This window comes from Shewanella corallii (assembly GCF_023349125.1).
Classification (GTDB): Bacteria; Pseudomonadota; Gammaproteobacteria; order Enterobacterales; family Shewanellaceae; genus Shewanella; species Shewanella corallii.
The window spans coordinates 113,517-228,859 of record NZ_JAKIKT010000008.1 but is presented as its reverse complement, the minus strand read 5'-3'; the positions used below and the strand labels follow the sequence as shown (position 1 = coordinate 228,859).

Annotated in this window: 92 protein-coding genes and 1 other RNA gene; 52 read left to right on the top strand and 41 right to left on the bottom strand. The window is 50.3% G+C overall.

All coding sequences use genetic code 11. The annotated features are described in order from the left end of the window. The first annotated feature begins 88 nt into the window (after nt 1-88). Together L2725_RS18790 and ffs are read left to right on the top strand one after the other, a co-directional pair. Complete coding sequence (locus L2725_RS18790) at nt 89-397, top strand: ComEA family DNA-binding protein (protein WP_115135589.1); 309 nt, start codon at nt 89-91, stop codon at nt 395-397. Nucleotides 398-562: 165 nt separating this feature from the next. Continuing rightward, nucleotides 563-659, top strand: an RNA gene (gene ffs, locus L2725_RS18785) — signal recognition particle sRNA small type. Nucleotides 660-776: 117 nt separating this feature from the next. Here the strand turns inward: ffs and L2725_RS18780 are convergent. Genes L2725_RS18780 through dinG form a run of 5 tightly spaced genes read right to left on the bottom strand, consistent with a single transcriptional unit; the run spans nt 777 to nt 5,938 of the window. Next, nucleotides 777-1,682 (bottom strand): histone deacetylase family protein, encoded by a 906-nt coding sequence (locus L2725_RS18780; protein WP_249250357.1) that lies wholly within the window; start codon nt 1,680-1,682, stop codon nt 777-779. Continuing rightward, on the bottom strand, nt 1,682-2,395 hold the full coding sequence (locus L2725_RS18775; RefSeq protein WP_249250356.1) for a DUF2057 domain-containing protein: 714 nt from the start codon (nt 2,393-2,395) through the stop codon (nt 1,682-1,684). Before L2725_RS18775 ends, L2725_RS18780 begins: the two co-directional genes overlap by 1 nt. Before the next feature lie 10 nt (nt 2,396-2,405). Next, a complete protein-coding gene (locus L2725_RS18770; RefSeq protein WP_115135586.1) occupies nt 2,406-3,068 on the bottom strand; it encodes a primosomal replication protein in 663 nt (220 codons plus the stop codon). Continuing rightward, nucleotides 3,065-3,838, bottom strand: coding sequence for a sulfite exporter TauE/SafE family protein (locus tag L2725_RS18765; protein WP_249250355.1), 774 nt, complete (start codon nt 3,836-3,838; stop codon nt 3,065-3,067). Before L2725_RS18765 ends, L2725_RS18770 begins: the two co-directional genes overlap by 4 nt. Before the next feature lie 24 nt (nt 3,839-3,862). Then, nucleotides 3,863-5,938 carry an ATP-dependent DNA helicase DinG gene (gene dinG / locus L2725_RS18760; protein WP_249250354.1) on the bottom strand — a complete coding sequence of 692 codons (2,076 nt, stop codon included), beginning with the start codon at nt 5,936-5,938 and terminating at the stop codon, nt 3,863-3,865. A gap of 182 nt (nt 5,939-6,120) precedes the next feature. On the opposite strand from dinG, the gene L2725_RS18755 reads away from it, so the two are divergent. The 5 genes from L2725_RS18755 (at nt 6,121) to L2725_RS18735 (ending at nt 17,896) form a co-directional block, all read left to right on the top strand. After that, a complete protein-coding gene (locus L2725_RS18755; RefSeq protein WP_249250353.1) occupies nt 6,121-6,750 on the top strand; it encodes a MarC family protein in 630 nt (209 codons plus the stop codon). Between the two features lie 103 nt (nt 6,751-6,853). Further along, complete coding sequence (locus L2725_RS18750; protein ID WP_249250352.1) at nt 6,854-9,232, top strand: DNA polymerase II; 2,379 nt, start codon at nt 6,854-6,856, stop codon at nt 9,230-9,232. 216 nt (nt 9,233-9,448) lie between these two features. Further along, nucleotides 9,449-10,582 carry a porin gene (locus tag L2725_RS18745; RefSeq protein WP_115135581.1) on the top strand — a complete coding sequence of 378 codons (1,134 nt, stop codon included), beginning with the start codon at nt 9,449-9,451 and terminating at the stop codon, nt 10,580-10,582. A 505-nt stretch (nt 10,583-11,087) separates the two neighbouring features. Beyond that, on the top strand, nt 11,088-13,982 hold the full coding sequence (locus L2725_RS18740; RefSeq protein WP_115135580.1) for a TonB-dependent receptor plug domain-containing protein: 2,895 nt from the start codon (nt 11,088-11,090) through the stop codon (nt 13,980-13,982). A 1,019-nt stretch (nt 13,983-15,001) separates the two neighbouring features. After that, entirely contained in the window at nt 15,002-17,896 is a 2,895-nt protein-coding gene (locus tag L2725_RS18735; RefSeq protein ID WP_249250351.1) for a TonB-dependent receptor plug domain-containing protein, read from the top strand. Nucleotides 17,897-17,954: 58 nt separating this feature from the next. Here L2725_RS18735 and pyrI read toward each other — a convergent pair whose 3' ends face one another. The 3 genes from pyrI to L2725_RS18720 form a co-directional block, all read right to left on the bottom strand. Next, nucleotides 17,955-18,422: an aspartate carbamoyltransferase regulatory subunit gene (gene pyrI, locus L2725_RS18730; RefSeq protein WP_249250350.1), complete on the bottom strand. Its 468-nt coding sequence runs from the start codon at nt 18,420-18,422 to the stop codon at nt 17,955-17,957. Nucleotides 18,423-18,434: 12 nt separating this feature from the next. Then, nucleotides 18,435-19,364, bottom strand: coding sequence for an aspartate carbamoyltransferase (gene pyrB / locus L2725_RS18725; RefSeq protein WP_249250347.1), 930 nt, complete (start codon nt 19,362-19,364; stop codon nt 18,435-18,437). A 426-nt stretch (nt 19,365-19,790) separates the two neighbouring features. Further along, on the bottom strand, nt 19,791-20,765 hold the full coding sequence (locus L2725_RS18720) for a patatin-like phospholipase family protein (protein WP_248934862.1): 975 nt from the start codon (nt 20,763-20,765) through the stop codon (nt 19,791-19,793). Nucleotides 20,766-20,979: 214 nt separating this feature from the next. On the opposite strand from L2725_RS18720, the gene L2725_RS18715 reads away from it, so the two are divergent. The 3 genes from L2725_RS18715 (at nt 20,980) to L2725_RS18705 (ending at nt 25,560) form a co-directional block, all read left to right on the top strand. Continuing rightward, on the top strand, nt 20,980-21,468 hold the full coding sequence (locus tag L2725_RS18715) for a CvpA family protein (protein ID WP_115135575.1): 489 nt from the start codon (nt 20,980-20,982) through the stop codon (nt 21,466-21,468). A gap of 92 nt (nt 21,469-21,560) precedes the next feature. After that, complete coding sequence (gene purF, locus L2725_RS18710; protein WP_248934861.1) at nt 21,561-23,075, top strand: amidophosphoribosyltransferase; 1,515 nt, start codon at nt 21,561-21,563, stop codon at nt 23,073-23,075. A 418-nt stretch (nt 23,076-23,493) separates the two neighbouring features. Continuing rightward, complete coding sequence (locus tag L2725_RS18705) at nt 23,494-25,560, top strand: DNA topoisomerase III (protein ID WP_249250394.1); 2,067 nt, start codon at nt 23,494-23,496, stop codon at nt 25,558-25,560. Nucleotides 25,561-25,645: 85 nt separating this feature from the next. On the opposite strand, the gene L2725_RS18700 is transcribed toward L2725_RS18705, so the two are convergent. Further along, nucleotides 25,646-26,206, bottom strand: coding sequence for a TetR/AcrR family transcriptional regulator (locus L2725_RS18700; RefSeq protein ID WP_249250345.1), 561 nt, complete (start codon nt 26,204-26,206; stop codon nt 25,646-25,648). Nucleotides 26,207-26,341: 135 nt separating this feature from the next. On the opposite strand from L2725_RS18700, the gene L2725_RS18695 reads away from it, so the two are divergent. After that, a complete protein-coding gene (locus L2725_RS18695; protein ID WP_249250344.1) occupies nt 26,342-26,887 on the top strand; it encodes a dihydrofolate reductase family protein in 546 nt (181 codons plus the stop codon). A gap of 113 nt (nt 26,888-27,000) precedes the next feature. Here the strand turns inward: L2725_RS18695 and L2725_RS18690 are convergent, their stop codons facing one another. Both L2725_RS18690 and L2725_RS18685 read right to left on the bottom strand, forming a co-directional pair. Then, the gene (locus L2725_RS18690) at nt 27,001-27,195 is read right to left on the bottom strand and encodes a DUF4250 domain-containing protein (protein WP_249250343.1); all 195 of its coding nucleotides are present in this window, start codon (nt 27,193-27,195) and stop codon (nt 27,001-27,003) included. Between the two features lie 363 nt (nt 27,196-27,558). Beyond that, nucleotides 27,559-29,085: a sigma-54 interaction domain-containing protein gene (locus L2725_RS18685; protein WP_249250342.1), complete on the bottom strand. Its 1,527-nt coding sequence runs from the start codon at nt 29,083-29,085 to the stop codon at nt 27,559-27,561. Nucleotides 29,086-29,259: 174 nt separating this feature from the next. Between L2725_RS18685 and L2725_RS18680 the strand changes: the two genes are divergently transcribed. From L2725_RS18680 to L2725_RS18665, 4 genes are all read left to right on the top strand, one after another. Then, nucleotides 29,260-30,813 carry a flavocytochrome c gene (locus L2725_RS18680; RefSeq protein WP_249250341.1) on the top strand — a complete coding sequence of 518 codons (1,554 nt, stop codon included), beginning with the start codon at nt 29,260-29,262 and terminating at the stop codon, nt 30,811-30,813. 45 nt (nt 30,814-30,858) lie between these two features. Continuing rightward, nucleotides 30,859-32,505 carry an HAL/PAL/TAL family ammonia-lyase gene (locus tag L2725_RS18675; RefSeq protein WP_428985303.1) on the top strand — a complete coding sequence of 549 codons (1,647 nt, stop codon included), beginning with the start codon at nt 30,859-30,861 and terminating at the stop codon, nt 32,503-32,505. Nucleotides 32,506-32,549: 44 nt separating this feature from the next. Then, complete coding sequence (locus L2725_RS18670; protein WP_115135569.1) at nt 32,550-32,930, top strand: cytochrome c3 family protein; 381 nt, start codon at nt 32,550-32,552, stop codon at nt 32,928-32,930. A gap of 77 nt (nt 32,931-33,007) precedes the next feature. Further along, a complete protein-coding gene (locus L2725_RS18665; protein WP_249250339.1) occupies nt 33,008-34,258 on the top strand; it encodes an OprD family outer membrane porin in 1,251 nt (416 codons plus the stop codon). A 19-nt stretch (nt 34,259-34,277) separates the two neighbouring features. Here L2725_RS18665 and L2725_RS18660 read toward each other — a convergent pair whose 3' ends face one another. Beyond that, on the bottom strand, nt 34,278-35,576 hold the full coding sequence (locus L2725_RS18660) for a diguanylate cyclase (protein WP_249250338.1): 1,299 nt from the start codon (nt 35,574-35,576) through the stop codon (nt 34,278-34,280). A 341-nt stretch (nt 35,577-35,917) separates the two neighbouring features. Between L2725_RS18660 and L2725_RS18655 the strand changes: the two genes are divergently transcribed. The 7 genes from L2725_RS18655 (at nt 35,918) to L2725_RS18625 (ending at nt 42,558) form a co-directional block, all read left to right on the top strand. Continuing rightward, nucleotides 35,918-36,562 (top strand): MBL fold metallo-hydrolase, encoded by a 645-nt coding sequence (locus L2725_RS18655; RefSeq protein WP_249250336.1) that lies wholly within the window; start codon nt 35,918-35,920, stop codon nt 36,560-36,562. Nucleotides 36,563-37,591: 1,029 nt separating this feature from the next. Next, on the top strand, nt 37,592-38,374 hold the full coding sequence (locus L2725_RS18650; protein WP_249250335.1) for a DUF3450 domain-containing protein: 783 nt from the start codon (nt 37,592-37,594) through the stop codon (nt 38,372-38,374). Then, the gene (locus tag L2725_RS18645; protein WP_115135564.1) at nt 38,374-39,729 is read left to right on the top strand and encodes a MotA/TolQ/ExbB proton channel family protein; all 1,356 of its coding nucleotides are present in this window, start codon (nt 38,374-38,376) and stop codon (nt 39,727-39,729) included. Before L2725_RS18650 ends, L2725_RS18645 begins: the two co-directional genes overlap by 1 nt. After that, entirely contained in the window at nt 39,729-40,256 is a 528-nt protein-coding gene (locus L2725_RS18640) for a MotA/TolQ/ExbB proton channel family protein (RefSeq protein WP_115135563.1), read from the top strand. The genes L2725_RS18645 and L2725_RS18640 overlap by 1 nt, the downstream gene beginning before the upstream one ends. Before the next feature lie 13 nt (nt 40,257-40,269). Continuing rightward, on the top strand, nt 40,270-40,674 hold the full coding sequence (locus L2725_RS18635) for an ExbD/TolR family protein (protein ID WP_115135562.1): 405 nt from the start codon (nt 40,270-40,272) through the stop codon (nt 40,672-40,674). Between the two features lies 1 nt (nt 40,675). Continuing rightward, nucleotides 40,676-41,290 (top strand): energy transducer TonB, encoded by a 615-nt coding sequence (locus L2725_RS18630; protein WP_115135561.1) that lies wholly within the window; start codon nt 40,676-40,678, stop codon nt 41,288-41,290. A gap of 11 nt (nt 41,291-41,301) precedes the next feature. After that, complete coding sequence (locus L2725_RS18625; RefSeq protein WP_249250334.1) at nt 41,302-42,558, top strand: tetratricopeptide repeat protein; 1,257 nt, start codon at nt 41,302-41,304, stop codon at nt 42,556-42,558. A gap of 61 nt (nt 42,559-42,619) precedes the next feature. Here the strand turns inward: L2725_RS18625 and L2725_RS18620 are convergent, their stop codons facing one another. After that, a complete protein-coding gene (locus L2725_RS18620) occupies nt 42,620-43,123 on the bottom strand; it encodes a diguanylate cyclase domain-containing protein (protein WP_249250333.1) in 504 nt (167 codons plus the stop codon). Between the two features lie 88 nt (nt 43,124-43,211). Here L2725_RS18620 and L2725_RS18615 point away from each other — a divergent pair, with 88 nt between their 5' ends. The 9 genes from L2725_RS18615 (at nt 43,212) to L2725_RS18575 (ending at nt 54,548) form a co-directional block, all read left to right on the top strand. Beyond that, the gene (locus L2725_RS18615; protein WP_249250393.1) at nt 43,212-45,035 is read left to right on the top strand and encodes a DUF885 domain-containing protein; all 1,824 of its coding nucleotides are present in this window, start codon (nt 43,212-43,214) and stop codon (nt 45,033-45,035) included. 346 nt (nt 45,036-45,381) lie between these two features. Next, nucleotides 45,382-46,719: a glycerophosphodiester phosphodiesterase gene (locus L2725_RS18610; RefSeq protein ID WP_249250332.1), complete on the top strand. Its 1,338-nt coding sequence runs from the start codon at nt 45,382-45,384 to the stop codon at nt 46,717-46,719. Beyond that, nucleotides 46,719-49,139, top strand: coding sequence for a hypothetical protein (locus tag L2725_RS18605; RefSeq protein WP_249250331.1), 2,421 nt, complete (start codon nt 46,719-46,721; stop codon nt 49,137-49,139). The genes L2725_RS18610 and L2725_RS18605 overlap by 1 nt, the downstream gene beginning before the upstream one ends. 107 nt (nt 49,140-49,246) lie before the next feature. Next, a complete protein-coding gene (locus L2725_RS18600) occupies nt 49,247-49,525 on the top strand; it encodes a peptidylprolyl isomerase (RefSeq protein WP_248934844.1) in 279 nt (92 codons plus the stop codon). A 69-nt stretch (nt 49,526-49,594) separates the two neighbouring features. After that, nucleotides 49,595-50,128 carry a GNAT family N-acetyltransferase gene (locus tag L2725_RS18595; protein WP_249250330.1) on the top strand — a complete coding sequence of 178 codons (534 nt, stop codon included), beginning with the start codon at nt 49,595-49,597 and terminating at the stop codon, nt 50,126-50,128. Nucleotides 50,129-50,312: 184 nt separating this feature from the next. Next, entirely contained in the window at nt 50,313-50,540 is a 228-nt protein-coding gene (locus L2725_RS18590; RefSeq protein WP_249250328.1) for an RNA-binding S4 domain-containing protein, read from the top strand. 38 nt (nt 50,541-50,578) lie between these two features. Continuing rightward, the gene (locus tag L2725_RS18585; RefSeq protein WP_249250326.1) at nt 50,579-50,965 is read left to right on the top strand and encodes a ribonuclease E inhibitor RraB; all 387 of its coding nucleotides are present in this window, start codon (nt 50,579-50,581) and stop codon (nt 50,963-50,965) included. A 102-nt stretch (nt 50,966-51,067) separates the two neighbouring features. After that, nucleotides 51,068-53,875, top strand: a complete 2,808-nt coding sequence (locus L2725_RS18580; RefSeq protein ID WP_249250325.1) for a tetratricopeptide repeat protein — start codon at nt 51,068-51,070, stop codon at nt 53,873-53,875. Between the two features lie 73 nt (nt 53,876-53,948). Then, nucleotides 53,949-54,548, top strand: a complete 600-nt coding sequence (locus L2725_RS18575; RefSeq protein WP_249250324.1) for a DMP19 family protein — start codon at nt 53,949-53,951, stop codon at nt 54,546-54,548. A gap of 40 nt (nt 54,549-54,588) precedes the next feature. Here L2725_RS18575 and L2725_RS23335 read toward each other — a convergent pair whose 3' ends face one another. The 3 genes from L2725_RS23335 to L2725_RS18555 form a co-directional block, all read right to left on the bottom strand. Then, on the bottom strand, nt 54,589-54,996 hold the full coding sequence (locus tag L2725_RS23335; protein ID WP_346429399.1) for a L,D-transpeptidase family protein: 408 nt from the start codon (nt 54,994-54,996) through the stop codon (nt 54,589-54,591). Between the two features lie 68 nt (nt 54,997-55,064). Then, nucleotides 55,065-55,328, bottom strand: a complete 264-nt coding sequence (locus L2725_RS18560) for a L,D-transpeptidase family protein (protein ID WP_249250323.1) — start codon at nt 55,326-55,328, stop codon at nt 55,065-55,067. Nucleotides 55,329-55,360: 32 nt separating this feature from the next. After that, nucleotides 55,361-55,615: a hypothetical protein gene (locus L2725_RS18555; RefSeq protein ID WP_249250322.1), complete on the bottom strand. Its 255-nt coding sequence runs from the start codon at nt 55,613-55,615 to the stop codon at nt 55,361-55,363. A gap of 340 nt (nt 55,616-55,955) precedes the next feature. On the opposite strand from L2725_RS18555, the gene L2725_RS18550 reads away from it, so the two are divergent. Then, complete coding sequence (locus L2725_RS18550) at nt 55,956-57,926, top strand: NERD domain-containing protein kinase family protein (RefSeq protein WP_249250321.1); 1,971 nt, start codon at nt 55,956-55,958, stop codon at nt 57,924-57,926. Here L2725_RS18550 and L2725_RS18545 read toward each other — a convergent pair. Beyond that, nucleotides 57,923-58,822 (bottom strand): LysR substrate-binding domain-containing protein, encoded by a 900-nt coding sequence (locus L2725_RS18545; RefSeq protein ID WP_249250320.1) that lies wholly within the window; start codon nt 58,820-58,822, stop codon nt 57,923-57,925. The two genes, L2725_RS18550 and L2725_RS18545, sit on opposite strands and share 4 nt — an antisense overlap. 123 nt (nt 58,823-58,945) lie before the next feature. Here L2725_RS18545 and L2725_RS18540 point away from each other — a divergent pair, with 123 nt between their 5' ends. The 4 genes from L2725_RS18540 (at nt 58,946) to L2725_RS18525 (ending at nt 66,257) form a co-directional block, all read left to right on the top strand. Further along, a complete protein-coding gene (locus tag L2725_RS18540; protein ID WP_249250319.1) occupies nt 58,946-59,710 on the top strand; it encodes a TSUP family transporter in 765 nt (254 codons plus the stop codon). Between the two features lie 147 nt (nt 59,711-59,857). Then, nucleotides 59,858-61,093 (top strand): exonuclease subunit SbcD, encoded by a 1,236-nt coding sequence (gene sbcD, locus L2725_RS18535; protein WP_249250318.1) that lies wholly within the window; start codon nt 59,858-59,860, stop codon nt 61,091-61,093. Continuing rightward, complete coding sequence (locus L2725_RS18530) at nt 61,090-64,839, top strand: SbcC/MukB-like Walker B domain-containing protein (RefSeq protein ID WP_249250317.1); 3,750 nt, start codon at nt 61,090-61,092, stop codon at nt 64,837-64,839. The genes sbcD and L2725_RS18530 overlap by 4 nt, the downstream gene beginning before the upstream one ends. Before the next feature lie 176 nt (nt 64,840-65,015). Next, nucleotides 65,016-66,257, top strand: coding sequence for a peptidoglycan DD-metalloendopeptidase family protein (locus tag L2725_RS18525; protein WP_249250316.1), 1,242 nt, complete (start codon nt 65,016-65,018; stop codon nt 66,255-66,257). 53 nt (nt 66,258-66,310) lie between these two features. On the opposite strand, the gene L2725_RS18520 is transcribed toward L2725_RS18525, so the two are convergent. From L2725_RS18520 to L2725_RS18505, 4 genes are all read right to left on the bottom strand, one after another. Next, nucleotides 66,311-66,766 carry a hypothetical protein gene (locus L2725_RS18520; protein WP_249250315.1) on the bottom strand — a complete coding sequence of 152 codons (456 nt, stop codon included), beginning with the start codon at nt 66,764-66,766 and terminating at the stop codon, nt 66,311-66,313. A 395-nt stretch (nt 66,767-67,161) separates the two neighbouring features. Beyond that, nucleotides 67,162-67,644, bottom strand: a complete 483-nt coding sequence (locus tag L2725_RS18515; RefSeq protein WP_249250314.1) for a M48 metallopeptidase family protein — start codon at nt 67,642-67,644, stop codon at nt 67,162-67,164. 92 nt (nt 67,645-67,736) lie between these two features. Further along, complete coding sequence (locus L2725_RS18510) at nt 67,737-68,174, bottom strand: DUF3010 family protein (RefSeq protein WP_249250313.1); 438 nt, start codon at nt 68,172-68,174, stop codon at nt 67,737-67,739. A gap of 143 nt (nt 68,175-68,317) precedes the next feature. Next, nucleotides 68,318-69,055: a YciK family oxidoreductase gene (locus L2725_RS18505; RefSeq protein ID WP_249250312.1), complete on the bottom strand. Its 738-nt coding sequence runs from the start codon at nt 69,053-69,055 to the stop codon at nt 68,318-68,320. A 263-nt stretch (nt 69,056-69,318) separates the two neighbouring features. Here L2725_RS18505 and L2725_RS18500 point away from each other — a divergent pair, with 263 nt between their 5' ends. The 3 genes from L2725_RS18500 (at nt 69,319) to L2725_RS18490 (ending at nt 74,192) form a co-directional block, all read left to right on the top strand. Beyond that, nucleotides 69,319-71,814: a VolA/Pla-1 family phospholipase gene (locus L2725_RS18500; RefSeq protein WP_249250311.1), complete on the top strand. Its 2,496-nt coding sequence runs from the start codon at nt 69,319-69,321 to the stop codon at nt 71,812-71,814. A gap of 137 nt (nt 71,815-71,951) precedes the next feature. Further along, nucleotides 71,952-72,983, top strand: coding sequence for a protease SohB (gene sohB / locus L2725_RS18495; RefSeq protein WP_249250391.1), 1,032 nt, complete (start codon nt 71,952-71,954; stop codon nt 72,981-72,983). Between the two features lie 156 nt (nt 72,984-73,139). Then, a complete protein-coding gene (locus L2725_RS18490) occupies nt 73,140-74,192 on the top strand; it encodes an AraC family transcriptional regulator (RefSeq protein ID WP_249250310.1) in 1,053 nt (350 codons plus the stop codon). Here L2725_RS18490 and L2725_RS18485 read toward each other — a convergent pair. Both L2725_RS18485 and L2725_RS18480 read right to left on the bottom strand, forming a co-directional pair. Next, nucleotides 74,143-75,324, bottom strand: a complete 1,182-nt coding sequence (locus L2725_RS18485; protein WP_249250309.1) for an SO2930 family diheme c-type cytochrome — start codon at nt 75,322-75,324, stop codon at nt 74,143-74,145. The genes L2725_RS18490 and L2725_RS18485 overlap by 50 nt on opposite strands. A 70-nt stretch (nt 75,325-75,394) precedes the next feature. Beyond that, nucleotides 75,395-78,046: a parallel beta-helix domain-containing protein gene (locus tag L2725_RS18480; RefSeq protein WP_249250308.1), complete on the bottom strand. Its 2,652-nt coding sequence runs from the start codon at nt 78,044-78,046 to the stop codon at nt 75,395-75,397. 268 nt (nt 78,047-78,314) lie between these two features. Between L2725_RS18480 and L2725_RS18475 the strand changes: the two genes are divergently transcribed. After that, nucleotides 78,315-80,294: a TonB-dependent copper receptor gene (locus tag L2725_RS18475; RefSeq protein ID WP_249250307.1), complete on the top strand. Its 1,980-nt coding sequence runs from the start codon at nt 78,315-78,317 to the stop codon at nt 80,292-80,294. Between the two features lie 91 nt (nt 80,295-80,385). On the opposite strand, the gene L2725_RS18470 is transcribed toward L2725_RS18475, so the two are convergent. Continuing rightward, nucleotides 80,386-80,592 (bottom strand): hypothetical protein, encoded by a 207-nt coding sequence (locus L2725_RS18470; RefSeq protein WP_249250306.1) that lies wholly within the window; start codon nt 80,590-80,592, stop codon nt 80,386-80,388. A gap of 451 nt (nt 80,593-81,043) precedes the next feature. After that, nucleotides 81,044-81,256: a cold-shock protein gene (locus L2725_RS18465; RefSeq protein WP_115138122.1), complete on the bottom strand. Its 213-nt coding sequence runs from the start codon at nt 81,254-81,256 to the stop codon at nt 81,044-81,046. A gap of 493 nt (nt 81,257-81,749) precedes the next feature. On the opposite strand from L2725_RS18465, the gene rsgA reads away from it, so the two are divergent. After that, nucleotides 81,750-82,787 carry a ribosome small subunit-dependent GTPase A gene (gene rsgA / locus L2725_RS18460; RefSeq protein WP_249250305.1) on the top strand — a complete coding sequence of 346 codons (1,038 nt, stop codon included), beginning with the start codon at nt 81,750-81,752 and terminating at the stop codon, nt 82,785-82,787. A 432-nt stretch (nt 82,788-83,219) separates the two neighbouring features. Here rsgA and L2725_RS18455 read toward each other — a convergent pair whose 3' ends face one another. The 5 genes from L2725_RS18455 to L2725_RS18435 all read right to left on the bottom strand — a co-directional run bounded on the left by L2725_RS18455 (nt 83,220) and on the right by L2725_RS18435 (nt 87,228). Continuing rightward, complete coding sequence (locus L2725_RS18455) at nt 83,220-83,972, bottom strand: hypothetical protein (protein ID WP_249250304.1); 753 nt, start codon at nt 83,970-83,972, stop codon at nt 83,220-83,222. A gap of 159 nt (nt 83,973-84,131) precedes the next feature. Continuing rightward, nucleotides 84,132-84,365 carry a hypothetical protein gene (locus tag L2725_RS18450; RefSeq protein WP_249250303.1) on the bottom strand — a complete coding sequence of 78 codons (234 nt, stop codon included), beginning with the start codon at nt 84,363-84,365 and terminating at the stop codon, nt 84,132-84,134. A 3-nt stretch (nt 84,366-84,368) separates the two neighbouring features. Then, the gene (locus L2725_RS18445; protein ID WP_249250302.1) at nt 84,369-84,773 is read right to left on the bottom strand and encodes a hypothetical protein; all 405 of its coding nucleotides are present in this window, start codon (nt 84,771-84,773) and stop codon (nt 84,369-84,371) included. 626 nt (nt 84,774-85,399) lie between these two features. Continuing rightward, nucleotides 85,400-86,482: a DUF481 domain-containing protein gene (locus tag L2725_RS18440; protein WP_249250300.1), complete on the bottom strand. Its 1,083-nt coding sequence runs from the start codon at nt 86,480-86,482 to the stop codon at nt 85,400-85,402. 179 nt (nt 86,483-86,661) lie between these two features. Further along, a complete protein-coding gene (locus tag L2725_RS18435) occupies nt 86,662-87,228 on the bottom strand; it encodes an arylesterase (RefSeq protein WP_249250299.1) in 567 nt (188 codons plus the stop codon). A 79-nt stretch (nt 87,229-87,307) separates the two neighbouring features. Between L2725_RS18435 and L2725_RS18430 the strand changes: the two genes are divergently transcribed. Continuing rightward, nucleotides 87,308-88,039, top strand: coding sequence for an ABC transporter ATP-binding protein (locus L2725_RS18430; protein ID WP_249250298.1), 732 nt, complete (start codon nt 87,308-87,310; stop codon nt 88,037-88,039). Next, complete coding sequence (locus L2725_RS18425; RefSeq protein ID WP_249250297.1) at nt 88,036-90,501, top strand: ABC transporter permease; 2,466 nt, start codon at nt 88,036-88,038, stop codon at nt 90,499-90,501. Before L2725_RS18430 ends, L2725_RS18425 begins: the two co-directional genes overlap by 4 nt. Before the next feature lie 87 nt (nt 90,502-90,588). On the opposite strand, the gene L2725_RS18420 is transcribed toward L2725_RS18425, so the two are convergent. Continuing rightward, nucleotides 90,589-90,951 (bottom strand): hypothetical protein, encoded by a 363-nt coding sequence (locus tag L2725_RS18420; protein WP_249250296.1) that lies wholly within the window; start codon nt 90,949-90,951, stop codon nt 90,589-90,591. A 245-nt stretch (nt 90,952-91,196) separates the two neighbouring features. Continuing rightward, entirely contained in the window at nt 91,197-93,377 is a 2,181-nt protein-coding gene (locus L2725_RS18415; protein ID WP_249250295.1) for an OmcA/MtrC family decaheme c-type cytochrome, read from the bottom strand. Between the two features lie 345 nt (nt 93,378-93,722). Here L2725_RS18415 and L2725_RS18410 point away from each other — a divergent pair, with 345 nt between their 5' ends. Genes L2725_RS18410 through L2725_RS18395 form a run of 4 tightly spaced genes read left to right on the top strand, consistent with a single transcriptional unit; the run spans nt 93,723 to nt 96,599 of the window. Beyond that, nucleotides 93,723-94,142, top strand: coding sequence for a rubrerythrin family protein (locus L2725_RS18410; RefSeq protein WP_248934808.1), 420 nt, complete (start codon nt 93,723-93,725; stop codon nt 94,140-94,142). A gap of 59 nt (nt 94,143-94,201) precedes the next feature. Further along, nucleotides 94,202-95,539 carry a heterodisulfide reductase-related iron-sulfur binding cluster gene (locus L2725_RS18405; protein ID WP_249250294.1) on the top strand — a complete coding sequence of 446 codons (1,338 nt, stop codon included), beginning with the start codon at nt 94,202-94,204 and terminating at the stop codon, nt 95,537-95,539. A 16-nt stretch (nt 95,540-95,555) separates the two neighbouring features. After that, nucleotides 95,556-96,149, top strand: a complete 594-nt coding sequence (locus tag L2725_RS18400) for a DUF3501 family protein (RefSeq protein WP_249250292.1) — start codon at nt 95,556-95,558, stop codon at nt 96,147-96,149. 30 nt (nt 96,150-96,179) lie between these two features. Then, the gene (locus L2725_RS18395) at nt 96,180-96,599 is read left to right on the top strand and encodes a BLUF domain-containing protein (protein ID WP_249250291.1); all 420 of its coding nucleotides are present in this window, start codon (nt 96,180-96,182) and stop codon (nt 96,597-96,599) included. Here the strand turns inward: L2725_RS18395 and L2725_RS18390 are convergent. Then, nucleotides 96,596-97,486: a TIGR01777 family oxidoreductase gene (locus L2725_RS18390; protein WP_249250290.1), complete on the bottom strand. Its 891-nt coding sequence runs from the start codon at nt 97,484-97,486 to the stop codon at nt 96,596-96,598. The two genes, L2725_RS18395 and L2725_RS18390, sit on opposite strands and share 4 nt — an antisense overlap. Nucleotides 97,487-97,725: 239 nt before the next feature. Between L2725_RS18390 and L2725_RS18385 the strand changes: the two genes are divergently transcribed. Both L2725_RS18385 and L2725_RS18380 read left to right on the top strand, forming a co-directional pair. Beyond that, nucleotides 97,726-98,799, top strand: a complete 1,074-nt coding sequence (locus tag L2725_RS18385) for an AI-2E family transporter (protein WP_249250289.1) — start codon at nt 97,726-97,728, stop codon at nt 98,797-98,799. A gap of 71 nt (nt 98,800-98,870) precedes the next feature. After that, entirely contained in the window at nt 98,871-99,785 is a 915-nt protein-coding gene (locus tag L2725_RS18380) for a class I SAM-dependent methyltransferase (RefSeq protein WP_249250288.1), read from the top strand. 601 nt (nt 99,786-100,386) lie between these two features. Here the strand turns inward: L2725_RS18380 and L2725_RS18375 are convergent. From L2725_RS18375 to ackA, 3 genes are all read right to left on the bottom strand, one after another. Further along, nucleotides 100,387-100,818 (bottom strand): hypothetical protein, encoded by a 432-nt coding sequence (locus tag L2725_RS18375; protein WP_115138137.1) that lies wholly within the window; start codon nt 100,816-100,818, stop codon nt 100,387-100,389. A 493-nt stretch (nt 100,819-101,311) separates the two neighbouring features. After that, the gene (gene pta / locus L2725_RS18370) at nt 101,312-103,447 is read right to left on the bottom strand and encodes a phosphate acetyltransferase (protein WP_248934801.1); all 2,136 of its coding nucleotides are present in this window, start codon (nt 103,445-103,447) and stop codon (nt 101,312-101,314) included. A 95-nt stretch (nt 103,448-103,542) separates the two neighbouring features. Then, on the bottom strand, nt 103,543-104,742 hold the full coding sequence (ackA, locus tag L2725_RS18365) for an acetate kinase (RefSeq protein WP_249250287.1): 1,200 nt from the start codon (nt 104,740-104,742) through the stop codon (nt 103,543-103,545). A gap of 187 nt (nt 104,743-104,929) precedes the next feature. Here ackA and yfbV point away from each other — a divergent pair, with 187 nt between their 5' ends. Next, a complete protein-coding gene (gene yfbV / locus L2725_RS18360; protein ID WP_248934799.1) occupies nt 104,930-105,373 on the top strand; it encodes a terminus macrodomain insulation protein YfbV in 444 nt (147 codons plus the stop codon). A gap of 21 nt (nt 105,374-105,394) precedes the next feature. Here the strand turns inward: yfbV and pflA are convergent, their stop codons facing one another. The 3 genes from pflA to L2725_RS18345 all read right to left on the bottom strand — a co-directional run bounded on the left by pflA (nt 105,395) and on the right by L2725_RS18345 (nt 110,713). After that, complete coding sequence (pflA, locus tag L2725_RS18355) at nt 105,395-106,132, bottom strand: pyruvate formate lyase 1-activating protein (protein WP_249250285.1); 738 nt, start codon at nt 106,130-106,132, stop codon at nt 105,395-105,397. Nucleotides 106,133-106,423: 291 nt separating this feature from the next. Continuing rightward, nucleotides 106,424-108,706 carry a formate C-acetyltransferase gene (gene pflB / locus L2725_RS18350; protein ID WP_248934797.1) on the bottom strand — a complete coding sequence of 761 codons (2,283 nt, stop codon included), beginning with the start codon at nt 108,704-108,706 and terminating at the stop codon, nt 106,424-106,426. A 525-nt stretch (nt 108,707-109,231) separates the two neighbouring features. Further along, on the bottom strand, nt 109,232-110,713 hold the full coding sequence (locus tag L2725_RS18345) for a DUF3360 family protein (RefSeq protein WP_115138143.1): 1,482 nt from the start codon (nt 110,711-110,713) through the stop codon (nt 109,232-109,234). Between the two features lie 703 nt (nt 110,714-111,416). Here L2725_RS18345 and focA point away from each other — a divergent pair. Together focA and L2725_RS18335 are read left to right on the top strand one after the other, a co-directional pair. Further along, complete coding sequence (focA, locus tag L2725_RS18340) at nt 111,417-112,304, top strand: formate transporter FocA (RefSeq protein WP_249250284.1); 888 nt, start codon at nt 111,417-111,419, stop codon at nt 112,302-112,304. 17 nt (nt 112,305-112,321) lie between these two features. Continuing rightward, entirely contained in the window at nt 112,322-112,819 is a 498-nt protein-coding gene (locus L2725_RS18335) for a CBS domain-containing protein (protein ID WP_249250283.1), read from the top strand. A gap of 79 nt (nt 112,820-112,898) precedes the next feature. Here L2725_RS18335 and L2725_RS18330 read toward each other — a convergent pair whose 3' ends face one another. After that, nucleotides 112,899-113,786, bottom strand: a complete 888-nt coding sequence (locus L2725_RS18330) for a LysR family transcriptional regulator (RefSeq protein WP_249250282.1) — start codon at nt 113,784-113,786, stop codon at nt 112,899-112,901. Nucleotides 113,787-114,197: 411 nt separating this feature from the next. Then, nucleotides 114,198-115,187 carry a TDT family transporter gene (locus L2725_RS18325; protein WP_249250281.1) on the bottom strand — a complete coding sequence of 330 codons (990 nt, stop codon included), beginning with the start codon at nt 115,185-115,187 and terminating at the stop codon, nt 114,198-114,200. Nucleotides 115,188-115,343: the final 156 nt, after the last annotated feature.

Sequence of the window (115,343 nt, the reverse complement as noted above, 5' to 3'; positions counted from 1 at the left end):
CGTATTGGCGCATTTCAAAAACCTGAACTAAGGTTTGTTTTGATTCAATCGCCAGGGAGTATCGGCATCCACTTATCAAGGAGTGATTATGAAACTCACCAAAACACTGTGCCTGTTAACCGCTTTACTTCTGCCCGTAACTGCTGCCGTTCAGGCCAAAGAGCCCAGCGAACTGAAGAGCAAGTCGGTATCGCAAGGATACGCCATGCGCATCCAACTGAACACTGCATCTGTCACACAATTGCAAGCGTTGAAAGGGGTGGGTGAAGCCAAGGCGAGGGCGATCATTGATTACCGTGAGGCTCATGGTGGTTTTAAATCAGTAGATGAGCTGACTAAAGTCAAAGGTATTGGAGACAAGATCCTGAAGGACAACAAAGGGCTGATTAGCCTGTAGCTTGATCTGAAAATACTCAAAAGCCTGCTTGATGCAGGCTTTTTGTTTATCCAGTAAACAGTCAGACCCGCTATCGCCGATATTTAAGGAATTTTCCTTGATCACTCAAGGCGGTTAAGTAATAATGCCGCCGTTGTCAGCGAGCTGACAAATTCTGTGGTGGCCCCAGGGTCCCCCCGCAATGATAACCTGTGAACTCGGCCAGGCCCGGAAGGGAGCAACCGCAGCAGGCGACTCGTGTGCCGGGGTGTGGCTCTGGGGCCATCTCCATTTCTAAGCCCCGCAAAAAGGCTTACTTCTCGATTTCCCAAGTGCTCCTCTTTAAGTATCAAGCTCTGTTATCGTAATTTGGCTTTTAAAGCAGGTGGGCTAAGGCTAATTATCCAAAGATTTGATTAGCGGCTAAAAACAGCTGACAGTGTCTTTGGGTCAGTGCCATGGGATCTTTGCTGTATCCACCACCAATCACGGCAGCAACAGGGATATTATGCTCCCGGGCGGCCGACAGAATGATGCTGTCCCTTTTGTACAAGCCCTCTGTGGATACCGAAAGATAGCCGAGATCATCATCCTGGTGTATGTCGACACCGGCATCGTAGAGCACCAAATCCGGCTGGCACAGCCTGATGAGGTAAGTCGATACTGATTCGACTGTCGCCAGGTACTCGCTGTCATCGCATCTGTCAGCAAATTCAATATCATGATCAGAGAGCTGTTTGCGGGCCGGGAAGTTACGACCGGCATGGAATGAACAGGTAATAATATCATCGTAGCGCTGGCCCATTGCTGCTGTGCCATCTCCCTGATGTACATCGCAATCAAGGATCAGCACTTTATTGGCTCTGCCTGAGTCGATGGCACTGCGCGCTGCTAGAATAAGGTCGTTGAACACACAAAAACCACTGCCAAACTCTGTGTGAGCGTGGTGATAGCCGCCACTCAGATGCAGAGCTGCACCATATTCAAGTGCCTGCATAGCGGCCAGTTGTGTACCGGCCACTGCGTGTCGGGTTCGCTCCAGCAGTTGTTCACTCCATGGAAAGCCGATACGTCTCATTACCCTGGGATCAAGCTGGTTATTGAAAAAGCCGTGAACATAATCCGGGTGATGGATAAACCCAAGTTGCTGTTCATTCACTGGCGTGGGACTGACAAACTGTGAGGGTATGGCATGACCATTGGCCATAAGCCAGTCTCTTAAGTGTTGGTATTTGGAGACGGGAAATCTGTGATTGGGAGGTAACGCCAGCTGGGAGTAGCTGGCGTGATACACGAGTGGGATCATTAAAGCTGTTTGATTGCCCAGCTCATAAACTGTTTGCGGGTCTGCTCATCAGCCTGCAACCACCAGTACTGCAGCATCTGCTCGGCGTGGGCTGCGCTGTTGGGATTGGCAGCAGGAGCGGATTGAGGAGCCTGAGTCGGGTTCACGACCTGTTGCTGAGTAACAGTTTGTGGCATAGCAGCAACCTGAGCCACTGGCTGCTGAGTTGCCACGGCGGCAGTTGCGGTCGCTGCTGCGGCTGCCTGAGTCACGTTGACGCCAGAGTTATCACCCAGCAGGCGGGAGATAAAGTTGCTCTCCTCCAGATCTGTATATTCAACGCTGTATGCGACTTTACCGCCATCATCAGCAATCAGCTCAATCTTTGGTGCTTTGGCGAATTTTTCCGGATATTTCACAACATCACTACCGGCAGGCTTGAGCTTATACTCACCATCCTCAGTCGCGACCATAGTCACAATGAAAGGGGCGGACTTGATAAAGCTTTGGCTGTCGCTGAAATCATCCTCTACCAATTCATGATAGCGAATCGCAATTTTGTGCTCGCCAGCCGGGAGATGCAGATCGGCTTTGTGGTTAAACAGGCTGGATTCTATGGTCTGTCCATCCATCGCCAGATATTCAAAGCTCATGGGAATAGACAGGTTGCCAGCCAAAGCCGATGCGGGGCCAAACAGGGCCAGCAGCGCGGTCACAGGCAGTAACGATTTCATTGTTGCTCCTTTAACGGTTGTAATCTTTAAAAGGCCGTTCCAGCAATTGGATGCGATCTTCGATATAGCTGATTGCCTGGCGACATTTCCCCAGGCGGCGATGCATGGCCAGTATTTCGTGCTGAAGATTGATTTTGTCAGTATTGGGACAATTATCAAGAGCCATATTGAGTTGCGCAATTTTTTGCTCAATTCGTTTGGCCCAGTTCAAATGTTTGTTCAGTTCATCATAGAGTTGATGGCTGTTTTGCATTACAGATGAGGCAATCCAGTCAAACCCTGAAGTTTGGTGACGATTAGCCTGTTGCTTCATATAACGGGCACGTTTACTGTCACGGGTTTGGTTGGCATCTTTGATATTGACATCTGTGGTTGCCAGCGCCCGTTTCAGTGCGGCGAATCTGTCCTGAATACGTTCACAGCTGAGGCGAATAAGATCTGCACTCAGCCCCAGTTGCAGTTGTTTTTCCAGGTTGCCAATCAGTTTGCCAAGTTGCGGAATGCAGGGGCCCAGGCGTCCCCCCGTTTGATGAAACAACTCATGGTTGAATCGCTCGACATCCTTAAGCAGTTTGCTGTCCTTTTCCGGTAGATTCTGATCGTGGCGCAACACTTCCTGCTCCAGGCTGCGAAGCTGAGTGCGCAAACGACGAATAAGGTCTTGGTGTTTCAAAACCAGGCTCTCCAGGCAAGGTTGGCAGCGATAAGAATCACTATGGTAATAAACAGCGGACGAATAAAGGGTAATCCGAACTTAATGGCAAAGCGGGCACCGATAAAGGCACCGAACATCATGCAGACGCCCATGGCCAGCCCCAACTGAATATTTACCAGTCCCAGCGCCAGGAAGATAGTGAGAGAGGTCACATTGCTGACAAAGGTCATTGCGCGCGCAAGGCCAATGCTGTGCAGCACAGGCAATTGGTACAGGCGGGTCGAGGAGACAGTCCAAAACGCGCCTATTCCCGGGCCGGCGAAACCGTCGTAAAAGCCAAGGGGCAAACCGTGAAGCCACTGGGTTTTGGATGCCGGGGCAACTTTGGGGGGCTTACACTTATCACATCCCATGGCTTTGGGGTTCAGCAGGGTATAGAGCGCGATGATAATGATGATCAGCGGCAACAGCTTATCCAGCACACTGTTGTCGACCACAGAAACGATAAAGGTACCGGCAACCGCTCCCAGAAAACAGGCTATACCTGCGTTATACCAGAATGCGGGTTTAAAGAAGTGTTTTCTGTAATAGGTCCAGGCCGACATGCAGGAGCTGAAACTGGAGGCCAGTTTATTGGTACCCAATGTCATATGTGGAGGCAAGCCCAGAGTCAGCAAAGCCGGGATTGAAAGTAAGCCACCCCCTCCGACCACGGCATCGATAAATCCTGCAATAAACCCGACAGCAGCCAGAATGGCCAAACTGCCGGGATCGGCTAACAGTTCCAAGCTAATCCTTTATACCTGCTGGTATTATTCAATGACCCGTCGATAGGGAGGCAGAGCATCGAGAAGAGATGCGCCATAACGTTTGCTGATCAGGCGGCGATCCAGAATGGTGATACGACCATAGTCCTGCTCTTTTCTCAACAATCTACCACAGCTTTGGATCAGTTTCCGTGAAGCATCGGGAATTGTGAGCTGTAAAAAGGGGTTACCGCCCTTCAGCTTAATATATTCAGCATGAGCCTGCTCAACAGGTGAGGTAGGCACCGCAAACGGCAACTTGGTGACAATCAGGTTGGTCAGGTAGTCGCCGGGCAGGTCGAGACCTTCGGAGAAACTGCCTGTACCAAAGATAATTGATGATTCTCCATCGTCACAGCGCTGTTTATGTTTTTCCAGCAGCTGTTGTCTTGGCGCTGTTCCCTGTATCAACAAAGGTTGTTTAAGTTTGCCTTCGACCAGCTCGACCACTTTTTCCATCTGCCAGTAGGATGCAAACAGCACCAGCGTCGAGGTTTCATCCTCGGTCAACTTAAGAATGTGTTCAGCCAGCTCTGCCGTGTATTTATCGTCCGTTGGCTCGGTTCGCATTTTGGGCAGAAACAGGGTGGCATTATTTTCAAAGTCGAAAGGGGACTGAAGTGCCAGGTAGCGACTGCCGTCATTGAGAGACAAGCCAACCTGATGGGCAAAGTGTTCAAATCGGTTCAATGCCCTCAGGGTCGCACTGCACAGCACTACGCCAGCGGCTTTTTCCCACAGCATGGACTCCAGCATAAAGCCCACCTCGATAGGTGATGCACACCAGAGGTAATCCACCTGCTTGCCACCGGTGAGTTGCTCAACCCAGCGAGCCAGAGGAGCCCCTTTGCTGTTATCCTCACGGGCAACCATCTTCCAAAGCTTGGACAGGTTTTCCAAACGCTGGAGCATAAATCCGCACTCTGTCATCAAGGCATCGGCCTGGTGTTTTGGCAGTTCGCCATCTTTAATCGCTTCGGTCAAAACCGATTGCATCTTGTTGAACTGCTTCAGCGCCAGGTTGGAGCTGGTGGCCAGGTTTTCTGTCAGGGGTTTGATTGCGTCCGGCAGTTTACCGTGCTCGAACCGCATTCTGCCTTCACCATTGGCAAATTTACTGGCCTGGGTATCGCAGAAGTTGGCCATCTGATTAAGTTGGGTGGTCAGATCGGCGGCATAGTCCTGCAGCATTTGCACCGGCGAGATGATATGGGTAGTCTTAAGCTGATTTTGCAGCTTGGCACTCAGCTTTATCATCTTCTCCAGCCAATCGGTAGCACCACGCAGGGTTGCCTGGCCACTGGAGAAGTCTCTGGCGACAACCGGCAGGTGGTGTGCTTCGTCGATGACGTAGTACATATCTTCCGGGTCGGGCAGGATAACACCTCCCCCCAGTTCCAGATCGGCAAACAGCAGACTGTGGTTGGCAATCAGCACATCCCAGCTATCGATATCTTCCCGGGCTTTATGAAATGGGCAGTGTCTGTGGCTGGCATTCTGTCGATGGCAGCTGTGCTTGTCACAGGCGATCTGTTGCCACAGGTGATCCGGGATAGGTGTTTTGAGCGTGTCCAGTTCACCATTCCAGCGTCCTTCATGATAGTCCTTGAGCAAGGTTTGCAGCATGTCGACCTGGCTTTGATCCGGTTTGGTTTGCCACATCGCCATCTGCATGCCGTTATCACCGCCGATCAGCATCTCCAGTTTTGCCAGACAGACATAACGCTGACGTCCTTTTACCAGACCAAACTTAAAGTCGAGTTCAGAGTGTTGCAGGAAAAAAGGCAGATCTTTGTGCAGCAACTGCTCCTGCAGCGCCACTGTGGCGGTGGCAATACATACTTTCTTCTTGCTGGCCAACGCCAGAGGGATGGTACCGAGAATGTATGACAGGGATTTACCGATACCTGTTCCGGCTTCCACTACTATGATGCGTCTGTGCTTGTCGTACTCCCCGGCCAGGGTTTTGGAAATCTCTGCCACCATATAGTTCTGTTCCCGTCGGGAGCGGAAGTTGGGCAGTGCGGCCGAAATGGCTTTATAGATGGTACGGATCTGGGTTTTGACTTTGTCAGACAGCATGCAGGTACAGGGTGGTGGAAAATGCTGTATAGAATAACAGTAAACTTGGTTGGCGGGAATCCACAGTGCAACAATCCGGGGCAGACAAGGAGTCAAATTTCCTGCTAGGTTACAGGCTGATACACCTTGCTGAGTGATTTACTTTTTATGCTCAGCATAATCTTCTGTTTCTGGAGCTGGTTATGCATGATCTGTTGCAACATGGTTTGACCGTATTCCTCGGTTTTTTCGCCATTATGAACCCCTTACCCAATACCGTGGCCTTTGTTGGTTTAACTGCTCACCAACAACAGGCCCAAAGAATGAAAACCGCTTCGAAGGCGCTGATGTTGTCATTCGTGATTATTTGCGCTTTCGCAATACTGGGGAAATCGATTTTCCATCTGTTCGGCATTAGTCTGGCTGCGCTGAGGATTACCGGCGGCATTATTGTGTTCATTATTGGCTATCAAATGTTGAAAGGGTCGGGCAATACGCTCCATCAGGGGGAAGATCTGCAGGCGGAGGATGTGAGTATTTCGCCGCTGGCTGTGCCTTTGCTTGCAGGGCCTGGCACTATCGCGACCGCTATGAACTACAGCGCATCGGCAGGGTGGGGTGAGATTATTCTGACTATCGCCATGTTCGGCGTCTTGTGTGTTACCACCTTTTTCAGCTTTGTTTATGGTCAGAGCATTATTCAAAAGATTGGCGACAACGGCCTGAATATTATTACCCGTTTGATGGGATTGATATTGGCTGTCATCGGCTGCCAGATGTTAATCCAGGGCGTGCTGGATGTGGTTGCACAATATCAGCATCATTTATCCTGATACGATTTTACGATTCTGGTCTTCGGGCGCTTGTCGCCCGGTTTACTTCCTTTTCAGTGCGTAGACCGTGATAGACTCTGGCAAAAGTTTCCAGTAATCCGCTATGACTCAAACTTCTTCACAACTCATTCAAGCCAGAGTGCTGACTCGTCACAGAGTGCGGGTCAATGATGGATATTGCCTCAGATACATGGTGAAAACGCCCTCAGGGCCAGCAGTATTGGATGTGGCTGAAGGGGATTTTATCTGTTTTTGTCATCAGCAGGACCTGCCAAGGCTGCAGACGATGGGAGCGCGTTTTCATCACAGCCGTATGCTGGAGCTCAAGAGCTTTGAATCTCAGCCGGTGGCGGCTGTTTACCTGAGTGACTACCGTGCGGTCAGTGAACTGACAAGAATGGCTACCGATGCCGGCATTCCCCTGTTTGAAAGTGATATCAGGCCTCAAACCCGGTTTCTGACGGAAAGGTATATCAACCTTGATCTTAAAGGTGAGGTGACTGAGCTTGGCCAGCTGGGCTCACTGAAGCATTACCAGCTGCATAGAGCGAAAACCGGGCTGCTGGATTTACCTTTGCGCGCTGTCTCGTTTGACCTTGAGTGCAGTATGAGTGGAGAACTCTACTCTGCGGGTTTCTATTCCGATGAAAAGTCCTGCGTCTTGATGGTCGGTGAAGGGCCGGAAACCCGGACTGTGATTAACGAGGCTGGTGAAGAGCTTGATTGCGAGCTCATCTGGTTTGCTGATGAAAAGTCCCTGCTTGAGGGAATTGTAGACTGGTTTACCGAATATGATCCTGATCTGATCATTGGCTGGGCTGTCGTGACGTTTGATCTGGCGCTGCTGCACCGCAGGGCACAAATATATGGCATGACATTACTGTTGGGACGAGCCCAAACGCCGTTGGCATGGAAAGTGGCTGACAAGTTCAGACCAGAAACTTTGGAACTGCCGGGCAGGGTGGTACTGGATGGTATCGACTGGCTTAAGGCCGCGTTCTATCAATTTGACAGCTATTCACTGGAGTTTGTATCCCGTGAGTTGCTGGGCGAAGGGAAAGCCATAGACAAGGTTGATGACAGGGGAGGTGAGATAGGCCGCCTGTTCGCGGAAAACAAATCAGCACTGGCTTTTTACAATCTCACCGACTGCCGATTGGTTTGGGACATCTTCGAGCATACCCAGTTGTTTGACTTTGCACTGGCCCGTTCCCGAATGACGGGGCTGGAGCTTGGGCGTGTCGGTGCCTCTGTTGCTGCATTCAATCATCTGTACCTCCCCCACCTGCACAGAGCCGGCTATGTTGCGCCGCAAATGTCAGACTTTGGTGGCCTTGAGAGCCCGGGCGGCTACGTGATGGACTCGCTACCCGGGCTATATAAGGATGTACTGGTTCTGGACTTCAAAAGTCTGTATCCCTCAATCATCCGCACCTTTCTTATTGACCCCAAGGGTTTGGTTGATGGCTTATTGGAGCCGGAGGAGGACTCTGTACCTGGTTTTCTGGGAGCCAGGTTCAGCCGACACAATCCTATTTTGCCAGGACTGATTGCTGAGCTTGCACAGATGCGTGAACAGGCGAAGTCTGACTCCAATGCGCCCCTGTCCCAGGCGATTAAAATCATTATGAACTCTCTTTATGGTGTGCTTGGCTCAAAGGGATGTGTGTTTCACGATGCGAGGCTGGCCAGCTCAATTACCATGCGTGGTCATGAAATCATGAAACAGACCAAGGTATGGATAGAGGAAGAGGGTTATCGGGTCATTTATGGTGATACCGATTCTACCTTCGTTTGGCTTGAACAGGGGGCCAGCGATGCCGATAAGTTGGGAAAACAGTTGGTTGAACGTATTAACAACAGATGGGCAGAGAGATTAAATCAGGAGTTTGGTCTAGTTAGCTGGCTTGAGCTGGAGTTTGAGTGCCATTATCAACAGTTTTTCATGCCGACCCTTAAGGGGTCAGATCAGGGTAGTAAGAAACGATATGTAGGTATAAAAAGCACTGGTAAAGGGCAAGAGCTGATCTTCAAAGGCATGGAGCAGGTCCGAAGTGACTGGACTCCCCTGGCCAAACAGGTGCAATTGGAGTTGTATCGCAGGCTGTTTGCCGGTGAACCGCTTGATGAATACTTGTTGCTGGTTTCTGAGAAATTAACGGCGGGTCAGTTGGATGAACAGTTGGTATTCAGTAAAAGGTTAAAAAGAAACGTCGCTGATTACACAGCAAAATCGGCGCCCCATGTTAAGGCTGCTCAGATCCTGGCTGAGCAAACCGGAGATTCCCGCCACGCTAAAAGAGGAAGCCGTATCAAATATGTGATGACGACCAAGGGCGCACAACCTGTTGAATGTCAAACTGCACCTTTGGATTATGACTATTATCTGCAACGCCAAATTCGCTCTGTGGCAGAGCCTGTCCTTCAAGTTATGAAGTTAAATTACGACAAAGTTGTTTCATCACAGCTAATGTTAATTTAGCGATCTCATATATGCGCAATGTTTACAATATGTATCATTGTGGTGAAAATCACGATTTCTAAATGTTTTTTCACGATAAAAGTGATACATGGCGCAAGTTTTTGCTAAATGTAACTTGGGTGGCTTCAAAGTGTCTTGCTAATCTGCGTTCCGTCTAGGATAGAAAAATAACAACGGAGTGTAATACGCAGATTGAATACAATAGGTTAGGCACAGATGAACAAAACACTCATCGCTGCTGCGCTAGCAGCAATCACCGCAGCTCCTGCTGCTTCCGCCGTTGAACTCTATAAAGATGCCAACAATGAAGTCACCATGGGTGGTTACGCTGATGCTCGTATCCTGAGCACTGATGGCGAAACTGAACTGGTAAACGGTGCTTCCCGTATTAACTTCAACTTCAGCCACAAACTGAGCAACGGCTGGAACGCCTTTGCTAAAATGGAATGGGGTGTAAACCCATTCGGCGATACCTCTCTGGTATACAACAACGACAGTAAATTCTCTGCCAGCACCGGCGACTTCATCAGCAACCGTTTGGGTTATGTTGGTCTGAGCAACGACAAGTACGGTAGCTTCTCTTTCGGTAAGCAGTGGAGCGCCTATTACGATGTCGTAGTAGGTACTGATAACGGCTTGGTATGGGGCGGTAGCGCTTCAGGTGCATACAGCCTGGATGGCAGTGGCGGTATCGATGGTGCCGGACGTGCAGACAAAGCCGTTCAATACCGTAACAGCTTTGGTAACTTTAGCTTCGCTCTGCAAGCTCAGCTGCAATCTAACCAGATCGCGCTGGACAACTCTTCGACGCTGGACAGCCTGGAATATAACGACACCTATGGTGCGTCTGTCTCTTACAAGCTGATGGACAAACTGGTGCTGTCTGCTGGTGGTAACGTGGGTGAGTTCCAGGGCACACTGAAGAATGGTTCAACTATCTCTGAAACTGATTCTATCTACGCAGTAAGTGCGACCTGGGGTGCCCTGAGTGACGGTCTATATGCGTCCGTTAACTACAACAAGAACGAATATCACGAGCTGGATAAGAACGGCTTCCTGATCCCTTCAGCTTACGGTGTTGAAGCATTCGTTTCTTACAACCTGGGTAACGGTTTCCGTCCATACGCTTACTACAACCTTTTGGACGCTGATGACGCCTACACTCCAGTTGCTGGCCAGACTGTAACTGAAAACACTATGCAGTACGCTGCAGCCGGTGTTGAGTTCAAGTGGGACAGCAACATCATGATGTACGTTGAAGGTAAAGCAGACTTCAGCAAGTACGTTCAGGGTGGCGTGAAGTCTGAAGGCGACAACGCTATCGCAGTAGGCGTTCGCTACAGCTTCTAAGAATTTGCGCTACAGTTAAATTCGATAGGAAAAGCCCGACTCAATGAGTCGGGTTTTTTGTTTTAAATACAGCAGGTCAGTTAGCTCATATGACTCAGTTTGACCTGATGAATTTAGTCCCACCATCCGTAAAAAGCAGCGTTTACTGTTTAGCTGACATTTGCCGTAAATATTTCAGTATCTAGTTATCGATCTATCTATAACGAGTTATATCACTTTAGGTTTGGCTAATTATTAAAGGGGGTTAAAATTTGCCTTAATTGCTGAAAATAGTCTGTTGTTATTGCTTGTGCTGTGTCTGTTAGTTTTAAGTTCTGTTGGCGGGGTTCTTTGGTGGTTTAATCTATTGCGTTTGTATTGTTGTTGTTTGATATTGCTAATTATTTTGCAAGATACCGATGTTGCAGAATTGTGTTAATTGTGATTTTATCTGGGCATCGAGATGGTTGTATTGTGAAATTCGCGTCTCGAAAAATAGAATAATAATTGTCCAGGGAGATCGACAATGTTGAAGAGCAAATTTATAACTAACTCGGTACGCTTTGCGTTGGTTAGTGGAGCTGCGGCTGCCGCCTTCACCGCTCCAATCGCTACGGCTGAGGAAAATGAAAGCGTAGAACGCATCGAAGTAACCGGTTCGCGCATTAAGCGTACGGACCTCGAAACTGCTCAACCTGTTACCACTATTACATCCGAGCAAATGGCTGTTCAGGGTATTCAGGATGTAGGTCAGTTCCTGCAAAACAGTGCCGTTATGTCCGGCTCGCCAGTAATGACTACCACCAACAACGGTGGTAATGGTGGTACCTTCGTTGAACTGCGTGGTTTGGGCTCTTCCAGAACCTTGGTTTTGGTCAATGGCCGTCGCCCGGTTTCATCTGACTTTCAGACCATTCCAAGCTCAATGATTGACCGCATTGAAGTGTTGAAAGATGGTGCATCTGCAACATACGGCGCAGACGCTGTTGCCGGTGTGGTGAACATTATTACCCGTAAAGATTTTGAGGGTCTTGAGTTCACTGCGCAAACCAAGGGCTCTTTTGATGTTACCGAGAACAAGCAAAACAGCTTCAGTCTTGTTGGCGGTGCGGCATTTGATAAAGGCCACATGGTTGTCGGTATCGACTATGTGAAGCAGGACGAAGTGTATCAGGGTGATACAGATATCGACTTTTTGAATAATCCTTGGGTGATTTTTGGTTCGGAAGCTGAAGACTCGTTTTGGAAAAATGGGTTGATTGGTTCAGGACCTGACGCCAATGTTTACTTTTTGGGAAGTGGCTCACCTCCATGTGGCCAGTTCTATTTCCAGCATGGCTCAAACCTGACCAATGATACTTGTGCTGCTGGCCTTGCTTCCAAGGATGATTTCAGACCTTATACAAATGCTGACTCATATAACTATGCGCCAGTGAACTACCTTCAAACTCCTTATGAGAAGTTGAACTTCTTCGTGGAAGGTAGTTTTGAGCTGAATGATCATGTGAAGATGTATTCAGAAACCCGTCTGAACCATCGTACTTCTCGTCAGGAGTTGGCGGCCGTACCTTATGACACCAAGTTCAACCCTGCTTACGAGGGCTTCTACGGCAAGACCAACGAAGACGGTACTCCAGTATTGGATGATGATGGTAATCAGGTAATGGTTCCATTCACCGGTGTGTCAAAAGACAACTATTACAACCCATTTGGTGAAGAGGTTCTGCGTTCACGTCGACGTATGCTCGAAGGTGGTCGCTCATTTGAGCAGGATGTGACTCGTTTCCAGCAGGTAATTGGTTTCGAAGGTGATATCAACGATAACTTCTACTATGACGTCAACTACAACTATGGTCATAGTTCTACAGCTTCCACTGATTTTGGTCAGTACTTTGGTCCAAACCTGGCTAACGCACTTGGCCCATCATTTAAAGATGCTGATGGCAATATTGTTTGTGGTACTCCAGAAGCTCCAATTGCTGATTGTGTATCAATGAATGTGTTTGGTGGCCCTGGCTCTGTAACTCAGGAAATGCTGGACTATGTATCTGCCCCACTGATTGACTCCCTGACATACACCCTTCAGACCTTCACTGCGTTTGTGGGCGGTGATATGTTTGAGTTACCAGCAGGCGTAGTTTCCGGTGGTTTCGGTTACGAATACCGTAAGGAAGAGCTGGATAGCGTCCTGGATTCTGGTAAGTACAACGAAGCGGTTACCGGTAACAAAGGGAAAGGTGTTTCCGGTGATTTCGAAGTTAACAGTGTATTTGCGGAATTCGTAATTCCAGTACTGGAAGGCATGCCTGGTGCAGAACGCCTCGATTTGAAAGCTGGCGTTCGTTACGATGATTTCAGTGTATTTGATGCTGCTACTACTTATCAGTTAGGTTTGGAGTGGGAGGTCTTTGACGGCCTGCTGGCGCGTAGTACCTATGGTACTGTATACCGTGCTCCAGGGATAAGTACTTTATACAGTCCTCAAGGTGACTCTTTCCCGTCAGCCACAGACCCATGTAGCAGCGGCACGTGGGCAGATGCTACCGATGCAACTAAGGCAAACTGTATTGCTGCAGGTGTACCAAACGGCGGTAGTAACAACAGTGACCTGCAGCAGTTAGGTAAAGTGGGTGGTAACCCAGATTTGCAGCCTGAAGAAGGTGATACGTTCACTGTGGGTATCGCTTATTCGCCTGACTTTGTCGAAGGTCTGGGTGTAACTGTAGATTACTGGGCAATTGAAATTGATGACGTTATTTCCAGTATTGAAGCTGCAGACTCTCTGGATGGATGTTACAAAGGTGGTGTTCAGGAGTTGTGTAACAACGTTGTTAGGACGAATGGTGAAATTCAATTCGTTTACGAGTTGAATCAGAACCTGAGCAGAATGACGGCAAAAGGTATCGATACCGAAATTTCCTATGCTTTTGAAGCTCTGTCTGGTGATTTCAACCTGAACCTTTCTTGGACTCACTTCTTAGAGCGTGAAAACCAAGTTTACAATTCGGACACCCTGGCGTTTGAGATGCAAGATCTGAATGGCCGATTTGAGGGTGACGATACCTATGCGACGGACAAGTTCAACTTTGTTGCTTCATACACTTGGGAAGATCTGAATATTAGCTATGCTGCTAATTATATCTCAGGGACAGAGTATGACACCCTGACTTACTGGGGTACGACTCCAAATGATGCCAACGACGAAAGCAAAGGTAACCACCAGTACGGTGTAGACGCTTTCTTGTACCATGATATCTCAGCCTCCTATGGCTTTGATTGGGGTACTAAGATCAGTGTTGGTATTACCAACCTGACTGACGAAGAGCCTCCGTACATTGAGCCTGCGTTCATCAGTACCGATGAGAGTACTTATCGCCTGTTTGGCCGCAGCTGGTTCCTGCGCCTGAGCCAGAAGTTCTAATTGATTTGGCTCAAACCTAAAAACTAGTTGATATTTTAGGGGAAAATGCCCGGTGATGACTCATCGGGCATTTTTATTTTTCCGCGATCGCGAGCTGATTAGACGATTACGCTGCTCTACTATATTTCGTCATAACGTTATGTGAGGTTTTATTGGTAACAACTTCTATAAACAGTAATTCCTCTACCTTCAGTTGATACACTGGATTGTCAAATTCACGACAAAGCTAAGCTCAGTAAAACCCTCTGGTTACCTTCATTTCTCTGGGTAAATTTACTAACGTCTTTGCTCCAAATTACGACAGTAATCGTATGTTATGGTAGACATTCACTGGTGCGGCTAGTGCGCTTTGTCCACACAGTCGCGACTACATTCATGACGCTACGGAGCAATTGAATTACAGTTAGTTTTAAAAACTGGATAATTTAAAGATCATTCCGAGGAGCACTATATAGCTTTGTGTAGCAGTAAGAAGGAGAATTCTTGTTACATACCAGCACTTTGTATAGGGCTTATCATATGTCAGACTCAGTAACTTTGTCGTGATACACGGATTCATTTTAATCTCATCTATCTCATCTCATATTTAAGTGTTCAGTCGTTATTTTTGCACCTTCTTCAAGTTACTTGGCTTTGTTCAGTAAGTGCTGGTTTTCATATAACTAACGTTAAAAGTGCATTGACCTACTGAAAAGAGCTTTGTAGGACAGAGTCCATAGTCTGGTGTTTGAACTTTGAGCAAATGTTCTCTTGAAAATTCTGTAACGAAGGGTTTACGACAAAAAGCTGGGAAAGTGAGTGGATAATCGGAATAGCACTACTTTAACGAGTCTCAGAGCAAGCTGTTGTTGATTGTATTGATTTGCCTGCTTCTCCCTTTGGATTGTTGGGCATGCATTTGTAGATATAAGTGTTGCAGGAATGTGATAATTGTGATTTTATCTGTGGCTTCAGGGTGGTGTTATGGTTATTAATATCGTCTTGAACATTAAAATAATAATTGTCCAGGGAGATCGACAATGTTGAAGAGCAAATTTATAACTAACTCAGTACGCTTTGCGTTGGTTAGTGGGGCTGCTGCAGCTGCCTTCACCGCTCCAATCGCTACGGCTGAGGAGAATGAAAGTGTCGAGCGTATCGAGGTGACCGGTTCACGTATTAAGCGTACGGACCTCGAAACTGCTCAACCTATTACCACTATTACGTCTGAGCAAATGGCTGTTCAGGGTATTCAGGATGTAGGTCAGTTCCTGCAAAACAGCGCCGTAATGTCGGGCTCGCCAGTGATGACAACCACTAACAACGGTGGTAACGGTGGTACTTTCGTTGAACTGCGAGGTCTGGGAACCTCCAGAACTTTGGTTCTGGTCAATGGCCGTCGTCCGGTTTCTGTTGACTTCCAGACTATTCCAAGCTCAATGATTGACCGTATTGAAGTGTTGAAAGATGGTGCATCTGCAACATACGGTGCAGATGCTGTTGCTGGTGTGGTGAACATTATTACCCGCAAAGATTTTGAGGGTCTTGAGTTCACTGCGCAAACCAAGAACTCTTTTGATGTTACCGAGAACAAGCAAAACAGCTTCAGTCTTGTTGGCGGTGCGGCATTCGATAAAGGCCACATGGTTGTCGGTGTCGACTACGTGAAACAAGATGAAGTATATCAGGGTGATACTGATATTGACTTTCTGAATAACCCATGGGTAATTTTTGGCGCCGCAGCTGAAGAATCATTCTGGAAAAATGGACTGATTGGTACAGGCCCAGATGCGAATGCATATTTCTTGGGAAGTGGTTCGCCTCCATGTGGTCAGTTCTATTTCCAGCATGGTCCCAACCTGACAAATGATAAGTGTGCCGCAGGTCTTGCCTCAAAGGATGACTTCAGAGCTTACACAAATGCTGATTCATACAACTATGCACCAGTGAACTATCTTCAAACTCCTTACGAGAAATTAAACTTCTTCGTGGAAGGTAGTTTTGAGCTGAATGACCATGTGACTATGTATTCAGAAACCCGTCTGAATCATCGTACTTCTCGCCAGGAGCTGGCGGCCGTACCTTATGACACCAAGTTTAACCCTGGATATAAAGGGTTCTACGGCAAGACTAATGAAGATGGCACCCCAGTATTGGACGATGACGGTAACCAGGTAATGGTTCCATTCACCGGTGTGTCAAAAGACAACTATTACAACCCGTTTGGTGAGGATGTTCTGCGTTCACGTCGTCGTATGCTCGAAGGTGGTCGCTCATTTGAACAGGATGTGACTCGTTTCCAGCAGGTAATTGGCTTCGAAGGGGATATCAACGATAACTTCTACTATGACGTTAACTACAACTATGGTCATAGTTCTACAGCTTCCACTGATTTTGGTCAGTACTTCGGTCCAAACCTTGCGAATGCACTTGGCCCGTCGTTTAAGGATGCCGATGGCAAGATCGTTTGTGGTACGCCAGAAGCCCCGATTGCGGACTGTGTATCAATGAACGTGTTTGGTGGTCCAGGCTCCGTAACTCAGGAGATGCTGGATTATGTATCTGCACCACTGATTGACTCTACAACTTATACACTGCAAACATTCACCGCATTTGTGGGTGGAGATATGTTTGAGTTGCCAGCAGGCGTTGTTTCTGGTGGTTTTGGATATGAATACCGCAAGGAAGAGCTGGATACCGTGCTGGATTCCGGTAAATACAACGAAGCTGTCACGGGTAACAAAGGTAAAGGTGTTTCCGGTGAGTTCGAAGTTAACAGTGTATTTGCAGAATTTGTAATCCCTGTACTTGAAGGATTGCCAGGTGCTGAGAGAGTCGACCTGAAAGCTGGCGTTCGTTACGATGATTTCAGCGTGTTTGATTCTGCAACGACCTACCAGTTAGGCTTGGAGTGGTCGATCTTTGACGGCCTGTTGGCGCGTAGTACCTATGGTACTGTGTATCGTGCTCCAGGTATCAGCTCTCTGTTCTCGCCTCCAAGTGACTCATTCCCATCAGCGACAGATCCATGTAGCAGTGGTACATGGGCAGATGCAACAGATGCAACCAAGGCGAACTGTATTGCTGCAGGTGTACCAAACGGCGGTAGTAACAACACCGACTCACAGCAGCTGGCTAAAGTAGGTGGTAACCCAGACCTGCAGCCCGAAGAAGGTGATACGTTCACTGTTGGTATCGCATATTCACCTGAGTTTGTTGAAGGCTTGGGTATTACAGTTGACTACTGGTCTATCGAGATTGATGACGTTATCTCTTCAATCGCGGCCAAAGATTCACTGAATGGCTGTTATGTAGGTGGTGTGCAGGAGCTGTGTAACAACGTAGTCCGTCAGAATGGTGAAATTGTTTACGTTAAAGCGCAGTCAGTTAACCTAAGCCGCATGACAGCTAAAGGTATCGATACCGAGGTTAACTATGCGTTTGAAGCATTGGCCGGTGATTTCAACCTGAACCTGTCCTGGACGCACTTCTTAGAGCGTGAGAACCAGGAATATAATTCTGACACCCTGGCGTTCGAGATGGACGATGTTAACGGTCGTTTCTCTGATGACAACACCTATGCGTCAGATAAGTTGAACTTTACTGCTTCTTACATGTGGGAAGACCTGACCGTTAGCTATGCTGCTAACTACATTTCAGGTACTGAGTATGATGACCTGACTTATTGGGGAACAACTCCAAACGATCCTGATGATCCAAGCAAGGGTAACCACCAGTATGGTGTGGACTCCTTCCTGTACCATGATATCTCAGCCTCCTATGGCTTTGATTGGGGTACTAAGATCAGTGTTGGTATCACCAACCTGACTGACGAAGAGCCTCCGTACATTGAGCCTGCGTTCATCAGTACCGATGAGAGTACTTATCGCCTGTTTGGACGTAGCTGGTTCCTGCGCCTGAGCCAGAAGTTCTAATTTTGAACTAAATAAAAGCCCTGCAACAGCAGGGCTTTTTTATGCCTTTAAATAGTGCTTAAGCCTGCTCTGTCATTACTTCTCTTGAGAACACCTTCTCGCAGTATTTACACTTGAGCTGGATATCCCCGTCTTTAACGAATACGCCGAAGTGGCTTTCCACTGCAGGCTCTACATGGGTGATGCAGTTGGTGTTGGCGCAGCCGAACACGCCTTTGATGTTCTCGGGTAGAACAACCGGCAGTTTGGCGACGACCTGGTAGTTTTCGATTTTGTTGACCGTGGCATTTGGAGCCAACAGTGCCAGACGTTTTGCCCGCTGTTCGTCAAACAGCACATTTTCAATCTTAATCAGATCTTTCTTGCCCAAAGCAGAAGAGGGCAGGTTCAGACCTATGGTGACACGTTCTGCAGTGTCATCCAGCTTGAATAGCTTCAGTACCTTAAAGCCCACGTTAGCTGGGATATGATCGATAACAGTACCATTTTTAATGGCTTCTACTTTCAGGTGGTTATCTTTGGTCATGTTATCGCTTCCTTAAATCTCTTCGTTCAGTACCAGTGCCAGCAGTGCTTGGCGGGCATAGACCCCGTTTTCTGCCTGCTCAAAGTAGTAGGCATAGGGTGTGCTGTCGACGTCTACTGTGATCTCGTCTACCCGTGGCAGCGGGTGCAGGACTTTCAGATTGTCTTTGGCACCTTCCAGAGTTTGACCACTCAGGATAAAGGCTGACTTGATATGAGCGTACTCAGACTCGTCGAAGCGCTCTTTCTGAACCCGGGTCATATACAGAATATCCAATTCAGACATCACCTCTTCCATGGTGCTGTGGATGCTGTATTCCATACCGGCTTCTTTAACCTGATCCAGAATGTAGTCTGGCATGGCCAACACGTCCGGAGCGATAAAGTAGAAGCGGTTGTTTTTGAACTTGGTCAGTGCCTGCGTCAATGAATGCACTGTGCGGCCATATTTCAGGTCACCCACCATGGCGATATGCAGGTTGTCCAGGCGACCCTGAGTTTCATAGATGGTGAACAGGTCAAGCAGTGTCTGGGTTGGATGCTGGTTAGCACCGTCGCCACCGTTAATTACAGGCACGCGGCCAGAAAATTCAGAGGCCAGACGAGCAGCGCCTTCACGTGGGTGGCGCATGACAAAGGCATCTACATAGGAGGAGATAACACGTACAGAGTCCGCTAGTGTCTCTCCCTTTTTTCCTGCAGAGGTGTTGCCTGCATCGGGGAAACCAATGACCCGGCCACCCAGGCGCTGGATGGAAGTCTCAAAAGACAGGCGGGTACGGGTTGATGCTTCAAAGAAGCAACTGGCAATCACTTTATGTTGCAGTAGAGTGGGTCTCGGCTCGGCTTTGATTTGACCGGCAGTTTCAACCACCAATTCCAGTTCCTCGCGGGACAGTTCCGGAATGGACAATATGTGCTTTTTGTAGAGCGGATTAGGCATGTTTCTTATCCTTTGGCTTTTGACCCAAAAAAAAGCCCCCAATAAAGGAGGCTTAATTATGTATAGACTGGAGCAAATACCCGGTCGCACCGAAGTTACGGTGGCAAGTACGAAACTTGAAAGAGATGGCAAATACCATAGGGTTACTGTGCTCCAGACAAAATTCCCGTGACTATACGCTGTTTGTTGTATATTTCAAGCCCTGATGCATGAGCATAGGGGCTAACTCTCAGTTTAACATAGTCTTTATCCGACTTTGTCGTGTGAAATTTGTGGCGTCTAATAAGGCGCTTACATCGCCATGGTCGCAATCCTTCATCTGCAGCCAAAAAGACTGGTGGTACCGGACAGGTAAAAACTCATAGTGCGGACTATCTTGGGAGCCCTAGCTCAAACCCGGATAACTAAAAGCAAAACATAGCAGGGCTAACCCGCCGTTGCTGCCTGCGATGTCCAGGGGGCAGGCCAGTGTGGAATACTTTGATCACCTCTGAGTACAAAGTTGAGTTTGCCACCCAGCAGGGTTCTGCGTCCCATCGCCATACCTGACAGATAGTCGTAACGCAGTGACTTATCTTCGCTGCCAATCAACCTGCTGGACAGAGGAGTTGGGGGACACAATTGAAGTATCTGCAGATCCTCCGGAGGATTATCCAGAAATGCCAAAGAGCGCTGGTATACCGCTTCATGATGAGCCAGATACTCCACCATAGGTACCTGTCTATGGTGTTGCTCAAGCCAGTCACTGAGTCTGTGCACCCAGGGCGTGGCGAATTCAGTATCAGACGGAGCGGTACGTATTACCACAATCCGGCGTGCGCCTCTGTGATAGGCCTCTTCTATGGGCAATGGTGCGGCCAGTCCCCCATCCAGATAATGCTCACCATCAATCTCAACGCCATTACGGTAAAGAAATGGCAGGGCGCTAGAGGCTTTAAGAAGCTGGAGCCAGTTATCTTGATTGGGACTGAAAAAGCTGGGTTGAATATCACTGATTCGGGTAGAGGTTATCAGGAACTCTCTGTCTGCCAATGCTTGCACGCCTTTATCGACATCCAGGCGGTATTCATTCTGGGTGGTTTTATGAAAATACCAATCCAGGTCCACTGTATTCCCACCCAAAAAAGCGCGGCCGGGATTGAAGAACTGTTTGTCTCTGGTCAACTGCATAATCGAGCGCTGAGCGAAACCCTGTTGACCAGACAGAAAGCTGGAAAGATTCTGGGCGCCTGCTGAAGTGCCTATCATTAACGAGAATGGATTGAAGCCCAGCTCCAGCCAACTGTCGAGAACGCCTGCGGTGAATATGCCTTTCTGGCCACCTCCTTCGGCGATGAGTGCGGTTCCTTGTCTTACCCGGTTGAGACTGGCACTGTGCTGATATTTGAGGAATGAGCTCATTAGTCAGTTGTGCAGTTGGGGAATTCCCCCATGCTACTTGGGATGGTTAACGGGATAAAATTAAAGATTGTTCAAATAGTGGTGACCGATTGGCTGACTGTTCGCCAGAGTGAATTGATAATTACCGTAATTTCTTGATCCAGAGGTGAGAAGAGGGCCAGATCCTGCTAGAATCCCGCCCGTCTAAAACTACTCTTTCGGATGCCATTCTTTCATGGTTTGGATTGATTACGCCATTATCGGAATTGTCGGACTGTCAGCGCTTATCAGCCTGGTCCGGGGCTTTGCCAAGGAAGCCATGTCTCTTGTTGTCTGGTTTGTTGCTTTCTTTATTGCCAGTCAGTTCTATCAGGATCTCGCCGTCCACCTAACCCAGATTGGGGATGAAATGGTGCGAAATGGCGTGGCCATAGCCATACTCTTTGTAACGACTCTTATACTCGGTGCCCTGGTGAATTACTTGCTGGGGCAGCTGGTTGCCAAGACAGGATTGTCGGGAACCGATCGTGTGTTGGGCCTGGTGTTTGGCGGCATTAGAGGTGCCCTAATCGTCAGTGCTCTGCTGTTCTTTTTGGATGCCTTTACCGGTGCACCCAACACCCAATGGTGGAAGGATTCTGTGCTGGTGCCCGAGTTCGGTGTGGTTATCCAGTGGTTTTTCCATTATTTGGAAGATACCTCAAGCTTTGTACCCCAAATATAAGGGAAGGGCAGTTTTGCACCTTCCCACCAAGGAAGGGCAACCGACCCTTCCTGATAATGACATAGAACATCTTACAATGAGGAAGTTTTCCCATGTGTGGTATCGTCGGAATTGTTGGCCGCTCGTCGGTTAATCAGACCATCTATGATGCACTGACAGTGCTTCAGCACCGCGGCCAGGACGCAGCGGGCATAGTGACCATTGATGAAGGCGCCTTCCGCCTGCGCAAAGCTAATGGCATGGTGAAGGATGTGTTCGAAGTGAAGCATATGCAGCGGCTTCAGGGTAATTCGGGCATAGGTCATGTTCGTTACCCCACCGCCGGCAGCTCCAGTTCTTCGGAAGCCCAACCTTTCTACGTCAACTCTCCCTTCGGTATCTCCCTCGCCCACAATGGCAACCTCACCAACACTGTCGATTTGATGGAGCGTCTGGCTGAGCAACGTCGTCATGTCAACACCACCTCTGACTCAGAAGTGCTGCTGAACCTGTTGGCTGACGAACTGCAACACACCAGTTGCCGTAATCTGACCGAAGAGCATGTGTTCGATGCTGTTGCGGCAGTACACAAGATGACCCGTGGCGCCTACGCTGTGGTGGCCATGATTATTGGGCAGGGCCTGGTGGCTTTCCGCGATCCTCACGGTATTCGCCCTCTGGTGTTGGGTAAGCATGAAACCGAACAGGGTACCGAATACATGGTGGCCTCTGAGAGCGTGGCGCTGGATGCAGTCGGCTTCGAGGTGATGCGTGATGTGGCGCCGGGCGAGGCTGTCTATATTACCCTGGATGGTCAGCTGTACACTCGTCAGTGTGCTCAGGACCCAAGCCATGTGCCATGTATCTTTGAGTACGTCTACTTTGCCCGCCCTGACTCCACCATAGACAAGGCCTCTGTTTACGCGTCCCGCGTGAATATGGGAACCCGTCTGGGAGACAAGATTAAACGGGAATGGTACGACCTGGATATTGACGTAGTGATTCCAATTCCGGAAACCTCCTGCGATATCGCGCTGGAAATAGCCCGTTGTATGGACCTGCCATACCGCCAGGGTTTTGTGAAAAACCGCTATATCGGCCGTACCTTTATTATGCCGGGTCAGCAGGAGCGTAAGAAATCAGTACGTCGTAAGCTCAATGCCATTGGTGCTGAATTCAAAGGTAAAAATGTGCTGCTGGTGGATGATTCCATCGTACGCGGTACCACCTCAGAGCAGATCATCGAGATGGCCCGTGAAGCCGGTGCCAAGAAGGTGTACTTCGCCTCTGCTGCCCCTGAAATCCGCTTCCCCAATGTGTACGGTATCGATATGCCGACCTCCAATGAGTTGATTGCCCATGGCCGTGACTCTGAAGAGATCGCCCGTATCATTGGCGCCGATGGGATTATCTTCCAGGATTTGGCTGATCTGGTGGAAGCTGTACGTCAGGAAAACCCAGATATTCAGCGCTTTGAAACCTCAGTATTCGACGGCGAGTACATTACCAAGGATGTGGATCAGGCCTATTTGGATTATCTGACCGCACTGCGTAACGACGATGCCAAGGCGAACCGTAATATGGAGCTGGGGACCAACCTGGAGCTGCATAACGTTTGCCATCCATAAGCGGATAAGCTGCTGAAATAAAGCCGGGGCCAAGCTGAACATACCGCTAGGTGAACCGGTCAATCGATGAGAAATTGAAAAGCCCTGCGCATTAACGCAGGGCTTTTTATCTTTAAAAGCTGCGACCACGAAGCGTTCGCTTCGCTCACTACACTGAGGACACGAAGAAGAGGAAAAAGAATGCTGCTTTTCTTAGTGCCCTTCGTGGTTCAAGGTTTTAGTGTTTGTCCTTGGAGGATCGCTTAAACGAACAGTGTTGGGGTCATGCCCTGGCTTTTTGCAGCGCGGCGTTTAACAGACTGTTAGATAGGTAGTATTTACAGCAATTAGTGGCTGTTTTCTTGCTTTGGGTTTACAGCGCCTGTTTGCTTGGTTAAATTGTACTGTAAACTTATCCAGTAGTTACTTGTCTCGTCATATGATCCTCTATATCGCCGAAAAGCCCAGTTTGGGGCGCGCCATTGCCGATGTACTGCCCAAGCCACATAAAAAGCATGATGGTTACATCGAGGTGGGGAATGGCGATATGGTGTCCTGGTGTATTGGTCACCTGCTCGAGCAGGCACCACCGGATGCCTATGACGAGAAGTATAAATCCTGGAAAATGGAAGACCTGCCTGTCGTGCCCGAACAATGGCAACTGATGCCGAAATCCTCCAGTCGCAGTCAGCTGTCTGTACTTCGCAAATTGGTGAAGCAGGCCGACAGTCTTGTGCATGCCGGTGATCCTGACAGGGAAGGGCAACTCTTGGTGGATGAGGTACTCTCTTACCTTAAAGTGAGTCAAACCAAGTTGGGTCAGACTCAACGCCTGCTGATCAGTGACCTCAACCCACAGGCGGTAAAGCGTGCATTGAGTCAATTGCGCTCCAACCGCGAATTTGTGCCCTTATCCACCTCTGCTCTGGCCCGCAGTCGTGCCGACTGGCTTTATGGTATGAACATGACCCGCGCCTTTACCCTGCAGGGGCGCAAAGTAGGCTACCAGGGCGTGCTTTCAGTGGGGCGGGTGCAAACTCCACTGCTGGGGCTGGTCGTGCGCCGGGATGAAACCATTGAAGCCTTTGAGCCCAAACCTTTTTATCAGGTGGATGCCCACCTGCTGACACATGCCGGAGAGCGTTTTACCGCCCGTTGGCAACCCAGTGAAGCCTGCCAGAAATTTATGGATGAAGAGGGGCGGGTGTTGTCGCCACGGTTGGCTGACAATGTGGTCGAGCGGATCACGGGTCAGCCCGGCCAGGTCACTGCACTTGAGCAAAAGGATAAGCGCCAGGCGCCACCTTTGCTTTACTCACTCTCATCACTGCAAATTGATGCCGCAAAGCGTTTTGGCTTGTCGGCCAAAGCTGTGCTGGATACCTGTCAGAGCCTGTATGAGAGACACAAGCTGATTACTTACCCGAGATCAGACTCCCGCCATTTGCCCAAAGAGCAGTTAAAGCTTGCTCCCGGGGTGGTGGATGCTGTGCTGAATAACGCTCCGGCTCTGGTTCAGGGGGCGGATAAACCGGACTTGTCGATTAAGTCTGCCGCCTGGAATGACAGTAAGGTAGATGCACACCATGCGATTGTGCCCACAGATCGCAAGGCAGATCTGTCTAAGCTCAGCCGGGATGAAGCCCGTTTGTATGAGCATATTGCCCGTCAGTATCTGGCCCAGTTCTATCCCCATCACCTGTATCAGGACACTAAAGTGGAGGTCACCATAGCCGGAGGCCTGTTCAGTGCCAAAGCCAAGGTGACCCGCTCGCCGGGCTGGAAGCAGCTGTTTGCCAGCAACAAGGCATCTGCGAATGAGAGTAGTGCAGCTGCATCTCAGGGAGATGATAAAGAGGAGGAGCCGCTGCAAAGCCATCTGCCCGTGCTGAAAAAGGGTGAGGAGCTGTTATGCGAGCGTGGTGAGCGGCTGGATAAAATGACCCAGCCGCCAAAGCACTTTACCGATGCCACCTTGCTCAGTGCCATGACAGGGATTGGTCGCTACGTTAAAGATGATGCGATTCGTAAGACCCTGAAAGACACCGACGGTCTGGGTACCGAAGCCACCCGGGCCGGTATTATTGAACTTCTGTTTAAGCGCGGATTTTTAGTGCGTCAGGGCAAGAGTATTCAGGCCACGCCTGTGGGCAGAGGTTTGATTAACAGCTTGCCTGAGGCAGCGACCACACCGGATATGACAGCATTATGGGAGCAAAGCCTGGAGGCTATCAGCCAAAAGAGCATGCGCTACCAAAGTTTTATGGATCCACTGCTGGCCAATATTCATCATTTGCTTGAGGTAGCAGCGCAAACTACGCCCAATGCTCTGGCCGGTGTGCAGGCCAAACCAGCCTGGAAAGGTAAAGGCAAGGGGCGTGGCGGCTGGAAAAAGAAAAGCACAGGTAGCTCTGCTGGCGGCAGAAATACCGGCACTAAGACTTCAACTGCCAAAAGTGCAGGCAGCAAGAGCGGCGCGCGCAAACCCAGAGCCAAAGCTGGCTGATGACTCCGTCCTTAGTCGGTAGCCTTAACTTTAAATTATAAGGTTCTGCCGAGACAGGTACTGACTAGCGCAGTCAGGGCCAGAGTCAGTGTCGATAAGCCTCAATCGCCAGACAAATCAGTCCATAAGGCCCATCGATATTGGTGACCTCATCATTGCCCGGATTACATTGGGCGGCGATGGCGACGCCGTGCAGGTAGTCGGCCAGCAGGGCAATAATCTGCATGAGTTGGGAATCAGTCAGCGCTAGTGGCTTAAGTGCAATGCTGACTTTGTGGCTGAATACCTGTGCCGGTCCATAGCAGGTCATGGACAGCATGGTTTCCAGCAGGCCTTGCTGACGACTTAGCAGAGCCAGATAGCTTTGGCACAACTGCTTTAACTCGGCTTGCCAATCTCCTGTGCCTGGCGGGGTATAAATTTCTTCAATCAATGAAACCGTCAGAGCCTCAAGCAGGGTAGCTTTATTGACGTAATAGTGATAGATAGCCATAGCGTCGACATTAAGCTCAGTGGCTAACTGGCGAATACTGGGTACTTTGCCGTTTTGTCTCATCAGCTGACGCGCCATGTTCAGGATGAGCTCAGCACTGAGCTGACTTTTGTTAGCCCCCGGACGTCCCCGTTTTTTGATCTTGACCGACATCTGCAAGGTCTCTTAAACTTTAAATCCTACAGCGTAGAATTATATTGGGTTATAGGTCCCTGTTCAAGGTTTTCACTGCTCCTTTGTTCCTCATGAACAGGGATGAAAAGCCTAGGTGAGTTTATTGAGGCTGTTATGACAAATATCGTGTACATCGCCACCAGTCTGGATGGTTACATTGCTGATAGCCAGGGCGGGCTGGACTGGCTGCATGCTATCCCAAATCCGGACCATGATGATTTGGGCTGGGCTGAGTTTATCTCCGGTATAGATGCGCTGGTGATGGGACGAACTACCTTTGAAACGGTTTGTAGTTTCGATGTGCCCTGGCCTTATCCCAAGCCTGTATTTGTGCTGAGTAACAGCCTGAAGGAAATACCTGAAGCGTACAGGGATAAAGCGCAGTTGGTGACAGCACAGCAAGCTGCGTCGCTGGAGTCATTAGTGAAATCACTGAATGATATGGGCTATCAGCGTCTTTACATAGATGGCGGCAAGACCATACAGAGTTTTATGGCCGAAGATTTGGTGGATGAACTTATCATTACTCAAATCCCGGTATTACTGGGCGGCGGCAGTTCGCTGTTTGGCGCCGTGCCACAGATGCAAAACTTCAGTTTGGTATCGTCACAAGTGCTGCTGGGTGCTATGGTGAAAAATCACTGGCGCCGACAACGGTAACCACAATCTCCGAGACCTGAGACCAAGAACAAAAAGGGCCTGACAAGGCCCTTTTGTGTTTTGTATCGATCTTCTGTATTTTTTTATAGCCCGGTATTGGAAGTGAGTCGGGATTACACAGGCTTATATTGGTTACTGGCTGCATCATAATGGTAGCCGAGCGTATCGAGCTTTCGGTCCAGTTGGTCGGCCGACATATCCATCTCATAGTAAAGAGCCTGCCTGTCCGGGCACTCCAGTCTGAGCTTTTCATTGACTATGCCTAACAAAATAGCCGCTTCCAGTCTTTCAGGATGATTGATTTCCATCACACCAACCTCATCATACGAATACCAACACCCAAGTTACACCCGCTGATACATGGCTGCCAGAAGTTTTAATACCAACGTCTTTAATAGTCTGATCAATTCAAAGCGCGTCAAGGATTCTGATTCCAGGCGCATTGATTGACCAAGCGGGGCTCCTTTTAAGATCAATGCAACACAGAAGCAGGATACTTGACGCGATCACGCAGTGCGGGTTTCCATGCACTTGATACTGCATTGAGTCGTCTTGACATAGAACCATTATGACTTGGCCAACTCGTCTTGCCTCAAGCACATTGAATTCCTGCTGAAACATATCAACCATTAAATGAAATTGGTATAACCTCAAGCCAGCCACTGCTTCGGTTAAGCCTGAATCCCCAGTTTCTTCATTTTGCTGCGCAGGGTATTGGGGTTGACCGCCAGCATTTCGGCCGCGCCGCCGCTGCCATATACCTTACCGCCGCAAACCTTTAGGGCATGGCTGATATATTTTTGCATCATAAGTTCAAGCGGCACCAGTTTATCGCCGGCGCGGCTGGGGTCGATAATCACCTGTTGGTTATCACAGGTAACCACTTCCGGCTCTGATGGCATCAAGAAACTGAAATCCAGTGGTCCTTCAGGATGCTGAATAACTGCCCGCTCAATCACGTTCATCATCTCCCGCACATTGCCTGGCCAGGGGTAGCGACTGAGCAAGCTAAGCTGATCCGAATGAATGCGGGGCAGGTTGGGCAGATTGAATTTGGCAGTCATCTTCTCGACTGCAAATTGCGCCAGCAACGGAATGTCGCTAGTGCGTTGCCGTAGCGGCGGTATTTGGATGGGGAAGATAGCCAGACGATACCAAAGATCCTGACGAAACTCGCCATCCTGCACCATATGCTGCAGATCCCTGTGGGTGGCGGCTATCACCCGGATATTCAGCTCAATGGACTCATAGCCGCCTACACGGGTAATAGTGGAATTCTGCAATACTCGCAGCAACCGCACCTGAGCACTTAATGGCAGCTCGCCGATTTCATCCAGAAAGATGGTGCCGCCATCGGCCTGTTCGAAATACCCCTGTTTACGCTGCTCTGCGCCGGTAAAAGCGCCTTTCTCATAGCCAAACAGCTCTGAGTCCAGTAATGAGTCGGGGATGGCGCCGCAGTTCACCTTGATAAAAGGTTTACCTGCGCGGGTCGAGTGTTCATGTACTGCATTGGCAATCACCTCTTTACCTACCCCGGTTTCTCCCAATATCAGTACGCTGGTATCCAGGTGGGCGATAGCCTGGACCTGTTCCATCACTCGCTTAAGACCGGCATCGGCGCCAATCACGCCATTTTTCACCTCAAGAGAGCGCTTAAGGGTATCGTTTTGCTCGGCCAATTGTTGATTCTGTGCCAGCAGATTACGGCCCTGCAGATTAAAGGCAGTGATCAATGCCAGTGGATGCATATGGCTTTCAATCAGATCCGCATGGATGGCGCGAAAACTGTTGGGGGTTTTGCTGTAATAGCCAACCACGCCAAGATGGGTATCGTCACAGATCATCCGCATCAATATAAGAGACTGGATATCGGGAAATACCCGCGGCGCCACATGGAAGGTCACCCCGTCTGTTTCAATATGGTTGATGATACGAATAACCGGCCTGTCTGGTTGGCTCAGCACCTGACACATCTCTTCGGTAAGGGGCACGCACTGCTCCAGAGCCTGGGCCGATTCATTATTGGCATGGGCAATAAACTGTATTTGCCGCTGCTCCGGCTGGAACAGATTCATAAAGATGCCATCAATGGGAAGCTTCTGCTTCATATAGTGAAAGTAGTGCTCCAGCGACTTTTCCAGCTGCAGGCTGGCACAGAGTCTTTGGGTGGCTTCGAAATAGCAGGTTTTTTCCATTGATATATCACGCTGACCACGAAATATCGTGATTGTAATTCGTTGTATTTCGCGCTTGTGTGTCGCCCTTCAAAAAAATCCTTTTCTTTCCCTCTTTTTAGGTAGTTGGCACGCCAAATGCTCTATCAGGGCATAGATTATCTCCCATGGAACCAACTTGAAGGAATGTTCCAAATGTCAGAAAAACAAGAACTTAATCACAGCCGTCGCGCTATTTTGAAGGGCGGCATGGCGATGGCCGCCACAGGTTTGGGTGTGGCTGTGACAGGGTCCGCAATTGCTGCGCCTAACACGCCGGAATCCTTTGACGAAGTGGTCGACGTTATCGTAGTCGGCAGTGGTTTTGCCGGTATGTCTGCCGCACTGCAGGCTCGTGAGGGCGGTGCCAGTGTAATGGTTATCGACAAGATGCCAGTATTTGGTGGTAACTCCACCATCAATGGTGGCGCCATGGCTGTAGCCGGCAGTTCACTGCAGAAAGAGGCCGGTATCCAGGACGATGTGAACGTCATGGTTGAAGACATGCTGAAGGCCGGTCGCGGTATGAACGACGTTGAGATGCTGAAGCTGGTGTGTGATGGCACTGCTGAATCCTGTGAGTGGCTGATTGGCCACGGCGTAAAGTGGAAGCCATTCGTTCAGCACTTCGGTGGTCACTCTATTCAGCGCGTGCTGCAGACTGTAGAAAGTTCAGGTGCTGGCATTATCCGCCCAATGATCAAGGTCGCCCGTGAGCAGGGTGTCGACATGCGCAACCAGGTTCGCATGGAGAGCTTTATCCAGGATGACAAGGGTCGTGTGATCGGCCTCGAAGTTCGCGAAGGTTATTATTTCCCGAAAGAAAAAACCGGTAAAATCCGCCGCTTCGGTGCACGCAAGGGTGTAATCATGGCGACCGGTGGTTTCGGTAACGACGTGAAATACCGCATGATGCAGATGCCGGAACTGAACAGTGATCTGGACTCTACCAACCATGCCGGTGCGACTTCTGAAGCGCTGAAGCAGATGATGCTTATCGGTGCCAACCCAATTCACCTTGACCAAATCCAGCTGGGCCCCTGGTCTTCCCCTGACGAAAAAGGTTTCGGTACTGCCTCTCAGTTCGCCACTATCGCCACCTACCCACACGGCATCGTAGTCGATGTGCGTACCGGCGAGCGTTTCTTCAACGAACTGGCAGACCGTAAGGCCCGTGCAGACGCCATTATGACCCGTCGTGATGACAAGCATCAGCCTGTGTATCCGGTTGGCTTTACCAATGCTGCCGGTGCAGCCAAGGCGCAGACGCTGGCCTGGGGTATGAAGTACAACGTGATCAAGAAAGCCGACACCCTGGAAGAGCTGGCTGAGATTTACGGTATGCCAGCCGACAAGCTGAAAGCTCAGGTTGCGCGCTGGAACGAAGCGGTGAAAAACCGTGACGACAAAGAGTTCGGCCGTCCAATGCAGGAAGCGATTCTGCTGGAAGAGGGCCCATGGTATGCCGCTCGTATGTGGCCAAAAGTTCACTACTGCATGGGTGGCGTGCGCGTAAACACCCGCAGTGAAGTGCTGCACCTGGTGACTGACAAGCCGATTGCCGGCCTGTATGCCGCCGGTGAAGCGACTGGTGGTATTCACGGTGCCAGCCGTCTGGGTGCGTGCGCTGTGGCAGAAGGTGTGGTGACAGGTCGTAACGCCGGTCGCATCTGTGCTGCCGAGAAAGGTATCAACCTGAAATTATCCTGATAATTCCGTCCCCCAACTAAAAATGGGAAGTGAGGAGTGGAGAGAATGATGAACAAGAATACAAAAGCAATGTTGGCAACCCTGGCACTGGCGATGATCTCCGGCAGTGCACTGGCAAAAGACGCGGTAATGCTGACCGGTAAAGATATGACTCAGGCACAGGCCTGGGCTATCGCCGACGGTGCCGAAGTGGAAATTGCCCCTGATGCTCTGGTGCGTCTGGAAAAGGCCTATGACCTGCTGATGGAATCTGCCCGTCAGGGTAAGCCTGTATACGGTCTGACCGTGGGTGTGGGCCTGAACAAGGACCATAAACTGTTTGATGCCAATGGTCAGCTGAGCAAGGCGGTGATGGAGGCTTCCAGCCAGTTCAACATCAGCACTCTGCGTGCTCACAGCGCCGGTGTGGGTGAGCCAATGCCGGTTCGCCTGACCCGTCTGGCACTGGCCGTACGCTTGAACACCATTCTCTCTGGTCAAACCGGTGTGCAGCCAGTGGTGGCTGAGATCTATCAGGCATACCTGAACGAAGGCCTGACGCCAATCATTCCTTCTCAGGGCACTGTGGGTGAAGCTGACATTCTGCTGTCTTCTCACGTAGGTCTGGCGATGATCGGTGAGTGGGACGTGATGTACAAGGGCAAGCGCATGAGCGCTGCCAAGGCGATGGACAAGGCAGATATCGAGCCGCTTAAGCCTATCGGTAAAGATGCCCTGTCTATCCTGTCCAACAACTCAGTGGCCGTGGCTTACGCTATGGAAGGTTACCGCGCTGCCAAACAGCTGGTAGAGGTATCACCAACTGTGTTTGGCCTGAGTCTTGAAGGTCTGAACGGTAACGTGGCGCCATTCCTGCCACAAACCAACGATATCCGTCCTTTCCCATACATTGGTGAAGTGGCTGGTGATATCCGCAACGTACTGACCGGCAGCTATCTGTGGGATGCCAACAAGGACCGTCCACTGCAGGATCCGCTGAGCTATCGTACTACTGGTTATACCCTGGCTGGTGCTGAGAAAGCCCTGGCTGATCTGGGTCAGATGATCGATATTCAGATCAACCACTCTGATGACAACCCTGCTGTGGTACTGGATGCGTCTGACGATTACAGCCAGTTCACTCAGGTGTCTCAGTACCTGGTAGAAGGCAAGGGCGGTGTATTCCCAACCACTAACTTTGAACCTCTGCCGGTTGCACTGGCAGTGCAGGGTCTGAACATTGCTTTGACTCAGGTTTCTCACAATGCGGTGCAGCGTACCATTCACCTGTCTGACAGCCACTTTACCAAGCTGTCCCGCTTCCTGGCGGCCCCTGGTAACAATGGTCACGCGTTCGGTGCAATTCAGAAAGCCTTTGTGGATATGCAAGTGCGCAACAAGATGCTGGCCAGCCCGGTATCTTTCGACGGTATTGCCATCGCAGGTAACATCGAAGACACCTTCACCAACCTGAAGCTGGCGTCTGAGAACCTGATCCAGATCGTTGATAACACCAACACCATCTATGGCCTGGAGCTGATGCACTCGACTCAGGCTATCGATCTGCGCAAGCAAGCCAATGCCTCACTTAAGCTGGGTGATGACACCAAAGCTATGTACGAAGCTTTCCGCAAGCAGGTGCCATTTGTTGAGCAGGACCGTCCATACACGCCTGATATCAAAGCCGCCGGCGAATTTATCAAGAACTACTGATTATAAGAAAGGCGGGGCCGGTGAGCCCCGCAGCAGGAAACAACATGTTTAAAAAATTATCTGCTCTGATGTTAATGCTGGCTCTGGCGCCGGCAGCTGCCAACGCCTTCGGTGTGAAGGACTATCACAAAGAAGTGATGACAGGCGATAACGGCAAAGTTGAGTGTGCCGCCTGTCATGGCGATGCCAAGCGCAAAACCATTCCGGATGCGACTGCCTGTGAGGCCTGCCATGGCACACCTGCTGATGTTGCAGAGATGACCAAGCGAGCCGATCCGCACGACATTAAGGTTGAGCCTAATCCTCACGACAGCCTGCACTATGGCACTGACCTGCCATGTACTTACTGTCACATGGAGCACAAAGAGAGCAAGGTGTACTGTAACCAGTGCCACGAGTTCACCTACCCGGATATGAAGCGCTAATTCCCCGCTTCGGGAAACACAATTAAGCCGCAGACAACTGCGGCTTTTTTTCATCCAAATAACAATGGAATGAAAGCATGAAAAAACACAGCTTGTGGCTGGCATTGCTGGCCGCCTCCTGTTCCCTCAATGCGCAGGCCAGGCCCAATGCCGATCAGGGTTTGACCGGGCAGGAGCGCTTCTTCGGTGAGTTACGTCTGTTTGATTTCACCCGTGAGTTTAATTATGGTCAGCCTCATTGGCACGATACCAGTCTGGGCGGCCTGTTTGGTTATCGCAGTGACCAGTGGCAGGGACTGTCGTTTGGTGGCACCTTTGCTTCTGCCAATCCGCTCAATTGGCATGGTGGCGAGATTTACGGACTTGTTGGCAGTGACAGTGACAATAAAAAGGGCGAGCGCAAAGCAGTCAACCGCGCTCAGGAATACTTTGTGCGCGCCGAGCGTTGGAATACCGCACTGACTCTGGGAGCGCACCAGCTTAGTTCGCCCATGATGAATACCCATGAAATTCGCGCCTTGCCCCGCAGTTTCCGTGGCGCCTTTGTCGAAAACCAGAGCTTAGATGGTATTAGGTTGCAGGCTCATTATGTGACTGATTCTCTTGATTTTACTCGCAATACGTTTATTCCTGTCTCCCAGGCGGTCGAGGAGGAACTGGCAAAACGGGGCGTGGAGATCACTGTTGCGGATAATCCTGTGTATGCTTTCGGCGCCAGTTATGAGTCAGGCTCATCAAATAGCCGCGCTATTCAGGCCAAAGTTGACGCCTGGGTTTACCATATGCCGGACGTGCTGAATCAGTACTATGGCAAACTCACCCTGACCAAGTCGTTCGGTGATACTAAAGGCTATTTTTCGCCGTCCTGGCTGCGTCAGCAGTCATCCCATACCCTGGGCGAAGAGGTGCTGGATACCTATCAGTACGGCGCCCATTTGGGATTTGAACGTCAGGGACTCAACACCGCACTTATTTATGCCCGTACCGGTGAAGATGCCATGTTTACCCCCTGGGGGGATAGCAATGTGATTCAGCAGCAGGTATATGGCACAGGAAGGGGCAATGATAATGCCTATGGGGTTAAGCTGGCTTATGATTTGACCCGGTTGGGGCTGCAGGGGTTGAGTGCCAGCGCTCTGTACGCCAGCTATCGGTCCATCGATGAGCAAACCGAGGACTTTTACGAGCTGGATATGATGCTGGGTTATGAACTAAGCCATTGGCTGCAAGGGGCATCAGCCAAGGTGCGTTACGCCATCGCCGAGTTTGACCAGGGCATTCGCGTCGATGATTTAAGGGTGCAGCTTTACTACAAGTTCACTCTGTAAGCCTTTTCAGGAAAAGGTATTAGCTGATGGCGCTGGCAAAGAAGCAGGCCTTTCCACCTGACTTCTTAGCCTTATACATGGCGTCGTCAGCATTCAGGATCAGCTCTTGCGCTGTCACTCCATCATGGGGGTAGACACTGATGCCGACACTGACCCCCAACTCCAGTGTTACCCCCTGATAGTGAATCGGATGACTCAAGCTTGTCTGTAGTTTATTTGCCAGATTCATCAGTTCATCATGATGCCTTACCGGCTCGACCAAAATGACAAACTCATCGCCGCCGAATCTGGCAATAACGTCTGACTTACGCAGCAACTCCTTCATTCTATCGCTGATCTCAACTAAAGCCGTATCGCCGGCGGCATGTCCATAGGTGTCGTTGACAGGCTTGAACTTATCCAAATCCACAAACAGCAGGCCAGCTTTATCGCCATACCTTTGACACCTGAGTAAACATACTTCAAGCAGGTTGTTAAATGCACTGCGACTGAAAAGGCCCGTCAAATCGTCGTGGTCTGCGAGGTATCTGAGCTTTTCCTGTTGCCTTTGCAGCTGCTGAGTTTGCTTGGCGACCTCATTTGACAATTCATCCTTTTGAACCGTTGTTTGCTCAAGGCTTGCCTTCATCTGGTTGAACTCTCTACCGAGCCTGGCCAGTTCATCATTATGGGGAAGGTGTATCTGGCTTTTCATATCACCTTTGGCGAGCGCTGCTATTCCTTTATTGAGCTGGGTGAGGTTTTGGCTGAACTGGCTGTATGTGCGTGTTGCTACTGCAACCAAGGTCAGAGTGAACAGCAACATGGCTGCACCATTTATATATAAGTAGGTTTGCTGTTGATCTGCGGAAAAGATAATGACAGATCTCTGATACTGAAAAATCGCTTCTGTCATCGACTGGAACGCCAACCCGTACCGTGCCATCAACATTCCATCCGGCGACAGCTGTAGCAACTGAGTAGAGGAGAGGGCTTGTTCCGAAAGATTAAGCAGGCTGCCAATTCCCTCATTGATTGAAATCATGGTGTTAACCAACAGCTCTTGCTCTGGTAAGTCTATCTGGGTGTTGCTCAGCAGTGAAGTAAGGGTTTGTTGTTCGATGCGGATGGCAGCAATCGACTTCTGGTCTGCATGTATACTCATTTGCCAAAGACGACTGCGGACCAACTCGAGTTGTTGTTCTATTTTGGCAACGTGTTCAAACTGGGTTTGGCTGTGGACCTGAATCTCCTTTTGCCGCGTCAGGGAATAGAGCAGCAACTGAGTCATTACCAGACTGAGCACGACCAAAATCAGGAGTCTGTGGGAGATTTTCATGATTGGAACATCCCATCAGAGCCTTGGGGAGAGGCCTGGATAGACGGTGTCTGCCGTGTCTGTGAACGGCTATGGCGCTGGCAGCTTATGCCGACACCAGCAAAGTTTGCGCTGTCCCTAATCATAAAGTGTCCGAAATTCACAATTCCTTGTTATGCTTTAAGAGTAGATAAGCATATGGGATTAAGCGAATTTCCTTTGACTTTAGGTGCTTAACCCCAAAAAACTGCCTAAAAGCCGGAATGGACTCGTTAATCATCAGGATTGTGATATTTGATATGGCGAAACAGGCGCGATCTGACGTAGTCTGATCACCATAGCCGTTCAAGAGTGATGAGTTGATGAAATACCTGATTATTCCAGTCACCCCTTTCCAGCAGAACTGCACCCTTATATGGTGCGAAAAAACCAATAAAGCCGCACTGGTCGACCCGGGTGGAAACCCGGAACGAATCAAAGCTGAAATTGAAAAGCAGGGAGTGACGCTGGATAAGATCCTGCTGACCCATGGCCACATAGATCATGTTGGCGCGGCCGGGTTAATGGCTGAAGAATTTGATGTGAAGGTGTACGGCCCTCATATTGGTGACAAGTTCCTGTTTGAACAGTTACCCCATCAAAGCCAAACATTCGGCTTTCCGCCTTGTGGCAGTTTTGAGCCAGACACCTACCTTGAAGATGGTGACAGGATTGAGCTGGGTGAGCTAACGCTTAACACACTGCATTGTCCGGGGCACACACCTGGACATGTGGTTTTTCATCATGCTGACTCGTCAATGGCACTGGTGGGGGATGTTCTTTTCCGTGGTTCTATTGGCCGTACTGATTTTCCAGGCTCAAATCATGGGCAATTGCTGCAGTCAATCACCGGGAAGTTGTGGCCATTGGGTGAGCAGGTCACATTTATTCCCGGCCATGGCCCCAACTCTACTTTTGGAGAGGAGCGTCGCTCTAATCCGTTTGTTGCCGATCAACTGTTCGCTTAGTTAGGTCCTTGCTCACCATGGCGGGTGATGCCTGGGTTATTTGAAAGGGTGCCTCCAGAGTAGGCACCCTTTTTTGTGTCATTTAGCCTGGTTAAAGCTGCCTCTATATAAAGTGCATCATCAATAAGGGCTGGTATTGGTTTCATTTGCCCCTGCCTGTCATACCTGTTGCGCTTCTTTCCAACTTGCCGCATTACAACACAGCCTCCAGATAACCAGCCTTGATAGCCAGTAGTGAAGCAGCACATATATGGCGCCTGAGCTAGCTCCTGAATTCCCTCTTACGCCGATGGCTGAGTTTACCCTCATTCTCTTGTTTTAATCGAATAAGCACTTTTCTTCATTATGAACAAGAGCTTGAGCTGTGCGCCTTATCACTGATTTGGAAATGATAATGATTTACAATAACTCTGATTAATTTGATTGTTTGCAGGATTAATAAACTCAATTGCATATCCAAAAATTAACAACCCCTGATTTTGCTGATTTAACAAAACCCAGAGGGAAAAATCAGCAGGCACTGGATGTTCTTTTCAAATACGCAACCTGGTATATCAGTGTAATCACAGCAACTGATGTAAAAGTGATTAATTTTTGATGTTTTGATGTTCGTAAATTAGAACGATTGTTAGAGTGGTAAAAGTAATTTTTGCTCAGTTTAAGTGTTGCAGAGTAAATATTAATTCCTTATAAAACAATGTTTTGTTGATTTTAAATTGAGTATTTCGACTTTCAAAATTATTTGCTTTGAAAACCGTTAAGTTCAAAAAAACATCGTTTTGTGAAGATCCCGCTTCAAAGGCATTTTTACCGCAGTTTTACTGCTGCTGCATTGTTGACACAGGTCAACATTTTGTGAAATGATGCCACCGGGTCTATGCCCGGCAGGGCATGGGATAGGAAACAAAAAACAAACAATCACAATATAAAGACATACTCACTGGCGTGGTTAGCAGTGGCATTGTTTGCCAAATTGCACATGACCTATGAGTTTAACCTTTTTAATTCACATCAAATTGGTTGGGAACTATGTCCAAGGTAAGTAATAGAACAAAAATCGCTACTGCACTGGTTGGTGCTCTGGCGCTTGCCAGCAGCAACTTAGTCGTTGCAGACCCTCTTACGGACGTGCAAAAGGCCGACAGCAAAATTCATGCTGCCGCTGCGTCATCTCAAAAGAAGGTCGATAAGTATTTTGACCAGGCTCAGGACATGCTGTTCGAATACAGTTCAGTTGCTGATGAGCGTGAGTCCCTGAAAGCCTATAACGATTATCTGGCAGGCCTGGTTGCTGACCAGGAAGCCACAATGAAGTCTATTCAAGACGACATCAACGGTGTTGATCGTCTGCGTCAGGGCGTTGTGCCTCTGATGTTTAAAATGGTAGATGCACTGGAGCAATTCGTGGCTCTGGATCTGCCTTTCAATACTGAGACTCGTCAAGAGCGTGTTGAGAACCTGAAAAGCCTGCTGAACACAGCTGAAGTTACTCTGGCCGAGAAGTATCGTCTGATTCTGGACGCATATAACATCGAGCGTGAGTACGGTCGCTTCCTGGGCATTGAGACCGGTAAGCTGAACATCGATGGTAAAGAAGTACTGGTTGATTTCCTGAATCTGGGTCGTGTTGCTGTATATGCACAGAGCCTGGATCAAAGGTCTGCGTGGATGTACAACGCTGAAACCAAATCCTGGGAGCCACTGGATCAGGCGTACCTGCGTGAACTGACTAAAGGTATCCGCATTGCCCGTAAACAGGCTGCACCAGATCTCTTCTCCTTACCAATCCCAGCTGCGGAGGCTGCACAATAATGAAGAAGTTTATTTCTACTGCCATCGTAGCAGCGACTTTCGCACTGACCTCTGGTAGCGCAATCGCTGCTGACGCACCACAGTCTATTGAACAGCTGCTGCAGCAGGTTCAATCTGACCGTGCTTCTCAGTCTAAAGACAATGCCAAGCGTGAAGCTGAGTTCCGTGCCGAGCGCGGTGACAAGGCTGCCCTGCTGAAGCGTGAAAAAGACGCTCTGGCTGCAGAACGTCAGCGTGGTGTTGACCTGAACCAGGCCTTCCTGGATAACGAGCGTAAGATTGCTCAGTTGGAAGAAGACCTGAAAACTGCACAGGGTGACCTGGGTGAAATGTTCGGTGTTGTTAAAGGTGAAGCCGGTGATTTCGCTGGTAAGCTGGTTGGCTCCAACATCTCTGCTCAGTATCCAGACCGTGATACCTTCATTGCTGAACTGGGTGCCCGTAAGCAACTGCCTAAGATCGAAGAACTGGAAAAGTTCTGGGAAGAGCAGCTGCTGGAAATGGTTGAAAGCGGTAAAGTTGTGAAGTTCCAGGGCCAGGTAACTGGTATCGATGGTAACGTTCGCGACACCACCATTACCCGCGTAGGTGCATTTAACCTGCTGGCTGACGGCGAATATGTTGTATTCAACTCTGACCTGGGTCTGATTCAGGAACTGTCTCAGCAGCCTGACGGCTACGTAGTCAGCACTGTTGCTCCATTTGAATCTGCTTCTACTGGTGCAGAAAACCTGTACATCGATACCACTGGTGGTGTTCTGCTGAACATCTTCACCCAGAAAGCGTCTATCGAAGACCGTATCGAAGCGGGTGGTCCAATTGGTTACATCATTATTGGTCTGCTGGCACTGGGTGCACTGATTGCACTTGAGCGTCTGATCACTCTGTCTATCATTTCTGGCAAAGTTAAAGCACAGCGTAAGAATCTGGACAACCCAGGTAACAACCCACTGGGTCGTATCCTGAAAGTTTACCAGGACAACAAAGACGTTGATGTTGAAACTCTGGAACTGAAACTGGATGAAGCCATCCTGAAAGAAACTCCAGCGCTGGAAACTCGTATCTCTATCATCAAAGTGTTTGCGGCTATCGCTCCTATGATGGGTCTGCTGGGTACCGTAACCGGTATGATTGCAACCTTCCAGAGCATCCAGCTGTTCGGTACCGGTGATCCTAAGCTGATGGCTGGTGGTATCTCCATGGCTCTGGTAACTACCGTACAGGGTCTGATTGCTGCACTGCCTCTGATGTTGCTGCACGCTATCGTAGTGGCACGCTCCAAGTCTGTTGTACAGATTCTGGAAGAGCAGAGCGCAGGTATTGTTGCTGAGCACGCTGAGAAGAGGGCTGACTAATGATGCTATTCCTGATGGACATTTGGGATTCCGTCAGGGGCTTCATGGCCTCCGGAGGCGACGTCCTCTGGCTGGTTGCGGCAGTGCTGTTCTTAATGTGGGTGTTAATGCTGGAGCGTTTTTGGTATCTGACCTTTGTCACGCCAAAACAGCACAAGGCAATTATCGCTGCATGGGAATCCAGAGAGGATAGCACCTCCTGGTATGCACACCGCATCCGTGAAGCTTGGGTATCCCAAGCGAAGCAAGACTTAACTGCACGCATGCTGCTCATTAAAACTCTGGTTGCCATCTGTCCTATGATAGGTCTGCTGGGAACCGTAACCGGTATGATTAGCGTGTTCGATGTAATGGCGGTTCATGGTACGAGTAACGCTCGTATGATGGCGGCTGGTATTTCGATGGCCACTATGCCTACTATGGCTGGGATGGTCGCGGCGCTCTCAGGGGTATTTTTCAGTGCCCGTCTGGACGCCAAGATGAAGATCAGTCTTGAGAAGCTGAAAGACAGCATGCCGCATCATTAGAGAGAGAATAAATATGGCACGTAAAAAGCACTCAACGATGGATGAAGAAGCGCAAATCGATATGACGCCGATGCTCGACATCGTGTTCATCATGTTGATCTTCTTCATCGTAACGACATCTTTTGTGAAGCCATCAGGTTTGGATTACAACAAGCCTGAAGCCAACACTGCAACCAAGAAGCCATCAGCGAACATCTTTATCGGTGTGAGCAAGACCGGCATCATCATGATGGAAAACCGTCAGGTTGATGTTGAGCGTGTAACTGCTAACGTAGAGCGTATGTTGGCTGAAGCACCTGAAGCTGCGGTTCTTATCCAGGCGGATAAAGAAGCTCAGCACGGTCTGGTGATTAAGATCATGGATCAGGTGAAGGCTGCCGGCATTAGCAAGATATCGGTATCAGCGGGGAACGAATAATATGATTAGAGCAATAGTATCAATACTCATTGGTGCTGCTATCACATTTGCTCTGTTTGTATTTATGGCATTCTTGATCGGCGGAGGCGCCAAGCGCGCCGAAGTTGGAGAAGAAAGCCCTGTTATTCAGATAACCATGGATAAACAGGATGCAACGGCGCAGAAGAAACCGAGGGTAGCACCTAAGCCACCACCACCACCGGAGCAGCCGCCAAAGCCTGACACGACTCCACCGGATGCTTCATCCGACATTGACACCTCTATGTCGTTTAATATGGGTGCAGTGGATGCAGGGTCAGCAAACACCGGGTTTAAGCTGGGTAACATGATGACCCGTGATGGTGATGCAACACCTATCGTACGTATCGAGCCTCAATACCCTGTGGCTGCGGCACGTGATGGCAAGGAAGGCTGGGTACAGCTGAGCTTTACCATTAACGAAATTGGTGGTGTGGAAGACATTGAGATTATCAAGTCTGAGCCAAGACGTATCTTCGACCGTGAGGCGAAGCGCGCACTGAAAAAGTGGAAGTACAAGCCAAAGATTGTTGATGGTAAAGCTATCAAACAGCCTGGCATGACTGTCCAGTTGGACTTTAAACTCAATAAAGACTAAGGAGATTGTGAATGCGTAAAGTGAACAAACTTGCCGCTGCGATGTTGCTCTCCTTGTCAGGTGGCGCCATTGTGGCGTCACCGGCTGCCCTGGCAGCTAAAGGTGACTGTCCAATCGACAAGCGCAAATCTCAGGCAGTGGGTCAGTCCAGTGCCAAGAAGGTACAAAAGTCTTTCCAGGCTTATCAGGAAGGTAATCTGGACGAAGCGATTGCGATTCTTCTGGAAGCTAACCCAAAGGATAAGTTCGACAAAGCTTATGTCGCTCGTATGCTGGGTAACTTCTACGCCGAGAAAGGCCAGATGGATACCTCGCTGAAATATCTGAAACAGGCTGTTGACGCTAACGTACTGGGTGGTGGCGACCATGGGCAAACCATGCGCCTGTATGCAGATATTTTGGTTGGTGAGAAGCAGTTCAAGGAAGCCGTGGGCTACTATTACAAGTGGATGGAATTCACCTGTAAAACTGAAGATGCCCAGGTTTACCGCAGAATTTCTGTATCTCACAGCCAGCTGAAAGAGTGGGATGACTCACTGAAAACAGCAGACAAAGCGATTGAGTACTCTGACAAGCCGGATAAAGGCCTGTATCAGTTGAAGTTGACTGCATACTTCAACAAGAAGCAGTACAAGAACGCTATTGGCGTGCTGGAAACCATGGTGAAACTGTTCCCTGCGGACAAGACTCTCTGGGTACAGCTGGCTCAGTTCTATCTGCTGGTGGAAGATTATAAGAACGCTATGGTGACTTATGATCTGGCGTACAAGATGCAAGCTTTGACGACTGAAGCAAACCTCAAGCGTTTGCCTCAGCTGATGGCTCAGCAGGGTACTCCATACCAGGCGGCCAAGATCTTTGAGAAGCACATGAAGTCTGGTCAGATTGAGAAGAATAAAGCCAACGTTGAACAGCTGGCTCGTTTCTTCCATCAGGCTAAAGAGATGAAGACTGCCGCCAACCTGTATGGCGAAGCGGCTGACTTTGACAACGATGGCGATATGTATCTCAAGCAAGGCCGTTTGTTGGCGCTGGAGCAGGAGTTCAGACCAGCGATTGCTGCACTGAAGAAGGCATTGGATGCGGGCGTGAAGAACAAGGGCGAAGTGGACTTCGAACTTGGTCTGGCTTACATCGGCCTGAAGCAGTACAAGTCTGCGCACACCTATATGAAGCGTGCAGCCAATGACAGCAAGACAGCGCGTAATGCCAAGAGTTACATCAGCTACCTCAAAGAGAAAGCACGTATCAACAACATTACGCTGTGATAGCAAAGCATAAAAAAAGGCCACCCCAGGTGGCCTTTTTTGTTTCTGCTGTAAGCCCGGTTTACATTGAACTCAGCAGGTGCTGATTGGCGTTATGTTCAAGCTCATCGCTGAGTTGGTCAACCTTCTCAAACAGGGTTTCCAAGGACTTTTCCCGGGTGGGTCGACAGCCGACTGCTGCTATCTTGTATCCTAGGCTAAAGCTGTGATCTCTCTCATATTCCTGGACAAATGTGTCCATACATTGTTCTATACGTTCTACGACAATTTCGATACCGTGATCGCTGATATTGAACAGGCCAATGGCAAACAGGTCGTCATCCAGCCTCGCTATCATATCAGTCGCCCTGAGGAGGCACTTTTCAATATTGTTGGTGAGCGATTCGAGCAATCCCGGGTGGTGATAGGTCTCATGGAGGTGCGGGCGCAGAAACACCAGTGTTAACTGCTCTTTCTCTCTCAGGTGCCTGTGCCATTCACGGTTGAACACCTCAAGGAAATAGGTTTGATTGTAGACACCGGTTTCCGGGTCTCTGAATCCAGAATTACGAAACGAAAATATCATCGGGCGCCTCCCTCTGACCTGATACAGAAAGTATAGATAGATATCCGGCAAAAAAGGAAAAATAACAATGAATAAAACAATCGTGGGGATGAAGTCGGTATTATCCGTAGCTGTGGCATTGGCGCTGACTGCCTGTGGTCAGCCAGAGTCACAAGCACCATCACAGCCATCTCAGGAGACGGCTTCCAGTCAGACCAAGCAGTCCGTTCAAACCGCTGAGCAGGCTTATCAAGCATTGGTTGACCAGTATTTTAAAGATTACCTGGCGCTTAACCCCATTATGGCTACTTATGTGGGTGTGCCAGATTACAACGACCAGTTTGGTGATTACCTGACTGATGAGTATCTGAAACAGCGTCATGATTTTAACAAGGGCTATCTGGAGAAGCTTAAGCAGATAGACAGAGAGGCATTGCCAGCTTCGCTGCAGCTCAGCTATGACCTGTTTGAATATGACCGCAATCTGGAACTGGTGGCAGAGACCTTCCCAGAGCGCTTTATTCCCATGAATCAGTTTTACAGTGTGGTCATCACCATGATCCAACTGGGAACCGGGGAGAGTGCACAGCCATTCAATACTGTTGAGGATTATCGCAACTGGGAAAGCCGGGTGAATGGCTTTATCAGCTGGATTGATATGGCTAAGTCCCGTATGAACGATGGTATTGAAAGCAATGTGGTGCTGCCACGTGTGCTGGTCGAGCGTATTTTGCCTCAGTTGGATGCGCAACTGGGTAAAGCACCGGAAGACAGTATCTTTTACAGCCCTATCGCCAAGATGCCAGACAACTTCAGTGACGAACAGAAAGCTCAGCTCACGGCTGAGTACAAGGCCATGATAGGTGAGCGTTTGCTGCCGGCGCTCAGTGGCCTGCGACAGTACTTTGCAGAGGTTTATCTACCCAAGTCCCGTGGCACTGATGGCTGGTGGGATCTCCCCAACGGCAAGCTGTGGTATCAACATCTTGCTAATCGTCATACCACGACGTCCATGCCGGTCGATGATATTCATCAGGTTGGTTTGAACGAGGTTGGCAGGATTCTCGATGAGATGGACAAGGTGCGCCAGCAGGTGGGTTTTCAGGGCGACCTGAGCGAATTTTTCGCTTCACTTTCCAGTGAGGATAAGTACTTTTTTACCGAGCGTCAGGATCTGGTTGATGGCTATATGGCATTGAAAGATAAAATCAATGTGGTACTGCCTGAATATTTTAATGTGATGCCGAAAGCCGATTATGTGGTTAAGCCTGTAGAAGCATTCCGTGAGCGCAGCGCGGCAGGTGCTTCATACCAGTCTCCGGCGGTAGATGGCAGCCGCCCAGGTATCTTTTATATCAACACCTTTAACCTTAAGGCTCAGCCCAAGTGGGGCATGACCACATTGTCCTTGCATGAGGCGGCTCCTGGTCACCATTTCCAGATTGCCATTAAGCAAGAGCTGACCGGTGTACCTGAATTCCAGCGTTTCAGTGGTTATACCGCGTTCGAAGAGGGATGGGGTCTGTACGCGGAATATCTGGGCATGGAAATGGGTCTGTTTGAAGACCCTTACCAGTACTTTGGCAAGTTGTCAGATGAGATGTTGCGTGCCATGCGCCTGGTGGTGGATACCGGCCTGCACGCCAAAGGCTGGACCCGTGAACAGGCGATACAGTATATGAAGGACAATTCGCCAATGGCAGAGTCCGACATAGTTGCCGAGGTAGAGCGTTATATGGCTATTCCAGGCCAGGCGCTGTCCTATAAGGTCGGTCAGCTGAAGATTCTTGAGCTGAGAGCTCATGCAGAAGCTGAGTTGGGCGATAAGTTCGATATTAAGGCATTCCACGACCAAATCCTCACATCCGGCTCATTGCCTATGGCTGTGATGGAGCAAAAAATTAATCGTTGGATTGCGTCACAGAAGGCATGATGTCGGTTTAATCGACAAATCGCGAAAGGCTCTGCATTGCAGAGCCTTTTTTCTGTGCAAATGTTCATGTTAGCGTTATTAAGTGATTGAATTCTGAGCTTTGCTTGTCTATTGTTGCCAGCCTTTATATGCCTGCCAATATCCAGAGGCAGGTCTCTGATGTTAAAGCCGGAACCTTGCAATAACGACTATGGAATTCGCCCATCTTTGTCGCAACCTGCGACCAGTAGTTACCCTTCCTTTGATTGCTTCAGTACTTTTACTTGCTGGTTGTAAATCGACACCTGAACAACCGGAAGTGACATGGAAAACTTCCCCTGCGCTATCCGCCTTACCGGCAAATGCCATGAAGTATGCCAGCACGCCAGAGCGTTTGGCGGAACTGGAAGCAGAGCAGGTGGCGTTATCTAAACGGAATCTGTTTATAACAGGTGCCGGCACTCTGAGCCTGATCAGTGTTCCCTCGTCTTTCCCGGATGTAGTGGCCCACCGGGGGCATTTCAACTGGCCGGAAAACTCCCCCTATGCAGTGCAAATGTCTGTTCCCGCTGACTTTGACGGCGCAGAGATTGACGTCATGCTGACCGATGATGGTTACTGGGTCGCCCACCATGATGCCAAAACCGGTCGCTCTGTCGGCCGACATGACGGCAAACGTTTTGATATGGATGATATCAGTGGCAAAGAGTGGAACAGCCTGAGGATCCGGGATAAGAGTGGACAGTTAACCAATTATCCAGCGCCCTACGCCGTTGACCTGTTTCAGCATTGGGCCATGCATCTGGGATCTGGCAAACCTCTGAATATCGAAATCAAATCTGAGGCGGATGCGCCTGATCTGTATAACCTTGACCGTATGGCCAGGCAGTATATGGGACAGGGGAACTTCTTCTATTCAGCGATGAAGATGGAGACGCTGGAGACCTTGCGGGAAATCAACCCTCAGGTGTATCTGGGTTATGTATGGGAAGCTGACGGCGAGTCAATTGAGATAGCCAAGCGTGACTATCGCAAGGCGGTGAAATCTGACGCAGCTTATGCAGCCTACTCAAACTGGATTGAATCTGCCGGACGCTATGAAACCCGTCGTCGCCATCGCAACGGCAGTAACAAGCTATCGGCAATCGAAGTGCGGAATAAACTGGGTCGTAATGCCGGTCTGCACGTGGATATTCGTAACATAGTGAGGGCCCCAACCATTGCCAGCCGGGTTAAGTCAGCAGGCCTAAAACGTCTTGCCAGTTACAGTATCAATGGAACCGAGTACCACCAGAGTCAGTTGGCATGGCTTGAGCGTAACGGTCGTACACTGCCGGATGAAGTGATTGCTGATACTGACAAATACCATATGTACACCCGGATGCAGCCCTCGCTGATTAAACCCCCATTTCTTAAGCTGTCCCGTGAACAGGTAATAGGTCAGCAACTTACACAGGCTCAAATTATAGGTTTATTACCTGCGGATGCGGATTTCTCCCGCCTGGATGAGCAGGGTGATTATGTGACCAATGGTTTTTACCTGACGCTGGCGGGCAAGGTGCGAGCACTGTTTCAGGCTCAGGCTGCGGTTAGCACTAAAGCCAAAGTCGTTAATGATGGTCCCAAACGTATCCGTGATGATGAGTCACTGGAAGTGATGGGCGCTGCCATTGAGATCTCCCTGCCGGTTAAGGGAGGTCAATAATGTCCAGTTCTGCTTTTGAGAAAGTTGCTGCCGATGGTCAGCCCGGGTCTACGCCGGAAATTTCTGAGCCAACTGCCAACGGGGTTAAGCCTAAAAAGGGTAAACAACAGGATAAACCCAGATGGCTGATGATCCTGCTGTTTATCCTGTCAGCCCTTTATCTGTTACCTGAGGCGATCTTTAACGCCCGTCTGGTTCAGGTTGCAGGTGGTGGCAGTATGGACAGTAACGAACTGCACCTGGTGGAACTCTTTGGGCGAACCATATCCGGGATAGGTGTCAGTCTGCTGTTGGCTGACTGGTTGCTGAAAGGTTGGTTGGTACGCACTGTTCCCAGAGTGATTATGGGTTTTGTGGTGATAACCGCTTTGGCATGGCCGACAGTGTTTTTCGGTCAGAAGTTGCTGATTGATAAGTTGCTGGTTGACCCAAGTACTGCACAGCAGCGGCAAGAGGCGTTTTTTGCGTCAATTCTGCGCTCGGGATTGGCCACCAATGCTGTCAATATTAGCGGACTTCCATACGACCCAGAGCATGCCACCAAGCCGGAGGAGATGACCTTTCTGGCGCTGATGGGCGGCCTGGTATATGCCAACTCTGAGTTTCTCGGCCATGTCGATCAGCAGAAACATGCCATTGTGGAGCGTTATATCACCAACAGAGCCGGGACTGACTTCGATAACTATTACGCCAGATACAAGGGGATGCGTGAGCGTCTGATTGGTGGCTGGGAGGAGTACCAGTCCGGAGTTAAACGCTATAACGCAGCGATTGCTTCCTCACCGGCCAGAGCTGATAAAGCCTGGGAACAGGTAGAGTCAGAAGTGGCTACAGGCTGGAACAAATATCAAAAAGCGCAGCAGGCTTACTGGGGACGGGCAGAGGTTCGTGCGCAGGAGATGGCACCCAAAATCGCCAGGCTGTTTGATGAGCGTAATGACTGCATAGAGCGCTATCAGACGAAACGCAAGAACCCGGAGCGTTTGAACTCCTGCATTCGCAGCATCGACAAAGATCACGAACGCTTACTGGATAAATACCACCTTAGCTATCAACCGCTGGATTATTGGTTAATCCGTAAAGAGGGGCGCATTAAAGGTGAAACTACCATAGGGCAGTCTGTGATGACTTTAGGGCTGTCTGCACTGGTGGCCGGGCTTGAACACCTTACCGGTGATGCCGGTGAACAGGTGATTCACTGGGTCTACAGCCGCGACGTTTCTGACTATACGCCCAAGATTATGGGATTGTGGCAGGAAAAGTTTGAGAAAGAGACAGGCTATCCTATGGGAATCGCCGATCTGCAAACCTTCAGGCAACACGCAGTGACAGCCCGCAAAGTGCGTGCCCGACTGGCTAAAGAAGGTATTCAGCTGGCGTCAACCTGGCAGATTAACCAGATTGGCAGTTTCCAGAATGCGGTCGCTAAAAGGGTAAAACAGGAAGCTGATGGCAAATGGAACCGGGAAATGCGCAAGCAGGGCTGGCAACTTAAGCCGAACCTGAGTTGGGGCCAGTTCCAGCGCAGTGAGACGATTCAGGCGCGTATTAAGCGGGAAATGGGTGAGCGCTATTATGTTTCCCCTATGCTGGCAGACTGGAATAACAAAGAGTTCTATCGCTTTGCCATAGTGCCGAACATCAAACGCGAGACCGAGCACTGGATTGGGTATCTGGATGCTTCATTAAGCCAGTTCGCCGATGGTGGACCGCTCGCAGAAGAGGGCAAGAATGCACTGCGCTCTGTGCTGGTGCCACCGATTTCCATGGGACTGTCGTTGCTGTTGGTTATTCTGACCGCGCTTAAATTGCCGCTGAAGTTCTGGCAACTGGTGCGTCCAGGACAGGTGCCAAACACCTTGCGTGATACAGCTATCAGCATGGGACTTATTCTGGCTGTTGTTATCGTGCCACTTGCTATGCTTGAGTCCAAGTTTACGGCGGGAGAGTCAACCGCGGGGTATTTCTTCGATCAGGTTGAACAGCAAAGCTCCCCGGTCACGGCCATGGCGCTTCGTTGGGTGGTGCATACCCAGCCTGTGGTGCAGCCACTGGGATACGGACTTGATGAGGTGTTTGGGGTGACGGATTGGTTCAGCGACAATCTGGAGCACAGTATTGGCCTGCTGGATGCCAGCGTGATGCCGGTTTTGGCCGCGGGCACAGGCGCTAAAACTCAGGTAAGCGAAGTGATTGATGATAAAGGCATGCTGAGATTAATCCCTTTGACGGTCAAGAGTAACGCCCCTGGCGCAAGGATTAGGATTATGAATATCAAACCTAAATACAAGGCGGGTATGCAGCTGCCGGTGAGCAACTATGATATTCAGGTATCTGCCCCGGGTTACCAGACTGAACGCCACTGGGTGCAACATAACCAACACCAGAATGTGCACGAATTTAACCTGAAGTCAGAATAATTGGCTTTGGGGCGTGTCAGTCATATACTGACGGACTGCGGCGGAAAGGTGACTTATTCCCAACGCCGTGGATACTATGCCTGCGGGCGATTCACAGGAGTTAATTTATGGTACAGGCAACAGCAAGACACCTGCTGGTAGACACAGAAGAGCAGTGTCTGGAGCTGAAACAACAGATCGAAAACGGTGCAGACTTTGCTGATTTGGCAAAAGCCCACTCCAGCTGTCCATCCGGTGCTCAGGGTGGTGAACTGGGTTCTTTCGGTCCTGGCATGATGGTGCCTGAATTTGACCGAGTGGTGTTTTCTGCGCCACTGAACGAAGTACAGGGTCCGGTAAAAACAGCGTTTGGTTACCACTTGCTGGAAGTAACCAGCCGCGGCTGATACTCTGACAGTATTGAGAAAAACGGCGAATATTCGCCGTTTTTTTATGCCTCTTTACTAAGGGATTTTATGGATCAGGTTTTGCTGTACAGCGACAGGTTAATCATTCGAACGCTGGAAGAGAGAGACTGGCCTGAGTTTCGGGCGCTGCACCAGGATGCTGAAGTCAGCCGCTTCATTCGCGTGGTCGAAAGCGATAGTGAGATTAAAGCCAGATTCGATGACAGATTGGCATCCTGGTCGTTTGAAAGCGAGCGTTGGCTAACCCTGGTGATAGAGACCCTGGATGGCGAATTTGTTGGTTTGACTGGCTTTTGTTGTGTGGATGCTTTCAGCCGCAGGGCAGAGGTTGGCTATATGATCAAGCCATCTATGCAGAAGCAAGGTTATGGTACCGAGAGTTTGCAGGCGGTCATTGACTGGGGGTGCCTGCAGTATCAGGTTCATAAATACATAGGATACTGCGCCGTAGCTAATATAGGTTCAATCAGAACTATGCAGAGGTGTGGCTTTCAGCAAGAGGGGCTGCTGCGTCACAACTATCGTATCGGCGACACCTGGGTTGATGAGTGCCTGATGGGGTTGCTTGCCGACGAGCGCTAGTCTCAGCCTGCGTGCGGATGAAGGCAGATACTCCCTGCGATATCCGCCATTTGCCCTGGGAACACTTACTCCCTCCGGGCCGGTTAAAGAGAATCACAATCATGGGGAGAGTGTAAATTCCTATGTGGACTGATATAGGTTTCGGTTATACTGCGCCGATTGAAATCGAGTAAGGCAAAATTCTGTGAGCAATCAAGTCCTGTTCCCCCTGCGCGCCGGGGATGAATTTATTGAACTGTACAAGCTGCTGAAGGCTGAAGGCCTGGTGGAAGGTGGTGGGGAAGCCAAGCATGTTATTGGTGAAGGTATGGTACAGGTTAACGGTGAAGTTGAGACCCGTAAGCGTAAAAAGCTGGTGGTTGGCGACAAAGTCGAATTTCAGGGCACAGTTCTGGAAGTTGTGGCTGAATAGAACCCTTTGGTTCTCCTTAATTGATAGTGGAGCAAAACATGCAATATCCTGATGATGACAATGGCAAAATGCTGCAGGCAATGGCCGAGTCAGGTATCGATCTGACCAAGTCTCTGGATGTGGATTTTTTCCTGGTATTTGAAGATAAGCGTGATGCTGAATCTGCGCTGGAAGATCTGGTTGCCCGTGAAGAAGAGGGTGAACTGGAGATCAACTTCAACGAAGAACTGAAAAAGTGGGAACTGATAGTCACCCTCAACATGGTGCCTGAGTATGAAGCTATTGTTGCCCGTGAAGTTGCGTTGAACGAATTCGCTTCTGAATATGATGGTATGACAGATGGTTGGGGCGTAATGCAGCATCAGGAAGGTGACGCAGAGTTTGCCGATGATGATCATGAGTGCGGTGATCACTGCCACCATTGATTGATAATGATTTTCAAAAACCACCCAAGCGGGTGGTTTTTTTTTGCCTGAATACAGGTAGGCTCATTGGCTGTTTTGTGTATGTTGTAAAGGCGGTACTGAATGGACGATGAGTCAAGGTTGAAAGGAATGGAAGCCGATCCCCAGTTGTTACCTGAAGATCTCTTACCTGAGGCGCAAGCCGGTGATCCCCTGGCTCAGTATCAGCTTGGCAGTATGTATGAGACGGGAGAGGATACCCGGCAGGATTATGATGCCGCTATTCAGTGGTATAGCCTTGCAGCAGAGCAGGAGTTTTCGCGAGCTCAGTACGCATTGGGATTGCTGTATCACGAAGGCCGGGGAGTCGAAGCCAATCCGGCGACCAGCTTGTTGTGGGTGCGCAAAGCTGCTGCACAGGAGCTTCCTGAGGCGATGGGGCTGTTGGGATATCTGTATGTCAGCGGCCAGGGCGTTGACAGAGATGAGCAGGAAGCGGCGCGGTGGTTCAGTAAGGGCGCACTCAAGGGTAACGCTTATGCACAACATTCTCTGGGGGCTTGCTACCAGCATGGTGTTGGGTGCGAAAGCAACATAGAAGAAGCTATCTACTGGTATCAGGCGGCTGCACAAAATGAATACTGCCCCTCACATATGAGGCTGGCCGACATCTATAGTCGGGGATTGGGTGTTGACAGCTCGCCCGAGCAAGCGTTCTTTTGGTATCAGCAAGCAGCAAAACTGGGGTTTGACGAGGGGCTGTTGGCTGTTGCTGACTGTTACGCTTATGGACAGGGCGTGGAAGAAGATGAGCCCAAGGCGCTTGCCATTGTCCGGCAGCTAGCAAAATCAGAGTTAAACGAAGCCATCATGCAGTTGGCTTTCTACCACAGGCAGGGGATTGGAACCCAAGCCGACACCCATAAAGCACTGGAACTGTTCCATAAACTTTCGGCCAGAGATGATGCTAATGCTGTCTTCCAAATTGGATACACCCATAGTCAGGGGATAGGGATTGAAGCCGATCCTGAACTGGCCGTTGAATGGTATCTGAAAGCCGCTGAAATGGACCATGACTGGGGACAGTACAATCTCGGAATACAGTATGAGTTCGGTAAAGGCGTTGCTCAGGATCAACAGCAGGCGCTCCACTGGTATCGACTGTCAGCCAATCAGGGAAACAGTTGGGCGCAAAATAAACTGGGACAAGCTTATCTGAAAGGCAAGGGCCTGGAGACCAACAGCTATCTGGCAGAGCTCTGGATGCGACGCTCGGCTGAGCAGGGTTATGACACAGGACAACACAATCTGGCTGAGTTTTATGACTCACTGCCTCAAATCGAAGGTCACTTCGAGGCTGCTCTCTACTGGTGGGAGCAGGCTGCCCGTAATGGTAATGATGACAGCCAATATGCACTGGGCTTTCGTTTAGACAAAGGCGATGGAGTCGAGCAGGACTATGAGAAAGCCGCGGCATGGTACCAGCTGGCTGCGGAGCAGGGACACGACCTGGCTCAGAACAACCTTGCAGTGCTTTATCAGGAAGGGAAAGGTGTCAGCTGTGATGAAGCCAAAGCCTTCGAGCTTTTCCAGCAGTCGGCAGAGCAGGGAAATCCCAGAGCACAGAGTAATCTCGGTTTATGTTATGAGTTTGGCCGTGGCTGTGAAAAAGATCTTCAGCAAGCCCTTAACTGGTATCTCAGCGCCCATGAAAGGGGTGATCGGGATGCGCCTGCTCGGCTGGCCAAGCTGTATTTTTACGAGCTTGAAGATGAGGCTGAATCAATCTCCTGGCTGCCTTTGGCGGTTGAGTCCGGCGATCTCTGGTCCATAAATCAGCTTGGGGTCAAGCTGCTCAATGGTGAAGGCGTGGAGCAGGATATTGATGCCGCTCTTGACCTGATAGCAAAAGCCGCAGAATTGGGGCTGGCCAGCGCTCAACGAAATTTGGGGCATTGCTACTTCAATGGTGACGTGCTGGAGCGGAATATGGGATTAGCTCTGCACTGGTATAACAAGGGGGCAGAGCAGAATGACCTCAAGAGTCAATTGATGTTGGTACAACTCTATGGCGAGGCGGGAGAGTTCTGCGATATTGAGCGTGAGCTTTACTGGTCTCACCTGGCAGCAGAGCAGGGGGATCTTGATACCCAATACAATCTGGCCGTGGCATACCGACGAGGAAATGGTATGGAGCAGGACGCCAGTCAGGCTGTTTATTGGTACGGTCAGGCCGCCAAACAGGGTGATATGGAAGCCATGTATGAAATGGGGTGTATGTATCTGGATACTCCTGAAGTCGTCGATGCCGGGCAGGCTATGGTTTGTTTAAAGCGCGCTGCCGACGCCGGATTTACCAAAGCACTGTTCCGCCATGCTATAGAGTATCTAGATGGTGGTTGTCAGCCCCTTGATACAGGCTTCGCCTGCAACCAGTTATTGGCATTGGCCGAGCAAGGTTACTTACCCGCACAGGTGACACTGGGGGAATTGATGCTGGAGCCGGATACAGAGGAGTTTGCTCCAGAGGCCGGGCTGCACTGGATAACTCAGGCTGCACAGAGCGGCCATAGTCGTGCTCAGTTCCTGCTTGGCTGCTTTTGCTTTCACGGAGAAGTGTGTGAGCAGGATATCTGTTTGAGTTTCCACTGGCTGTTGACCAGCGCCCACAATGGCTTTGATGAAGCGCAGGTGGCCCTTATTCGCTACTACCTTGTGGGAGAAGGCACAGAGGTTGATCATACTCTGGCGTTCTCATGGGCCAGAGAGGCTGCGCTGAAAGGTCACCCTGTGGCCCAATACATGATGGGCCGCTTCTATTACGAAGGGGTGGGCATCGGTGAAGATGAAGAGCATGCCAACTATTGGTTTGAGCAGTCTGCCAGTCAGGGCAATGAAGATGCAATTAAGTGGCTGGGTAAAGAGCATTGATTAAAGTCATCAATGTTGATTGTGCTTTGTGTCGACCTGAGTCTTTAATCCCGAGAAACAAAGTGAGAATAGTGTGACCAATAAAGTTCCTTGCAAAGAGTGTGGAGTTCAGATTCTACCAGAGACCGCAGGTAAAACAGGCGGAATTTGCATGGCCTGTAAGAATGGTATTCGTGCCAATCTTGAACAGGCAAAAGCCTACTACCAACGAGAGCGGGAACTTGAAAACTCATGTCCATTCAGGAGTTACTGGCGCGACTTGGTTTCCCGGGTATTTGATTCTCAGGGTGGCTTCGAATCATTAAACGACAACGAAAAGCTCTACTACTCGGTTAATTGTCTCAATAGTGAAATCCATAACGGAGGTTTCGCTCAGTATTTTGATAACTCTGCGGGAGAGCACGCTGCCTATGCGGAAATCGGGTTGGCAACATTAGGCGCAAATGACGCATTAAGGTTGTTTCGGGAAGCGCGTTATATTGCTTTTGGAGATGCTGAGGTGCCTGTTGATAGGTTGGTTCGTATGAAAGCCGTTGAGCGAGAGGGAGTGTTCACCGCGCTGGATAAGCTGGATGATGAATATTATAAAGACCTTGATAACCTTGGGAATAAGCTGGAGCAGTTCGCCTTGGACAAAGGTTTAGTTTGTAATGCCAATATTAGATTGAAATGAGTTTTCTGCTGTTGTGAGCTGGTAGCCTGGGGAAATGATGCTACCACTCAATCTGTATTTTTGTACCCACCTCAACCAGCGCCATAAACTCATCCATTTCAGAATTGGTTAAGGCGATGCAGCCATCTGTCCAATTGAAGTTTTGCATAATGGGAGATAGCCAACCAAACCAGTTTTTCTGGCCGTGGACCATAATCATGCCACCGGGAGAAACACCCTGTTGCCGGGCATTTTTCTTGTCCGCAGCATTGGGGTAATCAGGGGCTGTTGACCTTTGAAGATGGTTTTTGCAGCATTTTGTCGTTGTTTTATACAAAGCAACGCGATTGAAGTGTAGTTGTTCTACATAAATGAGCGTTAATGCAGTAGAAAGCGACGACAAACGCTGCCCGAAGGGCTCGGCTATACGCGCTTTACTCTTTGTTGCAAGGTATTTGCTTAGGCCCACTAGGCTACACACCTTGCGTCGCGATTAAAGCGCGTCTATCTCGAGCAAAATTCAACCATGAAAGGTCATCAGACCCTAATATGCATGGAGCGATAAAATGAAGAGCTTTCGTTTTTATAATCCAGAGTATAAGTACCTTCAGGGGTTTTCTGATCTCCCTCCTGCTGCTTGTGACCTTTAGGCTCACCACCAAAAACCACATGGTACTCACGGACCAGTTCATCACCATCGTACAGGTACATCTTGTGCTCTGATTTATCCACTTTGACCAGGTCAACGCCAGCCCATGAAATATTGGTGAACAAGAGCAGCAGGGGCATGAGAAATTTCATTATTTGGTTCCTGATATCTGTTAACGCAAACGTCAAAGAAATCGAATGATATTGCTAAGCATCAAGAATGATCCTACGGCCATGATCATATACTTGGTCTTATCGGCCAGTTTAAATAGCTCACCCTGATGCTTGCCGTAAATATTTCCGCTCAGACCTATCAACAGAGTCGCCGGGATAAACAGCAACAGAGTGACGACAAAGAACCAGCGCATACGGTACCAGGGGATGTGATCTGCAGGAATGTCGAGGGGTTCCATAATGCCATTGCTGTTTGCTTCGCTCATTCTGTCTCCATACCTTGCTTAACAACTTTAGTTATTGTTTTCAAAAATGATTCAATAGCCTTGCCGATAGTCACTTTAGTGTCGCCTGTATATCCGATACAACCCCACAAAAGGCTAGAGTTATGAGTGCCGGGTAGCACTTTGGTTATTAGGAGCAAACTAACGTGAGTAAAATGCCTGGCCAACCTGAATGAGAGTGAAGCGCGTCTGCCGCTCCGGCATCCGATCATGACTGAAGGTGCTGAGGCTTCCGTTAATCTGGCTTATGTCACCTTTTTGCAGCTTTTTTCTTTCCTGTAGCTGCCATAAACTGATCCAAACATTACAGGGAGTTAAGTTAATGGCGAAGCACATCAGTTTCGGTACACCGGTCAATGATGCCGAGCGCTGGGCGTTCAGTATGCTCAGTGAAGAACTGCCGGAACATTACCTGTTGCTGACCAATGTGGAGATCCCCACAAAAACCGGTCAGGCGATGGAAGTGGATGCTCTGGTCGTTGGCGAGTGGGGGGTATATGTGGTCGACGTCAAAGGCTATATGGGCAGGCTCAATGCCGGCTTGCACGCCTGGTCTTTGGATGGACGCGGTATCGACAACAGCTTGTCCAAAGCCAACTATGTGGCCAGAGTGCTGGCGGGCAAACTCAAGCACAGAATTCCCGTGGGTGTATATGCCCCCTGGTGTCAGGGCATGGTGTTTGTGACCGGCCGTAAGGGAGAAGAGATTGAACTGGAAAAAGATGATGGCTCTCTCAGTATCTACACTCCCAGACAAATTGTTTCTGCGCTGACCAGTGAATGGGGGCTGACGGCGCCCCGCGCCCATCAGGTTACCGCGGAGCAACGTGAAATGGTGCTCGACACCATAGGCCAGGTTGCCGTGGTCGAGAGCCGCAACAACCGTATTCAGGACTTTATCAAGCTCAAGTGCTTGTTCCTGCACGCCGGGCTTGAAATATGGCAGGCAGAATACAGTCCGGGCGGCTGGACTGCGCCCTGGCTTTTGAAGATATTACTGCCGGTGCAGTTTGATGATGATTATGACGCTGAACGTCATGAGCAGCAGCTCAGGGAAGAGTTTCAGCGATTGCAGGCATTGTCTGGTTGTACTGGTGTTCCCGCCTGTGCGCCTCTGATTCAGGATGGTGAGCAGCTTATTCTGCCTATTCGTATGCCCCGCGGCGTGCCGATGAATGTATTTGAAGCCGAACGTAAGACCACTTATCAACTGCTGGAGATATTGCGTCGTTCGGTAACTGGCCTGCAGCAGATCCATCGCCGTGGCTTCAGCGTCAGTGGTTGGGCGGAAAACTGCGTATTTATCTCAGATGGTGGTGATGTTGAATATATCGACATCAAAGACAGTCTGGATGCCGCTGACGACATTCAGGCCTATGCAGAACGATTTGCCCAATTGGCGGAACTGACCAACCAACCCAGGGTTTATCAGTGGTATCGTCAGGCAATTAAAGGGGCGACCACAGATCTGGATGCCCTGCGCTGTGACCTCAGTGCACTGATCGATCAGGGGGTATGTGACACTATCCCGGAGAAAGTGGAGGTGAAAGTCGGGGCTGTGCTTGATCACCATTACCGACTGGAACGGTTTATTACCTCAACTGAGCAAAGCCAGTTCTGGCAAGGGACCCATATTCAGGGACGCTATCCTGTGGGGATCAGTCTGTATAAACAGGTCGATAAAGTCTGGCCCTGTCTGAGTGCCCTCTATCGCTCCCTTTCACGCATCTATCATCCCAATATTGAGCGGGTACTGACATTTGGTCAGCTGCCTCAAAGCCAGACACTGTTTATTGTGCGGGCATGGGAAGAGGGCTGCTCCCTGGATGAGCTCAACACTTTCGAACCCGGCGACGGTACTCGTTGGTTTGCTGAGTTGCTCAGTGCGCTGCAATACCTTCACCAACTGGATATACACCACGGCGCTATTTGTCCCAAGAATATTATCATCAGCCGCGAACGGGCGTATTTGATGAACTTTGGTGTGGGGCTGGATATTGCGGCAAGCCACTATGCCAGCCAGTATGCCGATCCGCTGATTTGGGAGGAGGAGAGTGACGAACTGAAAGACATCTATGGTCTGGTCGCCAGCTTTGTTGATGCCTTCACCCCATCAACCATTACCGGCAGTAAGGATGCCAACGCCATGTTGAATGCGCTGGCGGCATTTGACCCTGAGTGGTTGGGCAGAGATTTTTACAAGGCTTGCGAGAAGGTCCTGAAGCATGAGTTTCAACCTGAGCCGGGCCAATGTTATCTGCAATTGTTCGGTTTGGGTAACTGCAATGATTAACCGAGTCGGTATGGCGCAAACAGCTCCAGTATCCAGTCGGTAAACGCGGTAATTCGGCCATCCGGGTCACCTGACTGCAGGTGTCCCGGAGTCAGCAGATAGTAACTGTACTGACTGTGATAGGGGATATCAAAGGGGATCACCAGGCTACCATCCGCCAACTGAGGTTCTATAAAAAAGCGGGGGATAAGGGCAACCCCCATGCCGCTGGCAACAGCTTGAGCCAGCATATAAAAATGCTCCACGCCGAACTTCTCTTCCACCGTCAGCTTTACCCCGGCCTGTTTTGCCCAGTCACGCCAGTTGCTGGGACGGCTGGTGTGTTTCAGCAGAGTCACGCGGTTAAGGTCATCCAATGTGTGCAGCTCCTGTGCCAGAGCCGGTGCACACACCAGACACATCTCTTCATCCATCAGCTTTATATGCCTGCAATCCTCCGGTGGATTGATGCCGGAGCGGATAGCGATGTCATAGTGCTGGCGGCGAAAATCCACTTCAAAATCACCAATCGACAGGTCTACAAACAGCCTGGGATTGCGGCTTCTGAACTCTTCAAGTCGAGGGATCAGCCACTGGATACTCAGACTGGGAAGCACATTAATGCTCAGGTTACCGCTGCGGGCGTTGTGCTGCTTGAGGTCAGCAGTTGCGACATTAAGGGTTTGCAAGGCCGACTGGACATGGGGTAGGTATTGGCTGCCCTCCCGGGTTAGGGTGATTTTCCTGTGTTCCCGGATGAACAGCTCACAACCGAGAAATGACTCCAGTGCTTTGATCTGTTTGCTAATGGCACCATGGGTCACATACAGCTCGTTGGCGGCCAGGCTGATGCTTGAAAGTCGGGCGGCGGCCTCAAAGGCAACCACAGCATTTAACGGGGGCAGGGATGCAGGCAAGTCTGTCTACCTATATGTGAGTTATTCTCACATTTTAATGAAAATAACTCCTTTGTCATCAGGCATAAAACTCAGTTTAATACTTACCAATCCTGACCAATAACAAGATCTGCTTAAGTACTCATGGAATTCGAACTGACGCTACACATTGCCGCTTTGCTGTTTGCTACTGCTGCCCTTGCGGGCTTTATCGATGCGATTGCCGGAGGCGGGGGATTACTGACTATTCCCGCGCTGATGTGGGCAGGCCTTACGCCCACGGCTGCCCTGGCCACCAATAAGCTGCAGGCCTGTGGTGGCAGTTTCTTTGCCAGTCTGTATTTTGTGCGCAAGGGGCTGGTCAGGCTGGCGGATCTAAAGTTACCCCTTGCCTGCGCCTTTATCGGCTCCGCTCTCGGTACTCTGGCGGTGCAACAGATAGACACCAGTATTTTGGAGGTGCTGTTGCCCTTCCTGATCCTGGGGATTGGCGCCTACTTTTTGTTTTCTCCAAAGGTGACCGACGATGACAGGCACAGGGTACTGACACCCACTGCATTTTCTTTTACCGCTGCACTGGGCGTAGGCTTCTACGATGGCTTTTTCGGTCCAGGTACCGGCAGCTTCTTCGCGCTGGCGTTTGTGATGCTGGCTGGTTTTGGTCTGGCTAAAGCCACAGCACATGCGAAGCTGCTGAACTTCTCTACCAATATTTCATCTCTGATCTTTTTTGCTCTGGGCGGCAAAGTGGTTTGGCTGCTTGGGTTGTTGATGCTGGTAGGCCAGGCACTGGGTGCCACCCTGGGTTCACGTATGGTGGTGACTAAAGGCAGCAAGATTATCAAGCCATTGGTGGTGACCATGTCATTGCTGATGAGCCTTAAGCTGCTCCATGGTCAATACTTTTAATTACGTTTTTGAATGGCTTAGCGACATCCTGACCTCTGATTGAACAGAGTTAAGCCTTGCCTGTGAATTCCTTCAGGCAAGGCTTTGTATTAAATGGGTTTCACTTCATACTAGGGGCAGTTTTTACGCCTCAGTACTGAAACAAGCATGCGCATACTCCACACCTCCGATTGGCACCTGGGTCAGTCCTTCTATGGCAAATCCCGGGCGGCTGAACACAGAGCTTTCCTTGACTGGTTACTTGAGCAGATCCAGCTGCATCAAATTGATGCTCTGATTGTGGCCGGTGACATTTTCGATACCAGCTCGCCCCCGAGCTATGCCCGAACCCTGTATAACCAGTTTGTGGTGCAGATGCAGGCCAGCGGCTGCCAGTTGTTTATTCTGGGCGGCAATCATGACTCTGTGGCCATGTTGAGTGAATCCCGGGAGCTGTTGGCTTGTCTGGGCACTCAGGTTATCCCCGGCGCCCTGGCTGAGATTGAGCAGCAGGTGTTTGTGATTAAGGACAGACAGGGGCATGCGGCGGGAGTACTGGGAGCAGTACCATTTCTCAGACCCAGAGACCTTATCACCAGTGAAGCCGGTGAGGATGGCAGTCAGAAGCAACTCAAACTGGGTGAAGCAATTAAGGCCCACTATGAAGCGATTTTTGAGGCTGCCAAACGGGCGGCTGACCACCCATTACCTGTGCTCCTGACCGGCCACCTGACCACAGTCGGTGCCAGCAGCAGTGAGTCGGTACGGGATATCTATATCGGCACCCTGGATGCCTTCAATGCCAATGCTTTCCCCAAGGCGGATTATATCGCCCTGGGTCATATTCACAGGCCGCAAAAGGTCGCCAGGAGTGAGCATATTCGCTATTCAGGCTCGCCCATCTGTTTGAGTTTCGACGAGCTCGGCAGCCGCAAGCTGGTGTTGATGGCGGAGTTCGATAGCGGCTTGTCATCTGTGACAGAGCTGGAGGTTCCTTTGTTTCAGCCGATGCAGGTGATCAAGGGAGACCTGGAAGAGATTGCCGGTCAGATAGAGGCAATCACACTGCCGGGCGAGGGCAGTGTATGGCTTTCGGTGGAAGTACAGACTCAGGAGTACCTGTCTGATCTACAGGCCAGAGTGCAAAAAATGGTGGAAGGTAAGCCGCTGGAAGTGTTGCAGCTCAAGCGGGTACGTCAACGTCAGGCATCGTTAGAGGCCGGTGAGCAGGAAACGCTCAGCGAACTCAGTGTTGATGAAGTATTTGAGCGCAGGCTGACACTGGAGCACTTTGATACCCAGGCGGAGCAGGCAAGGTTGGAGCGTATGAAGCAGATGTATCGTCAGGTGGTAGAAGCCGTCGCCCATGATGAAGCGGGTGAGAGTAAGGAGCTGAATGCGTGAAAATCCTGAGCCTCAGATTTAAGAACATCAATTCGCTCAAAGGTGAGTGGAAGATTGATTTTACCCGGCAGCCATTTCGCGATACCGGTCTGTTTGCTATTACCGGTCCCACGGGGGCGGGCAAGACCACAATTCTGGATGCCATCTGTCTGGCGCTGTATCACCAGACCCCGAGATTATCGACTATCTCCAAAAGCTCAAATGAACTGATGACCCGGGGAGCTGCCGAGTCACTGGCTGAAGTTGAGTTTGAAGTCAAAGGTGTTGGATACCGTGCATTCTGGAGCCAGAGACGAAGCCGGGGCAAGGTGGATGGTAATTTGCAGGATGCCCAGGTCGAGCTGGCGAAGCTGACCGATGACGGCGATGAGATCCTGGCGTCTCAGGTGAAGCGCAAGAATGAGCTGGTGGATAGCATCACAGGCCTTAACTTTGCCCGCTTTACCAAGTCTATGATGCTGTCCCAGGGGCAGTTTGCTGCTTTCCTGAACGCAGATGCCGGAGACAGGGCCGATCTGCTGGAAGAGCTTACCGGCACCGAAATTTACGGTCTGATTTCCGAGCAGGTCTATGAAAAGTTCAGCCTGAGCAAGCAGCATCTGACCAATCTGAAAGCCCGGGCCGAAGGGGTTGAGCTTAAGTCTGAGCAGGAGTTGCAAGCACTGGCTGAGCAGCAACTGGGCATAGAGCAGGAGTTGACTGAGCTTGAGCACAAGGTGCAGCAGGCTCAGGATTGCCACAATTGGTTGCAGCAGCTGATCCAGCTTCATGAGCGAGCAGCCAATCTTGAGCAGGCGCTCAGCAAGGCACAGGCAGCGCGTGAGCAGAATAAACCTGAGCTGGATAAACTGGCGCGGGCAGAGCCGGCAGCCAGGCTCAATGGCTATTTCCAACCACTTTGCCAGTTAACTAAGCGGTTGGGACAGGATAAAGCTCAACATCTTCAGCGGCAGGAACAGGGCCTGCAGTTGCAGGCTGAACTGCTGCGTCAGCAGGAAGTTATCGAAGCTGTTCAGATCAAGCAGACTGACGCTAAAGCGGCGTTACAACAAATGCGCAACCTTGTGGATGACAAATTGGCGCCTCTGGATGAGCAGTTCAGAAATCTGGCAGAGCGTCAGCAGGAGTTGAGCCAGAGTCAGAGCCATGAACAAGAATTACTGCAAGCTGCCAAGACTGAGCTGACAGACAAACAGCAGGGGATTACCAATTTAAAAACGTCTGCGCAGCAGCTGCGGGCGCAGCTGGATGCCTATCCCCATGGCGAGTTGATTGAAGCCAATATCAGCGGCTGGCAGCATCAGCTGCAGCAGTTGGCAGGTACAGGCAAAGAGCTGGAGCAGTTGAACAGTCAACTTGCTGACAGACAAAACGCATTGCAAACCTTGCCAGAAAGATTCAATGAATTACAGCGGCAGCAGCAACAGGCTGAGTTGGCCCTGACGGCGGCCAATCAGGCTAGTGTTCCACTGACTGATGCCATGAGCCGTGCGCTGGGGGAATTTGATGAAGCCGGACTGACCCGTGAGCTTGGCAGGCTGCAGCAGCGCCAACCTTTGCTCATTAAAATGCAGGGGCCGATCAAAGATTACCGCCAGTTGCTGGCTGAGGATGACCGACTGCAGCAAACCCTGACGGGATCTGCGGCTGAAGTCGCTCGTTGGCAGCGAGAGCGTGAACAGCTGAGGCAGGACTTTAAACAGCAATCCGCTCATCTTGAGGATGTGACCAAACTGATTGAGCAGGAACAGAAAATTGCCAACCTCAGTCAGTTGCGGGCGTCACTGGAGGTGGATCAGGCCTGCCCTCTGTGTGGCTCAACCCAGCACCCTTTGGTGGATGACTATCAGGCGCTGGATGTGAATGAGACTGACCTGCGCAGGCAGCAACTGCAGCAACAGGTCAACGAGATCATGGTTCAGGGCAAGGCGCTGGCCAAGATGATAGAGCAGCGTCAACTGCAGGATCAGGTCTCACAGGAGCGTCGTAACGATATCCAGAAAGAGATGCAGCAAGCTGTTTCCGACTTTGAACAGTTGAAGCAGCAGCTTATTGCGCTGGGTGATAACTGTGAGTATCAGCTGGACAGGCCTGAGCTGGTGGAGGCGGCGCTCTGTGAGTCAGACACTCTGCTTGCCAGCCTGAATGAACGTCTGTCTGAGTTCAGACAGGCGCAAGCTCAGTGGCAACAAGGGCAGCAGGAGCTGGTGCGCCTGCAAACGTCACTGCGCGAAGTCGAGCACAACAGGGAACAACTGCTGAGTGAACAGGAGTTTGTGCAGCAGGGAATTGCTGAGCTGGATTCCCGGGTATCTCAGTTGTCTAATCAAAACCAGCAGCAAAGTGATGCGCTCTGCAACACCTTGTCCTCAGTAGGACTCAGCTTACCGGCTGCGGCGGAAATAACCGCCTGGGCCGATAAACTCACCGCCGAACAGGCCAATTGGAAGCGGGTGACGGCAGAGCTTGTTGAAAACGAAAAGCAGATGCTGGCTGAGGAGCGCGCATTGCCACAGCTTGAAAAGCAGGCCGCGCAGCTTGAGGAGAGTGCGGCGCAAAAGGTTGCGGCACTTGCAAAAGTCGGCGCTGAGATTCAGGCCAACCGGGATGAGCGTCTTGGCTTGGCCGGAGAGCAAACTCAAAGCGAACTGATTGGCGGTAAACAGTTGCTTGTGGACACAGCCACTGCTGAGCTGGATTCTGCCAAAAACGCTGCTGATGAGTTGAGTCGCAACCTGGCCAGCACTCAGGGGCAGCAGCAAACATTGAGCGGTAATATCCAGCAACTGGAAGCCCAGCAGGCCGAGCTCAGTCACAATTGGCAGCAGAAACTGGCAGACAGTGAATTTGCCGATGAAGCCGACTTTACCGCAGCGCTGCTGGATGACATCGAAATAGACCGTTTGATGGCGCTGCGCAAGCAGATTGAAACTTCTGTTGAAACGGCGCAAACCGAAACCCGGGTGGTGCAGGAGCAGCTGCAGCAACTACTACAGAAAGGCGAACAACAAGGCTATCTTGACAGCGAACAGCGAGCTGAACAGGAATATCTGGCAGAGCTGAGCCAAAAGCTGACAGAGGCAAAATCCAGCAGGGATGAGGGACGTATGCGCCTTGGTGAGGTTAAAGCAATAATCGCTGAAGATGGTCGAAGACGGGAAGGGCAGCAGCAGTTGTTTGCGCAAATTGACGCCGCCACAGCCGAGTATGAAGACTGGGATGCGCTTAATGGCCTTATCGGTGCCCGGGATGGTAAGAAGTTCAGGGTATTTACCCAGGGCCTGACGCTGGATCATCTGGTGGCGCTGGCAAACCGCCAATTGACAAGGCTTCACGGTCGTTATGAACTCAAGCGTAAGTCTGCAGGTGTTCTTGAACTTGAGGTACTGGATACCTGGCAGGGGGATGCGTCCAGAGATACCAGAACCCTGTCCGGCGGGGAGAGCTTTTTGGTGAGTCTGGCACTGGCGCTGGCACTGTCGGATCTGGTGAGCCACAAGACCAGTATAGATTCACTCTTCCTTGATGAAGGCTTTGGTACTCTTGATGCCGATACTCTGGATATGGCGCTGGATGCTCTGGATAACCTTAATGCTTCCGGCAAGATGGTAGGTGTGATTAGCCACGTTGAGGCGATGAAGGAACGTATTCCGGTACAGATTAAGGTGCGTAAAATGACAGGGCTGGGATACAGCCAACTGGATCCCCGCTTCAAGGTCACTGCTGTCGAGGAGAGCCTGGCCTGAGGTTACATAAATGTGACTCAGGTCGGTCGGTAGAGGGAACCCTTGGAGTTTCCTTTTGTCGAATTGAATAATTTTGCTATAAAACGGGCTGTTGCCCGTTTTTTTCAGGGATTTGATAACTCCTTTGGTTAGTGGTGAGAAACGAATTGCAAAAGCGTAAAGATATAAGCCGGATCATGCCTTCAGTCCGTTTGAACTCTGTTCAGAAAAAGTTGGTGCTGGCATCCGGTCTGCTCGTTGGGGCGGCACTCCTGTGGCCAGGCCAGCAGGATAAGGTCAATCCGCCTGTTGCTGTGCCGCTTGAGCTTAATTCGGTTGCAGAAGATACCGCCAGGCTTATTGAAGCCATCAGTGGTAAACCGGATTTTGAGTTTGTAGTGGAAAAAGGGGACACCCTGAGTTCTCTGTTCCAGCGCGCCGGTGTGGATCAGCAAACCATGTACCGGGTGTTGGAAGCAGATTTGAACATTCTGGCACTGGACACTCTCCAGCCCGGCAACAAGCTTGAGTTCTATCTGGATGATCACAAGCAGCTCACCAGAATGGAGCTGTACTTCAGTCCGGCCCGCCAGGTGGAGTTTATTGTTGAGTCTGACGGCAGTTACCGTCACAGAGAAATCATTCATGAGGGGTACTGGCGTAATCGTGAGATCAGTGGTGATATCCAGGGCTCTTTCTATGCTTCTGCCCAGCGAAAAGGCTTAACTGCCGCTGAAATTCAGCGGGTTGAAGAGCTGCTGCAGGACAAATTGAACTTTGCCCGGGAATTGCGCGCAGGTGATACCTTTAATGTACTGTTGAGTGATCAGTTTGTAGATGCCGACCCGACAGGTAACACCAGGGTGCTGGCGGTGCAGATTGGCAATGGCAGCCGCCAAATCAATGCATTTATGGCGGATGATGGTCAGTTTTATGATGAACAGGGCCACAGTCTGGCCCGGGCATTCCAACGTTACCCTCTGGAACGTAAATACCGTATCAGCTCCAGCTTCAACCCTACCCGCAAGCACCCGGTGACCGGCCGGATTTCACCCCATAACGGCACTGATTTTGCCGTCTCCACAGGCACCAAAGTGCTGTCTCCGGGCAACGGTGTGGTCAGTCTGGTAACCAACCACAGATATGCGGGCAAATATATCGTGATTGATCATGGCAGTAAGTACCGTACCCGCTATTTGCACCTGTCCAAGACGTTGGTGAAGAAGGGGCAAAAGGTGAGTCGGGGTCAGTTGATCGGCTTGTCGGGCAATACCGGCAGAACAACCGGCCCACACCTGCACTATGAGTTTATGATCAATGGTCGTCCTGTGAATGCCATGACTGCCAAAATCCCTATGGCACAGAGCTTAACCAAAGCAGAAATGGATACCTTCGCAGCCAGAGTGTACAGCTACAAGATGCAGATGGGGCTGGTCTAGCTTTTCTGGAAGGCTTTCCCGTAACGGGAAAGTCCAAATATTAAAAAGCCGGCTTAGCCGGCTTTTTGTTGTCTTAACTGACGTGCTTCCACTTTCAATGCGCATTTACACAAGCTGCCCTTAAGTGCCGGGCAACCGCTGCAGGGCTTGCGTTTAAAGGGTTTCATGGCGAAATGCATGCTGGGTTGTTGTGGAGCCGGGTGTATATGAGTGACCGGGGCCAGCACCTGATAATCATTGGCGGCATACTCATTGGCCAGCGACTTAAGCCGTGTTTTCAGTTTTTTCTTATTGCTCACCTTTCCGGTCAGCAGCTCTTTGAGTACAGAGCTTTTGAGACTGGACACCAACAGCTTACGGTTGCGCTTAAGTGACTTTTTCAGTGACTTGGTTTTTGCCGGGGCTTGTTTGAGTTGCTGCTTAAACCATTTTTTAGCCTGTTTTTTACAGGCTTTCTTCAGCGATTTGCCGACAGACTTCTTGACTGATGAAGCTTTGCTTTTTGACATACCACACCACCAAAACGGAGCTACTGATGACAGCTGATTCAGAGTCCTGTCTGAAACGCTAAGTTGAAGTCTAAATAAAAATTATTATCAGTCAATAAAATTTGGTGGCTGCCGCTCTCATATCACGACTTATACCAATCCTCATAGAAGATTGATCTCATCAGAGCCATGTCAGCCATTCGAGTACAATCCAAATTGGTGACGGCATAGTGGTTCTATGACTAAACAATTGGGGGCGGTAACCGTGTGGCTGACAGGCTCCCGGAGGGCGAGTTGAAAAGGCTCATATACCGCGTTGCCAAGTCTTGATTTATCCCGATAGACCTTCAACTTGGCGCCTTGTCTCTAAGCCTTTTCATTCTCGCTGAGTGACTAAACTCCTATGCGGATTGGTATTAATTTTCGAGCAGTGTCAGGTAGAGGCGGAGGTCAAACTCCAGCTGAAAGTAGTCCGGTTCCATGTGTTGGCACAGTTGATAAAAGGCTTTGTTGTGCTCTTTCTCTTTCAAATGCGCCAGTTCATGAACCAGTACCATACGCACCAGTGGCTCAGGCAGTTGCTTGAGTTTCGAGGCAATCCGGATTTCATTTTTGGCTTTGAGTTTGCTGCCCTGAATACGGCTGGCGTAGGTGTGTAGCCCCAGAGCCTGGTGTTTCAGACTGATCTTGTCGTCAAACACTACCTTGGAAAGGGGAGAGGACTTTTTCAGATACCTTTGTTTCAGCTCCATGGCGCATTGATACAGGCCCCTGTCATTTTTAAGCTGCTGATTGGCCAGAGGGTAGCGTTTGTCCAATACTGCGCCCAGTTTGCCTGCGGCCAGCAGGGCGGCAACTTTATCCTGTACGTCTTGAGGGTATCCAGCGAGGTATTGCATTGTTAGACCTAAAGCAGAGGTGAATAGGGCATAAACAAAAGCCCGCGCTCTGTGTTCAGCAGAAGGGCGGGCTGTTAAATCCTGGCAGGCATTTAGCTCTTGCCGAAGATCTTTTTCATCTGCAGGGCAAAAGCTACTTCAAAAGCAGGCTGTTGGAACTTCTTCAGTTCAAGACCAACAAAATCTACCTGAGGAGGATTACGCTTCAACTGAGCCTTTACGTCGTGAGGCGCAATCAGGGTCACAGGCAGATCACACAGCTGGATCGCTGCCTCCAGCTTGAAGCTGACAGCACTACCGGCAAACTTGCCTTTTTGCTCACGGGCAATCAAAGCAACCTCATCGACCTTGTAATCTTCCACCAGTTTTTTGAACGCGAAGTGAAAGTCCACCATGGATTCGGTGGTTTCGGCGTGGGACACCTGGAATGATTGCTTACGGCAATCAGGGATATTAAAGGTATCGCCATCCTGACTCAGCAAACAAATAATGGCTTCACCGCCTTTTAATTCAACACCGCAAATTCGCATGTAACACCTGTCTATCAATTTCAAGGCGGCTATTGTAACGATATTCCGGGTTGCGGTCAGTGTTTCTTTTAGCGACAGCTATAAAAAAGTCCGCTCATGGGCGGACTCTTTGATACTTAATGCAATCTGGACTGAACAGGCGGTTACTGGGCGCTGAACTGACCACCATTCTCGTCACCCGAATCATCACTCATCAGATACAGGTAGACCGGCAGGATCTCTTCAGGCGTTTTCAGGTCCATTGGGTTTTCAGCCGGGTAGGCGTTGGCACGCATTCCGGTGCGGGTGGCGCCCGGGTTGATACTGTTAACCCTGACCTGACTGCCTTCACACTCGTGGGCCAGTACCTGCATCATGCCTTCTGTGGCGAATTTGGAAATAGCATAAGCATTCCAGTAAGCCCGGCCTTTGCGGCCCACACCTGAAGAGGTGAAAACGATAGAGGCTTTTGGCGCCTGACGCAGCACTGGCAGCAGGGCTTTGGTCATCATGGCCTGAGCGGTAACATTGACTTGCATAACATCATTGAAGCTACCAAAGTCAGTGTGCTCGAATGGGCCTAGCACTCCCAGTAGGCTGGCGTTGTGCAGTAAGCCATCAAGGTGGCCAAACTGCTCGGCAATGGTCTCTGCCATATCTTTATAGTTTTGCTCGGTAGCGCCCTTCATATCCAATGGCACTATGGCTGGCTGCGGATAACCTGCTTCCACAATGGCGTCGTATACCGCTTCCAGTTTCTTGACTGTTCTGCCCAGCAGGATAACGGTTGCACCGTGCGCGGCATAAGCCATGGCTGCAGCTTTTCCAATGCCATCACCGGCGCCCGTGACCAGGATGGTTTTTCCCTTCAATGCATCTGCAGCTACTTGATATTCAGACATAGATTACGACTTCCTTTTAATCGGTAAAGCACCCAAAACGGCGCTCTCCATAGGGGCTTAACACATGTTTTAAACAAATGACTGATTATCAACCCGGTTGAACCGGTTTGAATGTAACAAAAATGTGGCTAACTCTATATTTTTACGTTAACTTTGTGGTTAGCTCAGGGCTGAAAATCAGCTCTGTTGGTCATATTGGCTGCCTATTGTGACCAATTTCTTGGGGAAAACAAAATTATTACAACAAGATTTGGGGTAAAACGATGAAAAGACTCTTTCTGGGTGTAGCAATAGCTTCTGCACTGGGGCTCACAGGATGTGGCGGAGATACTTATAACGATATCAAAGCAGAGACAACGCCGCTGATCCCCGAGTCTCAAGTGGTATTTGATCCAGCCGCTGGTGATCTATCCATTCCCAACGATCTTCTGTTTAACGGTACCCTGGATGGTACCCTGGCCATTCCAGGTGAGGAGTCAGGCGACTTTCTGAATCCTGAAATCGCCCTGGGGGCTCTGGATGGATGGTCTACGACTTCTCCGATTTCTATCGATTTGGCACCTGCCACTACTCAGGATGGTACCAAGCTGACAGTGGATGCCGCGTCTGCAGCTCAAGCAGGTGCAGTACGCATGTTCGAGGCGACCGTTGGCGGAGGACTCTCCAGCGACCCTGAGTGTGCCGATGCACTCTCTGTGTCTGCCTGTAAGGTGGGCGATGAACTGCAATTCGGTGTCGACTTTGTCACCCAGGCTTCCGGTAACTCAATCGTCGTAGTACCGCTTAAGCCGCTCAAGTTTAACCAGTCTTATATCTATGCTTTAACTGATGTGGTCAAAGACTCCGAAGGGCGCAGTTTTACTGCCTCACCTTCATATCGTTCTCTGGAAGAAGATATCGATACCCTGCCTCTGGAAACGCCTGATCAGTTGTTCCTGCAGGGACTGGTCAACAGTTATGAAAAAGGGATTGCCGCTGCCCATGGTGTCGATCCTGAGTCCGTTATCTATTCTGGTCTGTTTACCACTCAGTCAGTCCCTGATGTCTATGAGACAGTGAAACTCCTGATGGCAGACCCAACTGATGGGAATCCTTATCAGCCTCAGCTGGTTACGCCACCAACGCCTCTGGGCTACAGCGCTGCAGTCGCTGCTGGTTTGACGCCTGAAGCAGGTGCTACCTATGCGATGGCGGATATCGCTGATATGTACGCCGCTCAAATCAAACTGCCTATCTATGGTGACTGTTCATCCAGTGCCTGTCTTTCTGATACAGGTGAGCCGCTGATTAACGGTCGGTGGATAGCCCAGGGTGACAGCCCTATTGGTGTGTTGCTGGCGCTGGAAGCGGGTACCCTGAGTCAGGCCAAGTATGGTGAGCAAGCGGTTGCCCAGGGTGTAGACCCTCAGGCGGCACTGGCTAATCCTGCTTTGTTGGCGGGTAAAACCTGGTTGCTTGACGATGGCACTCCTGTCGATGCCACCAAGCACCTGACCAAGTTCAACCCAATTCCTAAAATCAAAGGTTATGAAACCGTTGATGTCATGATGGCGATTCCTAATGGTGCCAAGCTGGCTGCGTTCCTGCAGGCTCAGGGGCTGCCGTTTGAGGCCCCAACTGCTGGTTGGCCTGCTGTGATGGCCATGCATGGCCTGGGCGGCGGTAAAGAGATGGCACTGGCTTATACCGGAGCCTATGCGGCGCAGGGGATTGCGGTAATTGCTATCGACATGCCGCTGCATGGCAGTCGTAGCTATGACGCAAATAACGACGGTGTTTATGAGGTTTCTGCAACTGATCCAGCTTTCGGCGCGGTGATTGGCCAGCCCAATGCATTCGTCGCAGGCAATCCGCTGGTATTCGTTAATATCGCGTCGACACTGAGTGTTCGTGACAACTTCCGTCAGGCAGTCGCAGACCACCTGGGTGTTCGTCTGGTGCTGTCTGGTCTTGCTCAGCAATTGGCTGCACTGCAACAGCCACAGATATTTGATGTGAGCAAAATCAGTGTTCAGGGCCTGAGTCTGGGCGGTATTGTAGGCACCAACTTCTCTACCTATGCCAACACCGGCATGGTGAACCCGGCTACCGGTGAGGTCGTGGTTCCAAACCCTTATGGCATCAATGCCAGCTCTTTGGTTGCCCCAAGTGGCGGCTTGGCAGGCTCCTTCGCTGGCAGTGCAACCTTTGGTCCTGTTCTGTTTGACACTATTGTGGCAACAGAAGATTTCCAGGCTCTGGTAGATGAAGCCAACACAAGCGGTTTTGAGCCAGGCACGCCTGAGTACGCTGCTTTGGTACAGGCTGTATATGAAGGCTTTATTCCTGCCTTTGCGCTGGCCGTACAAACTGCAGTAGACAGTGCTGATCCGGTCAACCATGGTGGTATGCTGGCAGCAACCAATACGCCGGTTCATCTGATTGAGGTGACTGGTGATGGCGCGGGCAACCTGCCGGACCAGGTTCTGCCTAACGCAGTAGAGGGCTTCCCGATATCAGGTACCGAGCCACTTATCCGTGCCATTGGCCTGGATTGTGTGGATAGCACGACTCAAGGCTCAGGTGCTGTTCGCTTTGCCAAAGGTCATCACAGCTCAGTTGTCGACCCAAGTGAGATTGATGGCGTAACCGATGGCAGCGCACTGGCTGCAACTGCTGAAATGCAGTTCCAGGTGAGCAGCTTTGCCAAGTCTGCTGGTCTGGGTCAGGCCACCATTTTGGTGAACGATGACTCTGTGCTTAAGTCCTGTGGTGACTAAATAAGCATTTTGAAACGAAAACCCGGCGTATGCCGGGTTTTTTGTGCCTCATCACTTCTGATAGAATACTGCACCTTATGTCGGCCTGCTGCGTGATGCGACAAAGCGGGGGACGGCAAACCTGAATGGAGCTGACGTTGGAATTTCTATATGAATATGGCCTGTTTTTGGCCAAGGCCGTGACACTGGTGGCGGCAATTCTGGCTGTAGTGCTGGTGATACTGGGCACTGCGGTCAGACAGAAAAGCGAAAAAGGAGAGTTGGTGATAACCAACCTGACTGAAGAGCTTAAGGATCTGACTCACTATCTCAAGCATGAGCTGCTGAATAAGAAAGAGTTCAAGGCCTATGAAAAGGCCTTGAAGGCACAGGAAAAAGCGGAAGAGAAAGCGGCAGAAAAGGGCGAGCAGGAAGAGAAGGCCCGGGTTTTCGTTATCGACTTTAAAGGCAGTATTGATGCCGCTGAAGTCGCCAGCCTGCGCGAAGAGATTAACGCTGTGCTGACCATCGCTGATAAAAGCCGTGACCAGGTATTGGTTAATGTAGAAAGTGGCGGTGGTATGGTGCACGGTTATGGTCTGGCAGCCAGTCAGCTGGATCGTCTGCGTCAGTCAGAAATCCCATTGACAGTATGTGTCGATAAAGTCGCTGCCAGCGGCGGCTATATGATGGCCTGTGTGGCTAACAAAATTGTGGCGGCTCCCTTCGCTATTGTGGGCTCTATCGGTGTAATCGCTCAGCTGCCTAACTTCCACAAGCTGCTTAAGAAGCATGATATCGATTATGAACAGCACACTGCCGGTGATTTCAAACGCACGCTGACGGTTTTTGGTGAGAATACCGATGCCGGTCGTGAGAAGTTCCGGGAAGAGCTGGAAGAGACCCATACCTTGTTTAAGTCCTTTGTTGGCAAGTACCGCCCGGAGCTGGATTTGACGAAAGTTGCCACAGGTGAACACTGGTATGGCCAGCAGGCTGTTGAGTTTGGTCTGGTAGATGAGATTGCCACCAGTGACGATATTATTCTGAAGCATTGTCAGGGTGCTGAGGTCATTAAAATCAGCTATCGGCAGAAGAAGAAACTGTCTGACAAGCTGGCCCATGGTACCAGTGCCATGGTGGGTTCTTTGATGAACAAAGTGGCTGAGAAAAACCAAAACCTGGGTTGATCTGCTGCTGATGATACTGAATTTAAAAGCCTGCTTTTGCAGGCTTTTTTGTTTTTTCAATCCCGGATTCGGGCTTTTCATTCCGATGCCAATAGGGTAAAACTGTTAACTGCATCACGTTAGGTGGTCGGGCAACATAGCCTCAGGGGGAAAGGGATGGATTCGGCGGCTTATCAGGCCAATAGAATGATAGGGGATCAGGGATATCCCGCGTTTGAGCTGAGAAATATTCTTGGGTTCGTGGCTGAGCATTTTGGTCCTGCCAGGGCCAACACTTTGCTCAAAGAGGTTGGGTTGGATGAAAACACTGTCATTCACAGCCAGTTTGTGGCGGTCTGGCAGGTAGATTACGCTCTCAACTTTGTATCTGAGCTGGCCCACGACCCTGAAGTCGGCGCCAGAATTGGTGCCGGGTATCGATTGTCTGAGCTTGATATCCTGTTACCACACTTCGCCAACTGTAAAACTCTGGGAGACTGCCTGAATGTGGTCATGCAGTTGCCGCGTCTGGTTGGCAGCTTGTCTGACACTCTGGTGATGCAGGAGGGGGATGAGCTGGTGATGCGCTGGATGAACACGGGTAAACAGCAAGTCGAGCGCTATCACAATGTGTTCCTGCACAGTATTGGTGTGTTGTTGACTCTGGCCCGGGAGCTGACCGGAGTCCAGATAGAATATACACAACTGGCCTTTCAGCGTGCCGGTTTTGCCGCCCATTATATTAAATCCCTGACGACAGCAGAGCTGACGTTCGCTCAGCCCTATTGTGAGTGGCGGGTGAGCGCTGAGTATCTCAGCTTGCCGGTGGTTTACGATTTCAGCGATGCTGCCGGTCAGATGCCTTCCCCGTTAGAGCCGTCACTTATAGACCTGGTGCTGGAAGAGATCCGCAGCGGGTTTCCGCAGATCCCCAAACTTGAGTCCCTGGCTGCCAGTTTGAATATGAGTGACCGCAGTTTGCGCCGTAAGTTGTCATCTATGGATACCGGCTATCAGTCACTGATTGATATGGTAAGAGCCCAGGCGGCTATCGCCAGATTGCTGAAGGGTGAATTGAGTATCACTGAAATTGCTGAAACTCTGGGTTATGTGGATGTCAGCCACTTCCGCCAGAGTTTCAAACATTGGACCGGGCATGCTCCCGGTCACTTTGTCAGGCTTAATTGCAGCTCCCCAGAGAAAGGGGAAGCGAGTCTATCCACTCACTGACCAGTTCGACCCCTTCAGTATGGCTGATAGCCCGTCCCAGAGGCGGCATTCTGTCTTTGGGTTCATTCAGCTGCTGACGGTAAACCACGATGGAGTGCTCAGCATTTCCCGGCACTATGTCATAGTCCAGTCCTCTTGCGCCGCCGTCCCACCCCGGGGGCTGCTTGCAGATACCATATTTGAAGCTGGTATGGTCCACAAAGAAGCCCAATCTCAACCCAGATACACTGGCGTAGCCGGTATCACTGTGACAGTGGGCACAATTGACGGCCAGATAGCCTTTTGCCCTGTCCTGCAAAGGGGAAGAGGTATCTGCGATGGCACCACTGCTTGAGATATCTGCCAGCTCGGGTAAGCCTGTTATCAGGCCACTGGATTGCCACTGCGCCAGCTGATTTTGACCACTTTCATTGTTGGTATTCAGCAGCCAGGGTTGCACGCCAATGGGAGCGATTATGCTGGTACCTGCCTCATTGGTTTGTTGATGACAGACCTTGCATTCAGCCCGGCTGGGGATGGCATAGTCAAAGGTCAGTGACTCCCCCTGACGGTTCAGTGTATGGGATACGCTGCCACCGGCCACCGCCAGGGTCGCTTTGCCGTCCTGCCAGCGATAGGGCAGGCTGGTCCAGCCGCTTGCTCTCTTAATCAGCAACCGGGTTTCAATCAGGGTCTCATTTTCCGGCTCCTGCACCTGAGTATCGGCAGGCAGTGCGAAGGTTTTGACCAGCACTGTGCCTGTGGGGAAACTGAGCGCCTCCTGATCTCGGTAGCTGATACTGCTGCCTTCCGGCAGAAAGATGAATCGGTACTTACTGGCATAGTTGCTGAAAAGCTCTGTAGCCAGCTGGTAGGCGAACCCCGGGGCATGGGCATCACTGCTGGGGTCCTGCTCGTTGCGAAACAGGCCATATTGGGACAGGTCTTCACAGTCCGCCTCTGCCAGTGCCGTCCAGTTTACCCCGCCATCACCGCTATCACAGGGTGAGCTTGAGCCCTCAGGCGGCGCGGGAGTCACAGTAGGGGGCGTTGGCGCAGGTGTCTCATTGGCTGAGGCATTATCGTCTCCACCGCCGCCACAGGCGCTGAGCAACAGCAATGCGGCTGCTGTCAGGATACTTTCCTTGTTCATATGAATTCTCCAACATAGAAAGGGCCGGCGATAGCCGACCCTTTTGTCTCTTTGGGGAAGGGATCCCCGCTTAGTTGGAGCAGCTGGCTGCTGGCAGGCGCTTAATCCATTCGCGGATCAACGCCACACCTTCGTCGTGTGACAGGCTGCGGCCAATTTCAGGCATACGGTCCCCCGGCTCTGTAGAGACCATACGGAAGTGAGTGATGGACTCATCCGGGCTGCCTGGCACCACATCGAAGCCCAGGTTGCCACCACCATAAGCGATAGGTGACTTACAGGTTCCGTGAGAGAAGCCGCCATCCTCGTCATACGGACGCCAGTATTCCAGCTTCAGGCCAGTGTTGGAGGCGTTACCTTCCGGACGGTGACAGTGGGCACAGTTGATATCCAGATAGCCCTTGGCGGCTTGCATCAACTGCTCGTCCGTCATGGAGGGAATATCCGATACATTGGCATCGTCATAAATAGGCTGTGCATCGACTTCAGACAGATCCGGCAGACCTTGCAAAATACCGTGCTCAGTCCATTTGCTCAGCTGATTCATGGCGCCATCAGAGTAGGTATAGCTCTTGTTCAGATGACGGGCTTTTGGACCTATCGGCATAAATACCGCATTGCTGTCGTCATCGGCCTTGAACTGGTGACACTGCTTACACTGGTTGATGCTGGGCACCACATAGTCGAAGGTCAGTTCGGTTCCTTTATGATTCACTGTTTTACCCTGAATCGAACCCGCTTTCGCCAGCACTGCGTCTGACTTGTCTGCTGTCCAGACATAGGGCAGTGCAGTCCAACCGGTTTCACGGCGGATAAGCAGTCGGGTTTCAATCAGATCTTCATTTTCCAGACCGCGATTGGCGGTATCTGCTGGCAGTGCGAAGGTTTTGGAGATCACAGTGCCCACTGGGAAGTCGAATGACTCTGTCGCGTGGTAGCTGGCTTTCTCGCCTTCAGGTACAAACACATAGCGATACTTGGTCGCATAGTCGGTAAACAGTGGCGTGTTCAGATCATAAGGGACACCGCCAGAATTGGCTTCACCGGCCGGGTTGGTGGCATCAGCAAACAGATTGTAGTCAGATAAGTCCGGGCAGTTGGCACCCGTCAGAGCTTCCCAGTTAACACCCTGGGTAGAAACTTCACACAGGCTCAGATCACCGTCACCGACCAGGCCACCTTCACCATCGCCTATGCTGCCACCGCCGCCGACAATATTGCCGCCATCACAGCCTTCAGTGTCATCATCGACACCACAGCCGAAGATCTCGTCGCCAAATGTGACAGTGTGAACCGGCAAGCTCAGCTGAGCACAGTTCATCAGTTCGTTTTGCTCATCCTCATACAGGAAGTCGAACGGGTTCATGGCGACGTTGCCGTTGGCAATCAGGCGTCCCAGAGTGACATCACCATTGTTCTGAGCACAGATATTATCGCTGCCATCTTCGGCAAAGGGCATTTCTCTCAGGCCCAGTTGTTGAGCAGCCCCTGAGTTGGCCAGCATTTCACCGATACCATCGTACAGAATGCCGGGCATGGCGCCCCGGGTCAGTACATAACCCTGAATAAGATCTTCAATCAGATAACCATTGGGCTTGGTGCCGTAGTTTGTGATGGTGTTGTTGTGCATATACACATTGCGCGGCGTGGCACGCCAGCCATCTTCAATAGCCTGGCCCGGCATAGCGTAGTTACCGACAAAGGTGCTTACATCCGGCTCGGCAATGTGGAAGCTGGAAATCGTGATACCCAGGGTGTCGTGGTTGGTGATCTCATTGTTGAAGATCTCCACATCCCGGGTAGAGAGAATAATGACGCCTGTTCCCGGCGGTACAATATGAACCCCTGCAGGGTTGGCCGAGGCATTGGCGAAGTTATGGGTGTTATTGTCGTACACCTTGTTGTTGAACACCCGCACGCTGGAGCCGTATCTGTCGTTGTTGATGGGCAGGTCGAATACCAGAATACCGCCAGTATTGCCGAACGCCTCGTTGTCGTAGACATCGGCATACTTGGAGTTTTCGATTTCGATACCGGCCACGTTCTCTTTGGCGATGTTGCGGCGTACCACAATATATTCAGACTGACCCACATAGATACCGGCGTCGGCGCTGCCGCGTACATAGGTGTCCTCAATCAGAATGTTTTCACACTCTACCGGGTACAGGCCGTAGGCACCGTTGTCCTGATCCAGCACACCGTCCCAGATGGTCGCCACTCGACGCAGAATAATTCCGTTGGTGTTTTTCAGCTTGATGCCGTTGGCTTTGGCCTCATTAACGGCCATATCTTCAATAATGATGTTCACTGCGTTCTGAACAAAGATACCGTCACCTGAGTTGGCTTCAGAGAAGTCCAGCACAGTCTCTTCCATGCCGTAACCCTTGATGGTGATGTTTTTGGCAAACACACCATCGCCATCCACGTCGCCGTCAAACAGCAGGGTAGATTCAATTTTGAAGTTACCTTTTGGCAGTACGATCACATCGCCGCTCTGGGCGTTGATCAGCGCTTCCTGAATACGTGTGGTGAGGTTCTCGCCCGCCTCAATCATGATAGCGCCTTCAGGGAATGTTGGACCTGTTGTAGGCGGTGGCGTTACCGGTGCTGTAGGTTCTGTGACTGTGGTTTCATTGTCGTCCGAGCCGCAGCCGCTTATCCCTAATGCGACGGCGGAAGCAACCATGGTTGGTAGCAACCAGTGAGGTTTCTTGTTGAACATAGCATCTCCTGCTTATTGTTATGGTTTTGTAACAACACAAGATTGAACACTCGTTTGAAATAGGCAATGTGAAATCCGGCCAAAATTAAGTTTGGGTTAATATTCAGTGCGCTTGTGATCCCCGTCTCGGCAAGGTGCGACACCTTGTCGCAGATGCGCACTTATCTTTTGTCATCTCACCTTTAGATTCACAGAATGCTGGGCAACAAGCCGGGAGTCGGCTGAAGTCAAAGCAAAAAATTGCATGAGTTAATCAAGGTGAGAGTGGATGAAACGGAATAAATTGCTGCTGGCATTGCTGATGAGCGGTGGATTGGGGCAGGTGATGGCAGACGAAGCGCCAACCTGTGACAAGGCTGAAGGCTGTGACGAGCGCATCGTGGTCACCGGTGAGCTGATGCGTAAGCCACTGAGTGTGGTGACCGATCCTAAAAAGCCAAGACTGCCATTGCCAGCCTATGACGGCGCAGGTTTTCTAAAGACGATTCCTGGCTTCAGTATCAGTCGTAAAGGCGGTGCGGGTGGGGATCCTTCATTGCGAGGGCTGGGCGGCTCACGCATCAATATTGTCAATGACGGTCAACATGTCTATGGCACCTGTGGTGGCCGTATGGACCCGCCAACGGCTTATATCTACCCTGAATCCTACGACAGCATTGAGGTGATTAAAGGCCCGCAGACAGTGCGCCACGGCCCTGTGGGCAGCGCTGGTACTGTGCTGTTTGAAAAAGACAGGCAGAGCTTTGTCGACCAGAGTGCCACTGGCCGCGCCAGCGTGACGGCCGGCAGCTTTGAGCGTCTGGACTATATCGTCGAGCTGTCCGCCGGGGATGAAAATCACTATCTGGAGTTGGATGCCAACCAATCCTCCAGTGACCACTATGAAGATGGTGATGGCAACTCAATCCAGTCCAGCTATGACAGACGCAATATGGACTTTGCACTGGGTTGGACGCCGGGTGATGACTCTGTGCTGGAGCTCAGCTATGGCAAGTCTGATGGCGAAGCAGAATATGCAGATCGTGCCAACAAAGCCCGTGTTATCGAAAACGAAAATTTCACCCTGATGGCAGAGCATGACTTCAACGGTGACTATCTGCAGTCCATGGAGTTTCAGGCTTACCACAATGAAAATGACCATGTGATGGATCAGTTTGATCAGGGCGTGAACTCAGGCACCAATGTTCGTCGACGCACTCAGGGGGGCCATATCTGGGCGCAGTGGAGCATAGGCAAACTGTCCATGGTCACCGGGGCAGACTTTCAGGACTCTGTACATAAAGGCAGGAGCATTAACCCTGCGGTAGATAACGGCCTGGATGATCTGTTGGCCAAGCCGTTTAAAGATAATATGAGTTACACCCAGTTTGGGATATTCGGTGAGTTTGAGTACGACTTTGAGCCAGTGATGCTGGTAACCGGTATTCGCTATGACCATTGGGATACTCAGCTGCATGTGGCTCAGCAAGGGGATCGTCAGGACGATTTGGTCTCCGGTTTTGCCCGTATTGAGCATGAGTTTGGTGGTCATCAGTACTATCTGGGCGTGGGTCATGCCCAGCGTATTCCTGATTACTGGGAAATCATGAAAGCCAATGCCGACGATAACAGCCAAAAGGCATTTGACCTGGAGCCGGAAAAGACGACTCAGCTGGATGCCGGCTGGATTTATGAAGTCGAGACAGTCACGCTCTCAAGTGCCCTTTACTATGGCGAGATCAAAGATTACATCCTGATTGATAACCGCAATGGCTTCAGCAAATCCCGTAATATCGACGCCACCATCTGGGGCGGTGAGCTGGGTGCCGAGTGGCGTATTACCGAGTCACTGCAAACCCAGTTGAGTCTGGTATACGCCCATGGGGAAAATGATACCGACAATGAAGCGCTGGGACAGGTATCGCCGCTGGAAGGTCGCCTGACTGTGGATTACAGCATTGGTGACTGGACCTTCGGTGTGCTGTGGCGTGTGGTGGACGACCAGAACAGGGTCGCTGTGGGACAGGGCAATATCTCAGGACAGGATTTGGGTGAAAGCGCAGGCTTTGGCACTGTGGCCCTTAATGGCGGCTGGAAACATGGCGAGCATCTGCGTTTGAGCTTTGGGGTTGAGAACCTGTTTGACCGCACTTACGCCGAACATATCAGCCGCAGCGGTGCAGGAAATGATATTCCCGGCAGTGTGCCGACCTTCAAGGTGAACGAGCCCGGCCGCAATGCCTGGGTGAAGCTGGAATATCTGTTTTAACCCCGACTTTTTCGTTTGATTCACTCCAACCTGCCGAGACGACATGGATGTCATCGAAGCAGGTTTTTTTAATCGGTATCCAGGTGGCAAGTTATTTTTGACGGGAATTAAAGAAGCGCTCTGCATTTGCAAACAGTATGTCACACTGCTTTTTCTGCTTGTCGTACTCAACGGTATCTTCAGCGAGAGTATCCAGGATAGCTTTGGCCTTGTGATACTCTCCAACCAACAGCTCGAATTTTTCATCAAAGTTGTCTTTACGTACTTTTTTGCTGACTTTACGGGTTGGTTTTCGCATGGATCTCTCCTGTTATAACTCCAGCTTATTTTCTGTTCGCGTGCTATCAAGCCATGTTCAATTCGTAGCTTGATTTGATGACAGTTTCCCCGTGTTGGGTTGTGGTGAACGATTTAATCCCTGGCTTGTCGTTGCCAACTTGGTGTTGCTGATACAGCCTGACTCACAAAGTGAAAATGTCAGCTCGAGAAAACAGGGGATTAATCTCGTCAAATCAGGACGCTTTAACAGTCCTTCCCATTGAGAAACAGATGTCGGCCAATGTCTTGATTGGCACAGATATAACTCGCGACGAACGGGTTGTGTTTGAAGCTTTACAACCAATGTTTTCGCTGGATGGTGACGCCATAAGGTGGTATCTGGAGTGCAGATGTTGGGTTGCAGTGTGGCAAATCGCCACATTGTTAAGGTGCCTGACTCGCGGGGTTGCAGGCACCTTAAACACAATCAGTTACGCCAGAGTGACGTTAGCTGCTTGCAGGCCTTTGTTGCCTTGCTCTACGTTGAACTCAACGCGCTGGCCTTCAGCCAGAGTTTTGAAACCGTCTACAGCAATGGCTCGGAAGTGTACAAACACATCGGCGCCACCATTGTCCTGGGCAATAAAACCAAAGCCCTTTGTTTCATCAAACCATTTTACAGAACCAGTTGTTTTAACAGACATAAGTATCTCGAATAAATAAAAAGTGAAGCTACTAAATTGGAAATGAAGAAAAAGGTATCGCAGGATAATTATGACAAACTGATTCAGTTTGAAACTGAGAAAATCTTGAACTAAATACATCAATAGTAACTATGCTCGATGAGCAAGCGGCCACTATACACTTCGCTGGTAGAATAGATAGTTATTTCTGATTTTATTTTGAATGCAGCGAACAGTATCGTCCGAGTAAAGCAATTATTTAACGGTCTGCTATCTTTGTCTAATTGCTTGATTTTATTCAGTGTTGTCGTTCGTGGTCGGTGTTCCTGACTATGGGGTAGGACTTGTGTTCAGGGTGTCTCGTGAAGAGCAATAACTGCGCACCTTAAGTGCAATAAAACATGCCTGCCAGGAAATCCTGTGGTCCATAAATTAAACCGCATCGCCATTAGCTTGACCTGTCTACAACTTCATAGTTTATGCTGGGCGCCATATTCAGATCAGAGAAATCACCATGACACTTCCTTCTTTAATTGATTTGGGCATGCGCCCGTTTTTTCAGCAGCAGCTTTCATTGGAAGAGTTGGAGTCTTGTGCTCTGGGGCGAGTTGTTGAGCAGCATAAATCAGAAGTGGTTTTGCTGGCGGGTGGCGAGGTAAAGCGCTACAAACTGCCACCAAAGCTGGAGGTTATTTGCGTCGGTGATTGGGTAGTCTTTAATGGGGAGCGTTTGATTCGGGTGCTGGACCGGCAGTCGCTGTTTCAGCGCAAAGCGGCCGGAACAGCGCGTGAGCGCCAGTTAATTGCCGCCAATATTGATATTGTGTTTATTGTCAGCTCACTGAACGATGATTTCAGTCTCAACCGAATTGAGCGCTATCTGGCGCTGGCGAGAGAGGCGGGCGTTGAGCCGGTTATCGTGCTCACGAAAGCAGACTTATGTGCAGACGCTGATAGTATACGCGCTCAGGTGCAAAAGCTGGACCCTCTGTTGAGTGTTCACTGCGTCAATGGTCTGGACAGTGATGAGGTTGCAGCCTTGAAACCGTATTGCCAGAAAGGCAAAACCCTTACCTTTCTCGGTTCATCCGGTGTAGGTAAATCCACTCTGGTCAATGGCTTGCTTGGTACAAGTGAAATGGCCACCGGCAGTATTCGGGAGCAGGATAGTAAAGGGCGGCACACTACCACCTACCGTGCCATTAAGTGGCTGCCTGAAGGTGGGTTGTTGATGGACACCCCAGGGATGCGCGAGCTGCAACTCAGCGACGCTAAAGAGGGTATTAAAGCCACCTTTGCCGATGTTGAAGCCCTGGCAAGCCAGTGCCGCTTTGCTGACTGTGGGCACGAGAGTGAACCTGGCTGCGCCGTCAGAGCCGCCATCGAAACAGGGGATCTCTCATTAAGGCGATTGGAGAACTATCAAAAGCTGCTGCGGGAAGAGTCTCACAATACTGCATCTTTAGCGCAGAGGCGTGCCAAAGACCGCGCCTTCTCCAAGATGGTCAACACAGTGCAATCCCAGGCCCGCAGAGCGAAAAAGTTTAAATAGCCATACTTTGTTAGGCTGAACGCAGATTTGTCCCTCTGGGACATGCCGCTTGCAGCGGCTACAATCGAAGCCTTCCAGGCTTCACTCGGGCAAGAGGGTATCAACAGCGGCTAACAACTTCCATGTTTAACTGCCAGCTCGAAATCCCTTTCTCGCGCTCATGGCTGGCCATGTAGTGGCCATTCGCCCTCTTGCATCTCCCTCGCTGCCCCAACCGAAGTTGTCACCCATCGTGCATTGCATGTAATTGACGTGACCAGCGGCGATTCACCATCCCTGGCTCAGCGCCGCTTATGTTTTCATCCATGATGACATTCACTATTACATCCAATCCCCTCCGGCAACTTCGGACGGGGATCTGGTTCAATACTCAGCTTTTGTGCAAATAACATAGGGACAGGAGTTACTTTGGGCTCTAGGGGATATCACGCTTCAATCAGTCGGCCGATTAGCGCTCGGCTGTATTGTCTCGTTAAATTCGGTCATTGCAGGAGTCAATACATTGGCAACCAGATTTTCGACCTCTCCACTTCCTATTGAAGCTAAATTGCTTCTCCGCTTTCTTATGATGTAAACAGATGATAAAAATGTAAAAAAACTCACTTTTAAAGAAAGCTTACGAATGTCAGATTCGAGATCCTTTATGGAATCGATTTCAACATGCTTAGTCATATGAGATTTAAGCGATTGAGATAGCGCGTTACCAATTTCATTTTCTTCTATTGGAGCTAGAGACTTTTCCAGATATGAGTCAAGAAACTTCAGGAATTTCTTTGTCTGACTAGCAGAGGTGATTTTATATGCAAAAATTGGGTCATCTGAAGATATGAGCGAAATGGCTTCTTGGTATCTTTCTTGGTAATTCTCTAAGTCGGAAAGGGCAATTCCTCTTGCTGTTTCTACTAATATCGGAGTAAAGTGTTTCTTAGATGCACTAATTTCACTGTCTGATATATTTGCATCAGGAAACTGCCTCTTTATTTCCTTGACTACCTGTTCAAATACATCATCGAAGTCCTTTCTGTAGAAAACAGAAATTCTATGCCAAATTTCGAGAAGAATATAAAGGGCAATCTTTTTGTTTTTTATATTCTCTTTCCTTGCTCGATAAAAATAGCCGATTGCTAATAAGATTGGCGTTATTAGCCCAATCAATACCTTACTATCTATATTTGCCAGATCCACTACCATTTTTCCCTAAGAATTTAACGCTGCAATAAAGGACCACCAATACATAGGCTACTTTGCGTTAGTCTGAAACGCAGCGACAACGCAAAGTAACCGGAGTGTTGGACATCCAGTTGGTATGTATTTACCGACGATCTTTCGTTGCCTTTTTAAGTTTCATTTTTTGAATGCCTTTTTTAGCATTTTTTCGATCTCTTGCTGTGCATAATCGGCTACAAGATTTTTACCTTCTTCCGCAGCAACATCAATTAGAGCATCATAATCATTAAGGTCATGGCAATTCTGACATTCAAGCATATCTCCCGAAACATACTCTTTCTCAGCCACCCCTTCTAACGAGCAATCACAAAAAAAGCACTTCAATTCAACTGTAAAGCTTTTACCCTTCATAAATCACCCTCCAAAAATCTTTAGTGAGAGAGTTGTTAAAGCTAATAAGAAGCCCAAAACAACAAATAGCCCCTTGTGGTCATCAACATAATCAGATGCTTTTTTAAGAGGGCTTCTAGAAGCCTTTTGCTCCTCTGATTTTCTTTTAGACCTTGCCGCACCAACACCCTTAGGAGTAATTCTCAAACTACCGTACTTCCCACCACCTAGTGTTGCATGCTCAAGCCATTCGTGTGCCAAGCACTTATCAGTGGCTTTCTCTAGCTCAGCAAGCGAATATGAAGTTTTGTTTTCCTCATTTATCTCATCTACAAGTTCTTGGTCAACAGAAAGAGTAACGAGCTTATAGGTTGAGCCTGTAGATTCCATGTAGTCGATGACGTGATTCAGTATTTTGAACTCTGGCACAGCCTCTCCTTGAAACTTAACATTTGTATAGGGTACATGCTCGTTTGTCACTCACCTCAGAGCAGTGATAATTATGCTGATATTTTGGCCTATTATTCAATAGGTTGTGAGTAAAAGTCCAGATCAGAGTTTGAGCAAAAGTGTGCTGGCACATTATCTGTCTGCCTGTCGGCTGTTATTAAAATTAAAGTTAGCTAAGCTCATGATATTATAGCTTATTTAGTGTTTTTCCCCACGAAAACCACGCTATGCATAGCGAAAGTCACTTGGGGGCAATTGTGAGTTTGAGGAATACACCATTCCCCGTTCGAAGTTGCCGGAGGGAAATGGTTTCAATAGCAAGTCTCGTCAGGGATGACGAGACAGGCACCGCTGAGACAGGGATGTGGAATCGGTGACGGTTGCGTGTATTGAAATCATTTTACGATGGGTTACAACTTCGGTTGGGGCGGCAAGGGAGATGCAAGAGGGAATTGCTGTTGATCCCCTCTTGCCCGGGTGAAGCCTGGAAGGCTTCGATGTTCTGGCAAGCGTAGCTTGCCTTAATCTAAGATGCTGGCAACTCGCAGAGTTGAAGCCAGTGGCAGCTTGGCCACTCCAAGCCAAACTGCGGCAACTGAGCAGAATTACAAATCTACACCAAACCCAATAATAAACTGGTAATCGTTCTTATCCGGCATAATGCCATTGGCACCAGCCTGAGGTTTACCCGTGTGGTCCCACACGAAAGACAGGTCAAGATCGAAGATATCGGTCAGCTCAACGGCCAGTGAGGCGATAGCGTGGTGGCTATAACCACCGGCTTCTTCACTGGAGTATTGCAGCTGATACTTGGTGGTGAAATCCACGCTGCTGGTCAGCTCGGTATCGTAAACAGTTTCAAGCACCAGGGAGCTGCTGCCATCGCTTTCGCGGGCGCCGGTTTCCACCTGGTCAAAGCGGGTGTAGGTGTATGCAGGACCACCACTCACACTCCATTCGGTCTTCTTGCTGTCGATAAGGTTGTAACCCACACCGGCACCGACTGTGGCTTTATAGTCGATATTCAGGAAAGGGTCTTTGTACAGCTCAGCAAAGATTGGGCGCAGATAAAACTGCTTGGAGATAAACCAGTCGAAGTTGGAGTTAACCCTGTGGTTGTTCACCGTGGATTCGCCATCATTCTTGGTGTAATTGCCCAGATAGTCAGCGTTGAAACGTGACTCAGTGGTGCGGCGCGTCGTCTTGGCGCGGGCACTGTAGTCGATTTGATCTGTGTTACCTGAACGGATATTGGCACCAAGGCTGATTTTGCCTGACCAATAGTTGGCTTCTTCCTGATCGCCGGCAATGATGGTCATAATCTCAGCTGGATTGAATTCAACACCATCCAGATAACTGCGACCATCCTCAATCAGGAGTTTGCCCGTGCGGGTGGACAGGTCGGTAAAGCCGATGCTTACAATCCCGGCGCTTTGCAGCAGCTTGATGTCATCCCAGTCGATCATCACTGTGTCCAGCTCATCACTGTCAAACTCCAGCTCATCATCGTACAGGGCTTTGATTTCACCACGCAGCAACTCATTGGACTTCAGCTGTAGCCAGTCTTTCTGGCTTTCAACCGGTGGGCGAAGTGCATCACCGGCAACGGCCTGAGGCGCTGCTAAAAGGCTAAACAGGGTTAACGCCAGCGCTGAAGACAGCCTGGAGGATGAGGAATGAACTGACATGGGAAAGTGGAATCTCCTGAACTACTGGAAACCACCAATGGCTGGATGCAATTGGTATAAAACGAAGCCGGATATTGTAATGAAAAAGCGCCCGGCTTCAAGGTGAAGTCCGGACGCTATGTTACTGATTCAATTAGTGCACAACTTAAGCCATGTGCAACTGCTGAATATTTAGACTGTTAATCCAGGTTATCAGTGGCTTCAATGATCCAGGGTTTCATCCACTGCGTAATTTTTGGCTGTGCGGCTTCATTGGGGTGAATGCCGTCTCTTTGCATTAAATCGGCCTGTGGGGCTATCTCTGTCATAAAGAAAGGGATAAGCGCGACATCGTAGTCATCGGCCAGATCGTGGAACACCTGATTGAACATCTGGCTGTATCTTGGCCCATAGTTGGGGGGCACCATGATTTCAGTCAGCAGTACAGTTGCGCCGTTGGACTGTCCTAACTCAATCATTTTTGTAAGATTTGATTTCAGTTGTTTGGGTGAGAAGCCACGCAGGCCGTCATTGCCACCGAGTTCGATAACCAGTACATCCGGGGTGGCAGAATCCAGCAAAGACGGGAGTCTGCGCAGGCCTCCAGCAGTAGTTTCACCACTGACTGAACCATTGATTATCTCCACAGAGGGCATTTCATCCCGTAACAGTTGCACCCAGCCTTTGGATTCCTGCATGCGATAAGCCGCACTTAGACTGTCACCCAGGATAAGAACGGATGCAGCCCACGCTGGATTATGTAACATAAGAGACACAAGCAGGAGCTGCACTCCGGTGCGAATGCGATTTCCGAGAACCAGTTTGCGAAAAAAGGAAGAGAACCCAGTGAACAGTGCCATTAAAGTCAGTCGCCTCTGTAAATCCGTTACCACCCAGGAGGGAGAGCTCTCTATCCTCAATGGCATCGAGCTTGATGTCAAGCCGGGCCAAAGTGTTGCTATTACAGGGCCTTCCGGTTCTGGTAAGTCTACCTTACTGGGGCTTTTGGCCGCTCTGGATACGCCAACTGATGGAGAGATCTGGCTGGATGGTGCAGCCTTGAGTGGACTCGATGAAGAGCAAAAAGCTGCGCTGCGTAAAGACAAGCTCAGCTTTATTTTTCAGTCCTTTATGCTGGTGGATACGCTGACCGCACTGGAAAACGTCATGTTGCCGGCTGAGTTGGCCGGGGTAAAAGATGCCAGACAAAAAGCCGAAGCCATGTTGGAGCGGGTTGGCTTATCCCATCGTCTGGGACACTTGCCCAAGCAACTGTCGGGCGGTGAGCAGCAAAGAGTAGCTATTGCCCGGGCCTTTATCAGTGAGCCGAAGGTACTGTTTGCCGATGAGCCAACGGGTAATTTGGATCCGGTCAATGGCACCAAAGTTGCTGACATGCTGTTTGAGATGAACCGGGAGTCGGACACCACATTGGTGCTGGTCACCCACGACTTAACGCTGGCCAGTCGCTGTTCAAGGCAGCTGATTATGGAAGATGGTCACCTGTCAGAATCTGACGTCGGAGTAGAAGAGAGCGCCTCCCGGATTGAGCAGCCGCTTAAGGAGGCTCAGGCATGAGCTGGACCCTGGCACTTCGCCTGTTCAGGCGCGAATTGCAGCAGGGACAGCTGCTGCTGATTATTCTGGCCATTATGCTGGCGGTACTGTCGGTTAGTGGTCTTGCTGGCGTCAGCGAGCGTTTGCAGGTGGCGATTAATGGTCAGGCCGCCAAATTTATCGCTGCAGATAGAATTATTAACTCACCTGAGCCTATTGCCACGGAGATACTGGAGCAGGCTCAGGAGCTGGGACTTTCTCAGGTGTCCAGCATGCGTTTTAACTCCATGCTGTTTGGTGATGAAGGTTTCCAGCTGGTAACGGTAAGGGCTGTCGGGCAGGGGTATCCTCTCAAAGGGGAGATTGAACTCTCTTCAGGCCCAACGGCAAAACTGCCGGGAGAGGGGGAGCTCTGGTACGAAAACCGATTGGCTCGCCTGCTGGGTGTGCAGGATAACCCACAGGACGCCAGTATTGAGCTTGGAATGGCCAATTTTGCATTGGCTGAAGAGATACGCCGCCTGCCCGATGCTGGCTTCAACCCATTTGCGTCCTCGCCTGTAGTGTTGATGCGTTTGGAAGATGTGGGCAAAACCCAGATTATTCAGCCCGGCAGTCGCGTCACTTATCTTTATCAGTTTGCCGGAGATAGCGGTGCACTCGACGAGTTTGAAGAGTATGTCAAACCCTTGCTGTCCACCTCACAGCGTTGGGTTGATGTGCAGTCCGGTGACTCTCCCATAGCCGGGGCTGTTCAACGGGCAGAACGGTTCCTGCTATTGGCCAGTTTGCTGGGGATTGCGCTGGCCTGCGCCGCCATTGGTATTGCGGCTCAAAGATACTGTCAGCGCCATTATGATGTGGTGGCCATGCTGAAAACCTTCGGTGCATCAGGTAAGCAGATCCGTAATCTGTTTGCGCTGCATTTGATGCTGGTGACACTCACAGGTATTGCCCTGGGTTTGGTTGGCGGCCGCTTGTTGGATATAGGTATCAGCAGCATGTTGCCGGAGGAGATAGCCTCCTACGATACCTCCTGGTGGCGTCCGGGATTACTGGGTGTCACTACAGGTATTATCAGCGCGTTTATGTTCTCAGCCTATCCACTGCTGAGGCTGCTGGCGATACCACCCCTCAGGGTATTGCAGCGTCAGCTGGAAGGGATCTCCATGGGAGCCTGGCTGCATCTGCTGATGAGTCTGGCGGCGATGGCGTTGCTGGGTTATCTCTACTCGGGTTCGGTTCCACTGACCATGACGGTCGTGGTTGCGGTATGTGCGCTGGCGGTGCTTCTGGGGGCGCTGGGGTTTGTGATGGTGCGAGTTGGCCACAGTGTGGGGATGAAAACCACCAACCCACTGCAGTTGGCACTGGCTGGTCTCAGACGCCGTGCCCGCCAAAATGCGGTGCAACTGGTAGGTTTCTCCAGTGCCCTGTTACTGCTGCTGGTGATTATGGCGCTCAGACAGGACCTGCTGGATGAGTGGCAAAAGCAGTTGCCTGAAAATTCGCCCAACTACTTTTTGGTGAATATCGCGCCGGAAGATGAAGCGCCCATGGCGCAGTTTTTCGCCAATAACGGCATCCTGACTACAGATATCTACCCTGTGGTGCGCGGTCGTATGAGTGCCATTAACGGCGAGCAGTTAATTACCTACAGCCAGCAGGAAGAAGGGGTAGAAGGCCGGGTAGGAATAGGGCGTGAGCTCAACCTGACATGGCGGGATACCCTGCCACCCAATAATGATCTGCTTGAAGGGGAGTTCAACACCAAGCCCGGTGAGGTGTCCATCGAAACCAAGGTGATGGAACGATTGGGTCTTAAGCTGGGAGATGAACTCACCTTTACCATAGATAACCGGGACTTTAGCGTGAAAGTGACCAGTGTGCGCGCTGTACACTGGGAAACCCTGCAACCCAACTTCTTTATGATTATGCGTCAGGAAGATCTGGGGCAGTTTGCCCATACCTCCATGGTCTCTTTCCATCTGGATGACAGTCGCCGTGAATTGGTGGTGGATTTAATCAAATCCTTCCCGACCGTGTCTGTTATCGATGTAGGCGCCATGGTCAATCAGCTTCGGGAAATTGTCGAGCAGGTGTCTCTGTCGTTAACTCTGGTATTGATACTGGTATTGGCGGCTAGTGCGCTGGTGCTTTTTGCCCAGACCGAAGCCGGGATGGCGACCCGTCAGCGGGAGTTGGCGGTGCTCAGAACCTTTGGCGGCAGCGGCTGGTTACTGCGCAGCGCCACCGGGCTGGAGTTTGCTCTGCTGGGTATGATTGCCGGATTCCTGGCCGTGGTGGTGGCAGAATTGACCCTGTATCTGCTCAAGACTCAGGTGTTTGAGCTTAATGTATATATGCACTGGGACTGGTGGCTGATGGCGCCTCTCGCCGGTGGCTTGATTGTGGCCACTCTGGGGTTGTGGCGTTGTCGCAACTTGCTGAGACAAAGCTGCTCGCAGCTACTGCAATCCTGATAGTCAGATGAGTCTACTAAGGGCGGCCAGTTGGTCGCCCTTGTTTTTGATTGAGGGGAGGTCGCTGTTAACAGCCAGCAGCGGGTATCAACTGGTGGTGGACCCTGGCTGCAGCAGTTGCTGAGCGGTGAGCAGTTCACTGTCAAACAACCCCTGCGCCACCGCATCAAGCAAGTGAGTTTTAACCGACTTCACTTTATTGAGCGGAACTTTCAAGCGGGAGCAGCCGGGTTGTATTCGGGTCAGGTCCAACACCTTTTTGCCCAGTTTAAGCGTTAGTATGCGTTCATTATCATCGTCACCCGGGCTTTCATGAATTTTGGCTCTGCTGCGGCACTCCGACAGGGTCAGCTCCCAGATTCTTTTGCGCTGCTTGTTACCCGCTCTGTGATTGATAAAGGCATACTCTTTGACCGCCTCAAGTGGGGCCAGTCCATTGTCCTGACTCATACTGCTACCTCCGCAATCCGTGGACCCTTGTCGGTATGGGACAAGCTGGTCCATGTTACCTCTCTGTGACTTTCGAATTCTGCCATTGAGAATTGCAAATACTCCTTTAGGGTTATTTAAATGTATTGTCCCGGAGGCTGTCATGTTTTTATGTTGTAAATGTGATCTGGATGAAAAAGGCGCCCGAAGGCGCCTTGGAATTGCAGGAAAAGTCCGGATTATCCTGCAACCCGGACGGGGGCACATCAGTCAAGAGAATGACCGTGATGTTGCACCAGTTTCTGAGGCGAGTGACAGGTGGCACAGGCCTCTTTGGCGTTTTGAGCTTCAGTCTTTTCAGGACCAAAATATCCGCCGTTATTACGCATATGGGCAAAACCGGCTTCAGACATATACTTCTGGTGACAGCTCAAACAAGAGCCCACGTCCGCAGAGGCAAACCAGGTATTGTTGGTGTAGATGTCTTCCGGGAAGGCCAGGGCTGCGCCGCCGTTACGTCCCAACTCGAAGCCATAGTTCATACCACCCCATCCCTCTTCAGCAGAGTGGCAGGTGGTACAGTCGGTTTTCAGTACAGTACCACTGCCGCCATGACCATTGTGATGACCTTCAGCTTTGTGGGCTTTGTACATAAAGTTGGTGGACTTGAACATCTCTTTGCCGTTGTCGTCGGTGCCGGCAGACTTGATGTTCTTGTCATTGACGTGACAGGAGATACAGTTCACGCCGTTTGAGTCGTGATAGAACTCGGCGCTGTGACAGTCGTGACACCTGGCGTTATCTACAATGCTTCTGCGCTGTGCTACCTGCTTGTCCGGATCTCCGAGAAAAGCGCGGTAAGCGTCGGTTTGCACATAGGCAGGGTAGGCATTCTCTGCACTACAGTCGGTCAGTTGATCTGTCTTACCGGCGAAGCACACTTTCAGCACTGGCAGGATTTCCAGTGAACGCTCGGCTATGTCCGCAGGCAGTGCCAGCGTATAAGTCTTGTCTCCCTTCATTTTCTCTGTGGTGACAGTGAATACCCTGGTTTGCTCATTGTATTGAGTTGAACCATCACCAATCAGACTGAAACGTCTGTGGTCATAGGTGGTTCCAAGAGTTTCACCGGCGCCGGTTGACTCAGGGTAGTCTTTCTCAACATCCCAGCTGACTACCATATATGGGTTGCTGTATCCCTTTTGATAGACCTGCTCTTTAGGGACAGCATTGCCCTGTGCATCCATGATGGTGACATCAAATTGCAGCAGGTTTTCAGGTGTGACTGTGACCTGGGTGACCGATACATCGAAGCCTTTGGCTGCGTCGTATGGCGCGTTCATCTTGGTGTGATCAGTACCGCCGTGGCACTGAATACAGGTCATCTCTTCAGGAATGGTGACATTGCCGTGCTGAGCCGGAGAGTCAGTGTGACAGCCGGTGCATGCGTTGGCGTTGGCATGCTCTTTCCACAGAGTCATATCAGCCAGCTGCTCATCCTCGACGTGACAGGTCTGACAATCCATAAAAGGCTTGGTTGGGAATATTGGATAATCAAAGGCATGGGCACCACCATAGCCCTGCACCGTGTATGGCATGGGAACGATATCACCACTGGCATCTTTACCTTCCCGGTTTGGCCCCATATGAATTGCGTGGACCATATGACCAAGTTCGACAGACACGCCGTTGGGATCTGACACCATGCCATTGTGGCAGGACTGGCAGTTTTCCATATCCAGTCTGCGTCCACCGTGAGCTTTCAGGCTGTCGGGCTGGTGGCAGGTGTAGCAGGTTTCCATAGTGACCAGTTGACGGGTTTCGATACCATCCTGACTGCCACTGGCGGGTATCCAGTCATAGTGGGCATTCTCGGCAAGTTCATGGCCTGAGTCGTATTCGAACTGCATTTCGATGGCAATTCTCTGGGTCAGGGCCGAGTCAAAGCTGATGCCTGCTGCGTCAACATAAGTGTTGAGGTTAGTCTGGAAGGTGTAGCTGTAGCTGCCATCCTTGTTATCTGTCAGGCAGTCCGGACAATCTTTAATTTTTTCAAAACCCTGTTCAAAGGTGGTGGCGTCGTCGTTGGTGGCATCGTTCAACAGGGATTGCCACTGCTTTAATTTTCCGTCCACTGCCATTTGAGCAATGGAAAAACGAAAGTCGTGGAATGGGTTGTCGCCGTCCAGACCAAACAGGCCAACTCCCTGCTTGTTGGTTAACTCAAACTCAAGGGTAATAACACCATCGTTGATCACTGCCGATGTGATGTTGGCATTGGCCTCATTGGCCATATCAATATGAAGGCCTACTGCGCCCGGATCGCCCGGATCGCCAGGGCCGCCAGGGCTGCCATCTTCACCATCTTTTCCATCTTCACCATCGCAGGCGGCCAGAGCGAGCGCTCCGGCCATAACCACCCACAGATTACGTTTGCTCCATCTCATTGCTCATTCTCCTTTTAGGAATTGTAATTTTCATAAATGAACAATGAGACTTTATCTAATTGAAATAAAAGGGTTGTTGATGGGGTTCAAAGAAAAATCCGGGCAAATATCCGGCGTTATTTTGGTAAATATATTGGAAATTATCCGGCGAATTATCGGGGCAAAGATTCCCATGACCCTGCTATCGACTTGGTTTATCTGAATATTGGATTGAACTAATCGGAAAATTGGTCTGTATAAATTTTAACCATGGGTCTAGCTTTAAAAGAGCCATAGCTATCCGCGCCACAGATGAGACGTTGATCTGTGACACTCACCAACCATCAATTCAGTGGGGGGAGAAACATGTCACTGAAAGGATCACAAACCGAGCAAAACCTTAAAGACGCCTTTGCGGGCGAATCACAAGCCAACCGCCGTTATCTCTACTTTGCATCAAAAGCCGATGTTGAAGGCTACAACGATGTTGCTGCGGTATTCCGCTCCACCGCTGAAGGTGAAACCGGTCATGCCCATGGGCATCTGGAATACCTGGAAGAAGTGGGGGATCCTGCGACCGGTCTGCCAATTGGCGGCACCTCAGATAACCTCAAATCTGCTATTGCCGGCGAAACCCATGAGTACACAGATATGTACCCGGGGATGGCAAAAACTGCCAGAGATGAAGGATTCGATGAAATTGCTGACTGGTTTGAAACCCTGGCCAAAGCTGAGCGAAGTCACGCCAACCGCTTTCAAAAGGCGTTGGATCAGTTGGACGCCTGATATCCCGTCATTATCTACAGGGAGTTTCGGCTCCCTGACTTTTTCTGCCGGAGATGGATATGAGTAAAAAAGAAGGTAGCCTGGAGGCCCCAACCCGACATCCCATAGCTTGGCAAACCCCGGAGTTTTACGATCGTGAGGCATTGAACAAGGAGTTGGAGCGGGTATACGACATCTGTCATGGTTGTCGCCGTTGTGTTTCCCTGTGCAATGCTTTTCCTGTGTTGTTTGACCTGGTTGATGAGTCAGAGACCATGGAAGTAGACGGGGTCGACAAGGCGGATTATCACAAAGTGGTGGATCAATGTTACCTGTGTGACATGTGCTACATGAGCAAGTGCCCTTATGTGCCACCCCATGAGTGGCAGGTGGACTTTCCCCACCTGATGCTCAGAGCCAAAGCGGTGCATTTTCAGGAACAGGGTGCCCGCTTCCGGGACAAGCTGATCACCAGTACAGACACCATGGGAAAGATGGCCTCCACCCCGGTAATCAGCGCCGTAGTCAATGCCAGTAATAAGAATGGCCTGTTCCGTAAAGCGCTGGAATCATCTTTGGGGATTCATCATGAGGCGCCTTTGCCGGGGTATGACTCCAACCCCCTGAGAAAGCGTGCCCGCATACTCGCCAGGCCAGAACAAGACACTCAGGTTAATGCCATTGGCGAAACCACTGGCAAGGTTGCCCTGTATGCCACCTGTTACGGCAATTACAACAGTCCCTATCTGGCAGAAGATTTCTTTAAAGTATTTCAGCACAACGATATTCACCTTGAAGTGGTGCCCAAAGAGCAGTGCTGCGGTATGCCGAAACTGGAGTTGGGGGACTTTGAGTCAGTGGCCAAATTAAAACAGGCCAATATTCCGGTCCTGGCAAAGCTGGTGGATGAGGGGTTTGATATTATCGCGCCCGTGCCATCCTGTGTGTTGATGTACAAGCAGGAGTTGCCCTTGATGTTCCCCGATGACCCGGATGTACTTAAGGTACAAAGGGCCATGTATGACCCATTTGAGTATCTGTTCCTGCGTCATAAAGGCAGTGGCCTCAAGCTGGATTTCAAGCAGGGGCTGGGCGACATCAGCTATCATGTGGCCTGCCACTTGCGGGTTCAGAACATTGGCCTGAAAACCCGGGATGTGCTGGCATTGATCCCAGACACCAATGTTAATGCGATTGAGCGCTGCTCTGGCCACGACGGCACTTATGCCGTAAAGGTGGAAACCCGTGACGCTTCGGTCAAAATTGCACGGCCAGTGGTTCGTAAGTTGGAGCAACTTAATTCGCCCCATGTTGCCAGTGATTGCCCCATGGCAGCGACTCATATTACCCATCTATCCAAATCCGGCCAGCAACCTGTGCATCCTATGACCTTGCTCAGGCATGCCTATGGACTGTGAATTTAAGGAGGCAGAAATGCTCACCAGAGAGGACTTATGGTCGTTGGAAGAATATGCAGTCAGGCGCAATGATTTCAGAGCCAGAGTGATGGACCACAAACGTCACCGGCACATTGCCATTGGTGACCATGTCAGGCTGTTGTTTGAAGATAAAATCACGATTCAATATCAGATCCAGGAGATGCTCAGGGTGGAGCGCATCTTCGAACCTGACGGTATTCAGGAGGAGTTGGATGCCTATAACCCTTTAATCCCCAACGGCAGTAACCTTAAGGCAACCCTGATGTTTGAGTACACAGATGTCGAGCAAAGAAAGCGTATGTTGACGCTGCTTAAGGGAGCGGAACATAAGGTGTGGCTTAAAGTGGCGGAACATCCTCAGGTCTTTGCCATAGCCGACGAAGATCTGGAGCGGGAAAACGACGAGAAAACCTCAAGCGTGCACTTCTTAAGGTTCGAGTTGTCTGATGCAGATATTCATGGGCTGAAATCCGGAGAGGAGTTAATGATTGGTATTGACACTCATCATGTGCAGCCCAATTTTACCCTGGTAGACGATGCTGGCAGGCTGGCATTAAGTGAAGATTTGGAAGCCAGACTCTTCCAATAGTAAATGGATACAGATAAGGCAGGATGCTCGATGTTGTTTGAACTTGTGTATATGTCCCGGGCCCAGAGCCCTATGGTGGAAAGAGATTTAACAGCCCTGTTGGTCGAGGCCAGAGCTAACAATGAGCGTGTCGGCATTACCGGGATGTTGCTGTATCGTAATGGCTCTTTCCTGCAACTGCTGGAAGGCGAAGAGCAGCAGGTGCTTAAGCTCTATGACACGGTGCGACAAGACCCCAGGCATGGCCGGGTCACCCAACTATATTCTCATCATCTGCCTCAGCGTCATTTTGCCGATTGGAGCATGGGGTTTGTGAATGCAGACCGGGTAGATGAAGAGCAGTTACCAGGCCTGTCCGATATTATGTCTGACAGGTTTGACGCCTCTGCATTACAACAGATGAAAGCGGCGTCGGTGGAGATACTGCTCTACTTCAAAGATCAGGCTTAAGCCAGAATATCTTCCAGGGCGGGTTCCAATTGGGAGAACTCAAATTCAAAACCTTCAATGGTGGCTTTGCTGGGCACCACGTACTGGCCTTCTGTCAGCAGCATGGCACTTTCCCCCAGAATACACTTGAGCGCAAATGCCGGAGCCGGCAGAAAAGCGGGGCGATGCAGCACTTTGCCCAGGGTTTGAGTGAAGGTTTTGTTGCTGACCGGAACCGGGGCGGTGGCATTGTATACCCCGCGGGCCGATTCAGTTTCCAGCATGAAGCGAATCAACCCCAGCAGGTCATCGAGGTGAATCCAGCTCATTCCCTGTTCGCCATGACCTATGGGACCGCCCAACCCCAGCTTGAAGGCGGGTAACATTTTCGCCAGTGCGCCGCCATTGGCTCCGAGGACAATACCTATTCGTGCAATACAAACCCGGGTCTGCTCGCCGTCAGCTTGCAGGGCCAGGTTTTCCCATTTGGCGCAAAGGTCATGGGCGAAATCCGGATTGGGCTTGGCGGTTTCTGTCAGGGGCGTGGTGTCGTGGATACCGTAAAAACCGATGGCGGAAGCACTGATAAACACCTGAGGCGGGGTTTGCGAGGCTTTGATTAACCCTGCAAGTTTGGCGGTGAGATCCCAGCGGCTGTGGCACAGTCGATGCTTTTGGGCATCACTCCAGCGTTTACCTACAATGGGTTCACCGGCGAGGTTAATGACAGCCTGAAAGCCATCAAGGTTATCTAAATTATCGAGCGTCTCTATGCATGCTACTGAAGGAATAACGCGTCGTGCGTTATTGACATTGCGTGTCAGCACCACTATCTCATGGCTGGGAGATAATAATTTGATCAGCGCCTGACCGATAAAGCCAGTTCCCCCGGTAAGTAAAATCTTCATGCTTGCCTCTGCTCCTGTTTAGGGTCTGTTGACCTCTCATGGTTGAATTTTGCTCGTCCTGGATGCGCGTTAATCGTGACGTAAGGTCTGCTGCCTGATGGACCTATGCAAATACCTTTCACTACCTGCCAGCTGCGACTCTGGATCATATCTTTGCTGGCTAATTATCTGATTTATTGGCACTGTAGCAGTATATTCCAATTCTGCCGCTACCGGCTTTTAAATCAAAGGGGATGAGAATGAACCGCTTGGAAGGCGCATCACTCGCCTATCGGGGCTTTGCCGTCATGGCCTTTTTGGTCATTATTCTGGCTGGTATCAAGGCAGCCAGCGCGATTGTTGTTCCTTTCGTGCTGTCAGCCTTTATCGCCGTTATCTGTAATCCGGTTATTCAGTTGATGGTGCGTTACCGCTTTCCCAAGTTGTTGGCTGTGTCCCTGCTGATGGTGTTCATCGTGTTGATGGGGCTTTGGCTGGCATCTGTGGTCGGTAGCAGTATCAACGATTTCTCCCGTCAGTTACCCCAATATCAAAGCCAGTTGGTTGAACAGTTTGCCTGGGTGCTGGATAAACTCAGAGAGTTCAATATTCAGATCTCCAAAGAGAAGGTGCTGGCGTTGTTTGACCCCGGAATGGCGCTGTCGATGACCACTAATATGCTCTCTGGTGTGGGCAATGTGATGGCCAACCTTTTCCTGATTATTCTGACCATTGTATTTATGTTGTTTGAGGCATCGGATCTGCCCAAAAAACTGCATTTTGCCCTGGATGATCCGGATATGCGTTTGCAGCAAATTGATAAGGTACTTCAGTCCATCAATCAATATATGGTGATAAAGACCCTGGTGAGTGTAGCCACGGGTGTAATTGTGGGTATAGGCCTTTGGATCATAGGGGTGGATTACGCGCTGCTGTGGGCAGTAGTAGCGTTTCTGTTCAATTATATTCCCAATATAGGTTCTATTATCGCGGCCGTGCCCGCAGTACTGCTGGCTTTTTTGCAACTGGGCCCGGCTCAGGCCGGTGTTGTGGCAGGTTTGTATCTTGGGGTGAATACCGTGATGGGCAATATTGTTGAGCCCAAATTTATGGGACGTGGCCTGGGTCTGTCTACTCTGGTGGTATTTCTGTCGTTAATCTTCTGGGGCTGGTTGCTGGGCAGTGTGGGTATGCTGTTGTCAGTGCCCTTAACCATGATTGTGAAAATTGCACTTGAGTCCAGCAACAGTGGTAAATGGCTGGCGATTTTGCTGTCTGATAAAGTCAGTGAGGATGAGAATGACAAGGTGGAGCAGGCAGAACAAGCCCAATAGGGTGATTTGTGGTATCTTGCTGCCAATTTCCGGCCATGGGTTGTCCATGGCCTTTTTTATGATTGGACCTTATGCACGCATTTATTGAACAACTTGCGACGCTGGAGTTGCCCAGTGATTCCGGCCGTATTTTCCATGGTCGCGGCGGTAAGTATGCCGGCGCTGAACATCTGTGTCTGGACTGGTTTGCCCCTGTCTTGCTGCTGACCAGTTTCAGACCGCTTGAACAGGAACAGCTGCAACAACTAATTTCCACGCTTGAGGCGTTCTGGCAAAGAGTCGGTCAGGGTCAAACCTTGAACCTGGTGTATCAATATCGTGCCGGTGGCCAGACTGAGACTCAGGTCATTGCCGGAGAGGTGCCCTGGCAGCATGTGGTTGAAGAAAATGGCAATCGCTTCAATATCCACCTGATGCGGGGTCAAAACCACGGTTTGTTCCTGGATATGCGTGAAGGGAGAGCCTGGGTACAGGCCAATGCCAAAGGCAAGCGGGTGTTGAATCTGTTCTCCTATACCTGTGGCTTTTCGGTTGCGGCGATGGCGGGTGGGGCAGAGGCTGTGGTGAATATCGATATGGCTAAAGGTGCACTGTCGACCGGTAAGCAGAATCACCATCTCAATGGCTTTGATAAAAACGTCAGCTATCTGGGCCATGATATCTTCAAGTCATGGGGTAAGCTGCGCAAGTATGGTCCTTATGATCTGGTGATTGCCGATCCGCCGAGTAATCAAAAGGGCAGCTTTGTGGCGACCAAGGACTATGTTCGCTTGTTGCGCAAACTCCCTGAACTCTTGAATGCGGATGCGGAGTTGCTGCTTTGCCTGAACGCGCCTGAGCTGAACACTGACTTCCTGAAAGGTCAGGTGCAGGATGCCGCGCCATCACTTTCATTTGTTGAGCGTTTGCCCAACCCTGAGGTGTTTGCGGATATCGATGAGGAGAAGTCCCTCAAGGTGCTCAGATATAAATTGGCGGAAAGCTAGGATTTAAGCTGGCAGAATGTGAGCTTAACAAAGCCCCTTGCTATCCCGGACGTTGGGTAGCCAGGGGCTTTTGTTTATCTGTGGCTAACGATGTTTGCCTGATGTCTTGAAGGCTGACTTATTTCAACTTACTCAGTCAAATTTGACTTGTTAACCTGAAAGGCTTTCATGATCGCGGCTTCTTGATGGGCGTTTTTCAGTGGTTTATGCCGATTTAAGGCATTTTTGTATACCGAAACTGAAAGTTTTCTGTAACTCTGTGCGGGTTGGTGTTAGACTTTGAAGTGCGCTAAAGGAGTTTTATGTGCACCCAACAAGGCAAAGTGTCACCGAAAATAGGCACGCCTCTGTTCCCGACGAAGTATGGAGTTGTGATGGAAATTCAAGAGTACGAAAACGCCTATTATCAGGTTCAGGACGAAGTGATCGAGTCTCTGCCTGTTGATATGGATGAAGAAGCTTTTCTGGATTAATTCCACAAGCCAGACTTGGAACTGACCCACTCCAAGTCGCCTCTGTATCTGTGTAGACCCAGCAGAACAAGCAAAAAAACAGCAGCCTCGGCTGCTGTTTTTTTATGTGTGATTCAAACGGGCTACTGTTAGCGCAGTTTCTCCGGGACGATCTCGGTAATAACCCAGATACCTTTACGCTTCTCCAGCCTCAGGGTTCTGTCGTCTTTCCACTTCTGGCCATTTTTGCGGCCGGTGAGTTTCACTACCACTGTGGTGGAATCACTGAATTTACGGAAGAAGTCCAGATCCACTTCCATAATCTCAATGGTGACGTCGGTCATCGACAGATTCAGCATATGACGCTGCACGGAAGAGGCAATGCGATAGTGCTGCAGCAACTCCTTAATGGAGACATCGACATACTGTTCAGCCTGTTTCACATTACGGTCGACATAGATGGCTTCAAAAAAGCCTCTGGAAGTGAGCTCTGGTGTACTGGGGGGGCCCTGGATATCGTCGGAACACCCTGTGGTTATAAAAGCCGCCAGCATCGCGGTAATAAGCAGAATAATACGCATAGTTTTCCATGTGTTATGTTGACTTCCCTGATAACAAGTATTGCGATATGGCGCTCATTGATCAAGTTTAGCTTCCGCCCGTTTACGCCTGCTGCAATCTGGCGGGATGAGTCAGAGATCGCAAAAAGATCATAAAGACTTGACAAAGACGTGCTACAGCAGGATTCTGAAAGGCCAAGGCAAGGATTGTTATCCACAAAATCTGTGGACAACTTTGTTGACGACTGTGGTCAAACCTCTCAATGTGCTGAAAATAAAGGTTATTTTCGGCTGTCTATTTTTGCTCCACCTTAACTTTTCAACAGTATCAAGCAGTTAGCCAGGTTAGTCTTTATACCGGGAACGCGTGAAATTTGTTCATGTATCCGGTGCGATACTGTCTGTCGAGGCCTGATTGGTGTCAGAGTCCGCATGTGTTCCGGGCCGCAGCTCAATTTCCTGCAAGCATAAAAAAACCGGCCACAAGGCCGGTTTTTTGCGTCTGTCACTCAGATTACTGAGTGGCCTGAATCGCAGTCAGGGCGATGGTGTAGACGATATCGTCAACCAGAGCACCACGAGACAGATCGTTTACAGGCTTGCGCATACCCTGCAGCATTGGACCGATAGAGATCAGGTCTGCAGAACGCTGTACCGCTTTGTAAGTGGTGTTACCAGTGTTCAGATCCGGGAATACGAAAACGGTAGCCTGACCGGCAACAGGGCTGTCAGGAGCCTTGGAGCGGGCAACGTTAGGCATAACCGCAGCGTCGTACTGCAGTGGGCCGTCGATAGCCAGATCAGGGCGCTTCTCTTTAGCGATGCGGGTTGCTTCACGTACCTTGTCTACGTCGCTGCCCTGACCAGAGTTACCGGTTGAGTAACTGATCATCGCAACGCGTGGCTCGATGCCGAAAGCGATAGCAGATTCAGCAGACTGAATGGCGATATCAGCCAGCTGCTCAGCAGTTGGGTCTGGGTTAATGGCACAGTCACCGTAAACCAGAACCTGATCCGGCATCAGCATGAAGAAGATAGAAGACACCAGGCTTGAACCTGGAGCTGTCTTGATCAGCTGCAGCGGAGGACGAATAGTGTTGGCAGTGGTGTTAACCGCACCGGACACGATACCGTCTACTTCGTTTTGAGCCAGCATCATGGTACCCAGTACCATGTTGTCCTGCAGCTGTTCACGGGCAACCACTTCGGTCATACCCTTGTTGCGACGCAGTTCAACCAGAGGCTCAACATAACGCTCACGTACCAGCTCAGGATCAACCAGATCAACGCCTTCACCCAGAGTCACGTTCTGCTGCTCAGCAACACGACGGATCTCGTCAGGGTTACCCAGCAGTACACAGCGGGCAATGCCACGCTCAGCACAGATAGCGGCAGCCTTGATGGTACGAGGCTCGTCACCTTCAGGCAGAACGATGGTCTTCTTGGCAGCACGGGCCAGCTCGGTCAGCTTGTAACGGAAAGCTGGTGGAGACAGACGATGCTCGCGAGGCGAGTTCTGAGTCACGCTTTCAATCCAGTTCTGATCGATATGACCAGCCACATAGTCCTGAACCAGTTCGATACGTACGGCATCGTCAACAGGCACTTCGTGGTCGAAACGCTGGATATTCAGCGAGGTTTGCCAGGTATTGCTGTCGATCAGGAACACAGGCAGACCAGTTTCGAACGCTTGCTCACACAGGGCCATGACTTCTGGCTCAGGCTCGTAAGAACCGGTCAGCAGCAGGGCGCCAATCTTCATGCCGTTCATAGCCGCCAGACAGGCAGACACGATAACGTCAGAGCGGTCACCAGAGGTCACCAGCAGAGAGTCAGGCTTGAAGTGAGAAATCATGTTCGGGATGCTGCGAGCGCAGAAAGTCACGTTACGCAGACGACGGGTGTTCATCTCACCGGCATTGATGATGCGGGCACGCAGGTGCTTGGCCAGATCAGATGCACGTGGAGAGATCATCTCCAGGTTGTATGGCACGCTACCCAGAATACGCAGCGGGCTTTGACCTGGCAGCTGGAACATCGCAGAAGAGTCCAGACGCGCTGGCGCTTCACGATCGAACATATCGGTCAGATCAGGACGGGTGCGACCTTCGTCATCAACCGGAGCACCAATCTTGTTGATGATGGCACCGATCAAACGCTTGTTCTCGCTACCACCCCAGGAGTTGTAAGCGATTTCCAGACGGTTCATCAGAGCAGTCGGAGAATCGTTACCAGGAGTCGCAACAAAGATCACGTCGGCGTCCAGCGCTTTGGCGATGGCATAGTTCACGTCGTCGGCAAAAGGATGGCTGCGGGTCTGAACCAGAGCTTCAACAATCAGAGTCTCGGTGTTGTCAGCACACTCAGCAGCACGGGCGATGATCTCTTCCATCAGCACATCTTCCTGCTCAGAGCGGATCAGTGCTTCGGCGTGAACCATCTGGAACGGCTCGAGTGGGTTAACAGTAGGAGATTTGCTCAGGATAGTGGTTGAGCGCTCAGGACCTGTGTCGTGTGGACGCAGTTGGCTGATAGGCTTGAAGAACTGTACTTTTACGCCGTGACGTTCCAGCGCGCGTACCATCCCCAGGCTAACAGAAGTCAAGCCAACACCTGTGCCAATAGGGACTAACATAATCTTGCGGGGCATATAAAACCTCTTGGTTTCAATGGCGACAGCAGCCACTGGGCTGCTGTAACTATTTTAGCCTGCTCGAAAAGCCACCCGCAGGTGGCTTGGGCAGATTACTTGCTGATCAGACGGATAGCGTCTTCAGCAATCACCCACTCTTCGTTGGTTGGGATAACCATGGCAACTGGGCTGCCATCTTTGGTGATCACACCACCGTTACCGAAGCGGGCTGCAGCATTGCGCTCTGCGTCAACTTCAAACTTGAAGATTTCCAGCAGGTTCAATACTTTTGCACGGATCAGGTCAGAGTTTTCACCGATACCACCGGTGAAGATAACTGCATCCAGACGACCCAGAGCTACGGTGTAAGAAGCAACATACTTGGCCAGACGGTAGCAGAAGATGTCCAGAGCCAGAGTCGCGCCCTTGTGACCTTCAGCAACACCTTCTTCGATGCCACGACAGTCGTTGGTCAGCTCAGAAATACCCAGCAGACCAGACTGCTTGTTCATCAGGTTGTTTACTTCATCTGCAGTGTAGCCCAGCTGGTGTACCAGGTGGTAAACGATGGAAGGATCCATATCACCACAACGAGTACCCATTACCAGACCTTCCAGTGGGGTCAGACCCATAGAAGTATCAACTGACTTACCGCCTTTAACCGCAGTTACAGACGCACCGTTACCCAGGTGACAGGTAATGACGTTGGTGTCGTTCAGATCTTTGTTCAGAGCCTTGGCAGCTTCACGGCTTACGAACAGGTGGCTGGTACCGTGGGCACCGTAACGACGGATGCCGTGCTCGCGATACAGCTTGTATGGCAGAGCATAGATGTAAGCCTGCTCAGGCATGGTCTGGTGGAATGCAGTATCGAATACAGCAACCTGTGGCAGCTCTGGGAAAGAGGCCATAGCAGCACGGATACCGATCAGGTGAGCAGGGTTGTGCAGAGGTGCGAAGATTGCGCTTTCTTCGATACCTGCCAGTACAGATTCGTCAATAACAACAGATTGGGTGTACTTTTCGCCACCGTGTACGATACGGTGACCAACGGCTTGCAGCTTGCTGGCCAGTTCAGGATGGGCAGCCAGGATTTTATCTACGATGAACTCTACCGCTTCGCGGTGAGCAGTGAAAGCACCCAGGGCAGCTTCGCTCTTCTGACCATTAGCTTTCCATTTGATACGGGAGTCTTCCAAACCGAAGCACTCAGCCAGACCAGAGATATGGTCTTCGCCGGTGGCAGCATCCATGATTGCGAATTTCAGCGATGAACTACCGCAGTTAAGTACCAAAACCAGATTGTTGGACATGTTTAAACCTTTCGCCATTGTGTGAGTGTTACCACTCTTTAACTTGGCTCCCATCTCATGATGGAAGCGCCGTACAAAAGCCCTGAGGGCTGACGGACACTGAGGTTAACCTGTGCGTGAGGCTTGGGGCAGATCCCCTGCCTGTGCTATGTTAACGACAGCAGTCCAAATTTCTTGGTGTCTTTTCTTGAGCAAACAACTTCTCAATACCATCAAACAAGGTCGTCTTTATATGAAGACCTGGCCTATGGTCAGACAGTTGGGGTTTTATTTCCCCGAGTATCGCGTTATCCGCGCTACTCAACTGGCCACCCGAATGATGCCGGGATTAGCCGTTTTGGCCGCGGCAAGTCAGCTTTTCCTGCATGGATGGGCGTTTCTGCCCCAGGCGCTTACCTTGGCCTTATTCTTTATCAGTTTGCCGTTGCAGGGACTGATCTGGCTGGGATGGCGTGCAAACCATCCGTTGCCGTTATCTTTGCTGGACTGGGGCAATCAACTGTCGACCAAACTTATGGCCATGGGAGTTAATTGCCATCCGCTGGGAGCCAAAGCCTGTTACCTTGATATGGCACTTTTGCTGAAGACGGCCTTCGAGCGGTTGGATGCCAGTTACTGGGAGGAGCTGTAGTGATTTATGCTCCCAGTTATATCAATAAATGGCGTTAATGCCCATATCGGTAAAGACGGCTTTAATCTGTTCCATGGTCTCGCGACTTGGTGGTGACACATGTTCCAGCTGATAGGTGTCACCCAGAGTTTCCCACTTGTGCTTGCCCAGCTCATGGTAGGGCAGCAACTCAACTTTCTCGACATTCTTCATAGGCTTGATGAATTCTACCAGCTTACGTGCTGACTCGATATCATCTGTGTGACCGCCTACAACCACGTAGCGAATCCAGGTCTTCTGATTGCGTTTTGCCAGATACTCTGCAAATTGCAATGTTCTGTAATTGCTTACTTTTGTCAGAATTATATGCTTTTCATCATCCATTTGTTTGATGTCGAGCATAACCAGGTCGGTATTGTCGAGGAGTTCGTCAATAATCGGTGTATGTTTGCGCACCATGCCGTTGGTATCCAGACAGGTGTGAATACCTTCAGCGTGGCAGGCTTTAAACCACTCGGCCACAAACTCGGCCTGCAGCATAGCTTCACCACCGGAAGCTGTTACGCCACCACCGTTGGCGTAAAAGCCACGGTAAGAGCGGATTTGGCCCATTAAATCTTCAACACTGGTTTCTTTGCCATCGTGCAGATCCCAAGTGTCACGGTTATGACAGTACAAACAGCGCATCAGGCAGCCCTGCATAAAGGCAATAAAACGAATACCCGGACCGTCTACGGTTCCGAATGACTCGATGGAATGGATGCGACCTTTAATCGTCATAGTGACTCCTGAAAGAGACTGTTGTACTTAAAGGTATTGCTGACAGGCGCCCTGTGTACGAAAACCCTGGGCGATAAAGATGTGACTTGAACGCTTTCTGTCACGGTCAGCAATACTATAGGGCATAAGCCCCAACAATCGCCCAATACAGCATTAAACGGCTGAATCCCTCTGTGAGGGAAGGGCGGTAACCAATTGCATTAACCCTCTGTGGGTCAGAAAGCTGATGCAATGGGTTGATAACAGGTGGTATCGGCGGGGCCAATACCACCTGATTCAATCAATCAGTGATTACAGAGACTTGGTGAAAGTACGGGTAATCACGTCACGCTGCTGGTCAGGAGTCAGCGAGTTAAAGCGTACTGCGTAGCCAGACACACGAATGGTCAGCTGTGGGTACTTTTCTGGGTGATTAACTGCATCTTCCAGAGTTTCGCGGTTCAGTACGTTAACGTTCAGGTGCTGACCACCTTCACGGTTCTCTTCGTGGTGGAAGTAACCATCCATCAGAGCAGCCAGGTTGGTACGACGAGAGCCGTCGTCTTTACCCAGAGCGTTAGGCACGATAGAGAAGGTGTAAGAGATACCGTCCTGAGCGTGGGCAAACGGCAGTTTAGCCACAGAAGTCAGAGACGCTACCGCACCGTTTTCGTCACGGCCGTGCATTGGGTTGGCACCTGGAGCAAATGGAGCGCCCGCTGGACGACCATCTGGAGTGGTACCAGTCTTCTTACCATATACCACGTTAGAGGTGATGGTCAGAATAGACTGAGTTGGGATTGCATCACGGTAAGTCTTCAGAGAACGGATCTTGTTCATGAAGGTCTCAACCAGTTCACAAGCGATGTCATCTACGCGAGCATCGTTGTTACCGAACTTCGGATATTCACCGGAGATTTCGAAGTCAACAGCAATACCAGCTTCGTTACGGATAGGCTTAACCTTGCCGTACTTGATAGCAGACAGAGAGTCAGCAGCGATAGACAGACCAGCGATACCACAAGCCATGGTACGACGTACGTCACGATCGTGCAGAGCCATAAGAGCTGCTTCGTAGCTGTACTTGTCGTGCATGTAGTGGATGCAGTTCAGTGCAGACACGTACTGAGTTGCCAGCCAATCCATCAGAGGATCCAGGCGAGCCATTACGTCGTCGTAGTCCAGGTACTCAGAAGTGATAGGGTCAGCTTTTGGACCTACCTGAGCGCCAGACTTCTCGTCAACACCGCCGTTGATTGCGTACAGCATGGTCTTGGCCAGGTTGGCACGAGCACCGAAGAACTGCATCTGCTTACCAACAACCATTGGGCTCACACAGCAAGCGATAGCATAGTCATCGCTTTCCAGGTCTGGGCGCATCAGGTCATCGTTTTCGTACTGGATAGAGCTGGTGTCGATAGATACCTTGGCACAGTATTCTTTAAAGCCCTGAGGCAGCTGCTCAGACCACAGTACAGTGATGTTTGGCTCTGGGCTTGGGCCCATGTTGTACAGAGTACGCAGAACACGGAAAGAGTTCTTGGAAACCAGAGTACGACCGTCCAGACCCATACCAGCGATAGACTCGGTAGCCCAGATTGGGTCACCAGAGAACAGCTCATCGTATTCTGGGGTACGCAGGAAGCGAACCATACGCAGCTTCATTACGAAGTGGTCCATCATCTCCTGAGCTTGCTGCTCGGTGATCACGCCATTCTTCAGGTCACGCTCGATGAAGATGTCCAGGAAGGTCGCGGTACGACCCAGAGACATAGCAGCACCGTTCTGGCTCTTGATCGCAGCCAGGTAACCGAAGTAAGTCCACTGGATAGCTTCTTGAGCGTTGGTAGCTGGACCAGAGATGTCATAGCCGTAGCTGGCAGCCATTTTCTTCATCTGGCTCAGGGCACGGTGCTGTTCAGCAATCTCTTCGCGAAGCTGCATGGTAGCAGACAGGTCTTCACCAGCTTCGAAACGAGGCTGCAGAGAAGCGAACTGAGCTTGCTTGTCCTTCATCAGGAAGTCGATGCCGTACAGAGCAACACGACGGTAATCACCAATGATACGACCACGGCCGTATGCATCAGGCAGACCAGTCAGTACGCCAGACTTACGGCAAGCCAGGATTTCTGGAGTGTAGATGTCGAACACACCGGCGTTGTGAGTCTTGCGCAGTTCAGAGTAGATGTACTTGATGTCTGCATCCAGCTCACGATCGTAGGCTTTACAAGAACCTTCGATCATGCGGATACCGCCGTTAGGGATCAGAGCGCGCTTCAGAGGAGCGTCAGTCTGCAGACCAACGATGGTCTCCAGATCTTTCTCGATGTAACCAGCAGCGTGAGAAGTAATGGTAGATACTACGTCAGTATCGAAGTCCAGCGGGGCGTGAGTGCTGTTTTCGATCTTGATGCCTTCCATTACCTTGTCCCACAGTTTTACTGTGGCTTCGGTAGCGTCAGCCAGGAAAGACTCGTCGCCTTCATAAGGAGTGTAGTTAGTCTGGATAAAGTCACGTACATTGACCTCAGTTTTCCAATCGCCGGAGGTGAAACCCTCCCAGGCACTTGCAAACAGATCAGTTTTGTCAGTCATCGTACTCATACCTTCTTGTTGAGATAAAGGTGATTGACCTTGGGGGAGGATCCTAACCGTGGGATTCGCGCCCTGGGTCAATATGGTGATCCTGCGTTGATACTGCCTTTCGGTATTGCCGAATCAGGTCAGGGCCACACGCAAAAATCGTTTAAAAAATCTTTTCCGCTGACAGTCGACCTTAATTTGGATTGCTCCTTTGGGACTGTCGCAAATTGGTAAGACCAATTAACCGTGAAATATATTAGCACAAGGCCTTAGGTGCCGCACCAGAAACACCATCCTCTGCAGTCAAATTCATCCGGTTTTGCTAGGTAAGTAGCAAAATTTTATTGTGCACCCGGTGAAAAGTGTGATCTATGCCCACTTTGGGTAAATCTGGCGAGATTATTGCTCACATGAAAATGGGAAAAATGCCGCACAAGAAGGTGTTAATTCAAGCAAGGTGATCAAAGATTCATCATTTGACCATAAAAAAGCCCGCGACAGCATGCTGCAGCGGGCTTTACCAATTTGCTTATGGGATTAAAGCAGAGCTGGAATACCTTTGATCATACCAACGGCCAACATCGCCACCAGACAGACCACAAACGCCAGACCTGGAATCACGATGCGATCCGCGAAAGACAGGGACTTAGGACGTTCTTTATCGCCGATCAGACCGTTGTTATCCAACAGCATGGTCAGTGCCCAGCCGAATACAGGGTTCACTACCATAGAGGCGAAGATACAAATACCGGCAGTCTGAGAAGATGCAGCAGATTTCACCATCTGCATACCTGCTTCAAGCAATGGCAGGAACACACCCACCAAAAGTGCGACGCTCATCACAGGAGCCCATACCGCGATATCCATCGGATATCCCACAGTGGCCACGATGATACACAGAATACCCAGCAGAATGCCGCCGGCAGGAATAGGGCGCTTGGCAATCGCCGCAGGGATCATGTAAGTGCCCCAGCTGGAGGTCACGTTACCACCACCGAAGGCTGTACCCACAAACTGACGTACAGAGCAGCCAGCCATGGTGTCATCCACGTCCATCAGTACTTTGTCACTGCCTTTTGGATAGTTCAGTTCCTGGAAAATACGGTGACCCAGGAAGTCAGGAGACCACATGGCCACGGCCAGAATCGCGAACGGCAGAGAGGCGATAAAGTGGCTTACGGTAGGCATGCCGAGTTTCCAGCCAGTCTCGGTAGAACCCCACCAGTAAGCTGGGTTCAGGTTAGGCAGACCAGGCTCGGTACTGAAGTGGAAAGGTGCGCCCATGGCCAAAGCCACAACCACAGCCAGTGCACTACATGCAGGAATCGCCAGCCAGCGCTTACCCACTTTGGCCAGGAAGGCATAAAGCACCACGTTCAGGAACAGAACCGTGAAGCCGATATAGCCCATGTTGAGCTCGGTAGACCAGTCCAGCAGGTTGTTGATCTGACCTTGAGCACCCATGATACCCAGGTACACAAGCAGACCCCCGGCAACCCCCTCACTGGTGAGGTTAACCAGCCGCGAGCCGCCTTTGACCAGACTCAGTGCCATACCGAAGATAAAGATAAGAATAGCCAGCGCCAGTGGGTGACCACCAGACAGCGCAATCATACCGATCATCGGAATCATAGGACCATGGTTACCCGCCAGGTTGGCGCGTGGGTTCATGAAACCGGATACGAAAATACAGAACAGCAGGGCAGATACCCACATCTCAACGCGTACGTTTTCGATGACGAAGTCAGGGCCCAGACCAAATGCAGAAGCATAGGAGGACATTACCGCACTGTACATCACGGTAATACCGATGGTTCCAGCCAGTGCAGGCACCAGATCTTCCCATTCGAAGCGGAAATCGCGACCTGGAAGGTTCAGGCGCCAGCGGCGTGGCTTCATGATAGTCAGTTCATGATCCAGATAATCACTGCGGGATTTGAATTCTGATGCCGGGCGGTGAAGCTCCTGATAGGAGGCCTCATCGTTGACCGCTTCCGGCTTGTTTACTGAGTCAGACATAGTCTCTCATTACTCCGAAACAACAGCGTAATTGCTATGGTTAAAGTCGTTTTGATTTTTGTCCCTGAGAGTTATTCCGGTGGTGGACTTGCTGGATGTGAGCAGTATTAAGTTACCGGATAACGCGGCTGCTTGAAGCGGGTTTGGCAGTATAAAAAACTGCAATCTATTATCCCGTTACGCCTTGCAGAAGAGTTCCATTTCACTTTGAATAAATTGGTAAGACCAATTTACCTGTCAGGATCTTACCATGTCTGATAACTCGACTCATCGACTATCAGTTTTATTGAAGTAGGTTAACAACGGAATTGAGATCTGGCTAGCAAGTATTGAAGTGTTTACTAAATAAGGGTTGACTGGGGTACGGGAATTGCAAACGTTGCGTTAATTTCATTTGTATCAATGACTTCCGCTTATTTTAAGACACATTTTATTAGTCCTCGGTGAATTAAAATGTGAACTTAATCAGTGGCTTGTTTTCTGTTGTTGTGAACTGGATGCAGGCTTTTCTCTTGAATGACAGGCTCGTTGCCGTGATTCCATCGGTGCAAGAGTTCATTCCAACTGAACCCCGGGTTCAAAACTTCCCATTATTTTTAGCTTAAGCAACTGGCTATCCTTGCGGCGTATTTTCAACCGCTTCAAGGATATTTTCACCCATGCTGTATCAGGCATACGCATATCGCCTCGCGGGAGGCTGTCAATGACAGGTCAACCTGTGACTCCTGTGCTTAACCTATGTCAACAGGCCGAATTATACGGTCACTCCAAGGTTATTAAGTCACCCTGGCAATCTTTCGGGCTGGCTATATTTGCCGGTGCCTTTATTGCGCTGGCATTCGTGTTCTACATCAATGTGACCACTGGAGCGGGCGATGCACCCTGGGGCATGGTGCGCCTGGTTGGGGGGCTGGCGTTCAGTCTGGGCCTGATGTTGGTCGTGATTTGTGGTGCAGAGCTGTTTACCAGCACTGTGCTGAGCACTCTGGCCAGAGCCCGCGGCATGATCACCACCAGACAGATGCTGGCATGTTGGGCCCGTGTCTATGTTGGCAACCTGATTGGTGCCCTGATTATGCTGACCCTGATTATGACCGCGGGTATGCATCAACTGGATGGCGGTAACTGGGGACTGAATGCCTTGAATATTGCCCAGCATAAGCTGCACCACAACTGGCTGCAGGCCATGGTACTGGGGGTGCTGTGTAACATGCTGGTGTGTCTGGGGGTGTGGATGACCTTTGCCAGTAAAGAGGTAATGACCCGCGCCATGCTGCTGATGTTGCCGGTCGCCATGTTTGTGTCCAGCGGCTTTGAACACAGCATTGCCAATATGTTTATGGTGCCTTTGGGCATTGCCATCTCTCAGTTTGCTGACCCAGGTTTTTTCGCCGCGCTGGATCTCAGCCGCGAGCAGTTCAGTGATCTGACCATAACCAACTTTGTTTTCAACAATCTTATACCCGTCACTCTGGGGAATATCCTGGGTGGTGGTGTCATTGTGGGATTGGGCTACTGGCTGATTGAAAACAAGGCTGGAGATAAAGAAGCGGTTCAAACCCAAAGATCTTCCAACACAGTTTCACACTGATAAGAGAGGCCGACCCTATGCTGAATAAATTGAACAAAACCCTGGTGTCAGATCTGATGCAGGCCAACTATCTGACCCTGTCTCCTGATATGAGTCTGAGTCAGGCGCTTAAGCTGCTCTGTGAGTCCGGTGCAAGCCATGGCATGGTCAAGGATCAGAGCAGATTGATAGGTGTACTCAGTCATCAGGAGATCCTGCGCGGTTTGTGGTCTGCTGAATTTGACTCATCGAACCAAGCTTTTGTGCGTGATCTGATGCAAACCCAGTTAACCACAGTGTCCAGCTGCCAACCTTTGGCCCAGTTGCTGGAAACCTGGGTGGTGGACAGACAAAAGCTGTTTCCGGTGAATGATATGGCCAGCCTGATTTGCAGCGGCTATCAAAGCTATGAAGAGAGACTGCGCCTGGCCGGCAGCGAACTGCCTGAGTTACTGCCAGTGGTTGAAGAGGATAAGCTGCTTGGCGTGTTAACCCGTCAGCAATTAGGCAGCTGGGTAGCGACTCAAATGGGTTGACCCTTAGGGTATGAACAATAAAAAAGGATAGCCGCGGCTATCCTTTTTTATATCTGTGTTCAGCATGATTGATGTTGACTCAGCGTACCAGTCGTTTGGCCTCGTTTACTACCACATCGCGCAACGGATTATCCGGTGCGTCCTGACGCCACACAAAGCCCAGTCGGCGCTCCAACTTCAATGAAGGGGTCGCCAACACCACAAGTTCACCAGCGGTGACTTCTTTTTCCACATCCAGCCAGGGCAGGGCAGACAGATAGCCACCACGCTTCACCAGCGCTTTGAGCACATTGGTCTGGCTGTACTCTTTCCACACATTGACCTTGTCTATCACGCCGTGAATGGCAGCGTTGAATACTCTGCGGGTACCTGCACCATGTTCCCGCATCACCCACTGAGCCTGCTGCAGATGAATTGGTGTCACTTCCGCCTGGCTGCAATAGGCATGGTGTGGTGAGGCAACCACCACCAGACGGTCTTCTATCCACGGAAGATAGTTCATGCGGCTGTCATCACAACGACCTTCAATAATGCCCAGATCATAATCGTGGGACAGTAGTCCCTGAATCACCTGATCACTGTTCTCGACTGTTAATGACAACCTCAATTCAGGAAAGTGCTGATCCAGGCTGGCAATCAGGTTAGGCATGATATGTTCGGCCACGGTTTGACTGACACCCAGCCCAAGTTTGCCCGACAGCAGATGTTGGTCATGCAGACCAAGTTCAATCTGTTTGGCATCCTGCAGCAGTTTTCTGGCGCGTGGTCTCAGCCAGTGACCCCAGTGGGATAGAACCAGACGGTTTCCCTGCCGGGTGAATAATGGACGGCCCAGCAAAGATTCCAGTTGTGAGAGCGACATACTCACAGCAGATTGGGTCATGGACAGCTTTCTTGCGGCTGCACTGACGCTTTGCTCTGAGGCGATAGCATCAAATACTGAGATTTGTTTTAGTGAATACTTCATATTTATTGAAGCTCGGCTGAAGTGTCAGGAAGGCATTGGCGGCTATCATAGGGGCTCATAAATCAATAAACAAAAACAGCTTCAATAAATTAGACCGGTTTCATATTTATGCATTTGTTGAAAATTAGGGGGTGGTGAAATAGTTCTTATAAAACAAAGGTTTTCATATTGTCTATAAGCATGATTGATACCTTTCTTAAGCTTTTTTGAGCGTGTCATTGCTGAGTGTTGAGCGTTTAAAAAGCGATATCTGCCACTCGCTGAAAATGGTATTGACTGGCGACGTGGATGAGGGGGATTTGCCCGGTAAAAGCGGCTGGATTTAAGGAAGAGGTAAGGCGGGAGCTTGAATTGGGTTATCAGTGTTTTTGAAGGGGTGGGGGAGATAGCTTCCCAACCCCTTATCTGGAGTTACTGAGTTGCTTGTGGGCTCCAGTTATCTTTAATGCCGGGTAGATAGTGCATCAAATATCTCAGGGCAACATAGCCAACCACCAGAGTCGCGATAGCCAGTTCAATCACTGCCAGAGTGTGCAGTAGTCCGGCGAATGAGCCCATACCCGCAAAGTGGTCAGCCCATACTGCACTTTTAAACAGTGCGGTGGCACCAATTACCATAGGGAAGGTGAAAGCCGCATAGCCAGGTGAGAATGGCAGTTTCATCAGGTGGAAGAAAGCCAGATAAATCACCAGAGTCATGAGTACTGCCACTGACAGCAGCAGGCCAACAATCACTATGGAGGGGTTATGCACCACTGTCAGATAACCGGCCAGAGACAGACTGGCAGGAGCTGCCAGAATCGCAATAGTTGGCTTGGCGGCTTGAGGCACAGGTTCACAGAAAATCAGTCGGTACAGCATCACAGGCAGCATAATCAGGTAGGCCAGCATGCCGAAGATAAGGATGCCATTGGCCAGCCAGCCGTAACCCTGTCCTGGGAAGCTCACTGCCGCCACTATGATGCCGATGGGAGGCACGAACCAGCTTGGCACCATATGGTCCAGTTTAAAATCAATGGCGCGGTAGTAAACAAACGCAGCCAGAAACGCGATGTGGATAGCGATTGCCAGTAGCCAGAGCGCCAGACCCACAGAGGAGACAAATATGCCCACGGCTTTGGAAATCACCATAAGTGCCATGGCAAATGTCGGGATCACACTGCCCACCACTGGGTGAGTCAGCTCTTGCCACAGGACTTTAGGGTGAATCACGAATTTGGCAACCAGTGCCAGCAACATCACAGCTGCAATGGCGGCTCCTGTCAGCTGACCTGCTCCGTGCAGCCCGGTAGCGAGGTTTTCCCAGGTCCAGCCCAGGCTGCCAATGGCCAGTGCCAGTCCAGCCATTGGGCTGGGAATAGTGGCCAGTTTATCTTTCCAGGAAGAAGTGAGTGTTGTCATGGGGAAGCTCCTGAATTCTTGCTGTCATCGGACGCGACAGTCTTAATGCAGGCAGTCTAGGTATTTCCGTAGAATAAGAAAATATAAAATTAATTACTGTTAGATTAAGTATTGGTTAATCATATACTGAAACTCAGCTGGTTCACTAGATGAGCC

What these genes read in the sequence shown, in the direction of transcription:
- L2725_RS18790 (WP_115135589.1), top strand. Translation starts at nt 89, where the DNA reads ATGAAACTCACCAAAACACTGTGCCTGTTAACCGCTTTACTTCTGCCC.
- L2725_RS18780 (WP_249250357.1), bottom strand. Translation starts at nt 1,682, where the DNA reads ATGATCCCACTCGTGTATCACGCCAGCTACTCCCAGCTGGCGTTACCT.
- L2725_RS18775 (WP_249250356.1), bottom strand. Translation starts at nt 2,395, where the DNA reads ATGAAATCGTTACTGCCTGTGACCGCGCTGCTGGCCCTGTTTGGCCCC.
- dinG (WP_249250354.1), bottom strand. Translation starts at nt 5,938, where the DNA reads ATGCTGTCTGACAAAGTCAAAACCCAGATCCGTACCATCTATAAAGCC.
- L2725_RS18755 (WP_249250353.1), top strand. Translation starts at nt 6,121, where the DNA reads ATGCATGATCTGTTGCAACATGGTTTGACCGTATTCCTCGGTTTTTTC.
- L2725_RS18750 (WP_249250352.1), top strand. Translation starts at nt 6,854, where the DNA reads ATGACTCAAACTTCTTCACAACTCATTCAAGCCAGAGTGCTGACTCGT.
- L2725_RS18745 (WP_115135581.1), top strand. Translation starts at nt 9,449, where the DNA reads ATGAACAAAACACTCATCGCTGCTGCGCTAGCAGCAATCACCGCAGCT.
- L2725_RS18740 (WP_115135580.1), top strand. Translation starts at nt 11,088, where the DNA reads ATGTTGAAGAGCAAATTTATAACTAACTCGGTACGCTTTGCGTTGGTT.
- L2725_RS18735 (WP_249250351.1), top strand. Translation starts at nt 15,002, where the DNA reads ATGTTGAAGAGCAAATTTATAACTAACTCAGTACGCTTTGCGTTGGTT.
- pyrI (WP_249250350.1), bottom strand. Translation starts at nt 18,422, where the DNA reads ATGACCAAAGATAACCACCTGAAAGTAGAAGCCATTAAAAATGGTACT.
- pyrB (WP_249250347.1), bottom strand. Translation starts at nt 19,364, where the DNA reads ATGCCTAATCCGCTCTACAAAAAGCACATATTGTCCATTCCGGAACTG.
- L2725_RS18720 (WP_248934862.1), bottom strand. Translation starts at nt 20,765, where the DNA reads ATGAGCTCATTCCTCAAATATCAGCACAGTGCCAGTCTCAACCGGGTA.
- L2725_RS18715 (WP_115135575.1), top strand. Translation starts at nt 20,980, where the DNA reads ATGGTTTGGATTGATTACGCCATTATCGGAATTGTCGGACTGTCAGCG.
- purF (WP_248934861.1), top strand. Translation starts at nt 21,561, where the DNA reads ATGTGTGGTATCGTCGGAATTGTTGGCCGCTCGTCGGTTAATCAGACC.
- L2725_RS18705 (WP_249250394.1), top strand. Translation starts at nt 23,494, where the DNA reads ATGATCCTCTATATCGCCGAAAAGCCCAGTTTGGGGCGCGCCATTGCC.
- L2725_RS18700 (WP_249250345.1), bottom strand. Translation starts at nt 26,206, where the DNA reads ATGTCGGTCAAGATCAAAAAACGGGGACGTCCGGGGGCTAACAAAAGT.
- L2725_RS18695 (WP_249250344.1), top strand. Translation starts at nt 26,342, where the DNA reads ATGACAAATATCGTGTACATCGCCACCAGTCTGGATGGTTACATTGCT.
- L2725_RS18690 (WP_249250343.1), bottom strand. Translation starts at nt 27,195, where the DNA reads ATGGAAATCAATCATCCTGAAAGACTGGAAGCGGCTATTTTGTTAGGC.
- L2725_RS18685 (WP_249250342.1), bottom strand. Translation starts at nt 29,085, where the DNA reads ATGGAAAAAACCTGCTATTTCGAAGCCACCCAAAGACTCTGTGCCAGC.
- L2725_RS18680 (WP_249250341.1), top strand. Translation starts at nt 29,260, where the DNA reads ATGTCAGAAAAACAAGAACTTAATCACAGCCGTCGCGCTATTTTGAAG.
- L2725_RS18675 (WP_428985303.1), top strand. Translation starts at nt 30,859, where the DNA reads ATGATGAACAAGAATACAAAAGCAATGTTGGCAACCCTGGCACTGGCG.
- L2725_RS18670 (WP_115135569.1), top strand. Translation starts at nt 32,550, where the DNA reads ATGTTTAAAAAATTATCTGCTCTGATGTTAATGCTGGCTCTGGCGCCG.
- L2725_RS18665 (WP_249250339.1), top strand. Translation starts at nt 33,008, where the DNA reads ATGAAAAAACACAGCTTGTGGCTGGCATTGCTGGCCGCCTCCTGTTCC.
- L2725_RS18660 (WP_249250338.1), bottom strand. Translation starts at nt 35,576, where the DNA reads ATGAAAATCTCCCACAGACTCCTGATTTTGGTCGTGCTCAGTCTGGTA.
- L2725_RS18655 (WP_249250336.1), top strand. Translation starts at nt 35,918, where the DNA reads ATGAAATACCTGATTATTCCAGTCACCCCTTTCCAGCAGAACTGCACC.
- L2725_RS18650 (WP_249250335.1), top strand. Translation starts at nt 37,592, where the DNA reads ATGTCCAAGGTAAGTAATAGAACAAAAATCGCTACTGCACTGGTTGGT.
- L2725_RS18645 (WP_115135564.1), top strand. Translation starts at nt 38,374, where the DNA reads ATGAAGAAGTTTATTTCTACTGCCATCGTAGCAGCGACTTTCGCACTG.
- L2725_RS18640 (WP_115135563.1), top strand. Translation starts at nt 39,729, where the DNA reads ATGATGCTATTCCTGATGGACATTTGGGATTCCGTCAGGGGCTTCATG.
- L2725_RS18635 (WP_115135562.1), top strand. Translation starts at nt 40,270, where the DNA reads ATGGCACGTAAAAAGCACTCAACGATGGATGAAGAAGCGCAAATCGAT.
- L2725_RS18630 (WP_115135561.1), top strand. Translation starts at nt 40,676, where the DNA reads ATGATTAGAGCAATAGTATCAATACTCATTGGTGCTGCTATCACATTT.
- L2725_RS18625 (WP_249250334.1), top strand. Translation starts at nt 41,302, where the DNA reads ATGCGTAAAGTGAACAAACTTGCCGCTGCGATGTTGCTCTCCTTGTCA.
- L2725_RS18620 (WP_249250333.1), bottom strand. Translation starts at nt 43,123, where the DNA reads ATGATATTTTCGTTTCGTAATTCTGGATTCAGAGACCCGGAAACCGGT.
- L2725_RS18615 (WP_249250393.1), top strand. Translation starts at nt 43,212, where the DNA reads ATGAAGTCGGTATTATCCGTAGCTGTGGCATTGGCGCTGACTGCCTGT.
- L2725_RS18610 (WP_249250332.1), top strand. Translation starts at nt 45,382, where the DNA reads ATGAAGTATGCCAGCACGCCAGAGCGTTTGGCGGAACTGGAAGCAGAG.
- L2725_RS18605 (WP_249250331.1), top strand. Translation starts at nt 46,719, where the DNA reads ATGTCCAGTTCTGCTTTTGAGAAAGTTGCTGCCGATGGTCAGCCCGGG.
- L2725_RS18600 (WP_248934844.1), top strand. Translation starts at nt 49,247, where the DNA reads ATGGTACAGGCAACAGCAAGACACCTGCTGGTAGACACAGAAGAGCAG.
- L2725_RS18595 (WP_249250330.1), top strand. Translation starts at nt 49,595, where the DNA reads ATGGATCAGGTTTTGCTGTACAGCGACAGGTTAATCATTCGAACGCTG.
- L2725_RS18585 (WP_249250326.1), top strand. Translation starts at nt 50,579, where the DNA reads ATGCAATATCCTGATGATGACAATGGCAAAATGCTGCAGGCAATGGCC.
- L2725_RS18580 (WP_249250325.1), top strand. Translation starts at nt 51,068, where the DNA reads ATGGACGATGAGTCAAGGTTGAAAGGAATGGAAGCCGATCCCCAGTTG.
- L2725_RS18560 (WP_249250323.1), bottom strand. Translation starts at nt 55,328, where the DNA reads ATGAAATTTCTCATGCCCCTGCTGCTCTTGTTCACCAATATTTCATGG.
- L2725_RS18555 (WP_249250322.1), bottom strand. Translation starts at nt 55,615, where the DNA reads ATGAGCGAAGCAAACAGCAATGGCATTATGGAACCCCTCGACATTCCT.
- L2725_RS18550 (WP_249250321.1), top strand. Translation starts at nt 55,956, where the DNA reads ATGGCGAAGCACATCAGTTTCGGTACACCGGTCAATGATGCCGAGCGC.
- L2725_RS18540 (WP_249250319.1), top strand. Translation starts at nt 58,946, where the DNA reads ATGGAATTCGAACTGACGCTACACATTGCCGCTTTGCTGTTTGCTACT.
- sbcD (WP_249250318.1), top strand. Translation starts at nt 59,858, where the DNA reads ATGCGCATACTCCACACCTCCGATTGGCACCTGGGTCAGTCCTTCTAT.
- L2725_RS18525 (WP_249250316.1), top strand. Translation starts at nt 65,016, where the DNA reads ATGCCTTCAGTCCGTTTGAACTCTGTTCAGAAAAAGTTGGTGCTGGCA.
- L2725_RS18520 (WP_249250315.1), bottom strand. Translation starts at nt 66,766, where the DNA reads ATGTCAAAAAGCAAAGCTTCATCAGTCAAGAAGTCTGTCGGCAAATCG.
- L2725_RS18515 (WP_249250314.1), bottom strand. Translation starts at nt 67,644, where the DNA reads ATGCAATACCTCGCTGGATACCCTCAAGACGTACAGGATAAAGTTGCC.
- L2725_RS18510 (WP_249250313.1), bottom strand. Translation starts at nt 68,174, where the DNA reads ATGCGAATTTGCGGTGTTGAATTAAAAGGCGGTGAAGCCATTATTTGT.
- L2725_RS18505 (WP_249250312.1), bottom strand. Translation starts at nt 69,055, where the DNA reads ATGTCTGAATATCAAGTAGCTGCAGATGCATTGAAGGGAAAAACCATC.
- L2725_RS18500 (WP_249250311.1), top strand. Translation starts at nt 69,319, where the DNA reads ATGAAAAGACTCTTTCTGGGTGTAGCAATAGCTTCTGCACTGGGGCTC.
- L2725_RS18490 (WP_249250310.1), top strand. Translation starts at nt 73,140, where the DNA reads ATGGATTCGGCGGCTTATCAGGCCAATAGAATGATAGGGGATCAGGGA.
- L2725_RS18485 (WP_249250309.1), bottom strand. Translation starts at nt 75,324, where the DNA reads ATGAACAAGGAAAGTATCCTGACAGCAGCCGCATTGCTGTTGCTCAGC.
- L2725_RS18480 (WP_249250308.1), bottom strand. Translation starts at nt 78,046, where the DNA reads ATGTTCAACAAGAAACCTCACTGGTTGCTACCAACCATGGTTGCTTCC.
- L2725_RS18475 (WP_249250307.1), top strand. Translation starts at nt 78,315, where the DNA reads ATGAAACGGAATAAATTGCTGCTGGCATTGCTGATGAGCGGTGGATTG.
- L2725_RS18470 (WP_249250306.1), bottom strand. Translation starts at nt 80,592, where the DNA reads ATGCGAAAACCAACCCGTAAAGTCAGCAAAAAAGTACGTAAAGACAAC.
- L2725_RS18465 (WP_115138122.1), bottom strand. Translation starts at nt 81,256, where the DNA reads ATGTCTGTTAAAACAACTGGTTCTGTAAAATGGTTTGATGAAACAAAG.
- rsgA (WP_249250305.1), top strand. Translation starts at nt 81,750, where the DNA reads ATGACACTTCCTTCTTTAATTGATTTGGGCATGCGCCCGTTTTTTCAG.
- L2725_RS18450 (WP_249250303.1), bottom strand. Translation starts at nt 84,365, where the DNA reads ATGAAGGGTAAAAGCTTTACAGTTGAATTGAAGTGCTTTTTTTGTGAT.
- L2725_RS18440 (WP_249250300.1), bottom strand. Translation starts at nt 86,482, where the DNA reads ATGTCAGTTCATTCCTCATCCTCCAGGCTGTCTTCAGCGCTGGCGTTA.
- L2725_RS18435 (WP_249250299.1), bottom strand. Translation starts at nt 87,228, where the DNA reads ATGTTACATAATCCAGCGTGGGCTGCATCCGTTCTTATCCTGGGTGAC.
- L2725_RS18425 (WP_249250297.1), top strand. Translation starts at nt 88,036, where the DNA reads ATGAGCTGGACCCTGGCACTTCGCCTGTTCAGGCGCGAATTGCAGCAG.
- L2725_RS18420 (WP_249250296.1), bottom strand. Translation starts at nt 90,951, where the DNA reads ATGAGTCAGGACAATGGACTGGCCCCACTTGAGGCGGTCAAAGAGTAT.
- L2725_RS18415 (WP_249250295.1), bottom strand. Translation starts at nt 93,377, where the DNA reads ATGAGATGGAGCAAACGTAATCTGTGGGTGGTTATGGCCGGAGCGCTC.
- L2725_RS18410 (WP_248934808.1), top strand. Translation starts at nt 93,723, where the DNA reads ATGTCACTGAAAGGATCACAAACCGAGCAAAACCTTAAAGACGCCTTT.
- L2725_RS18405 (WP_249250294.1), top strand. Translation starts at nt 94,202, where the DNA reads ATGAGTAAAAAAGAAGGTAGCCTGGAGGCCCCAACCCGACATCCCATA.
- L2725_RS18400 (WP_249250292.1), top strand. Translation starts at nt 95,556, where the DNA reads ATGCTCACCAGAGAGGACTTATGGTCGTTGGAAGAATATGCAGTCAGG.
- L2725_RS18395 (WP_249250291.1), top strand. Translation starts at nt 96,180, where the DNA reads ATGTTGTTTGAACTTGTGTATATGTCCCGGGCCCAGAGCCCTATGGTG.
- L2725_RS18390 (WP_249250290.1), bottom strand. Translation starts at nt 97,486, where the DNA reads ATGAAGATTTTACTTACCGGGGGAACTGGCTTTATCGGTCAGGCGCTG.
- L2725_RS18385 (WP_249250289.1), top strand. Translation starts at nt 97,726, where the DNA reads ATGAACCGCTTGGAAGGCGCATCACTCGCCTATCGGGGCTTTGCCGTC.
- L2725_RS18380 (WP_249250288.1), top strand. Translation starts at nt 98,871, where the DNA reads ATGCACGCATTTATTGAACAACTTGCGACGCTGGAGTTGCCCAGTGAT.
- L2725_RS18375 (WP_115138137.1), bottom strand. Translation starts at nt 100,818, where the DNA reads ATGCGTATTATTCTGCTTATTACCGCGATGCTGGCGGCTTTTATAACC.
- pta (WP_248934801.1), bottom strand. Translation starts at nt 103,447, where the DNA reads ATGCCCCGCAAGATTATGTTAGTCCCTATTGGCACAGGTGTTGGCTTG.
- ackA (WP_249250287.1), bottom strand. Translation starts at nt 104,742, where the DNA reads ATGTCCAACAATCTGGTTTTGGTACTTAACTGCGGTAGTTCATCGCTG.
- pflA (WP_249250285.1), bottom strand. Translation starts at nt 106,132, where the DNA reads ATGACGATTAAAGGTCGCATCCATTCCATCGAGTCATTCGGAACCGTA.
- pflB (WP_248934797.1), bottom strand. Translation starts at nt 108,706, where the DNA reads ATGACTGACAAAACTGATCTGTTTGCAAGTGCCTGGGAGGGTTTCACC.
- L2725_RS18345 (WP_115138143.1), bottom strand. Translation starts at nt 110,713, where the DNA reads ATGTCTGACTCAGTAAACAAGCCGGAAGCGGTCAACGATGAGGCCTCC.
- focA (WP_249250284.1), top strand. Translation starts at nt 111,417, where the DNA reads ATGACAGGTCAACCTGTGACTCCTGTGCTTAACCTATGTCAACAGGCC.
- L2725_RS18335 (WP_249250283.1), top strand. Translation starts at nt 112,322, where the DNA reads ATGCTGAATAAATTGAACAAAACCCTGGTGTCAGATCTGATGCAGGCC.
- L2725_RS18330 (WP_249250282.1), bottom strand. Translation starts at nt 113,786, where the DNA reads ATGAAGTATTCACTAAAACAAATCTCAGTATTTGATGCTATCGCCTCA.
- L2725_RS18325 (WP_249250281.1), bottom strand. Translation starts at nt 115,187, where the DNA reads ATGACAACACTCACTTCTTCCTGGAAAGATAAACTGGCCACTATTCCC.